The 113,896-nt window shown below is 66.9% G+C and carries 97 protein-coding genes and 1 riboswitch (2 of these 98 cut by a window edge); of the genes, 49 read left to right on the plus strand and 48 right to left on the minus strand.

Going from position 1 to position 113,896, the window contains the following annotated elements; genetic code table 11:
- From FHS28_RS14395 to FHS28_RS24635, 6 genes are all read right to left on the minus strand, one after another.
- Positions 1-466: the 5' portion of a CbiQ family ECF transporter T component gene (locus FHS28_RS14395; RefSeq protein WP_088451661.1), read on the minus strand. 347 nt of this gene lie to the left of the window's left edge; the window shows 466 of its 813 coding nt (coding positions 1-466); the start codon lies at positions 464-466; its stop codon lies beyond the left edge, outside the window.
- A gap of 9 nt (positions 467-475) precedes the next feature.
- Complete coding sequence (locus FHS28_RS24630) at positions 476-994, minus strand: energy-coupling factor ABC transporter substrate-binding protein (RefSeq protein WP_221193984.1); 519 nt, start codon at positions 992-994, stop codon at positions 476-478.
- Positions 991-1,671, minus strand: coding sequence for an energy-coupling factor ABC transporter permease (locus tag FHS28_RS14405; protein WP_088451663.1), 681 nt, complete (start codon positions 1,669-1,671; stop codon positions 991-993). The genes FHS28_RS24630 and FHS28_RS14405 overlap by 4 nt, the downstream gene beginning before the upstream one ends.
- A 131-nt stretch (positions 1,672-1,802) precedes the next feature.
- A riboswitch (cobalamin riboswitch) is annotated at positions 1,803-2,015 on the minus strand.
- Between the two features lie 3 nt (positions 2,016-2,018).
- On the minus strand, positions 2,019-4,274 hold the full coding sequence (locus tag FHS28_RS14410; RefSeq protein ID WP_088451665.1) for a phosphocholine-specific phospholipase C: 2,256 nt from the start codon (positions 4,272-4,274) through the stop codon (positions 2,019-2,021).
- Between the two features lie 16 nt (positions 4,275-4,290).
- Positions 4,291-4,881: a PEP-CTERM sorting domain-containing protein gene (locus tag FHS28_RS14415; RefSeq protein WP_088451667.1), complete on the minus strand. Its 591-nt coding sequence runs from the start codon at positions 4,879-4,881 to the stop codon at positions 4,291-4,293.
- 330 nt (positions 4,882-5,211) lie between these two features.
- Positions 5,212-5,529 carry a hypothetical protein gene (locus tag FHS28_RS24635; protein ID WP_184294885.1) on the minus strand — a complete coding sequence of 106 codons (318 nt, stop codon included), beginning with the start codon at positions 5,527-5,529 and terminating at the stop codon, positions 5,212-5,214.
- 41 nt (positions 5,530-5,570) lie between these two features.
- Between FHS28_RS24635 and FHS28_RS14425 the strand changes: the two genes are divergently transcribed.
- Positions 5,571-6,689, plus strand: coding sequence for a glycoside hydrolase family 5 protein (locus tag FHS28_RS14425; protein WP_184294888.1), 1,119 nt, complete (start codon positions 5,571-5,573; stop codon positions 6,687-6,689).
- 12 nt (positions 6,690-6,701) lie between these two features.
- Here FHS28_RS14425 and FHS28_RS14430 read toward each other — a convergent pair whose 3' ends face one another.
- On the minus strand, positions 6,702-7,118 hold the full coding sequence (locus FHS28_RS14430; protein WP_088451671.1) for a VOC family protein: 417 nt from the start codon (positions 7,116-7,118) through the stop codon (positions 6,702-6,704).
- 223 nt (positions 7,119-7,341) lie between these two features.
- On the opposite strand from FHS28_RS14430, the gene FHS28_RS14435 reads away from it, so the two are divergent.
- Positions 7,342-9,027 (plus strand): cellulase family glycosylhydrolase, encoded by a 1,686-nt coding sequence (locus FHS28_RS14435; RefSeq protein WP_184294892.1) that lies wholly within the window; start codon positions 7,342-7,344, stop codon positions 9,025-9,027.
- Between the two features lie 175 nt (positions 9,028-9,202).
- Here the strand turns inward: FHS28_RS14435 and FHS28_RS24640 are convergent, their stop codons facing one another.
- Entirely contained in the window at positions 9,203-9,460 is a 258-nt protein-coding gene (locus tag FHS28_RS24640) for a GNAT family N-acetyltransferase (protein WP_310736794.1), read from the minus strand.
- A 465-nt stretch (positions 9,461-9,925) separates the two neighbouring features.
- Here FHS28_RS24640 and FHS28_RS14445 point away from each other — a divergent pair, with 465 nt between their 5' ends.
- Entirely contained in the window at positions 9,926-10,777 is an 852-nt protein-coding gene (locus tag FHS28_RS14445) for a transporter substrate-binding domain-containing protein (protein WP_088451673.1), read from the plus strand.
- A 9-nt stretch (positions 10,778-10,786) separates the two neighbouring features.
- Here the strand turns inward: FHS28_RS14445 and FHS28_RS14450 are convergent, their stop codons facing one another.
- From FHS28_RS14450 to FHS28_RS14470, 5 genes are all read right to left on the minus strand, one after another.
- Positions 10,787-12,013 (minus strand): AGE family epimerase/isomerase, encoded by a 1,227-nt coding sequence (locus FHS28_RS14450; RefSeq protein ID WP_088451675.1) that lies wholly within the window; start codon positions 12,011-12,013, stop codon positions 10,787-10,789.
- Between the two features lie 85 nt (positions 12,014-12,098).
- Complete coding sequence (locus FHS28_RS14455) at positions 12,099-13,088, minus strand: LacI family DNA-binding transcriptional regulator (protein ID WP_088451677.1); 990 nt, start codon at positions 13,086-13,088, stop codon at positions 12,099-12,101.
- Between the two features lie 111 nt (positions 13,089-13,199).
- On the minus strand, positions 13,200-13,694 hold the full coding sequence (locus tag FHS28_RS14460) for a hypothetical protein (RefSeq protein WP_088451679.1): 495 nt from the start codon (positions 13,692-13,694) through the stop codon (positions 13,200-13,202).
- 118 nt (positions 13,695-13,812) lie between these two features.
- A complete protein-coding gene (locus FHS28_RS14465) occupies positions 13,813-14,322 on the minus strand; it encodes a hypothetical protein (protein WP_088451681.1) in 510 nt (169 codons plus the stop codon).
- A 157-nt stretch (positions 14,323-14,479) separates the two neighbouring features.
- Positions 14,480-14,947: a GNAT family N-acetyltransferase gene (locus tag FHS28_RS14470; RefSeq protein WP_088451683.1), complete on the minus strand. Its 468-nt coding sequence runs from the start codon at positions 14,945-14,947 to the stop codon at positions 14,480-14,482.
- Between the two features lie 48 nt (positions 14,948-14,995).
- Here FHS28_RS14470 and FHS28_RS14475 point away from each other — a divergent pair, with 48 nt between their 5' ends.
- The gene (locus FHS28_RS14475) at positions 14,996-15,739 is read left to right on the plus strand and encodes a YjjG family noncanonical pyrimidine nucleotidase (RefSeq protein WP_088451685.1); all 744 of its coding nucleotides are present in this window, start codon (positions 14,996-14,998) and stop codon (positions 15,737-15,739) included.
- Here the strand turns inward: FHS28_RS14475 and FHS28_RS14480 are convergent.
- A complete protein-coding gene (locus FHS28_RS14480) occupies positions 15,722-16,126 on the minus strand; it encodes a hypothetical protein (RefSeq protein ID WP_088451687.1) in 405 nt (134 codons plus the stop codon). The genes FHS28_RS14475 and FHS28_RS14480 overlap by 18 nt on opposite strands.
- A 34-nt stretch (positions 16,127-16,160) precedes the next feature.
- On the minus strand, positions 16,161-16,631 hold the full coding sequence (locus FHS28_RS14485; RefSeq protein ID WP_184294895.1) for a hypothetical protein: 471 nt from the start codon (positions 16,629-16,631) through the stop codon (positions 16,161-16,163).
- A gap of 282 nt (positions 16,632-16,913) precedes the next feature.
- On the opposite strand from FHS28_RS14485, the gene FHS28_RS14490 reads away from it, so the two are divergent.
- Positions 16,914-17,498, plus strand: a complete 585-nt coding sequence (locus FHS28_RS14490) for a hypothetical protein (RefSeq protein ID WP_184294898.1) — start codon at positions 16,914-16,916, stop codon at positions 17,496-17,498.
- Positions 17,499-17,602: 104 nt separating this feature from the next.
- Here FHS28_RS14490 and FHS28_RS14495 read toward each other — a convergent pair whose 3' ends face one another.
- On the minus strand, positions 17,603-19,501 hold the full coding sequence (locus tag FHS28_RS14495) for an ATP-binding protein (protein WP_088451693.1): 1,899 nt from the start codon (positions 19,499-19,501) through the stop codon (positions 17,603-17,605).
- Between the two features lie 11 nt (positions 19,502-19,512).
- Positions 19,513-21,432: a DUF1631 family protein gene (locus tag FHS28_RS14500; RefSeq protein WP_088451695.1), complete on the minus strand. Its 1,920-nt coding sequence runs from the start codon at positions 21,430-21,432 to the stop codon at positions 19,513-19,515.
- Between the two features lie 519 nt (positions 21,433-21,951).
- Here FHS28_RS14500 and FHS28_RS24645 point away from each other — a divergent pair.
- Positions 21,952-23,529, plus strand: a complete 1,578-nt coding sequence (locus FHS28_RS24645; RefSeq protein WP_221193986.1) for a methyl-accepting chemotaxis protein — start codon at positions 21,952-21,954, stop codon at positions 23,527-23,529.
- 198 nt (positions 23,530-23,727) lie between these two features.
- On the plus strand, positions 23,728-24,483 hold the full coding sequence (locus FHS28_RS14510) for an oxygen-binding di-iron domain-containing protein (RefSeq protein WP_184294901.1): 756 nt from the start codon (positions 23,728-23,730) through the stop codon (positions 24,481-24,483).
- A 42-nt stretch (positions 24,484-24,525) separates the two neighbouring features.
- Here the strand turns inward: FHS28_RS14510 and FHS28_RS14515 are convergent, their stop codons facing one another.
- The 3 genes from FHS28_RS14515 to FHS28_RS14525 form a co-directional block, all read right to left on the minus strand.
- Positions 24,526-25,179: an amino acid ABC transporter permease gene (locus FHS28_RS14515; RefSeq protein WP_088451699.1), complete on the minus strand. Its 654-nt coding sequence runs from the start codon at positions 25,177-25,179 to the stop codon at positions 24,526-24,528.
- Between the two features lie 20 nt (positions 25,180-25,199).
- Positions 25,200-25,946, minus strand: coding sequence for a transporter substrate-binding domain-containing protein (locus FHS28_RS14520; RefSeq protein ID WP_221194018.1), 747 nt, complete (start codon positions 25,944-25,946; stop codon positions 25,200-25,202).
- Positions 25,947-26,214: 268 nt separating this feature from the next.
- Positions 26,215-26,457, minus strand: a complete 243-nt coding sequence (locus tag FHS28_RS14525; RefSeq protein WP_088451703.1) for a glutaredoxin domain-containing protein — start codon at positions 26,455-26,457, stop codon at positions 26,215-26,217.
- Positions 26,458-26,775: 318 nt separating this feature from the next.
- On the opposite strand from FHS28_RS14525, the gene FHS28_RS14530 reads away from it, so the two are divergent.
- Positions 26,776-27,693: an amino acid ABC transporter substrate-binding protein gene (locus FHS28_RS14530; protein ID WP_184294905.1), complete on the plus strand. Its 918-nt coding sequence runs from the start codon at positions 26,776-26,778 to the stop codon at positions 27,691-27,693.
- Between the two features lie 200 nt (positions 27,694-27,893).
- Positions 27,894-28,940, plus strand: a complete 1,047-nt coding sequence (locus FHS28_RS14535; RefSeq protein ID WP_088451705.1) for an NAD(P)H-dependent flavin oxidoreductase — start codon at positions 27,894-27,896, stop codon at positions 28,938-28,940.
- 42 nt (positions 28,941-28,982) lie between these two features.
- On the opposite strand, the gene FHS28_RS14540 is transcribed toward FHS28_RS14535, so the two are convergent.
- The gene (locus tag FHS28_RS14540) at positions 28,983-29,963 is read right to left on the minus strand and encodes an aldo/keto reductase (protein ID WP_088451707.1); all 981 of its coding nucleotides are present in this window, start codon (positions 29,961-29,963) and stop codon (positions 28,983-28,985) included.
- Between the two features lie 132 nt (positions 29,964-30,095).
- Here FHS28_RS14540 and FHS28_RS14545 point away from each other — a divergent pair, with 132 nt between their 5' ends.
- From FHS28_RS14545 to FHS28_RS14560, 4 genes are all read left to right on the plus strand, one after another.
- A complete protein-coding gene (locus tag FHS28_RS14545) occupies positions 30,096-31,106 on the plus strand; it encodes a LacI family DNA-binding transcriptional regulator (RefSeq protein WP_088451709.1) in 1,011 nt (336 codons plus the stop codon).
- Positions 31,107-31,370: 264 nt separating this feature from the next.
- Positions 31,371-31,601, plus strand: a complete 231-nt coding sequence (locus FHS28_RS14550) for a hypothetical protein (RefSeq protein ID WP_184294908.1) — start codon at positions 31,371-31,373, stop codon at positions 31,599-31,601.
- A 222-nt stretch (positions 31,602-31,823) separates the two neighbouring features.
- The gene (locus FHS28_RS14555) at positions 31,824-33,368 is read left to right on the plus strand and encodes a methyl-accepting chemotaxis protein (protein WP_088451711.1); all 1,545 of its coding nucleotides are present in this window, start codon (positions 31,824-31,826) and stop codon (positions 33,366-33,368) included.
- Between the two features lies 1 nt (position 33,369).
- Positions 33,370-35,955 (plus strand): 2-oxoglutarate dehydrogenase E1 component, encoded by a 2,586-nt coding sequence (locus FHS28_RS14560; RefSeq protein ID WP_088451713.1) that lies wholly within the window; start codon positions 33,370-33,372, stop codon positions 35,953-35,955.
- On the opposite strand, the gene FHS28_RS14565 is transcribed toward FHS28_RS14560, so the two are convergent.
- Positions 35,949-36,236 carry a hypothetical protein gene (locus FHS28_RS14565; protein WP_088451715.1) on the minus strand — a complete coding sequence of 96 codons (288 nt, stop codon included), beginning with the start codon at positions 36,234-36,236 and terminating at the stop codon, positions 35,949-35,951. The two genes, FHS28_RS14560 and FHS28_RS14565, sit on opposite strands and share 7 nt — an antisense overlap.
- A 189-nt stretch (positions 36,237-36,425) precedes the next feature.
- On the opposite strand from FHS28_RS14565, the gene FHS28_RS14570 reads away from it, so the two are divergent.
- Positions 36,426-36,731 carry a hypothetical protein gene (locus FHS28_RS14570; protein ID WP_088451717.1) on the plus strand — a complete coding sequence of 102 codons (306 nt, stop codon included), beginning with the start codon at positions 36,426-36,428 and terminating at the stop codon, positions 36,729-36,731.
- A gap of 49 nt (positions 36,732-36,780) precedes the next feature.
- The gene (locus FHS28_RS24650; RefSeq protein WP_088451719.1) at positions 36,781-37,857 is read left to right on the plus strand and encodes a sensor domain-containing diguanylate cyclase; all 1,077 of its coding nucleotides are present in this window, start codon (positions 36,781-36,783) and stop codon (positions 37,855-37,857) included.
- A 4-nt stretch (positions 37,858-37,861) separates the two neighbouring features.
- Here FHS28_RS24650 and FHS28_RS14580 read toward each other — a convergent pair whose 3' ends face one another.
- A complete protein-coding gene (locus FHS28_RS14580; protein ID WP_088451721.1) occupies positions 37,862-38,965 on the minus strand; it encodes a catalase family protein in 1,104 nt (367 codons plus the stop codon).
- Positions 38,966-39,461: 496 nt separating this feature from the next.
- Between FHS28_RS14580 and FHS28_RS14585 the strand changes: the two genes are divergently transcribed.
- A complete protein-coding gene (locus tag FHS28_RS14585; protein WP_310736798.1) occupies positions 39,462-40,592 on the plus strand; it encodes an acyltransferase family protein in 1,131 nt (376 codons plus the stop codon).
- Between the two features lie 31 nt (positions 40,593-40,623).
- On the opposite strand, the gene FHS28_RS14590 is transcribed toward FHS28_RS14585, so the two are convergent.
- Positions 40,624-44,370, minus strand: coding sequence for a CheR family methyltransferase (locus FHS28_RS14590; RefSeq protein WP_310736795.1), 3,747 nt, complete (start codon positions 44,368-44,370; stop codon positions 40,624-40,626).
- A gap of 324 nt (positions 44,371-44,694) precedes the next feature.
- Positions 44,695-44,970, minus strand: a complete 276-nt coding sequence (locus FHS28_RS14595; protein WP_088451727.1) for a metal/formaldehyde-sensitive transcriptional repressor — start codon at positions 44,968-44,970, stop codon at positions 44,695-44,697.
- A gap of 83 nt (positions 44,971-45,053) precedes the next feature.
- Here FHS28_RS14595 and dmeF point away from each other — a divergent pair, with 83 nt between their 5' ends.
- The 3 genes from dmeF (at position 45,054) to FHS28_RS14610 (ending at position 46,694) form a co-directional block, all read left to right on the plus strand.
- Positions 45,054-46,034: a CDF family Co(II)/Ni(II) efflux transporter DmeF gene (gene dmeF, locus FHS28_RS14600; protein ID WP_088451729.1), complete on the plus strand. Its 981-nt coding sequence runs from the start codon at positions 45,054-45,056 to the stop codon at positions 46,032-46,034.
- Positions 46,031-46,171, plus strand: a complete 141-nt coding sequence (locus FHS28_RS14605) for a hypothetical protein (protein WP_184294911.1) — start codon at positions 46,031-46,033, stop codon at positions 46,169-46,171. The genes dmeF and FHS28_RS14605 overlap by 4 nt, the downstream gene beginning before the upstream one ends.
- Before the next feature lie 292 nt (positions 46,172-46,463).
- Entirely contained in the window at positions 46,464-46,694 is a 231-nt protein-coding gene (locus FHS28_RS14610) for a hypothetical protein (RefSeq protein ID WP_088451731.1), read from the plus strand.
- A gap of 58 nt (positions 46,695-46,752) precedes the next feature.
- Here the strand turns inward: FHS28_RS14610 and FHS28_RS14615 are convergent, their stop codons facing one another.
- From FHS28_RS14615 to FHS28_RS14630, 4 genes are all read right to left on the minus strand, one after another.
- Positions 46,753-47,310 (minus strand): cysteine hydrolase family protein, encoded by a 558-nt coding sequence (locus tag FHS28_RS14615; protein WP_088451733.1) that lies wholly within the window; start codon positions 47,308-47,310, stop codon positions 46,753-46,755.
- A gap of 145 nt (positions 47,311-47,455) precedes the next feature.
- Positions 47,456-48,313, minus strand: a complete 858-nt coding sequence (locus tag FHS28_RS14620) for a hypothetical protein (protein WP_184294914.1) — start codon at positions 48,311-48,313, stop codon at positions 47,456-47,458.
- Positions 48,314-48,365: 52 nt separating this feature from the next.
- Complete coding sequence (locus FHS28_RS14625) at positions 48,366-48,758, minus strand: hypothetical protein (RefSeq protein WP_088451735.1); 393 nt, start codon at positions 48,756-48,758, stop codon at positions 48,366-48,368.
- A 183-nt stretch (positions 48,759-48,941) separates the two neighbouring features.
- Positions 48,942-49,652: a YoaK family protein gene (locus tag FHS28_RS14630; protein ID WP_088451737.1), complete on the minus strand. Its 711-nt coding sequence runs from the start codon at positions 49,650-49,652 to the stop codon at positions 48,942-48,944.
- A 623-nt stretch (positions 49,653-50,275) separates the two neighbouring features.
- On the opposite strand from FHS28_RS14630, the gene FHS28_RS14635 reads away from it, so the two are divergent.
- The 4 genes from FHS28_RS14635 (at position 50,276) to fdhD (ending at position 55,875) form a co-directional block, all read left to right on the plus strand.
- Positions 50,276-51,946: an OFA family MFS transporter gene (locus FHS28_RS14635; protein WP_088451739.1), complete on the plus strand. Its 1,671-nt coding sequence runs from the start codon at positions 50,276-50,278 to the stop codon at positions 51,944-51,946.
- Between the two features lie 176 nt (positions 51,947-52,122).
- Positions 52,123-54,483, plus strand: coding sequence for an FdhF/YdeP family oxidoreductase (locus FHS28_RS14640; protein WP_088451741.1), 2,361 nt, complete (start codon positions 52,123-52,125; stop codon positions 54,481-54,483).
- A 19-nt stretch (positions 54,484-54,502) separates the two neighbouring features.
- Positions 54,503-54,856: a hypothetical protein gene (locus FHS28_RS14645; RefSeq protein WP_246410135.1), complete on the plus strand. Its 354-nt coding sequence runs from the start codon at positions 54,503-54,505 to the stop codon at positions 54,854-54,856.
- A 164-nt stretch (positions 54,857-55,020) separates the two neighbouring features.
- Positions 55,021-55,875, plus strand: a complete 855-nt coding sequence (gene fdhD / locus FHS28_RS14650; protein WP_088451743.1) for a formate dehydrogenase accessory sulfurtransferase FdhD — start codon at positions 55,021-55,023, stop codon at positions 55,873-55,875.
- A gap of 8 nt (positions 55,876-55,883) precedes the next feature.
- Here fdhD and FHS28_RS14655 read toward each other — a convergent pair whose 3' ends face one another.
- Positions 55,884-56,624, minus strand: a complete 741-nt coding sequence (locus tag FHS28_RS14655) for a hypothetical protein (protein WP_184294917.1) — start codon at positions 56,622-56,624, stop codon at positions 55,884-55,886.
- Between the two features lie 504 nt (positions 56,625-57,128).
- Between FHS28_RS14655 and FHS28_RS14660 the strand changes: the two genes are divergently transcribed.
- Both FHS28_RS14660 and FHS28_RS14665 read left to right on the plus strand, forming a co-directional pair.
- Positions 57,129-57,446, plus strand: coding sequence for a hypothetical protein (locus tag FHS28_RS14660; RefSeq protein ID WP_184294920.1), 318 nt, complete (start codon positions 57,129-57,131; stop codon positions 57,444-57,446).
- Between the two features lie 22 nt (positions 57,447-57,468).
- Positions 57,469-58,107 carry a type II TA system antitoxin MqsA family protein gene (locus tag FHS28_RS14665; protein WP_088451751.1) on the plus strand — a complete coding sequence of 213 codons (639 nt, stop codon included), beginning with the start codon at positions 57,469-57,471 and terminating at the stop codon, positions 58,105-58,107.
- A gap of 30 nt (positions 58,108-58,137) precedes the next feature.
- Here the strand turns inward: FHS28_RS14665 and FHS28_RS14670 are convergent, their stop codons facing one another.
- The 3 genes from FHS28_RS14670 to FHS28_RS14680 form a co-directional block, all read right to left on the minus strand.
- A complete protein-coding gene (locus FHS28_RS14670) occupies positions 58,138-59,466 on the minus strand; it encodes a TRAP transporter large permease (protein WP_088451753.1) in 1,329 nt (442 codons plus the stop codon).
- Complete coding sequence (locus FHS28_RS14675) at positions 59,463-60,095, minus strand: TRAP transporter small permease (RefSeq protein WP_088451755.1); 633 nt, start codon at positions 60,093-60,095, stop codon at positions 59,463-59,465. The genes FHS28_RS14670 and FHS28_RS14675 overlap by 4 nt, the downstream gene beginning before the upstream one ends.
- Before the next feature lie 136 nt (positions 60,096-60,231).
- Complete coding sequence (locus FHS28_RS14680; RefSeq protein WP_088451757.1) at positions 60,232-61,251, minus strand: TRAP transporter substrate-binding protein; 1,020 nt, start codon at positions 61,249-61,251, stop codon at positions 60,232-60,234.
- 217 nt (positions 61,252-61,468) lie between these two features.
- Between FHS28_RS14680 and FHS28_RS14685 the strand changes: the two genes are divergently transcribed.
- Both FHS28_RS14685 and FHS28_RS14690 read left to right on the plus strand, forming a co-directional pair.
- Positions 61,469-63,508 (plus strand): sensor histidine kinase, encoded by a 2,040-nt coding sequence (locus FHS28_RS14685; RefSeq protein WP_088451759.1) that lies wholly within the window; start codon positions 61,469-61,471, stop codon positions 63,506-63,508.
- On the plus strand, positions 63,505-64,125 hold the full coding sequence (locus FHS28_RS14690; protein ID WP_088451761.1) for a response regulator transcription factor: 621 nt from the start codon (positions 63,505-63,507) through the stop codon (positions 64,123-64,125). The genes FHS28_RS14685 and FHS28_RS14690 overlap by 4 nt, the downstream gene beginning before the upstream one ends.
- A gap of 93 nt (positions 64,126-64,218) precedes the next feature.
- Here the strand turns inward: FHS28_RS14690 and FHS28_RS14695 are convergent, their stop codons facing one another.
- From FHS28_RS14695 to FHS28_RS14705, 3 genes are read right to left on the minus strand one after another with little or no spacing between them, the layout of a single operon-like run.
- Positions 64,219-65,448 (minus strand): beta-ketoacyl-[acyl-carrier-protein] synthase family protein, encoded by a 1,230-nt coding sequence (locus FHS28_RS14695; RefSeq protein ID WP_184294923.1) that lies wholly within the window; start codon positions 65,446-65,448, stop codon positions 64,219-64,221.
- Positions 65,449-65,479: 31 nt separating this feature from the next.
- Positions 65,480-65,755 (minus strand): acyl carrier protein, encoded by a 276-nt coding sequence (locus FHS28_RS14700; protein WP_088451765.1) that lies wholly within the window; start codon positions 65,753-65,755, stop codon positions 65,480-65,482.
- Positions 65,739-66,713 (minus strand): alpha/beta hydrolase, encoded by a 975-nt coding sequence (locus FHS28_RS14705; protein WP_184294926.1) that lies wholly within the window; start codon positions 66,711-66,713, stop codon positions 65,739-65,741. The genes FHS28_RS14700 and FHS28_RS14705 overlap by 17 nt, the downstream gene beginning before the upstream one ends.
- 206 nt (positions 66,714-66,919) lie before the next feature.
- Between FHS28_RS14705 and FHS28_RS14710 the strand changes: the two genes are divergently transcribed.
- Positions 66,920-67,600 (plus strand): response regulator, encoded by a 681-nt coding sequence (locus tag FHS28_RS14710; RefSeq protein ID WP_088452319.1) that lies wholly within the window; start codon positions 66,920-66,922, stop codon positions 67,598-67,600.
- Positions 67,597-69,096 carry a sensor histidine kinase gene (locus FHS28_RS14715; protein ID WP_088451769.1) on the plus strand — a complete coding sequence of 500 codons (1,500 nt, stop codon included), beginning with the start codon at positions 67,597-67,599 and terminating at the stop codon, positions 69,094-69,096. The genes FHS28_RS14710 and FHS28_RS14715 overlap by 4 nt, the downstream gene beginning before the upstream one ends.
- A gap of 73 nt (positions 69,097-69,169) precedes the next feature.
- On the opposite strand, the gene FHS28_RS14720 is transcribed toward FHS28_RS14715, so the two are convergent.
- A complete protein-coding gene (locus tag FHS28_RS14720) occupies positions 69,170-70,180 on the minus strand; it encodes a LysR family transcriptional regulator (RefSeq protein ID WP_088451771.1) in 1,011 nt (336 codons plus the stop codon).
- A gap of 291 nt (positions 70,181-70,471) precedes the next feature.
- On the opposite strand from FHS28_RS14720, the gene FHS28_RS14725 reads away from it, so the two are divergent.
- From FHS28_RS14725 to FHS28_RS14740, 4 genes are all read left to right on the plus strand, one after another.
- The gene (locus FHS28_RS14725; protein WP_088451773.1) at positions 70,472-71,329 is read left to right on the plus strand and encodes an alpha/beta hydrolase fold domain-containing protein; all 858 of its coding nucleotides are present in this window, start codon (positions 70,472-70,474) and stop codon (positions 71,327-71,329) included.
- A gap of 141 nt (positions 71,330-71,470) precedes the next feature.
- The gene (locus FHS28_RS14730) at positions 71,471-72,703 is read left to right on the plus strand and encodes an efflux RND transporter periplasmic adaptor subunit (protein WP_088451775.1); all 1,233 of its coding nucleotides are present in this window, start codon (positions 71,471-71,473) and stop codon (positions 72,701-72,703) included.
- 108 nt (positions 72,704-72,811) lie between these two features.
- Complete coding sequence (locus FHS28_RS14735; protein WP_088451777.1) at positions 72,812-76,069, plus strand: efflux RND transporter permease subunit; 3,258 nt, start codon at positions 72,812-72,814, stop codon at positions 76,067-76,069.
- A gap of 36 nt (positions 76,070-76,105) precedes the next feature.
- Entirely contained in the window at positions 76,106-77,527 is a 1,422-nt protein-coding gene (locus tag FHS28_RS14740) for an efflux transporter outer membrane subunit (RefSeq protein ID WP_088451779.1), read from the plus strand.
- 102 nt (positions 77,528-77,629) lie between these two features.
- On the opposite strand, the gene FHS28_RS14745 is transcribed toward FHS28_RS14740, so the two are convergent.
- Entirely contained in the window at positions 77,630-78,820 is a 1,191-nt protein-coding gene (locus FHS28_RS14745) for a low temperature requirement protein A (RefSeq protein ID WP_088452321.1), read from the minus strand.
- A 202-nt stretch (positions 78,821-79,022) separates the two neighbouring features.
- Between FHS28_RS14745 and FHS28_RS14750 the strand changes: the two genes are divergently transcribed.
- The 3 genes from FHS28_RS14750 to FHS28_RS14760 all read left to right on the plus strand — a co-directional run bounded on the left by FHS28_RS14750 (position 79,023) and on the right by FHS28_RS14760 (position 82,219).
- Positions 79,023-80,933 (plus strand): diguanylate cyclase, encoded by a 1,911-nt coding sequence (locus tag FHS28_RS14750; protein WP_184294941.1) that lies wholly within the window; start codon positions 79,023-79,025, stop codon positions 80,931-80,933.
- A gap of 211 nt (positions 80,934-81,144) precedes the next feature.
- The gene (locus FHS28_RS14755; RefSeq protein ID WP_088451783.1) at positions 81,145-81,597 is read left to right on the plus strand and encodes an Hsp20/alpha crystallin family protein; all 453 of its coding nucleotides are present in this window, start codon (positions 81,145-81,147) and stop codon (positions 81,595-81,597) included.
- Positions 81,598-81,754: 157 nt separating this feature from the next.
- The gene (locus FHS28_RS14760; protein WP_088452323.1) at positions 81,755-82,219 is read left to right on the plus strand and encodes an Hsp20/alpha crystallin family protein; all 465 of its coding nucleotides are present in this window, start codon (positions 81,755-81,757) and stop codon (positions 82,217-82,219) included.
- 94 nt (positions 82,220-82,313) lie between these two features.
- Here FHS28_RS14760 and FHS28_RS14765 read toward each other — a convergent pair whose 3' ends face one another.
- Genes FHS28_RS14765 through FHS28_RS14775 form a run of 3 tightly spaced genes read right to left on the minus strand, consistent with a single transcriptional unit; the run spans position 82,314 to position 89,314 of the window.
- Positions 82,314-84,524: an FUSC family protein gene (locus tag FHS28_RS14765; RefSeq protein ID WP_088451785.1), complete on the minus strand. Its 2,211-nt coding sequence runs from the start codon at positions 84,522-84,524 to the stop codon at positions 82,314-82,316.
- Positions 84,521-87,109: a cyanophycin synthetase gene (gene cphA / locus FHS28_RS14770; RefSeq protein WP_088451787.1), complete on the minus strand. Its 2,589-nt coding sequence runs from the start codon at positions 87,107-87,109 to the stop codon at positions 84,521-84,523. Before cphA ends, FHS28_RS14765 begins: the two co-directional genes overlap by 4 nt.
- A 27-nt stretch (positions 87,110-87,136) precedes the next feature.
- Complete coding sequence (locus FHS28_RS14775) at positions 87,137-89,314, minus strand: cyanophycin synthetase (RefSeq protein ID WP_088451789.1); 2,178 nt, start codon at positions 89,312-89,314, stop codon at positions 87,137-87,139.
- 174 nt (positions 89,315-89,488) lie between these two features.
- Here FHS28_RS14775 and FHS28_RS14780 point away from each other — a divergent pair, with 174 nt between their 5' ends.
- The 8 genes from FHS28_RS14780 (at position 89,489) to FHS28_RS14815 (ending at position 99,389) form a co-directional block, all read left to right on the plus strand.
- Complete coding sequence (locus FHS28_RS14780; protein WP_088451791.1) at positions 89,489-91,762, plus strand: cyanophycin metabolism-associated ABC transporter; 2,274 nt, start codon at positions 89,489-89,491, stop codon at positions 91,760-91,762.
- 15 nt (positions 91,763-91,777) lie between these two features.
- A complete protein-coding gene (locus FHS28_RS14785) occupies positions 91,778-92,245 on the plus strand; it encodes a cyanophycin metabolism-associated DUF1854 family protein (protein WP_088451793.1) in 468 nt (155 codons plus the stop codon).
- 255 nt (positions 92,246-92,500) lie between these two features.
- The gene (locus tag FHS28_RS14790; protein ID WP_088451795.1) at positions 92,501-93,679 is read left to right on the plus strand and encodes an isovaleryl-CoA dehydrogenase; all 1,179 of its coding nucleotides are present in this window, start codon (positions 92,501-92,503) and stop codon (positions 93,677-93,679) included.
- 57 nt (positions 93,680-93,736) lie between these two features.
- Complete coding sequence (can, locus tag FHS28_RS14795) at positions 93,737-94,471, plus strand: carbonate dehydratase (protein ID WP_088451797.1); 735 nt, start codon at positions 93,737-93,739, stop codon at positions 94,469-94,471.
- Positions 94,472-94,530: 59 nt separating this feature from the next.
- Entirely contained in the window at positions 94,531-96,348 is a 1,818-nt protein-coding gene (aceK, locus tag FHS28_RS14800; RefSeq protein WP_088451799.1) for a bifunctional isocitrate dehydrogenase kinase/phosphatase, read from the plus strand.
- A 54-nt stretch (positions 96,349-96,402) separates the two neighbouring features.
- Positions 96,403-97,581: an acetyl-CoA C-acyltransferase gene (locus tag FHS28_RS14805; protein ID WP_088451801.1), complete on the plus strand. Its 1,179-nt coding sequence runs from the start codon at positions 96,403-96,405 to the stop codon at positions 97,579-97,581.
- On the plus strand, positions 97,581-98,249 hold the full coding sequence (locus FHS28_RS14810; protein ID WP_088451803.1) for an SDR family oxidoreductase: 669 nt from the start codon (positions 97,581-97,583) through the stop codon (positions 98,247-98,249). The genes FHS28_RS14805 and FHS28_RS14810 overlap by 1 nt, the downstream gene beginning before the upstream one ends.
- 12 nt (positions 98,250-98,261) lie before the next feature.
- Positions 98,262-99,389, plus strand: a complete 1,128-nt coding sequence (locus tag FHS28_RS14815; protein WP_088451805.1) for an acyl-CoA dehydrogenase family protein — start codon at positions 98,262-98,264, stop codon at positions 99,387-99,389.
- A 69-nt stretch (positions 99,390-99,458) separates the two neighbouring features.
- On the opposite strand, the gene FHS28_RS14820 is transcribed toward FHS28_RS14815, so the two are convergent.
- On the minus strand, positions 99,459-100,016 hold the full coding sequence (locus tag FHS28_RS14820; RefSeq protein WP_221193988.1) for a Csu type fimbrial protein: 558 nt from the start codon (positions 100,014-100,016) through the stop codon (positions 99,459-99,461).
- 581 nt (positions 100,017-100,597) lie between these two features.
- Here FHS28_RS14820 and FHS28_RS14825 point away from each other — a divergent pair.
- The 5 genes from FHS28_RS14825 (at position 100,598) to FHS28_RS14845 (ending at position 105,840) form a co-directional block, all read left to right on the plus strand.
- A complete protein-coding gene (locus tag FHS28_RS14825) occupies positions 100,598-101,242 on the plus strand; it encodes a choice-of-anchor J family PEP-CTERM protein (RefSeq protein ID WP_184294943.1) in 645 nt (214 codons plus the stop codon).
- Between the two features lie 26 nt (positions 101,243-101,268).
- On the plus strand, positions 101,269-101,718 hold the full coding sequence (locus tag FHS28_RS14830; protein ID WP_088451811.1) for a post-PEP-CTERM-1 domain-containing protein: 450 nt from the start codon (positions 101,269-101,271) through the stop codon (positions 101,716-101,718).
- 5 nt (positions 101,719-101,723) lie between these two features.
- Complete coding sequence (locus tag FHS28_RS24655) at positions 101,724-103,226, plus strand: PA domain-containing protein (protein WP_088452325.1); 1,503 nt, start codon at positions 101,724-101,726, stop codon at positions 103,224-103,226.
- Between the two features lie 262 nt (positions 103,227-103,488).
- Positions 103,489-103,911 carry a response regulator gene (locus tag FHS28_RS14840; protein WP_088451813.1) on the plus strand — a complete coding sequence of 141 codons (423 nt, stop codon included), beginning with the start codon at positions 103,489-103,491 and terminating at the stop codon, positions 103,909-103,911.
- A 21-nt stretch (positions 103,912-103,932) separates the two neighbouring features.
- The gene (locus tag FHS28_RS14845) at positions 103,933-105,840 is read left to right on the plus strand and encodes a bifunctional diguanylate cyclase/phosphodiesterase (RefSeq protein WP_088451815.1); all 1,908 of its coding nucleotides are present in this window, start codon (positions 103,933-103,935) and stop codon (positions 105,838-105,840) included.
- A gap of 77 nt (positions 105,841-105,917) precedes the next feature.
- Here the strand turns inward: FHS28_RS14845 and FHS28_RS14850 are convergent, their stop codons facing one another.
- The 6 genes from FHS28_RS14850 to FHS28_RS14875 form a co-directional block, all read right to left on the minus strand.
- Complete coding sequence (locus FHS28_RS14850; RefSeq protein ID WP_088451817.1) at positions 105,918-107,045, minus strand: ABC transporter substrate-binding protein; 1,128 nt, start codon at positions 107,043-107,045, stop codon at positions 105,918-105,920.
- Positions 107,046-107,391: 346 nt separating this feature from the next.
- Positions 107,392-108,582, minus strand: a complete 1,191-nt coding sequence (locus FHS28_RS14855; protein ID WP_088452328.1) for a glycerophosphodiester phosphodiesterase — start codon at positions 108,580-108,582, stop codon at positions 107,392-107,394.
- Between the two features lie 169 nt (positions 108,583-108,751).
- Positions 108,752-110,308, minus strand: coding sequence for a methyl-accepting chemotaxis protein (locus FHS28_RS14860; RefSeq protein ID WP_088451819.1), 1,557 nt, complete (start codon positions 110,306-110,308; stop codon positions 108,752-108,754).
- A gap of 122 nt (positions 110,309-110,430) precedes the next feature.
- The gene (locus FHS28_RS14865) at positions 110,431-112,737 is read right to left on the minus strand and encodes a xanthine dehydrogenase family protein molybdopterin-binding subunit (RefSeq protein ID WP_088451821.1); all 2,307 of its coding nucleotides are present in this window, start codon (positions 112,735-112,737) and stop codon (positions 110,431-110,433) included.
- Positions 112,734-113,843: an FAD binding domain-containing protein gene (locus FHS28_RS14870; RefSeq protein ID WP_088451823.1), complete on the minus strand. Its 1,110-nt coding sequence runs from the start codon at positions 113,841-113,843 to the stop codon at positions 112,734-112,736. The genes FHS28_RS14865 and FHS28_RS14870 overlap by 4 nt, the downstream gene beginning before the upstream one ends.
- Positions 113,840-113,896, minus strand: the end of a protein-coding gene (locus FHS28_RS14875) for a (2Fe-2S)-binding protein (protein WP_375140767.1). 468 nt of this gene lie beyond the right edge of the window; the window shows 57 of its 525 coding nt (coding positions 469-525); its start codon lies beyond the right edge, outside the window; its stop codon occupies positions 113,840-113,842. The genes FHS28_RS14870 and FHS28_RS14875 overlap by 4 nt, the downstream gene beginning before the upstream one ends.

Consider the following 113,896-nt stretch of genomic DNA (forward strand, 5'->3'; position numbering starts at 1 on the left):
GCAGGCGGCGCATCAGCCCCAGCAGATCGCCCAGCGGCGTGCTGAGCACCAGCAGCAGCAGGGCGGTGCAGAGCGCGGCGGCGCGGCTGACGGTCATCAGCACCTGCGGCAGCAGCTCCGGTGCGATGCGCCAGGCGAGTCCACTACCGGTGGGGAAGGCTGAGGCCGATGCGGAGGTTGATGCAGCGGCCGATGCCGCGCTGAATCCCGGTGAGACGGTCACCAGCATCGTGACGCAGGACAGGGCCAGAAACCCCACCGGCGCCGTCAACACCCGCAGGTAGGCGCGCCACGGCGTGCGGGCGCCGCCCAGGGTGATCACCGCCAGCAGCAGGGCCAGCCCGATCGCGGCGACAGGCGTCGCAGCGATCCAGGCCGCGGCCATGGCGCAGCTGCAGAACAGAGCCTTGGCCGATGGCGCGATGTGGCGCCACGGGCTGGCATAAGCCAGACGTTCAAGGGTCACGGTGGGCGATCAGTGCGGAGCGGAACCAGGCGGCGGCGCCGCCAGGAGCGCTGCGCCCTCTTGGGGCCCGGGAGGCTCCGGAGCCCCGGGAGTTCCGGGAGTGCCGTGAAGCAGGGGAGCTCCGGAATCCGCCGGCGCCGGTCCTTGGGCTGAAGCGGCGCCCACGCGGGCCCGGGCCTTGGACACCCCCAGCCAGTAGCCGATCACGCCCGCCCCCACAGCCGCCTGCAGGGCAAAGAGCAGCGAGGCAATCTCATTGCTGGACGGCTCCAGCACCGGGTGGAACCACGGCTGGTAGTCGGGGGCGATGCGGGTGATGGCCTGTTGCGCGCGGCTGTCCGCACCTTCGAAGAGTTCTCCGGCGGTGCCGGTTTCGTCCACCGGGCCGTGTCCCACCCAGATCAGCGGCACGACGGTGAGCGCGACCACGGCGGCCCACATCAGCCAGGTCCTGATGCGGCTGCCGTGGCTGCTGTTGCTGTTGCTGTTGCTGTTGCTGTTGCTGTTGCTGTTGCTGTTGCGGCTCATGGCGTGGCCCTCCGCAGCAAGGCCAGCACCGGCATGCGCTGCAATTCCCGCGCATTGAACTGCGCCATCGCATTGACCACCAGCACCGTGAGCAGCCCTTCGGTGATGGCCAGCGGCAACTGGGTGACGGCGAAGATGCCGGCGAATTTCTCGAAGGACAGCAGCACGCCGCCCACCGGATCCGGAAAGGCCAGCGCCAGTTGCAGCGACGTGGTGACGTAGGTGGCCAGGTCCCCCAGGCAGGCGGCGAGAAACACCGCCGGGCTGCGCGACAGGCCGGAGAGGCAGGCCAGCCGGAACACGCCGAACGCGACGAACGGTCCGACGATGGCCATGGAAAAGACGTTGGCGCCCAGGGTGGTGAGGCCGCCATGGGCCAGCAGCAGGGCCTGGAACAGCAGCACCACAAAGCCCACCGGCACCATGGCCGCAGGGCCGAACAGCAAGGCGCCCAGCCCCACCCCGGTGGGGTGGGAGCAGCTGCCGGTGACTGACGGCAATTTCAGGGCGGACAGCAGGAAAGCAAACGCGGCACTGACCCCCAGCAGCATCCGGTGCTCCGGATGCGCGCGCAGGCGCCGTCCGGCCGAAGCCAGGCCGATAGCCAGAAAGGGTGCGGACGCCACCGTCCACGCCAGCGCATGCTTGAAAGGCAGGAAGCCCTCCATGATGTGCATTCGATACCTCCCGTCGAATGGTTCAAACTGAACACCAATCGATCGGGGAACGGCGGCAACATCGGCAGCCCGCGGAGCTGCGCAGGCGCAGGGCGGGTCCGACAGCGGCTTCCCTCGCCCCGGGGAATGGTGCTGACATCTGCCATCGGGCCGGTATTCTGGCTCGCCGTCATCCTCACCTGCGCCTTCCCGTGAGATTCACAGTGGCTCGTGCAGGGTCGTCTGGCTTACAGCAGCGGGGGCTGCACCGGACTGGCGGTCGGAACTGGTCCGACCGCGTCACCGGTTTCCCGTTTAACGTTCCTCCCGGCAGGAAGGAACGCACCCAAGGCGAGGCGGATGTTACCTTAGCCCGCCACGCGCAGTTGCTCGGTCACCGCCAGACCTTCCATCGCCGGATCGGACACCGACGGCAGACCGGTCTCGATGTGGCCCGCGAAGCGGCGCAGGAAGTCCGCCTGTCCGCCCACCCGCACCGACACGTCATACCAGTGGGCGCTGGCGGCCACCGGAATGCGGACGACGCTGCTGCTGCGCGGCGGCACATTGACCGTCTGCGGCGGCACCTGGCGATACTTGTTGTGGACCACGGTGAAGCTGGCCGCCACCGGGCCGGTGTTGGTCAGGGTGAGCACCAGGTCGCCCGCAGCGGCTTCGGCGCGGGCCACCACGTCCGGATTGGGCTGGCCGGCTGCGGCGGCGCGACGGGCATTGCCCGCCAGATGCCGGTGGAAGCCATTGGGGCCGACCACCCAGAGGTCATAGGCACCGCTGGCCATCGGGCTGAAGCTGCCGGTGAGCTGCTTGCCGGCTTCAACGGTGTAGCGGCGCGGCAGTTCAGACAGGCGCAGCCGGTCATACACGTGGAAGACGGCAGCGGCACGCCCGGTGTTGTCGAAGCTCACCGTGACGCTGGTGGCGCCGAGCGCCGCCGAGGGTGTGATGCGGGCACTGACCTGCAGGTCATAGGGCAGGGGACGGGCCGGGCGCACACCGGCCGCCTGACGCGGGGCTGCGGTGCTGCCAGGCACCGGCGGCGTGGTGGTGTTGGGCAGGGCCCGGGCGCGGTTGGCCAGTGCCACCGTGCTCGGCAGCTTGGAGAAGAACTCGCTGTCTTCCGGATCGGCGAAGTTGAAGCAGGAGGTCAGGTCCCCGGCCACGGCGCGGCGCCAGGCGCTGATGTTGGGCTCCATCACCCCGAAGCGCGCTTCCACGAAACGCAGCACCGACGTGTGGTCCGCCACCTGCGAATTGACCCAGCCGCCCTTGCTCCACGGCGACACCACATACATCGGCACGCGGGGCCCCATGCCGTAGGGACGGTGCAGATACTGCGGCGACGAGCCGTTGAGGATCTCGTGATATTCACCCGTGGTGTCGACGGTGGAGGCACCGGCCAGCACCGCCTTGGTCTTGTCCGCATCCCAGGTCACGTAGGACGGCGCAGCGGGCGGCGGCACGTGGTCGAAGAAGCCGTCGTTCTCGTCGAAGTTGATGAACAGCACCGTCTTGCTCCACACCTCCGGATTGGCGGTGAGGGCGTCCAGCACCTTGGCGGTGTAGTCCGCCCCCTGGGCCGGGCTCGACGGGCCCGGATGCTCCGACCCCTCGGCCGTGGCCACGATCCACGACACCTGCGGCAGGCGGTTGTTCAGCACGTCCTCGCGCAGCAGGTCCAGGTCGCGGGTGGAGATGCCGCGGTCCTTCAGCGCCTGCGAATAGCCCGGGCGCTGGTACCAACCATCCCGGAAGGCCTTGAAGCCGGCCAGCGAGTTGTCGGTGAAGTTGTCATTCATGTTCTGGTAGACCTGCCAGCGGATGCCGGCGGCCTGCAGACGTTCCGGATAGGTGGTCCAGGTGTAGTCGTCCGCCGGGTTCTCATTGAACCAGTCGTGGCTGTTGTCGGTGGACGGTCCATTGCCCTTGCGAAGCGGGTCGTTGGTGCCGGTCCAGAGGAACAGACGGTTGGTGTTGGTGCCGGTCTGGGTGGCGCAGTGATAGGCGTCACACAGGGTGAAGGCATTGGCCAGCGCGTATTGGAAGGGCAGGTCGGTGGACTGGTAATGACCCATCGAATGGTTCTGCTTGGCGCGCGGCCAGGCATTCATGCGGCCCTGGTCCCAGGCGGCCTGGGCATCGTTCCACGAATGCGGTGTGCCGCTGACGCGCATGACCGAGAAGTTCTGCGTCGTGTTGAGATGGAAAGGGGTGATGGCCGGCACGGCGGTGCCAGCAGCGGTTGGCTGGGTCCAGACCGTTTTGCCGGTGATGCCGGCGGCGGGCAGGTCCGCCACCGGAACGGGGAAGGGATCCGCAAAACCGCGCACCCCATTGAGGGTGCCGAAGTAGTGGTCGAAGGACCGGTTTTCCTGCGTCAGGATGACGATGTGCTCAACGTCCTGGATGGTGCCGGTTCGCCGCGCTGCGGGAATGGAAAGGGCGCGTGCAATGGCGGGCGGGAAGCTCGCCAGGGCCGCAGTGGCGCCGGCCGTGCCGGCCATGGCGCGCAGGAAGCTGCGGCGGGCGGGCGTGTGGCCGGCGGGGGCGGTGTCCGCTGTGCCGGCGAGGTCGACTGCTTGGGAATCGAAGGGCTTTTGGCTCATGACAGGCTCCGGGCGATCAGACGGGACGACGGCGACGGGCGACGAAGGCCACGAGGCCCAGGCCGGCCAGGGTCAGCACCGCGGCACCGGGCTCCGGCACGGCCGAGGCGAAGGTGAGGTCGTCCATCACGAAGTTGGCAGGGTCGTTGCTGCGGAAGACCAGACGGTCCACCAGCCCGGCGTAGTTCGACGCCAGGAACACCGGCGAATCGCTCAGGTTCAGCGTCGCGGTGCTGGCCACCAGGGTGTTGCCGCTGTAGAGGTCAATGGTGACGGAGACGCCGTCATAACCGGCAAACCAGGCGCCGGTGAAGCTGCTGGCGGCGTTGAAGCGAATGGCGCTGGAATCGGAAGAGCCGTCCCAGCCGAGGGTCGCGCGACGGTTGCCGGAATGGGCCGCAAAGGGGGCCTGCTCGCCGGCATATTGGAACCAGCTGCTGCCGGACCAGTCGAGGCCGCCATAGTTGACCGGCACATACCCGTCGGCGCCGAGGTCATCGAAGTTGAGGACGGTGGCGGAAGCGGAGGCGGTGCCGAGGGCCAGTGCCAGCGGGATTGCCAATGGGATCGCCAGGCGGGAAGCGAGCAGGGAAAGAGAACGACGCATGAAAAAACTCCTGAGGTGCGGACCGGGAATGCGGCTGCATCTTCAGCAGGCTCTTTGACAGTCGGGTGAAGGCACTGTGTCAGCGTGCGGGCCGCTGACGCGCGGAGCCCGTCATTGCGCGGATGTGGTGGCCATGCGTGGAATCGCTGTCCCATGAAACAGGTCGGTTACCGCGATGTCGCAGCACTGTCACGGTGCGCATTCGCGACCGATTGCATTGAAATGCTTACGAATGGAGACGAAGTGAGGGTTGGCAGGGACACAATGTGACGAAGTGGTAAAGCGCTTTCAGGGAATATCGCGAGCCTTGTCTATCGCTCTCGATCGTCCTCATGAACTGCCCCCGCCCGCCTTTGAATTCCTGCATTGCCGCCCTGCTGGCGGCAGCGTCGCTGACGGCCTGTGGGGGAGGGACGGAGAAAGACTCGGGCACAGCCAACCCGGCTGCGCCGCCGCCGTCGGCCGCTCCGGCACCTGGACCAGCGGCGGGGCCGGCACCTGCACCCGCGCCTGCACCCTCGCCAGCACCAGCACCAGCACCAGCACCCGGTCCTTCGCCGGCCCCCGCGCCAGGTCCTTTGCCTGCTCCCGCACCGACCCCGGCGCCATCGCCATCGCCAGCACCCGCTCCGTCACCCGCTCCGTCACCCACGCCGGCGCCTGCGCCGTCCCCGGCCGGCGACCTGTCGGTGCCGGCCACTGGCAGCTTTGCGCTGCCGTTCAGCGTGGCCGCGGACGGCCGCATCCTGGACGCTCAAGGTGCCGTCGTCTCACTGCGGGGCGTGAACTGGTTTGGCTTCGAGACGCCGGACCTGGTCGCCCACGGTCTGTGGGAGCGCAATTACAAGGACATGATCACGCAGATGAAGACGCTGGGTTTCAATGCCGTGCGTCTGCCTTTCTGCCCGATGACGATCCGTTCCACCGGCCGTCCGAGTGGAGCGCTCAACACCAGCCTCAATCCCGACCTCGCCAACAAGACACCGCTGCAGGTGCTGGACCGTGTGGTGGCCGAATTCGCGACCAATGGTTTCTATGTGCTGCTGGACCACCACCGTCCGGACTGCAATGCCATCTCCACCACGCCGCAAATCACTGGGTATTCGCTCGATCAATGGGTGGCCGATCTGCAATTCGTGGCGGACCGCTACAAGAATGTGCCGAACGTCTTTGCCATTGACCTGAAGAATGAGCCGCACAGCATTGGCGGCGGCGGCGCCTTCTGGGGCACGGGTGACATCAACAATGACTGGAAGCTGGCAGCGGAGAAGGCCGGCAGCGCGGTGCTGGCCACCAACAGCCAACTGCTGGTGTTTGTGGAAGGCGTGTCCGACAACGGCGGCCGCTGTGAAAACACCGATGCCCACTGGTGGGGGGGCAACATCGAGCCGATCAGCTGCTATCCGATCGACTCGGCCAAGATTCCACGCAGCAAGCTGGTGCTGTCGCCGCATATCTATGGCCCGTCGGTGAGCAATCAACCCTATTTCAATGACGGGACCGGATTCCCGAACAACATGCCGGCCATCTGGCAGAACCAGTTGGGCCGCTTCATGGGGGACCATGCGGTGGTGCTGGGGGAGTTCGGCGGCAAGTTCGTCGACAAGGACCGCCAGTGGTCGGTGAAATTTGTCGACTGGCTCAAGTGCAAGGGCGTGCGCAACTTCTTCTACTGGTCCTGGAATCCGAACTCCGGCGACACTGGAGGCATCCTGCAGGATGACTGGCGGACGGTCTCCCAGGACAAGTACAACAACCTCAAGCGCCTGTGGGACGGATCGGCCGCTGACGCCAGCGTGTGCCGGTAAAGGGGGGCTAACTCAGCCAGGCCGGGAGAGGGCATCCGGCTCCGGGGTGTGACACACCACGCAGAGCTTGTTGCCATCGAGGTCCCTGAAGTAGGCGCCGTAATAGTGCGCGTGATAGGCCGGCCGCAGTCCGGGCGGCCCTTCATCCCGACCGCCACTGCCCAATGCCAGTGCATAGGCGGCATCCACCTGATCCCGTGTGACCACCTGAAACGCGATCATCGTGCCATTGCCGGCCATCGCGGGTTCGCCATTGATGGGACTGCCAATCACAAACAGGGGACGCAGCCCCGGCGACGTCTCCCAGCCCGCCCAGGGCCGGCTGAGATCGCAGAAGCGCTCGCGTGCGCCGATCAGGTCCATCAAAGGATCGTAGAACGCCTTGGCCCGTGCGAAATCGGTGACGCCGACGAAGACGTGAGAGAACATGCCCGCTCCATTCATGCCATGGCGTCAGCAGCTTACTCCAGGCGAACAATGAGCGTGCAAGGTTTCCGCGTGGGCGTCCCTCAATGCAGTGAATGGGGCCACTGCGCCCTATGGGTAGGCCCGCGTGAGCGGTGATGCAGGGCTTCCTTACCATTTATTGCGGGCCATTAACGACCCGTCAAGCACACTGACTGCTTCCCCAAGTCAACCAGGCATTGTCATCATGCGAGCTCTCCCCCGTCGATTCCTGCTGCGCACCAGTTGGGTGGCCCTGGCCTTCGGTGCCATGGCGCCGGCGCATGCGGCGCTCACCGTCCATGTGGCCCAGGACACCTGGTCGGGGGGCTTTTGCTCGCATGTGACCCTTCGGAATGCCGGCACCGCCGTCAGTGGCGCCTGGACCCTGCAGTTCGATCTGCCCGCCGGTCAGTTGAACAACAGCTGGAACGGCCAGTTCACCCGCACGGCCACCGGCTACGCGGTCAAGGGCGTGAGCTGGAACACCCCGGCAGCCGCGGGCCAGAGTTTTGAAGTCGGTTTCTGCGGCACCGGCAGCGCCCCGAGCGCCTCCAGCTTCCGCATCAGCGAGTCCGGGGCACCGGCGCCTGCGCCGGCCCCAACGCCTGCACCGTCGCCTGCACCGTCACCGTCCCCGGCGCCTTCGCCAGCGCCGGCCCCCGCGCCGACGCCCGCTCCCGCACCCGCTCCCACGCCCGCCCCGGCGCCTGCACCGACGCCCGCTCCCGCTCCGGCACCGGCGCCCGCCCCGACCCCTGGCGGTGATCTCTCCGTCTCCGCCACGGGCCAGTTCGCACTGCCCTTCAATGTCGCCACCGATGGTCGCATCGTGGATGCCAAAGGCGCCATCGTCTCCCTGCGCGGCGTGAACTGGTTCGGCTTCGAAACCCCGGACCTGGTGGCCCACGGCCTGTGGCAGCGCAATTACAAGGACATGATCGGGCAGATGAAGACTCTGGGCTTCAATGCCGTGCGTCTGCCCTTCTGCCCGACGACGATCCGCTCCACCGGCCGGCCCAGCGGTGCGCTGAATGTCGGCGTCAATGCAGACCTTGCCAACAAGACGCCGCTGCAGGTCCTGGATCGCATCGTCGCGGAATTCGCCACCCAGGGCTTCTATGTGCTGCTGGACCACCACCGTCCGGACTGCAATGCCATCTCCACCACGCCGCAGATCAATGGCTATTCATTGGACCAATGGGTGGCTGATCTGCAATTCGTGGCGGACCGCTACAAGAATGTGCCCAATGTCTTCGCCATTGATCTGAAGAATGAGCCGCACAGCATTGGCGGCAGTGGCGCTTTCTGGGGCACCGGCGACATCAACAATGACTGGAAGCTGGCGGCAGAGAAGGCCGGCAGTGCGGTGTTGGCCACCAACAGCAAACTGCTGGTGTTTGTGGAAGGCGTGTCCGACAACGGCGGCCGCTGCGAAAACCCGGATGGCCACTGGTGGGGCGGCAACATCGAGCCCTACAGCTGCTATCCGATCGACAGCACCAAAATTCCGCGCAGCAAGCTGGTGCTCTCGCCGCATATCTATGGCCCGTCGGTGAGCAACCAGTCCTACTTCAATGACGGCACGGGTTTCCCCAACAACCTGCCGGCCATCTGGCAAAACCAGCTGGGTCGATTCATGGGCCAGAACGCGGTGGTGCTGGGGGAGTTTGGCGGTCGCTTCACCGACAAGGACCGCCAGTGGCAGGTGAAGTTTGTCGACTGGCTCAAGTGCAAGGGCGTGCGCAACTTCTTCTACTGGTCCTGGAATCCGAATTCGGGTGACACCGGCGGCATCCTGCAGGACGACTGGCAGACCGTCTCTCAGGACAAGTACAACAACCTGAAGCGTCTGTGGGACGGCTCGGCGGTAGACGCGAACGTCTGCAAATAAGCCGGCGCGCGGCGGCCCCGTTCATCAACGGCGGCCGCTGTGCGAGCCGGCCGCGCGGATGCAGTCACTGCAGTCGCTGATGCATCTGACGCCGCTGCGTGAGTCGACCGCGCCGCTGCAGTGACTGCGGCCGCAAAAATGCCGCTGACCCCGCTGACCCCGCTGATGCGGTCTTTCAGCCGCGCGCCGCAGGCCGCAGGTAATAGACATCGAATTCACCTTCGTGGGTGAATTCGAATCCATGGCGCCGGTAGAACCGGTTGGCGTCACTCTGCTTCAGAGCGCCCAGCCGGATGGCGGCGCCTGCTTCATCCGCCTGCGAGCACAGCCGCTGCAGGACGGCACCGCCAATGCCGCGACCCTGCACCGCCGGATGCAGATACAAATGCTCCAGGTGCCAGGTCGGCGCCTCCTGCGATGGCTCTGTCGGCACGTTGTTCCGCGGCTCACTGGGCGGCTCACTTGGCAGCCCGTTCGGCGGCCCATCCGACGGCTTATTCGGCGGCTTATTTGGCGACTTATTTGGCGACTTATTTGGCGCTTCATTTATCGCGGCATTCGAGGCCTCACTCGTCGCTTCTCGTCGCAGCACCAGGAACCCCACGAACGCGCCGTCCAGGTGAATGCTCGACGTCTGCGCAGGCACAAAGCTGTTCAGAAAACGCTCACGCGCACGCACCGGGTCAAAACGGCCGACTCTTTCGAGACTCTCGCGCATCGCTTCCACCCGCAATGACGCCAGGCGGTCGGCATCGGCCGTTGTGACCGGTACCAGAGTGATGAGGGGGTGGGTTTGCAGGGACATCGGAGGGGGCAAAGGGTGGGAGTCTCCGGGCGAGAATCATCCTCCAGGGTCCCGATGGGATCCTTCGCATGAACGCTGCCCGGTGAGTGACTGATGCATCTGTTGAGGCTGATTGTGCTGTGTGCGCTGATGGGGGTCGGCGGCGGCTGCCTGGCCCAGCCGAACGCGTGGCGGGTGCTGGTGCATGCCAGCGGCCCCTACGACCTCAGCGAGCGGTATGTGCGGGAGCTGATCGCCCTGGCGCTTGAGAAGGGCAACCCGCCCGGCACCGAGGTGCAGATCGACCTCACCGAGCCGATGAGCAAGTCCCGCGCCATCGCGGTGCTGAGGGAGGGCCAGCGTGCCGGCTTTGTGTTGAACATCGCCGGGCCAGTGGCCGACGCACCACTGATCCGCATCGGCATGCCCACCTTCTTCGGCGTGTCGGACTACCGCATCTGCTTCGGGCGACCGGGGCTGCAGCGGGAGGTGGATCGCATCCGCAGCGTCCGCGACCTGCAGCGCTACACCTTCGCCCACGGTCTGGGCTGGGCGGACACGCCGGTGCTGCGCGCCAATGGGCTGCAGGTGCTGGAGGTGCAGCGCATCGATTCCATTTTCAAGATGATGCGTCTGGGCCGCGTGGACCTCTTTTGCCGCAACCTGCTGGAGGTGCTGCCGGAAGTGAGCGCCGCGCCGCCGGACGTGAACGTGCTGGACGGATTCCTGCTGCGTTATCCGGCGCCGCATTACCTCTATGTCCACGAGCGGGACCGGGCACTGGCCGAGGTGCTGCAGACCGGCCTGACCGCCGCCGTGCGCGACGGCTCCGCGCAGGCGCTGCTGCGCCGTCATCTGAAGGCCACGCAGCAGCGATTCGATCTGAAGAGCCGCCGGGTGATTCCACTGGCCGGCGGTTATGACTATCCGCATGAGGGCCTGCCACGGCTGGAATTCCTGCCGTGACCGACCGCCTTACGCCGAAGCCTGCCCCTGCAGCACCTTGAGAATGTCGTAGCAGGCGCCCATGGTGTGATAGTCCACCTTGCCGGCGGGGCTCTTCTCATCGCTGTACTTGCGATTGGTGCGGTCGAGGATGCGATACCAGGCGCCATGCTGGTGATCCACCAAATGGGTCCAGCTGTAAGCCCAGAGGCGCTCATACCAGTTCCAGTAGACCGCGTCGCCGGTGCGGGCGGCCAACAGGGCGGCGGCCGCCATGCTTTCGGCCTGCACCCAGAAATACTTGTCGGCATCACAGACGGTCAGATCCGGCGCCAGTGAATAACACAGGCCGCCGTGCTCCGGGTCCCAGCCGTGACGCACGGCCACCTGGAAGAGTTTCGAGGCGGTCGGCAGCATCCAGCTCACATCCTGACCCAGCGCGTCGCCATGGCGCTCCAGCTGCAGCAGCAGCTTGGTCCATTCGGTGAAGTGACCCGGCTGGTAGCCCCAGGGGCGGAACAGGTTGGCCGGATCATGCTTGTTGAACATCCAGTCCGGCTGCCAGTGGGTGTTGTAGTGCTCCCAGATCAGTCCGCCGCAACGCTCGGCCTGGCGACGGGTGATGTGGCCGGCAATCAGCGCCGCCCGTTGCAGGTAATGGGCCTCGCCCGTCGCGTCGTACGCCGCGAGCATCGCTTCGCAGGCATGCATGTTGGCGTTCTGGCCCCGGTAAGGCGAGAGGGTCTGCCAGTCGGCGCTGGCCTCGTCGGCATACAGGCCGTCCGCCGCATTGAAGAACCGGCGCTCCATCAGTTCGAAGGTCTCCGCCAGCCAGGGCCGCGCTTCCTCCACGCCCGCCATCACGGCATGCGCATACGCCAGCAGCACAAAGGCCATGCCATAGGCGTGACGGGTGCCGTCCAGCACGGTGGCGTGACCCTGTCGCCAGTCGAGCAGCCAGGTGTAGCCGCCCTGCACCGGGTCGAAGTGGGCGTCGCGCAGGAAGCGGACGCCATGCCTCACGCCTTCGAGATAGGCCGGATCACCAAAACGGCGGAAGGCCATGGCGTAGGTGAAGACAAAACGGGTGCTGCTCACCAGGTGACGCTGATGCGCGTCGTAGACGGTGCCGTCGTCCTTGAAAAAGTGGAAGAAGCCGCCGCTGGGGTCGATGCAGCGCGGGTGATAGAAGGCCATGGTGTGGCTGACGTGGGCCAGCAGGACGTCGGGGTCGCGGAAGTCGGGCAGGTTGGGCATGGATGCAAGTCGTGTGGGTGGAAGAGCCGGGACGCCGGGCAACGGCTGTGAAGGGGTTGTCTGCAGTGGCGGAGGACCGGCGCAGCTAATCGATGCAGGAGCTGTCCCGCACCACCAGCGTCACCGGCATCACCTGTTCCTGCGGTGCATCGCCGGGCGCTGCCTGCAGCAACATCGCCAGGCCCTGTGCGCCGAGCGCTTCCTTGTCCACCCGCACCGTGCTGAGCGGTGGATGGGCATGGGCCGCGGCGCTGATGTCATCAAAGCCCACGATGGCAATGTCCTGCGGCACCCGCAGTCCGGCGCCCAGGCAATGCTGCATCGCCACCAGGGCGGCGCTGTCGTTGAAGCAGACGACGGCATCCGGGCGTTTGCGCAGTTGCAGCAGTTGGCGCATGGCCGCGGTCACACCAGCATCGCCATCGCCCAAATGGGCGGCGACCACTTCCAGGTCCGGGTCCGCCTGGATGCCCGCCTCAAACAGCGCCCGGCGATAGCCCAGCGCCCGCTGATGCAGGCTGTAATGCGCGGGCGAGCCGGTGATGACGGCGATCTGTCGCCGCCCGGTCCGCAGCAGGTGGCTGGTGGCCTGAAAGGCGCCGTGCTGGTGGTCCGGATTCACCGAAGGGATGCCGTGACGGTGCATGTCCACCAGCACCATCGGTTTGCCGGTGCGGCGCAGGCTGTCCAGGATTTCCGGCTCGAAGTAACCGGCGCACAGATAGGCGTCGAGCTGCTGCACCCGGGACTGGTCGATGACCCGGTCGGTGGGGCCGGCCACGATGAAGGACAGCGTCAGCCCTTCACGGCGGCAGACGGCTTCCGCCCCATGCAGCACCGACGAGAAAAACGGACTGGAGGCCAGGGTGTTGTGCTGGCTGTGCAGCAAAAAGCCCACGCGCCGCAGCCGGTGTCGCCGCAACTGCGACAGGTCATAACCCAGCTGCGTGGCCCAGTCGAGCACGATCTGGCGGGTGTGCGACGACAGCCCCGCCTGGTTGCGCAGCCCGCGCGACACCGTGCCGATCGACAGGCCGGATGCCTTGGCAATATCGCGGATGGTGACGGCGCTCATGGGTGACGGCAATTCTTCAGGGCGCGGGGAGCGCCGGTCAATCGAAGCCGTCGATTCTGACGCGTTGTTTAGTGATGTTTACAAAACAACGGCCATGGTGGGGCCGGGCGCTCAGGCGTGGACAGGGGGCGTGTTGTCCTGGGCTGCAGCCTGGGCGGCCAGCTCGGCCGCCTTGTCCTCAATCGCCTGCCACAGGGTGGCGCTCACATCCTTGGCGCCGGCGAGGCCCGCGCGGCCGGCATAGTCCACCAGCATGCCGCAGGTGACCTGGTCCTGAGCGGGCGGGCAGACGAAGCGGTAGAGGTTGCCGGAGCTGGTCTTGGCAATGCGGGCCACCCGGTCCACGCCGCTGAGCGAGGAGGTGATGCGCACCGTGCCCGGGCCCAGCTCGCTGGCGATGTGAAGCTTGCCCATGGGGGAGCGGAACGCCCGCCAGGGGCCCAGCACCACCATCGACGCCGGTTCACTCAGGAGAGCATCGCTGTCGCGATCGCCGCTGGCATTGCTGCGGCCATTGCTGCTGGCATTGCTGCGGGCGTCGCTACGGCCATCGCTCTCGCTGCTGCCAGGGCTTTCGCTGTTGTTGGACTTGCCGATGTCGGACATGAAGTGCGGACCAGAGCGTGCGGCCGGGGCGCACCAGACCTGCCAGTCTAGCGAGCCCCTCGCCAAAGGGGTTATCCAGGAGGGTATCCAGGGCTTCTGTGTGTTCCCAGATCGCCCGTCACGCGGTGTAGCGGGCGCTGAGTTTGGTGTAAAGCGGTTTGCCCTTGCGCAGTTCCACGGTGAAGATCTGCTTGGAACGCATGCGGGCCAGCGTGCGGCCGCCCAGGCCGACTTCTTCCACCACGTCGGTCTGCACGTCCGCCGATTTGCCGTCGGGCGACAGGACCAGCGACTGGATGTGCAGGTTGATGTTGACCTGCATGCCGGTTTCATTGGCCTTGGCGAACGATTCGCGCAGGTAGTCGCACCACTCGCCCTTGCTGAAGCTGCGGATGTCGGAGCCGGAGAACTTGAACAGCACCAGGCGGATGTCCGCATCGTCGGCGATCTGGTCGCACAGCGCGGTGGCATTGCGATTGGCCGACGCCTGAAGTCCGGTGTGGATCATGTCCTGCACCATCTCCTCGTTCAGCTTGGCCGGCTTGCAGCCAGTGGCCAGGGCCGCGAACAAGAGCGTGGTGGCAATCAGCCCGACGGGGCGTGGAAATGTCCAGCCAGCAATGGCCATGATGTGGATCCTCCCGGTGGCGCGCACTGGCGGTGGCCGGGCCGGGACCCTGCAAAGGGCCGAAACAGCCGGGACCCGCTCCGCTCCACAGGCGGACGGCGCATCTCGTGTTGGTGAAGCCGCCATTCTGCCTTTTTTCAGGCGGCAAGCGCCGGTTTCAGCCTGCGCCGAGCTTCAACTCCAGGACATCGTCCCCCAACGTGTCGCGTTCTCCCGTCGGCGTCCAGCCCAGGCGCCGGTAAAAACCGAAGGACCGGTGGGCCGGATTGGACGAGCAGCCCAGAAACAGCCTTTGGTGACCCAGCGACGCCAGATGCGCCACCGTGGCGTCCAGCAGCTGCCGGCCCAGGCCCTGGCCCTCCCACTGCGGGAGCAGGGCCAGCACCACGATTTCGCCGGAATGGGCATCTCCGAAGCAGTAACCGGCGAGCGGCGATCCGGAGGGGGCCACCGCCACGAAGCCAGGCAGGTCGCCTGCCCGCACCTGTGCCGACCAGGATGCTTCGGTGATGCCGAGCTCCGCCAGGCGCGCCGCGGAGACCGCGTTCTCACGGGTGCGGCCTCTCAGATCGATGCAGGCGGCAATGTCGGCGGGCAGGGCGGGGCGCAGGGTCACGGTGGTCATGTCCCAGCATACCGAAGCGCCGGGTCGCTGCGATAGAGTGGCAGGCGCATGAAATACCGACTCTTCCTGCTCGATCTCGACGACACCCTGCTGGACTTCCAGGCCTCGGAACGTGAGGCCTTTGCGCGGCTGCTGAAAAGTCTCGGCCATGACGGGCCGCTGGAGGCGATGTATCGCGACTACCAGGCGATCAACCAGTCACTGTGGCGGCAGTTCGAGCAGGGCGCCGTGGCCAAGGAGGTGCTGAAGGTCGAGCGTTTCCGGGCGACCTTTGCGCGGCATGCGCCGGGCCTGGATGCGGCGGTCGCCAGCGAGCACTATCTGGACACGCTGGCCGACACGGTGGTGCTGATCGACGGCGCGCTGGCGCTGTGCGAGCAACTGGCCGCGCATGGGGAACTGGGGGTCATCACCAACGGCGTGGAGCGCATCCAGACGCGCCGGATCGACGCGTCCGGCCTGTCGCGGTTCATCCGGTTCGTGGCGACCTCGGAAGCCTGCGGCCATGCCAAGCCGGATCCGCGTTTCTTCGAAGATGCGGTGGCCCGGGCCCGCCGGTTCCATCGGCCGGAAACGGTCATCATCGGCGACCGGCTGGATGCCGACATCCTGGGCGCGCAGCGGTTTGGCATCGACAGCTGCTGGTTCAATCCCCGCGGCCTGCCCAATGACACCGCCAAGGACGCCCCCGCGCTGGGCGCACCGCAGGGCGCCATCCTGCCGACCTGCGAAGTGCGCCGGCTGGACGAAGTGGTGCCGACCCTGCGCCGCGTGTCAGCGCGCCAGACGTGAGGCCGGCTTGCGGACGGGCATCGTCTGAGTCCGTTGCGGCGTCGCCGCCGCCCGGAGCGCCGGCGTGTCACCCGGTTCCTGCATGAAACGGGCCCGCTTGCGGATCCGCAGGTAGCCCTTCTTGCGCAGCTGACGCACGGCGGGATAGCTGATCAGGGCGCCCACCGCCGTGGCGCCGCCCCAGGCCGGCACGGCCATCACGAAGCTGCCGAACACCTCGGCACCCCGACCGCCGAACGCATCCGGCCAGAAGCACATGGCGGCAAAGGCGGACACGCCGCAGACCGCCGCCAGGTTGATCACCCGCATCGGGTTCAGGAAACCGCCCAGCAGGGCACCGGCCAGAAAACCGCTGAAGATCCAGTGCTCGAGGTGAAACGCTTGCATGGGGACAACCGGGTGAGGCAAAGACGGGTGAGGGTTATTTGTGGGCGCTGCGCTGCAGCGCGCTGGCCAGCACTTCGGCGGCCGACGCCACCACGAAGGCGGCGAGCAGCTCCGGACTGCTGCTGAAATGGCTGGGGTGGGCATCCCGGCGCAGGTAGTCGAGTCCCGCCTGAAAGTGGTTGCGCACCCGGTGATGGGAACGCGTCATCGCCGTCTGGCTGAGGTCGATGTCCACGCCGGGGCCCTGGTCCACATCCAGGTCCAGGGAATAGGACGACACGGTATCGACGAATTCCGGATGCACATCCCCCAGCCGCGCATCCTCATCCACCGAGGCGGCGGTCGGCAGTCCGGACAGCACGATGGTGTCCACCAGGGCATTGAGCATGCGCAGGCATTCATCCAGCTGACCCACCTGCAGGCAGACACGCTCCATGGCCGCGGCATAGTCCGCGTCGCAGGCCAGACGCACGGGATCCACCGAAATGGCATGGTCTTTCAGCAAACTCTGAATCTTGACTGCCGTTTCAATGCGTGCCGCGAGTGTCATGACCGTGCGCCCTGGTGTTTGTTGGAATGGAAGCGGAAGGGGAATGCACGGCACTATCCGCGTGAAGCGTTTCACACCCGTTTCCGGGCCCAACCACCGCCGTTACGGGCCCCGCCGTTGCGGTCTCAGGGTTCTTCCGGAGCGCGGTGTTACACCTGCCGAAACGCTGCTGAAACGGTTGTTACCGACACTTACCCCAGCCCCCGCTCCACCCTCAGCCGACCTGCCCTCCCGACCATGCAAGCCCCTCAGACGACGTCCTGGTACCGAGCCGTGGGTCGCGCACTGTTTCGCCGTCTGGGGCTGAAGCCGCGCCCGGGCGTGGCGGTGGAAACGCGTTCGTTCGCGGCAACGCATCCGCAAACACCGGCCCTGGCCACCCCGCAGCCGACGCCGCTGGATCGTCGGGCGGTGCCCTTGCGGGTGGATGCGCTGCGGGAGGCCTTGCAGGCGCGCCCGGCGCTGCGGGAACAGCACGGCCATCTGGTGCTGCTGGAATTCGCCTGCGCCACCAGCGGGGACGATCCGTTTTCGCGCCTGCCGCCCCGCACGCTGGATGTGGCCATCCGCCAGCTGGAACAGGCGGCCCGTCAGTCTCCGACACTGGATGTGCTGCGCCTGCAGCTGGACCGCCATCTGCAGGAGCGGCGGTCGCGGGTGGAGGCGCTGCTGAGCTCGGGGGATGCGGCGCTGGCGGCGCCGACCGTGGCACCGCTGTCAGCGGAAGATCGCGCCGCGGCCATGACACCGGCCTGGCGGGATACGGTCTTCATGGACACCGAGCCGCTGGATCGCGGCCCGGACCGGGTGCAGACCGTCTGAGCCGGTGACCGCCGTCAGGCCTGCACCCGCACCGGCGTGAGCCCGTGCCGACGGTCGGGACCGGCGGCTCGCCTCACCCTCGCGTCGCCACCGGTCGATCGCCACTACCCGCCGGTCGCGATCCGCCGTTCGTAATCCGCCGCCCGCGCCATATCCGCGGCCATGCGCCAATGGTGGGCCAGCTCCACCGGCGTGGCGCCATGGCGCTCGAGCACCGCCGCCACTTCCCCGTGCATGAACTGCCGCACCGTCTCCGGCACCGATTCATACACCACCGTTTCCAGCAGCGGAAACGCAAAGCCCTTGGCATCGAACACGCCGGCCAGCAGCAGCTCGTTCCATTTTTCGGCCACCCGCCAGGAGGACAGGCCGGTGATGTCCGAGGCCATGCGCACCGAGAAACTCTCGCCGGCGACACTGGCCAGCCGCGCCACGCCCTCGGCGGTGGAACTGCAGGAGCCCAGCCGCTGCAGCAGCAGCGAACGCATCGCCGGTGTGGGCACGCCCACCAGGCTGCCCTGATCCTGACAGGCCTGCAGCAGGCCCATCAGGATGGCGGGCGTGCCGCCGCTCAGCCGGATGGCTTCTTCCACCAGTGGCTGTGGCAGCACGCTGCCGTCTTCATTCAGCATGCGCTGCACCGAGGCGTTGGTCAACGCCGCCGGCTGCACCAGCTTGAGCCGCCCGGACGCGGCCAGCTTCTCGCACAGTGCCCGCAGGCGACGACGGGCCCGCATCGGCCGGTAGGCCAGCACGAAGTCGCACCAGGGCATCAGCGCAGCGCTTTCGGTGATCAGCACCGACAGCACGTCCAGGCTTTCGTCGTCACACAGATGCAGGTCGTCGACCAGAATCGCGGTGCTGCGCTCCGGCCGGCTCAGCTCGATGATGTGGATCGCCGATTCCAGCAGCGACCGGGTGCTGGCCGGTGAGGCCAGTTCCCCGTGATGCGCCGGATCCAGCCGCTCCAGGAAGCGCTCCGCCTTGGCCAGGCTCTCCGGCAGGTGGTCGGGCTGCGACCGCAGCCGCTCCATCAGATGCAGGGTGATGCGATGCAGGCTCGCAAAGGGCCGGCTGCTGTCCTGCTCGGTGATGCGCCAGTACAGGTCGCCCCGCTCCTGCGCCACATGGCGCAGCAGGGCTGACTTGCCCATGCCGCTGGGTCCCTCCACGATCACCACCCGGCGGCGGCTGATGGCCTGGGTGATCTGTTCGATTTCGGTTTCGCGCTGGATCAGCCGGCCGGTCTGCGCCAGCTGCTGGCCCTCGGCGCGGGAACGCAGGATCTGCCGATGCAGCTCCACCGTGGTCCGGCTGGGATGGGTACCGAGCTGCTCCTGCAGTTCCTTGCGGCAGCGCTCGAACACGGCCAGCGCGGCGGACCGGTCGCCCTTGGCGACCAGCGCCTTCATCAGCTCCTGATAACCGACCTCGCTCAGCGGATTCAGGCTGATCAGCGTCTCGGCCAGCGCCATCGACTGGCTCAGGTCCACCGCTTCGCCGGCCCGCTCGAACCAGGCGATCAGGCTGCGGGTGAGCCGCTGCTCCATCTGGCCGCGGGCGGTCGCGAGCCACTGGGCGGCCTCGGTCAGGCCTTCGGGCAATTCAAGGCTGGACAGCAGCCGCAGACCGGCCGCGCCAGCGGTGAGGCAGTTCATCACCAGCGCATGGTCGGGGGCCTGGACATCCACCCGGATGTGCGGCGCCAGTTCGATCACATCCCCGGAAGTGAACAGCTTCAGGTCGAAGGTCTTCTGCGTGCGATGCAGCAGCACCCGCAGGTTGGTGCGGGCATTGCTGCCGGACTGCGGCCAGAAGAGGTCGGCCGCCCGGGTGCGGGGCATGCCGCCTTCCAGCGCGACCATCGCCAGCAGCGTCGCGACCCGGGCATCGGTGATGCGGGTGACGGTGCCGTCGTCGCAGCGGCATTCGGCTTCGCCGAGCAGCCGCAGCAGCGCACTGCGCTCGACGACGTCTTCGGACACGGGAGAGTCGTGGCTCATGTCGGATGCGATCAGATCGGGGTGGCCAGGCCTTCACGGAACAGGCGCAGCAGCGCCCGACGTGTCAGCTGATGGGTGCCGCCGCCATCGGTCTCGCCCTCGAAGAGGAAGATCTGGCCGTCTTCCGCCAGTTCGACCAGCCGCACCTCGACCCAGGTGCCGGCCAGGAACAGCTCGATCAGGTCGTCTTCCTGCAGGGCGTTGACGCAATGTTCGGCATCGGAGGTCGGCATCGCGGTGGTGAAACCGACGGTGGTCTCGTCCACCGCGGACCAGCCCTTGCCGCCCGAGGGTGCACCCCAGAAGTCCTTGCGCGGTGCTGGTGTGGGGGCAGGCGGCGGGGGCAGGGTACTGTCCAGCGCGCCGATGTCGCTGTCGGACCATTCCTCGCCTTCGCGCGAGATCATGCCGGTGCGATCGAGGATGTCGGTCAGCTCGTATTTTTCGACGCTGGGCACCGCCACGCAGGTGATGCCGCGCTCCAGCAGCTTGAGCAGCTCCACCTTTTCCTGCAGGCTGGCCGGATCGGCGGTGAGGGTGTCCCTCTGGACCGCGTGCAGCATGCGGTCCACCGCACCCCACAGCTCGGCATAGGCCGGAGACTTCGCGCCCTCGGACACCTCCACATGCGCCAGCGCTTCCGCCCAGTCCACCAGCAGGAACTGGCGCAGGCGGTAGGGAATCTCCTGGGCCGCGATGGCTGCGTTGATCCGCTCGCGATGGCGGTTGATCGACACGCTGCGGATCTGGCGCCGGCGCTCTTCCAGTCGCGCAAACTGCATCGACGCATGCCGGCGGCTTTCCACCAGCTCGGCGGGGCGCTCCTTCAGATACCGGCGGATGCGCACCAGCGCCTTGTCCAGCTCATGCGGTCGGCTGGGGTCCATCTTGAGCAGGGTCTGGATGATCTGGTCGGCGAAGAGCACGAAGTCGTCATGCACCACGCGGTCCTTCAGGCAATGCTGCAGCGCGTACTGCACCAGCGTGCCCGTGACATCCCACATTTCATGCTGGGCCGAATACAGCGACGAGGGCGTGCCGAAGGCAAAGCGCAGCACGCCCAGCTGAAGACCGCTCAGCACCCGGCGCAGTTCATGGGTCAGCCGCACGTCGCCCAGGATGTCCTCGACACTCCGGATCAGCCGGGTGAACACCACCTCGCCACCCGCCTTGGGCGAGCCGGCGCGCGGCGCCGGGCTGGCCTCGAAGGGGCGTCCATGCATCGGTTCGAGTTCCAGCGACAGCGCCGGAGCGTCCGGTGCAAGGCCGGCCAGCACATCCACCGGGATGGCATTGCGCACCGCCGACTGGCGCTGGATGGCCAGCGGCCCGACATCCGTCTGCCCGGCCATCCACTGGCCCAGCGACGCATAGACGCTGCGCGCCATCGCGGTGGTGGCGTCCAGCGACACCCGCAGGCAGGCGGCCCGCTCGTCCCGTTGCAGCCCCAGGTCTTCGGCCAGCTTCCAGATGGTGCGGGCGATGGCTTCGGGATGGAACGGGTTGCTGCGTTCGGAGAATTCCTTGATGGCGCCGGCCAGGGCACGTTCGACGGCGCGGATCTCCCATTCCGCCACCGAGAAGATGCCGGTGACCAGGCGCGAGATGCCGATGCTCTCGCTCACCACGTCGTCGTCCACCAGCTCCATTTCGCTGGGCAGCAGCGTGGTCGCGGCGCCCAGGCGGGGCTCGCTGCAGCGTTCGTTCATGCTGGACAGCAGCAGGCTGACGATGCGGTCCGGCGCGCTGTGCTGCCAGCGGTCCAGCGCCCGTTGCACATGGAAGAGCCGGTTGGCTTCGCCGACGCTGTCGGCCCGGTTCTGGGCACGTTCCAGCGCGGCACCGGTATCGCTCACCCACTGCGCAGCGGCCACCACCAGGTCGGCGCGGCAGGCATCCATCCATTCACTGGGCAGGGGCAGGGATTCCATCTTCAGCGGTCAGACTCATGGGGGCAGGGCGCCATCGCTCGCGCGGTCGCGAATTGTCTGTATCCGCTTCCTTTCGACTGTTTCGAGGCTGTCTGTTTTTGAAACAAGCTGTAGGGACTGGCGGCGGCTCGCGCCTGCGAGCCCCACCGCATCGGTGCATTGTCCCGGCATGGGCCGCATCACGCCGGTGCGTAGCCCGCCCGGGTGAGGAACCCGACACACTTTTGACCGGGCGGTGCGCGGCGATCGCACGCCCTTTTGGATCACTCTTCCCCCCCATCCGGGGGATCGCGGAAAAGGGAACTCGACTCCATCACGAACGGGGCGCGCCTCGTATTTGTTCAATATATTGAAGGCCCGTAGCATCTGTATCAGATTGCGACTGCTTACCACCCGCCGCATCGCGGCCCGCTCCACGGGCCCCGCGCCAGCCGAAGGAACGGCTGTGGGTGAGACACCAGGCAGGCATTCGTCACGACCCTCCGGGGCCTTGCATCCTTTCTGTTCTCACGCCTCACCATGAATCGTCTGTCCATCCGGCAGCAGCTGGCGCTTGCCTTTGCTGCCCTCGTCGCCATCGTTGTGTTTGTCAGTGCCTGGGGCCTGCTGGGCATCCACCAGGTGAACGATCGCTACACCGACTACCTGAACGGCGCCTCCGCGCGCCGCGAACTGGTGCTGGAAGCGCGGGTGATGACCAACCGCCGCGCCATCGGCGTGCGGGACATGGTGATCGTGCGTACCCCGGAAGATCTGGCCGTGGCCAAGACGATGGCGCTGGATGCGCACAAGGCACTGGGCGCACTGCTCGCGGACATCCAGCGTGAACTCAAGAATGACGATGTGACCGCACAGGAGCGGGAGCAGGTCGCGCAGATCCTCGAGATCGAATCCCGATACAGCCCGGTCGCCGTGCGCATCGTGGAGCTGGCCGGCTCCGGTCAGCGCGAAGAAGCGATGAACCTGATGATCAGCGACTGCCGCCCGCTGCTGGCCGCACTGCTGAAGTCACTCAAGGTCTATTCGGACTACGTCTCCGCTAAGGGGCAGACCATTGAAAAGGCCTCGATGGAGGTGGCCACGTCCCAGCGCCAGTGGATGCTGCTGTTCTGCGGCCTGGCCGTGGTGGGCGCGTCGCTGCTCGGCTGGTTCATCACCCGCCGCCTGATGACGGCCCTGGGCACCGAACCGGCCGTGCTGGGCCAGGTCGCGAGCCGGGTGGCCGCTGGCGACCTGCGTCCGGTGGACGGTGCCGCCACCGCCCCGCAAGGCAGCGTGCTGGCATCGATGGGCCGCATGCAGCAGCAGCTGCTGGACCTGATCGTGCAGGTGCGCGGCTCCGCATCGGACATCGCCACCGCCAGCGCCGAGATTGCGCAAGGCAACAACGACCTGTCGGTGCGCACCGAGCAGCAGGCCTCGACGCTGCAGGAATCGGCCTCGTCGATGGAGCAGCTCAGCGCCACGGTGCAGCAGAATGCGGACAACGCCCGTCAGGCCAACCAGCTGGCACAGGGCGCGAGCGAAGTGGCGACCAAGGGCGGTGAAGTGGTGAGCCAGGTCGTGGAAACGATGAAGGGCATCAACGACAGCAGCCGACGCATTGCCGACATCATCGGTGTCATCGACAGCATCGCCTTCCAGACCAACATCCTGGCACTCAATGCCGCAGTGGAAGCCGCCCGTGCCGGCGAGCAGGGCCGGGGCTTTGCGGTGGTGGCGTCCGAGGTGCGCAATCTGGCCGGACGATCCGCCGAGGCCGCCAAGGAAATCAAGACGCTGATCAATGCCAGCGTCGAGCGCGTGTCGGAAGGATCCACCCTGGTGGACCATGCGGGAGAAACCATGCAGAACGTAGTGGCCGCCATCCACCGCGTGACCGACATCATGGGCGAGATCACCGCCGCGAGCGTGGAGCAGAGCGCCGGCGTGACCCAGGTGGGCACTGCCGTCACCCGCATGGACCAGGCGACGCAGCAGAACGCCGCCCTGGTGGAACAGAGCGCCGCCGCCGCAGCCAGCCTGAAGCGTCAGGCCGAGCGCATGGTGGAGGCGATTGCCGTGTTTCGCACCGAGCCGGAGCGGGCCACCCGCTGACCGGCGGACCGTGCGTCAGAGGGGCCGGGTCCGGACGCTACAGCGGACGAGTCAATCAATGCGGGAGGGGCGATGCGCCTTCGGTTCGACGTGCCATGGGCCAGGACTTGCCATAAATCAATTCCGGCTCAAGTCACCAGGACGGATCGGGGGCGAGCGACATATGGTGCCGGGGACTGACTTCCCCCCGGAGCCCCCTTGGCGATCGAACTCTTCAATAACGGCAGCCATCGCTGTCTCATGTTTTCCGACTATGGCCACGAGGACGGCGTTCAGGCCAACCAGTTCCTCATCGTGGACAGCGGCACCGGCGCGCTGATCGATCCGGGCGGCAACCTGGCCTATGGTGAACTGTACCTGGGCGTCACCGCCTGCTTCCCGCCGCACAAGCTGTCGGCGATTCTGGCGTCCCATGCGGATCCGGACATCATTGCGTCCCTGGACCGGTGGATGACGGCCACCTCCGCGCCCGTCTACATCTCCCGCATCTGGGAACGCTTCATTCCCCACTTCTGCAAACCGGGCAAGACCAGTGGCCGTGTGGTGGGCGTGCCGGATCGCGGCATGCGGATTCCCGTGGGGACCTGCGAGCTGGTGGCGCTGCCGGCCCACTTCATGCATTCGGAAGGCAACTTCCAGTTCTGGGATCCGGTCAGCGGCATTTTGTTTTCCGGCGACCTGGGGGTGTCCATCGGTGTTGATCCGGGCGCAACGATCACCGAGCTGGCACCGCACATTCCGTCGATGCTGGCCTTCCACCGCCGCTACATGGTGAGTGGCAAGGTGCTGCGGCTGTGGGCGGAGATGGTGCGTTCGCTGCCCATCCGCAAGATCGTGCCGCAGCACGGCGCGCCAATGGAAGGGCCGGCGGTGCAGCAGTTCATCGACTGGATCCAGACCCTGTCCTGCGGCATCGACCTGGTGACGCAGAAGGACTATGCGGTGCCGGCTTGACCGGGCCGGGGCGCCGGCGTGCGGGCAGTGCGGGCAGTGCGGTCAGTGCGGATAGGCCATCCGCTTTTCCATCCACCGCTGCACCTGCTCGAACAGGAAGCTCAGCAGCCAGTAGATGACCGCGGCCATCAGGTAGAGCGGGAAGGGCTGGAAGGTGGTGGAGATCAGCTCCTTCGTCGCCAGCATCAGCTCGGTGACCGCAATCACCGACACCAGAGAGGTGTCCTTGATCAGGCTGATCAGGCTGTTGGACAGGCTGGGCACCGCCGCCCGCAGGGCCTGCGGCGCCACGACGTAGCGCAGCGTCTGCTGCCGGGTCAGTCCCAGGCTGGTGCCGGCGAGCCACTGGTCCCGCGAGACTGCATCGATCGCGCCGCGCAGCGTTTCGCTCATGTAGGCGGCGACGTTGAGCGTCAGGGTCAGGATGCCGGCCGACACCGGCGAGAACTCGATGCCGATACTGGGCAGGCCGTAATAGACGATGAAGACCTGCACCAGCAGCGGCGTGCCCCGCATCGCGCTGACATACACCGCGCTGATCTGCCGCAGCAGCGGCACCTGCAGCACCCGCACGAGGGCAATCAGGCCGGCCAGCGGCAGACCCAGCACCATCGAGGACAGGGCGAAGAACAGCGTGTAGCCGCTGCCCTTGAGCAGCACCGGCCAGGCCAGTGCGAACAACGACGCGAGATCCATTCGGTGCAGGTCTGAGCGGATTACTGCCCGCCGGCCAGCGGCTGGCTCACGTCACGCTCGAACCATTGCGTCGAGATCTTGGCGTAGGTGCCGTCCTTCTTCAGGTCGTCCAGGGCCTTGTCGATGGCGGCCTGGAACTTCGGATTGCCCTTACGGAACGGGATGGCGTTGCTCTCCGGCTTGCCGATGGCCGCACCGGCCTTCACCGGCAACCGGGTCTTGGCCTTGAGGTAGGGAATCAGCAGGCTGTCGTTGATGGCGGCATCGATGCGGCCGGTGGCCAGGTCCTGCAGGTATTCCGGAGCGCCCGGATAGGTGCGCACTTCCACCCCTGCGATGCCCTGGGCGAGCTTGGCGAAGTTGCTGCCCTGGCCCACGCCCACCTTCTTGCCCTTGAGGTCCGCCGCGGTGTCCAGCTTGCGTGTCTCGTTGGCACGCACGATCAGCTGCGGATAGGAGATGACGTAGGGGCTGCTGAAATCAAAGGTCTGACGGCGTTCGTCGGTGGCGGCCACCTGGTTGACGATGACGTCGTACTTGCCCGCCTGCAGGCCGGCCAGGATGGCGCTCCATTCGGTGGTGGTGAATTCCGGCTTCACCCCCAGCTTGGCGGCGATGGCCTTGCCGATGTCCACATCGAAGCCGGTCAGCTCGCCCTTCTCGTTCTTGAAGTTGAACGGTGGGTAGGTGCCCTCACAGGCAATGCGAAGCGTGCCGCGGGCCTTCACTTCGTCCAGCAGGTCTGCCGCGTGGGCGGCCGGAGCCATGGCGAGCAGCACGGCGGCAAGGCCTGGCACCAGCGCCGCCTGACGCAGGAGGCGGCGGACGGTGGCGTGCGGACGGGGGGCGGCAGCGATCTGGACGGTCATGTCGTTCCTCGGCATTCCTGGGGTCGTGAGACCCAGCATCTTGCCTCAAGGCGTTCCAACAGGAAGCTATAAGGTCATGCCCATTCTGTCGCTGCCTTCGGGGGCGCCCGTCCGCGACTCACGTTGGAGGCCGAGATCCGCTCAGGCCGCGGTTCAGCCCCGGGCCTCACATGCCCAGTTGCTTCAGCGCCGCCTGCAGACCGGTCACGCCGCCCACGCGCTGGTCGTTGATGAACACCTGCGGCATCTGGCGCACGGCCGGGCCGCACTTCGCGTAGAAAGCCAGGCGCTCGGCTTCGTCGTCGATCTTGATTTCCTCATAAGCGAGGGACCGGGACTTGAGCAGCATCTTGGCCGTGTCGCATTGGGGGCAGGCCGACTTCGAATAAACAACGATCTTGAGTTCCATGGCCGTGACTGTAGCGGCTCCGCCGGGGCGATGCCGCCGGGGGGCCGCGAGGGGGGATGCAGACCGGTGTGGCGTCCGTCGGACAGGCGCACCGGTGATACCGGAACCATCCAGGATTTGGGCGATTCGCGCGTCGGCCGATGGGGTCAGGAAGGTGTAAATCCCGTGCCCATCGGCACTATCCGACAAACGGCTGTGGTGCCGGTGCGACCGGTCTGTGCGCCGGGCGCCCGGCTGAGGTACTGTGCCGCGTCCCGCCACGACGGCGGTGCCAGAGCCGCTTTGATCCGTGCTGTTGTCGACTTTTTGAGAGCGTCCATGTCTGTTTCCTTCCTGCGTCGTACCGCCCGCCCCGTCGTTCTGAGCGTCCTGGGCCTGGCGGCATCCCTGATGGCCGTGGCGGCCCATGCGGACACCCTGTCCCGCATCCGCGAGACCAAGACGATCAACCTGGGCGTGCGTGATGCCGCGCGTCCGTTTTCCTTCCTGAACGAGGCCAAACAGCCGGTCGGTTACTCGGTCGACCTGTGCCTGGCCGCCGTGGACGAGATCAAGAAGGAACTCAAGCTGCCTGAGCTGAAGGTCAACTATGTGGTGGTGTCCGGCGCGGAGCGGATTCCCAAGCTGCAGAAGGAAGAGATCGACCTGGAGTGCGGCTCCACCACCAACACCAAGGCCCGCCAGGAGCAGGTGGCCTTCAGCTACACCATCTTCGTGGCCGGCATGAAGGTGCTGGTGCCCAAGGGCACCCGGGTGGAATCGCTGAAGGACCTCGAGGGCATGACCGTGGCCGTGAGCAAGGGCACGACCTCCGAGAAGCTGTTCACCCAGCTCAACAGCTCCGGCGAAGCGAAGATGCAGCTGGTGCAATACGCCAACAATGCGGAGGCCTTCAAGGCCCTGCGCGACGGCAAGGCCCGCGCTTTCCCCCAGGATGACGCGCTGCTGCAAGGCCTGGCCTCCAAGGAAAAGGCGCTGGATGCGCTGGGCCTGGCCAGCATGGCCTTCTCGGTGGAGCCCTACGGCATCATGATGCGCAAGGGTGAGCCGCGTCTGAGCGAAGTGGTGGACCGGACCCTGAGCCGCCTCTACAGCAGTGGCGAGGTCCAGACCATCTACAAGAAGTGGTTCGAGACGCCGGCCCTGTCGATTCCGATGAGCCGCCTGACGCGCGACAGCTTCATGCGTCCCAACAAGGAAGCCGGCGTGGCCATGTTGCTGGGCTACTCCATCTGACGGCGCGCTGCCGGGCGTGAGGCGTCACGCGGATTTGCGATGATGGGGCGGTCGCCAGAGCGGATGCCCCCTCTGGTCGTAATGAAGGATCCGTGATGCCGACTCCCGTTCCCGCCGCCTCCGCGCTATCCGCTTCCGCAGTATCCGCTTCCGCGCTCCCCGCTTCCGATCTTCCGCCTTCATCGGCCCGTGCGCGTGCCATGAAGGCAGCTTGCGACATGCTGGGCAGCGCCCTGCCGCTGATCCAGGCGCCGCTGGCCGGGGTACAGCTCTCCGCCATGGCGCTGGCCGTCTGCCGGTCCGGCGGTGTGGGATCGCTCCCTGCGGCGCTGCTGCCGCCAGACGCCTTGCAGCGGGAGCTGCAGGCACTGAGCGCCGGCACCGACCGGCCCTACAACGTCAATTTCTTCGCCCACATTCCACCGCTCGCGGATCCCGCCCGCGAGGCGCGCTGGCGGGAGCGCCTCGCGCCCTACTACACCGAGTTCGGGGTGGATCCGGCCAGCATCGTCGAGGGCGTCGGCCGCCAGCCGTTCAACCACGCGGTGGCGGATCTGGTGGAGGTCTTCAAGCCGCCCATCGTCAGTTTCCACTTCGGGCTGCCTGCGCCGGACCTGCTGGCGCGGGTCCGGTCCTGGGGTAGCCGTGTGCTCTCGACCGCCACCACGTTGGAAGAGGCCCGCTGGCTGGAAGCTCACGGGGTGGACGGCATCATCGCGCAGGGCTGGGAAGCGGGCGGCCATCGCGGCCATTTCCTCAGCGCCGACCTCACCCGGCAGACCGGACTGATGGCGCTGCTGCCGCAAGTCGTGCGGGCAGTGAAGGTGCCGGTCATCGCCACCGGTGGCATCACCGACGCGGCGAGTGTCCGCGCGGCCCTGGCCCTGGGCGCGGGGGCGGTGCAGGTGGGCACGGCCTTCATGCTCTGCGAAGAAGCGATCACCTCCGCGCCGCACCGGCAGGCCTTGCGACAGCCTGACCTGCATCACACGGCGGTGACCAACCTGATGACCGGACGGCCGGCGCGCGGCATCGTCAACCGGCTGATGCGAGAAGTCGGGCCGATCAACGAGCTGGCCCCGGCCTTCCCGCTGGCGGTCAGCGCGCTGGCCCCGTTGCGGGCCAAGGCCGAGGCTTTGGGAAGCGGAGACTTTTCCCCGCTGTGGTCGGGGCAGAACTTCAGCGGGCTGAAGGAAGTGCCGGCGGCCGCCCTCGTGGCGGAACTGGCGCAAGGCTTCGCGGACTGATCAGCCAGGGGCGCGGCACCCTGCGGCGGACGGGTTCGCTCCTCAGGGAAGGGCGTGCCCCCGCGCCGCCTCATACAGCGCATACCACTCGCCGCGGGTCAGGGTGAGGCGCAAGGCGTCGGCGCAGGCGCGGATGCGCGCCGGATGGCTGCTGCCGATCACCGGCTGGATGCGCGCCGGGTGCCGCATCAGCCAGGCGAGCAACACGCCTTCGGTCGAGACGCCATGGCGCTCGGCCACGGTGTGCACCAGGCGACGGGCAGCCTCGTCGGCGGGATCCCTGGCGGTCTCACCGCTGAAGCGCCCCCGCGCCAGCGAGGCCCAGGCCTGCACCTGGATGCCGTGCTGCTGGCAGTGCTCCAGCGTGCCGGCCCAGGCCAGCGCGCCGGGGCGCGTGCCGGCCTGGACATCGTTGAAGGTGGTGCCGGACTCGATCGGCTCCAGGTGCCCCAGACCGATCTCGAACTGGTTGACCACCAGGGGCTGGTCCAGCGAACGGCTGAGCCAGGCCATCTGGCCGGCATTCATGTTGGACACGCCGAAGTGGCGCACCTTGCCCTGCTCGCGCAGCTGACGGAAGGCCAGGGCGATCTCCTCCGGCTCCCACAGCGGATCCGGACGGTGCAGCAGCAGGATGTCCAGACGCTCGGTGCCCAGCCGACGCAGGCTTGCTTCGGTCGCCGCCACGATGTACTCGCGGGAGAGGTCGAAACGCTTGGGGCCTTCCTCATCTTCAAAGCGGATGCCGCATTTGCTCTGCAGCACCACCCGGTCGCGCAGCGAGGGTTGGCGGCGCATCAGTTCGCCGAAGACCGACTCGGCCTTGCCGCGGGTGTAGATGTCCGCGTGGTCAAAGAGGGTGACGCCGATGTCCAGCGCGGCTTCCACCGCCGCATGCGCGTGGGCGACATGCGCTTCGGTGTAGGGCGTGTCATCCCAGGTGCCGCCCAGGCCCATGCAGCCAAAGGCCAGCGCACTGGTGGAAGGAAGATGCTGTTGCAGAGGAAGGGACGGGAGGGCCATGGCTATCTCGGTCGGTCGGTCGGTCGGTCGGGTCCGTCGGCGCGGTCCGGGCTCGGGTTGTTCAGCACGATCCAGGTCGGGCGGCGAGCTGCATTGTGGCCGAGGTGGCAGGCCGCTTGCCCCGACCCTTGCATGCGAAAGCGTCGAGCGACCGAACGCCCCACCCTGGCGGATGTGGCGGCCCAGGCCAGGGTATCGGCCATTACCGTATCCCGTTATTTCAATGCGCCCGCGCGGGTGGGGGCCGATGCCCGGCAACGGATCAAGGCGGCCGTCGAGGCGCTGAACTATGTGCCCAATCTAGCGGCGGGCGGCCTGGCCTCTGCCCACAACAAGGTGGTGGCGATGGTGGTGCCCAACATCTCGGGGCCGATCTTTGCGCAGACGCTGCAATCGCTCTCCGATGGTCTTTCGGAGGCTGGTTATCAGTTGTTGCTGGCTTCCAGCTACTTTTCGCTGGAGGCGGAAGAGCGCGCCGTTCGCGCCTTCCTGGGCTGGCAGCCGGCGGCGCTGGTGCTGACCAGCCGGCACCACAGCGCCGGCACCGAACGGCTGATCGAGTCGGCCGGGGTTCCGGTGATGGAGACCTGGGACCTGGCGCAGCGGCGTACGCCTTTTCAAATCGGCTTTTCGCATCGGCAGGTGGGACGCGACGGCGTGCAGTACCTCCAGGAGCGCGGCTATCAGCGCATTGCCTTTGTGCATAACAGCGCTGCAGGCGATCTCAGCGCCAGGGAACGATGCGAAGGTTATGCCGACGCACTCAAAGCGGCTGGACGCACGCCGTTCTTCGTGACGCCCACCGAGCCGGACCCCCTGGCAGCCGGGGCGCAGGCCCTGACGCTGCTGCTCGAACAGCAGCCACGGCCTGATGCCGCCTTCTTTGCCAACGACAATCTCGCTTGTGGCGCCCTGCTCGCCGCCCAGCGACAGGGGCTGCGGGTGCCCGCGGAACTCGCGCTGTTCGGCTTCGGTGATTACGCCTTTGCCGACAAGCTGCTGCCGAGCCTCAGCACCATCCGGCCGCCTGCGCGGGAGATCGGCCATTGCGCAGCCCGGCACATCCTGACGCTCGCTGAAGGAGGGGAGCCGCCGCGACTCACTGCATTGGCCTGCGAGGTGATTGCGCGGGAGAGTGCGTGAAGAAGCGTCGGACGCAACCTCTGACGATTGCTGCGGTGCATCACGCAATTTGTTTGCGGTTTTTCATACTCCATTTCCCGGTCGAGGTGTACAACCCACTCGGGGGTCCTCCATGGCAGGGGAGCGCAGTACGACGCGCTGGACGGCTTGGACTGCACAGGACTGGGTTCGACCCATTCGACTGCATGGAACGCCCCCAGATGCCCGCATGACCACCCTCATTGCCGGCAGGCGGAATGCATTGACCGTCTGTGGCCGTTGTGTATGCAGCAGACTTCTCCACCTCGTCAGCACAAAGGCCGCATCTACCTGCTTGCGGCTCACGGCACCGGACCGTTCCAGGGGCGATTCATGCTCCGCGGACAGGGCGACAGCCATATGGATGCCAGCCGCTGGCATGAACTGGACGACGACTGGCCCAGCGAGGAAGAAGCCCTCTCCCATGCGGATAAGGTGGCGCGGCAATACATCACCACTTTTGCGGATCAGGCCTGAGCGTTCCTTGCACTTCGCTCAATTCCTGAGCGGCACGCGTGGTCTTCCATTGCCGCCAGGTCGCATCAATGCGGCAATCCCACCAGCCACCGTACGCATGACGGCTGCGGCCCTCGGGGAGGCAGGCATTCGCTTTGCCGCGATGTCCCACCCCCCGGCGGCTGCCGAGTTGTTCGGGCAGAGACCCGGCGTCCGTCTGAGATGGGGGCAAGGGAGAACTACATGCCAAGACTGTCCGACCTCAACATCGGTACGCGGTTGTCTGCCGCCTTCGCCGTGGTGTTGATCCTGCTGCTGCTGGTTCTCGCAGTGGCCTTCTCGGTGCTCACGCGCATCAGCCAGACGATGAACCAGCTGGTGGAGGACCGCTACGCGCAGATCGCCGTCAGCGACGACATCAAGAATGTCGGTGACCAGGGGGTGATCGTCATTGGTCGTCTTCTGCTGAGCAGCGATCCGGCGCAGAGCAAGCGCTACATGGACGATTACGCCAAGGTGCGTGCCGCCAATACCGAGAACTTTGCCAGGTTCGAGAAGATGCTCAATACCGACGAGGGCAAGGCGATCTTTGCCGAGCAGTCGGTGGCACGCAAGGAGTACGGCGCCGCCGTGCGCAAGCTCTTTGACCTGGTGGCCGCCGGTCAGCGAGAGCAGGCCATGACCGTCTATCAAGGCGAGATGGCGCAGCAGCAGGAGCGCTATTACGCCCTGATCGACAAGATGGTGGACTATCAGGCCCAAGCCATGCAGACCGATGTGACACGCGCCAATGAAGATGCGCGTCGCTCCAAGCTGCTGATGGGTGCGGTGGCGATCGTTGCGGTGCTGCTGGGAGTGATGACCGCTTTCAGCATCACTCGCTCGGTGACCACCCGCATCCATGGCGCCATCAGTCTGGCGGAAGATGTGGCCAAGGGCGACCTGACCTATCACCCGGTGGCGCAGAGCCGGGATGAAGTGGGCCGGTTGGTCGCAGCCCTTCAGCACATGGTGAGCAGCCTGCACCGGATCGTCTCGGATGTCCGTCGCGGTGCGGTGACCATTTCCGCGGCGGCGCATGAAGTGGCGCAGGGTAATGCGGATCTGTCCGCCCGCACCGAGGCGCAGGCCAGCGCCTTGCAGCAGACGGCCTCCGCCATGGAACAACTGACGGCGGCGGTACGCATGAGTGCCGACAATGCCAATCAGGCCAGCGCCACCGCGGTCTCCGCCTCTGAAGTGGCCAGCCAGGGCGGCACCGCTGTCGGCGAAGTCGTCAGCACGATGAATTCGATTTCCGCATCGTCCCAGCGGATTGGAGAAATCATCGGCGTCATCGACGGCATTGCCTTCCAGACCAACATCCTCGCGCTGAATGCCGCCGTGGAAGCGGCGCGGGCCGGAGAGCACGGTCGCGGCTTTGCAGTGGTGGCGTCAGAGGTGCGGGCACTGGCGCAGCGCTCGGCGGGTGCAGCCAAGGAAATCAAGTCGCTGATCGACGCCTCCACGCAGCAGGTCAGTGCCGGCAGCCGCCTGGTCACCCATGCGGGCAACACCATGCAGCAGGTGGTGAGCGGCATCCAGCAGGTCAGCGGCGTGGTGGCGGAGATCAGCGCTTCCAGCCGGGAACAGAGCCTGGGCATTGAACAGGTCAATGCGGCCATCATGCAGATGGACGACACCACTCAGAAAAACGCCGCCATGGTGGAACAGAGCACCGCCGCCGCACGCGCCTTGCAGGATCAGGCCGCGCAGCTCAATGAAGCGGTGAAGACGTTTGTGCTGTGATATGAACGACATCCATCGGCCTGCGGGCATCCAGGGCCCGCAACCTTCCCGTCTCCGTCCCGAGGTGCTGGCGTTCATTGATGCGCATCGCCGGCTGGGCGATCGTTGCGCCGCCATCGATCCCCTCCTGCTGAGCCGTCCGGCGGATCTGGCTGCACTGGCGCCGCAGGCGTTCGGGCTGCATCCATCCGACTGGCTCAATGCGGCCGGTGCTCCGCTGTGGAGCGCACGCACGGTCGCCGACCTCGACCGTTGCCTCAAGTCCATTTATTGCGGCACGCTGGCGCTGGACGCCTCCGCGGTGAGGGATGACGAGCGTCGCGAGTGGCTCTACCAGCGGATGGAATCTGCGCCTCCGACCCCCCAGGGCCACCAGGAGCGGCTGGCGCTCCTGGAACACCTCATCCGCGCGCAGACCTGGGAAGAGCATGTGGCGCTGCACTTCCCGCACGGCAAGCGCTTCTCGCTGGAGGGATGTGAAGCGCTGATTCCGCTGCTGCATGCCGTCTGCGAATCAGCCGCCGGCCATGGCGCGGAGCGCATCCTCATGGGCATGCCGCACCGCGGGCGGGTCAATGTGATGATCAACCTGCTGGGCCTGCCGCCGGCGCAGGTGCTGGACTTCTTCGATGCCCAATCGCCGCATCCCGAGCGCCACACCGATCTGGTCTACCACCTCGGTGGCGAGCGGATGCTGGAGACGCCGCAGGGCCGGGTGCATCTGACGCTGGCCCACAACCCGTCGCATCTGCAGAGCGTGCATCCGGTGCTGCTCGGCATGGCGCGGGCGCAGCAGGACGCGCTGGGTCCGTCGGGCTCCACCCGGGTGCTGCCGCTGATGCTGCATGGCGACGCCGCCTTTGCCGGGCAGGGCGTTGTGATGGAGAGCCTGATGCTGGGCGGCAAGCCCGGCTACCGCGTGGGCGGTACGGTGCATGTGATCATCAACAATCAGGTGGGTTTCACCGAGCCCAATCCGATGTGCCGCTGGCCTCCGCAGGCCTGCACCGACGTCACCCGCATGGTCGATGCGCCGGTGCTGCGGGTGAATGCGGACGATCCGGAGCAGGCGCTGCGGGCCGCGCAAATCGCCATCGAGTGGCGCGCCCGCTTCCATTCGGACGTGGTCATCGACCTGATCGGCTACCGGCGGCTGGGGCATTCGGAAAGCGATGTGCCGGCGTTGACCCGCCCCCGCATCCACGCTCTGACGCAGCGTCACAGCAGCGTGGCCGACCGTTATGCCGCGCGCCTGAAGGCCGAAGGCATTGCGGCCGGGGAAGATATGGACAGCCACATCGCGCGGCGACGGTGGAAGGCGCATCAGGCGTTTTCCGATCCGCTTCTGCCGGACTGGCAGCCGCCGGCGCCGGTGCCCAACGCCGCCATGTCGGCGCCGCCGGTCAGTGCGGACCTCCTGCGCGGCCTGGTCGCCACCATGACGCGCCTGCCGGAAGGCTTTCAGCCGCATGTGATCGTGCAGACGCTGATCGAGCACTGGCACCGCGCGGTTTCCGCCGACGACGAGGCGCCGAATGCTGACTGGGCCCTGTGCGAAGCACTGGCCTGCGCCACGCTGCTGTCCGAGGGCGTGCCCATCCGCATTTCCGGCATGGATGTGCGTCGGGGCACCTTCCTGCATCGGCAGGCGGTGTGGGTGTCGCAGGACGAGTCCCAGCCACCGCAGGAAGTGGTGCCGCTGCAGCAGCTCGGCGACGGTGCTGCGCCGTTCGAGATCTACAACTCACCGCTGTCGGAAGAGGCGGTGCTGGGTTTCGAATACGGCTACAGCGTGCAGCGGCCCGAAGGACTGACCGTCTGGGAGGCGCAGTTTGGTGACTTCGTCAATGGCGCCCAGGTGTTCCTGGATCAATACATCAGCTCGGGCGAAGACAAATGGGGCTACAGATCGGCCCTTGCGCTGCTGCTGCCGCATGGCCATGAGGGGGTGGGCCCGGATCATTCCAGCGCCTACCTCAGCCGTTTCCTGCTGCTCTGCGGCGGCGACAACCTGCGCGTGGCCATGCCGTCCACCGCGGCGCAATGGTTCCATCTGCTTCGGCAGCAGGGTCGCTCGCCCCATCGCAAGCCGCTGGTGGTGATGACGCCCAAGGCCACGCTCTACCAGACGAAGGCGTCCCATGCTTCTCTGGCACAGCTGGTGCATGGACGGTTCGAGCCGGTGCTGGATGACGCGCGGGTGGAGAACGCGGCGCAGGTGGAACGTCTGCTGCTGTGCAGCGGCAAGATCTTCCACGACCTGGATGCCGCACGCCAGGCGGTCACCCGCGCGGACCTGGCGGTGCTCCGGCTGGAATGCCTCTATCCCTTCCCGTCCGAGGCACTTGCCGGGGTGCTGGCCCGTTATCCGTCCGCGGTGGAGCTGACCTGGGTCCAGGAAGAGCACCGCAACCAGGGCGCCTGGAGCTTTGTGCGGGAGCAGCTCGAGCCTCTGCTGCCGCCCCGGGTCCGGCTGCGGTGCGTGGCGCGGCCGACCACGGCCTCGGGCGCCACGTCCTCCCACGCCGTCCACCGGCAGGAGCAGGCCGCGCTGGTGGCGCAGGCCCTGGGCGAGTCGGGTTATTGACCCAGCGAAGTGAAGCGGCGCTCGGACGAGGGACTGCCATGCCCCTGGCCTTGCGGACGGCCGGTCTGCAGCGTCTCGATGGCATGGCAGGCCGCTTCGGTGGCATAGGTGAGGGCCTCGTTTTCGGTGGCCCAGAGGGTGTCCAGCGACGGATGCAGGCTGTCGGCGTCGCCGATGGTGCCGACGTCCAGCAGGCGGAAGCGTCCGTGCCAGCCATCCTGTCCGGCGGGCACGGCCTCCACCACATAGCTGGTGCCACGATAGATCTGTTCCTGCGCCATGGCGGGTCTCCTTGCATGAGGGGGAACCGGTAGATGGCAAGAGCGGCGCCTGCCAGGTGGCCGACACGAAATCTTTGCGGCAGGACGCGCCCGGTTTCCCTCCCACCGGAGGCCGTTCGGGCACAACGGCCTGGGTGCGCCGCCTGCCAGAGACGGCCCATCGTTCCCCCTTTTCTGAAAGGAATCTTCATGAGCAGTCTGATCCGCATCGCCGTCCTGACCGGCGTGGCCGCCCTGGGCTATTACGCCGCACGCGGCGCCCGCAGCTCCCTGAACGCCGGCTGGCAGCGCCATGGCGGTGAGCCCGCCATGCCTCTGGGCGACGGCATGGCCGCCACGCCGCCGACTGGTGGCGTGGCCAAGGCTTCCAGTGCCCTCAACCCGGGCGAAGCCCTGAACCAGCAGAGCCGTCCGGCTGCCGGCTTCCCCAGCCGTGACTCCAACGACGGCAAGGGCGTGGCCCCGGGGCTGGGGGACTACGCGCGCGGCGCCTGACCCTGCTCGGCTAAGATCGGCGCGTCTGCCCCTCTACGACGCGCCTATCTTGGATGCCCTGATTGCCCAGCTGTCTGCCACGGTCCCCAAGGCCCGCAGCCTTGAACAGCTCACACGCCCCCTGCTGGACATGCTGGGCACCATCACCGGCCTGGAATCGACCTATCTGACCGCCGTGGACGAAGCCGCGGGCCGTCAGCGGGTGCTGATGGCGCGCAATGTGGGCGCGATGCAGGTGCCGGAAGGCCTGGTGGTGGACTGGGAAGACACCCTTTGCCGCCGCGCCCTGGAAGAAGACCGACGGGTGACGCTGGATGTGCCGCAGCGCTGGCCGGACAGCCAGGCCGCACAGCGCCTCGGCATTCAAACCTATGTGAGCACACCGGTGCGCAGCGACGACGGCGCCCTGCTGGGGACCCTGTGTGGCGCCAGTGCGCGGGTGCAGCCCGTCAGCGAGGGTGCGCTGGCGGCCCTGTCGCTGTTTTCGTCGCTGGTGGGGCAGTTCATTGCGCGTGAGCGTCTGGTGGAAGAACTTCGCGCGGCCAATGAGCAGCTCGCCACCTTCGCACTGACCGATTCACTCACCGGACTGCCCAACCGCCGGGCGCTGTTTGACGAGCTGCAGCGGCTGATTCAGCGCGCCAGCCGCGACGGCACCTGTGTGCTGGTGGGATGCGTCGATCTGGACGGATTCAAGGCCATCAACGACCGGCTCGGCCATCAGCTCGGCGACCAGTTCCTGCGGGAAGTGGCTCAGCGCCTGTCTCTGGAAATGCGCGGCTCCGACATGCTGGCCCGCATGGGCGGCGACGAGTTCGTGGTGGTCGGCCCCGGTGTCGATCTGCGCGGGCGTCCGGTGACGACACAGGCGGGCGGCGTGATCGACCATCCGGACGCGCTGCAGGCGGCTGCCACGCTGCAGCAGCGCGCGACGCTGGCAACGGTCGGTCGCTTCGACCTGGACGGGCATCCGGTGCAGTACGCCGGTGCCAGCGTCGGGGTGGTGGCGCTGAACCCGGTCGGGCTGACGGCAGAAGAAGCGCTGCAGCGGGCCGATGCGCGCATGTATGAGGTCAAGCGAGCCCGGCAGCAGCAGCGCTTGTCGGCCACCGAAACCACGGCTTGATCCCTCAGGCGCGCCGCAGCTTCGGCTCGTGAATCGGGCAGCGGTTGAAGCCGCCGCGGAACTGCCGGGACGCGGCCAGCACCACCTTGCGGGCGCGGTTGAGCGCGCCCAGTGGCCGATGCGCAGCGATGGCGTGCCAGGGGTCGAAGGCGATCTCATCTTCCTCGACCTGACTGCGGCCCTGCAGCCAGCTTTGCTGGGCTGGCACTTCCAGCGTCGCCACTGGCACAAACGGGCTGAGATCTTCGGGCCACGGCACCGAAGCGTCTTCGATCGGCATCCGCTCGGGATCGGTGCACAGCTGCACGCGCAGCTCCCAGGTGGCCGGTGCGCCACCGCCGTCGTGGAAGAACGCCGAAATCGCATGGCGCTGCGCATCTTCGTCGTCGCTCGAGAGCTTCTGCCCGGTGAGCGCCGTCAGCGAAGCTGAGGCCGGCGCAAGGGCGAACTTGGCGATGTAGGGGCCGTACAGGAACGGCGTCTGAGCATAGAAGGTGTCGCCGAGCGGATGGGTGGCAGGCTCGCCGCCCAGGGTCTTGAGCGTTTCGCTTTCTCCGCCGAAGGCTTCAACGACTGCTTCTGCAGCGCGCAGCACGGACGACAGCATTTCCTTGGCTTCCGGCGCCTTCTCGGTCGTCGCCGCCAGCAGCCTGGCGTCGGACAGGAACTCCTTCGGACCCGGACGGGTGAAAGCGGGCGCATTCACCATCAGGAAGTCCTGGGTGTCATGGTCCCGCGATTCAGGGACCCGCTCGCCCGGGACCCGCATCAGCTTGAGCGCCACCGCGCGCGGCGTGGAGACCTGATCGGACAATTGTTCTGCCGGCGGGGAAGAGATGCGCATCATCGCGTTGTACTGGCCGGGCTGCGAAAACAGCCCCTGCGCATAGACCGGCGGCAGTCCACCCAGCACGTTCAGTTTGCCGCGCAGCAAGGCATGACCCTTGGCGTGCACGGCGCGGAATGCATGACCTTCGTACTCCGCCACGGTGTGCGCCATGCCGAGGAACACGTCGACCAGTTCGGCGATGGTGGCAATCTCGTCCGGCGCGGGCTGCTCCATTTCTGGCGTGAAGACAACCGGCTGGATGTCGGTCAATGGACTCATTCGAAGGCTCCAAGGAATGCTGAGCGGAGCGCGGCAAGGTGCATGCCCGATGGCATCGGGGTTTGCGGCGATCACGTGCTGGCGGACGAGACGTGAAACCGGCGACCCACGCAATGAAAAAAGCTGTGGTGAATGGGTCCGACCCAATTGATGCCAATGCGAACAATGGGCGTGGGGAGCGCCTCTGAATGACGGACCCATCAACGTCCGTCGATGCATTGAAGTGTTGGGTTGGACGCTTTCCAGACGTCGCGGCGAGTGGCCCGATCCCGCCCACCGTTCTAGTGGCAAACACCGAGACGGCTTCCCGCGCACGGCAGTGCTTTGCGGGGGACACTGAACAAATCACCTTCTGACCCGCCGCGGACATCCAGCGCGGGCTTGTGCAATGAACCCGACGCCCATTTCCGTGGAGAGCCCTTCCGTACCCGTGACGCCAGACGCGTCGGTGTCGGGGACCGATGCAGGCGTCGCGAACGCATCCGTGGGCCCGACAGTGAATCGCGGGCAGGGACTGGACGCCCTGAGAGCCGTCATGACGATGCTGGTGGTGCTGCATCACACGGCCATCACCTATGGCGCCATCGGCGGCTGGTTCTACAAGGAGATCCTGCCCAACGGCTCACTGCAGTCGAAGTTGCTGATCTTCTTCTGCACCTTCAATCAGGCCTTTTTCATGGGTCTGTTCTTCCTGCTGGCGGGATACTTCACACCGCGGGCGATCCAGCGCAAGGGCGTGAGGGCCTATCTGCGTGACCGATTCATCCGTCTCGGGCTCCCACTGCTGTGCTTTGGATGGGTGCTGGGACCCATCACCATCGCATGGGCGCAGACGGCCAGCGGACAACCGTTTCTTGAGACGCTGAGCCTGCTGATCAGCCGTGGCGAGTTTGAGCGGGGGCCCTTGTGGTTCTGCCAGGCGCTGCTGATGTTCGCCTGTGCCGCCGCGGTGGTGTTCAAGCTGGGCGGCCTGAGAGCGGTGCCCGCGCCCAACAATCGCCATTTGCTATGGGCGGCCGTCGGCACCGGCGCGGCGGCGTTTGTGCTGCGACTGGTGTGGCCGGTGGGAATGAGCTGGTGGGGACTTCAACTCGGTTACTTCGCCGGTTATCTGACCCTCTTCTGGGGCGGTTATGCGGCGGCCTCCACCCGTTGGCTGGAGCGCCTCGACCCGGCGCAGGTCCAGTTGTGGCGTCGGGTGTGCCGGTGGACGCTGCCCGTCCTGCCGGTGCTGGCGGTGGTCGCGCCGAAGCTGCCTGCGGTTCAGGGACCGGCGGAAGGCGGCTGGCATGTGCTGGCGGCCGTGTATGCCTTCTGGGAGCCGTTCGTGGCCTGGGGGGTGATCCTCGGGCTTCTGTGGCGCTTCCAGCACCGGATGGACCTGAGCCATCCGATCTGGCGCACGATGGGGCAGCGCGCCTACACGATCTTCGTGCTGCACGCGCCGGTGGTCGTCGGCGTCGCGCTGGCCTGGCGGCAGGTGGAGGCGCCTGCCCTGGTCAAGTTCGCTGTGACGGGGGGGCTCAGCTGCTGGTTGAGCTATCTGCTGGCCGGTGTGTGGTTGTGGGTGTGGCGGCGGGTGTCTGCGCCTGGCGCGGGACGCCAGGGCGGGGTGGCTCGGGGGTGAGGGAACCCGCCCGGATGACGCCCCGGGCCACTCAACCGCGCCGAACCAGCGCCAGACGTTCCATCAATCGATCGATGTCCACCGGCTTGGGCAGATGGTCGTCGAATCCGGCGGCAATGGCGGCGTCGCGGTCCTGCAGCGTGGCCAGTCCGCTCAAGGCAATCGCCATCATGCGGATGGAGGCCGACCCATCCGCGCCATTGAGGGCACTGCCCACCTCCGCAGGCCTGTCAGCCGCAGCGGATGCGGTGGAGGCTGCGACCGTTCCGGAACCTCCTGCGCCGGCCCCCGCGCCGCGCCGCTGATGCTCCTGATTGCGCAATTCGCGAATCAGCGCATAACCATCGGTCCCCGGCATCGCCACATCGCTCACCAGCGCATCGAAGCGGTGGATGGCCAGCAGGTCTCTCGCCGCCGCCACCGACCCGGCGGTCATGACCGTTGCGCCCGCCATTCGAAGCACCTGCTCCAGTGCCTCCAGCCCCTGGCTGTCATCGTCCACCAGCAGCAGTTGCATGCCGGTCAGGTCGGACTGTCCGGCGGGGGGCTCCGGCGCGGCCAGCGTCAGATCCTGACCCAGTTCCACCGCCGGGAAACGCACCGTCAGGCGGGTGCCCCGGCCGGTGCCATCACTGTGCGCGGCCACGGTGCCGCCATGCGCCACCACCAGATGCCGCACGATCGACAGGCCCAGTCCCAGCCCGCCATATTCGCGGGTGCGGCTGATGTCCGATTGCGTGAATCGATCAAACAGGTGCGGCAGCAAATCGGGGCTGACGCCAATGCCGGTATCCGCCACCGCCAGTTCAATCATCGTTCCGACCCGGTTCAGGCTCAGCGTGATGCGCCCGCCCGCCGGCGTGAACTTCAAGGCATTGCCCAGGAGGTTGGACACCACCTGCTGCACCCGTCGCGGATCGCCCTGCACCCGCAAGGTGTCTTGCAGGCCGGAAGCCACCAGCGTCAGCTGCTTGGCCTGCGCAGTCGGCATCAGGCCTTCAATCACGGCGCGCGCACTGGCGGCCAGATCAATCGGCCGCATTTCGAGTGCGAGGTGGCCGGATGTGATGCGGGACACGTCCAGCAGGTCGTCAATCAGTTGCGCCTGCGCCTGGCAGTGCTTGAGGATGGTGGCCACCGCGCGGCCGGTGGAGGCTTCGCTCAAGGTGTGCCGCTCATGGGCCTGCCGCAACACCGAAGCCCATCCTGCAATCACGTTCAAGGGCGCCCGCAGTTCGTGCGACACCATGCCCAGGAAGTCGTCCTTGGCGGTGTTGGCGCGCTCGGCGTCCACCCGGGCATCCTGCGCCTGATCCAGGGCACGTTTGAGCTGATGAATATCCTGGAAGGCAATGACTGCGCCGTCAATCCGGTCGTCGGCGGTGCGGTAGGCCCGCACATTGACCATCCACCAGCGCTCTTCATTGTCCTGATACTCGTGTTCGACCGGGGTCAGCCCCTGCACGGCCGCCTGCACCAGCTGTTCCAGATCGCCCAGCGAGAAACGGTTGCTGACGGCGCTCAGTGGCTGGCCGATGTGGTCGGCGGACAGGCCGAACAGCTGCGCCGCCTGGGGCGAGGCATGGCGGAGCTTGAGCTGCCGGTCCAGCAGGACGACCGGCAGAGGAATGCCTTCCACCAGGTTGGTCAGGTCGTCATTGACCACGTCCAGTTGATCATTGCGGGACTTGAGCTCTTCATTCAGGGACACCAGTTCCTGGTTGGCCGATTCAAGCTCCTGCTTGGCGCTCTGCAGTTCTTCGTTGGCGCTCTGCAGTTCCTCATTGGTGCTGAGCATTTCCTCATTGGCGGTGCGCAGCTCCTCATTGGCGGATTCGAATTCAATGACGACCGTCTTGAGCTGGGCCTGGGTGGCTTCCAGTTCATCGGACAGCGTCGTGACCGTGCGCTCCAGTTCGTCCACCCGCGCGCGGGGCGGCTGGCTCGGCAGCACGATGGTCGGGCTGGTCTCATCCACCTGCGGCGCAAGCGTCACCAGGAAATGTGGCAGCGGTGCCTGGGTGTCCACCGGCAGCACTTCCAGCACATAACGCCGTTCCATGAACTGCACCCGATCCCGGCGGACCGGACTCGCGGTGCGTTTGGCTTCAATCAGGGCCGTCCGCACCGGCACATTGAGTTCGGAATGCAGCAGGCGGGGCAGCGCGAGGGTCGCTTCCCCGGTGGCCGGCGAAATGAAGGCCGCCACGTCGCCGCGGAACTGCACCACATCGCCATTGGCGTCCACAACAAAACCCGGCGGCACATAACGAGCCATGGCCACCCGGGTGATGGCGTCGTTCATCATGTCCGGCGCCGGTGGTTGGACAGGGCGCGGCGCGGTTCCTTCACTGGCCCAGGGTCGCAGCGCATCGATCGGGAACAGCGGGCGATGACGCCGTGCCGAGGTGAGTTTGCGGTAGAGATGCGGCGCGCCGGCGTGTTCGAAGCCATCCGCCAGCGACGCGGCCTCCGCGCGGCCAAGAATGAGCAGGCCATCGGGCCGGCAGGCGTAATGCAGCACCTCCAGGACATGCTGCTGCGCTTCCTTGCGCAGGTAGATCATCATGTTGCGGCAACTGATCAGACCCATGCTGGAGAACGGCGCATGGCTGAGCAGGTTGTGTCGCGCGAAGACGCACATCTCCCGCAGGTCCTTGCTGACCAGATAACCGGTGGGCGTGGCATTGAATGCGCTGGCCCGGAAGGGCTCGGGGACGGATTCCACAGCCGCCGCGCTGTAACGGCCGGCTCGGGCGGTCTCGATCGACGCCTCATTGATGTCGGTCCCGAAGATCTGCACCCGCCGATTCACCCCTTCCGTCTGCAATGCATCCCGCAGCAGCATGGCAATGGTGTAGACCTCTTCCCCGGTGGAACAGGCCGGCACCCAGATGCGGATGGGATCGTGCTGCAATTCCAGCAGCTTTGGAATCACCGTCTGGCGCAGCACATTCACGAATTCCGCGTCCCGGAAGAAAGCGGTGACGCCGATCAACACGTCGTCCCGCAATGACGCTGCCTCCTGCGCGTCGGAACGCAGCAATTGCAGATAGGCGGGAACGTCGCGGTTCTTCTGCAGCAGCACACGGCGCAGGAAGCGGCGGCGAAGGTTCACGTCCTTCACATAGCCCAGGTTCACGCCGGTCTTCTGCTGCACGATGCCCAGCGCGGTGTCCAATGCATCGGCATTGGTTTCCATCGGCCCGTCATCGGTGTCATGCGCCGGATCGCCGAAACGTCGCACCAGCGCCGGCGCGATGTCGGCCGGCGGCAGCACCTGCTCCACGAGTCCGGTGTTGATGGCCGCAGTCGGCATGCTGTCATGCTCGGCGCTGTTGGGCGCCTGGGCAATCACCAGACCGCCGGCTGATCGAAGGTCCGCCAGTCCATCGGCGCCATCGCGGCCGGAGCCTGAGAGGATCACAGCGGCGGCATGCACGTCTGGATCCTGCGCCAGCGAAGCCAGGCAGACATCGAGCGGCAGATGAGGCCCCGGCTGGCGACGCGTCAGGCGGAAGTGACCGTCCAGCGCATGCACCAAGGCGTTTTCCGGCAGGACATAGACGTGGTCGTGCTCGATCTTGGTGAACTGCTGCAAGCGCTGCACCGGCAGCTCGGTGCGTGTCTGCAGCAGTTCGTGCAGATGCGATTCGATGTCAGGCGGGAGGTGGGTGATGACGAGCACCGCAAAACCGGGCGCGCGTGGCAACCCGGCGAGGACGGTACTCAACACTTCAATGCTTCCGGCCGAGCCGCCCAGCACCACGACTCGCACGACGGGATTCTGGTCTGGCTCCACCCGATGCCCCTTGCAGATATGACTTTTTGGCGGCCAGAGTCTACCGTTCTCACGGCCTCCGGGCGTTAGCGTTGGTGCGGGGTCTGCGCGGCCTCTGGACCGCTCCATGGCATCGGCTCACGCCGATTCAGGCTGTACGCCGTAGACCCGAGAGTGATGGGGCATGCGGCATGCCCGAGAGCTCATGACGACAAGAATTCGACCGACTGCCGTTTGCGGACCGCACAGTCAGCGACGCTCGGATGGGGCGACGTCAGGCGTGACGTCAGGCGTGACGTCAGGCGTGACGTCAAGCGCGAGTCATCGGAGGTAGGACTTCAACACCTTGGCCATGGCCTCTGTTTCGACCTGGCGGCTGTGCTCGTCCAGCGTCGGAGAGGCCAGGTGTTCCCGCAGATGCCCCTCCATGACCTCGGCCATGAGGCCATTCACCGCGCCGCGGATGGCGGCGATCTGCTGGAGCACGTCCAGACAGTCCTCCTCGCCATCGACCGCGCGTTCCAGCGCCGCGGTCTGACCCTGGATGCGTCGGATCCGGCCCAGCAGCTTTTTCTTCCCGGTGATGGTGTGTGCCATGGACGTCGATTCTAGAGAGGCGTGACGGCGGAGGATGCCTGGGACAATATACTGGGGGGGAGTATGCCAAAAGGATCTGCGCCATGACATCCCCAGCCTCTCTTGCCCCGCATCAGCACACCCACGTCTTTGATGAGGGCAATCCGCTGGCGGAGCGCAACACCCGCTGGGCCGTGTTGCTGACCGTGGTGATGATGGTGGCGGAGATCGCCGGCGGTTATTTGTTCAATTCCATGGCATTGCTGGCGGATGGGTGGCACATGAGTTCCCATGCGGTGGCATTGGGGGTCTCGGTGCTGGCCTACGGCGCCGCCCGGCGCTGGGCGAGGGACGGACGCTTCGCCTTTGGGACATGGAAAATTGAAATCCTGGGCGGCTTCAGCAGTGCCCTGTTGCTGATCGGGGTGGCAGGTCTGATGGCCTTCCAATCGGTCGAACGGCTGATCTCACCCACGCCGATTCACTATTCACAAGCCGTGGCAGTGGCCGTCCTCGGGTTGGGGGTGAACCTGATCTGCGCGTGGCTGCTGCGCGGCGGTCACCATCACGGCCACGGCCACGGCCACGGCCACGGCCACGGGCATGGGCATGCTCATGAGAACGCCCATGACGATCACCACGATCACCACGACCTCAACCTCCGCGCTGCCTACATCCACGTCCTGGCGGACGCCGCCACCTCGGTGCTGGCCATCGTGGCCCTGCTCGCCGGCTGGTATCTGGGACTGAGCTGGCTGGACCCGGTGATGGGCATCGTCGGCGCGGTGCTGGTGCTGGTGTGGGCGCGTGGGCTGGTCATCGACACCGGCCGAGTGCTGCTGGACGCCGAAATGGATGCGCCGGTGGTGCAGGAGGTCCGCGACGTGATCCAGGCCAGCCCCTGGCCGGCCACGATCACCGACCTGCATGTCTGGCGCGTCGGCCGCAGCCACTACGCCTGCATCCTGTCGGTGGTGACGGCGACTGACGCACGGCCGGAAGATTTCAAACAACTTCTGGCCGTTCATGAGGAATTGCGTCACATCACGGTCGAGGTGAACCGCGCCACAATCGCGGCCCTATGAAAACCAACTATCTGCTCGCCGCCATCCTGGTCTCCAGCACTGTGGGGGCCTTCATCAGCAGCCGGTCGATGAAAACCGTCGCCTGCCTGATCTCTGCCGTGATCGCGCTCTACGCGTTGCTTCGTCAGGTCATCTGACCTGTCAAAGGGGGAGGTGGCTCTCAACCCCCTCTTTGGAGCGTATGCATCCGACAGCCTTGTTGTCCTGACGCATACCAGGGCCGCCGAGGCCCCAGGTCCCCGCGACACCTCTCTGTATCTCCTTGTTTTTGCAGGCATCCCGCCTGCCGGAACCGGATCAGCCGCCGTCCAGCCGGTGAGCGCCGACCGTCTGTCCAGAGGTCCTGGCGCCGCCCCGGGTACACCCTATGGTGGGATGGCACGTCCGACGTCTGCGCCTGATAGTGGCGACATGAGGGGAGATCAAGACATGCGACATCGATTCGCCGCCCACCCGGTGGGTCATCAGCACCACCAGTTCAGCCTGGTGATGCAACGCATCCTGCGCCAGACCGAGTTGATGATGCAGCGCCGCCTGGCCGCGTCCGGTCAGGCCACTGACGCGGACCGTCCTTCGCTGGACGGACTGGAAGTGACCGAGTCCACCTGGGACGACTGGGCCGAAGCCGTCAGTCACCGGGACGACCGGGCAGGACGCTGAACCTGCGTCCGAGACGTCGCCAGCGTGGGCCCTCGCCGGCTCGTGAGGCGGCTGAGCGTCAGGCGTCCTGCCTGGCAAACCGGATGGACGCTGCGGGCGCAGTCGCCATCCGGGGTCCAAAATTCTGCAGGTGACTGAGGATACGGGTGTGATGGGCAGAGATTTGCGCCGCCGTCAGCTCGCCATCGTCGATGGTGCTGTGTCCGTCTGACACCAGCGTCACGTCATACCCCGACGACAAGGCACGCCGCACGGTCGTGTCCACACAGTAATCGCTCTGCAATCCACCGATCACCAGGTGGCGAATGCCGAGCATGCGCAGCAGCGCATCCAGATCGGTGCGGTGAAACGAGTCGGCCGCCGTCTTGCGGATGCGCGGCTCTCCCGGCTGGGCGTCGAGCCGGCTGTCCAGTTGCCAGGCTTCGCTGCCGTGTTGCAGTCCGCCTTCTTCGTTCTCTTCATGCTGCACAAAAAGCACGGGAACGCTGGCGGCGCGCGCGTCGCGAATCAGGCCGTTGAGCCGTTCAATGACGTTTTCAATGTCAAAACAGGCATAGCGTCCATGGCACAGCAGGTGCTGAACGTCGATGATCATCAGGGCAGTGCGATGGGCCATGGCGTGGAAGACCCGGGCGGGTCTGCAGATGCATCCAGCTCGCCAGCATACGACGGGCTGGACGCCGAATCACGCCGAATCACGCCGAATCACGCCATCTGGCACGATTGCGGAAACGGCGGCTCAGGCTTGTGGCGGAGCGATCTCAGGTCGGCATGCCGGCCTGGGCCCGCTTCATCTGCTCACTGAAGACCTGTTCCATCGATTTCTTTTCCGGCAGCACGTACACGATGCCGCCGCGCTTGCCCATGATCGGCCACAGCTGGCTTTCAAAGAACTTCACCGGCATGTTGATGCAGCCGTAGCTGATGCGGTTGTCCTTGGGTGTGGGCGTGGCCAGTCGCTCGAGGCGACGCTCGGCGGGATTGGTCGGACGGACGCGGTGCATGGAGACCGCAGCCTCATAGTCCACCCACAACACATCCTCATTCATGGCGTTTCGTCCAGGCTGTGCGACGAACCGGCCGGCAGCGGTGGTGCGCTCCGACGGCTTCACTTCAGCAATGGGACGCAGCCCAATGCCGGCGACGCTGTCGTCCCCGGCGGCGTAACCCAGTAGCACAGGGGTGGCACCGGCAAGTTTCCCATCCGGGTAGAACACAAACACCTGCGCCTGACGCTTGTCGAGGATCGCAAACGGCCGACCGCCGTGGTCGTATCCGGCCATGACCCAACCGGCGAGCTGGCGCGCCTGCGAGGACGCTTTCACCTTGCCGAAATCGGCCTTGCCGCCCAGGACCATGCGCGGCCGGGGCGGAATGGCGCCCGCGGCGCGCTGCGGGCCCTGTGTCTGAACGACATCAGGCTGCTGCACGGCACGGGCTTCTCTCATCACATATCTCGCCGCCGGCCAGGCAATGGCCGCGGCGACCAGTCCCAAGGCCAGACCCTGGGCGGCCCACACCACGTTGTCTCGAAGCGAGCCGGCCGCCGGCGGCGCCGGTGTGCCGGAATCATCTGCGGTGGAATCACCGCTGGAATATCCGCTTGATGCTCGCAGCATGGGACCCCCTCTTCAGGATCAGGCGCTCAGGACTGAGTCCGGCGACCGGACCTTAGTTGCGGTCAGCGCGAGGAGCAGGCGTACCGGCCGAGGTCGGCTCGGTGGGCAGCGGGTCCTGCTGCGAAGCAGCATTCTGGTTTTGCCAGGTGTTGTCCTGGGTCTGCATCTGCTGGTTGGACGGCGCCGAGTTCGATTGCGACTCGCTGTAGGTCTGCTGCTGCGGATTGGCAGCGCTGGCAGCCGGATCCTGCGACCGGGCCATGCTCTGCTCAGCCGGCACGGCCTGCTGCGACGGGTCCGTCATTTGCGACGATTGCTGTTGCTGCGTGGTCTGGGTTTGGGTGGCATCAGTCGCATTTTCGGTTTGCGCATAAGCCAGACCCAGCACGCTCGCAAAAGCGGTCAGGGCGACGGCACCGGTCACAAGGGATTTGGTCGGGTTCATCAGTCTCTCCTTTAGGCTTGAATTGGCTTGCCGATCGCTGGATCGGGTAGGACTAACTGTGGACCTTCCAACGGCGCTTGTGAGTGGGTCGAAGCCGTCAGCGCCTGTAGGACAAAGGGAAGCTTTCAGTTCGATACATGGAGGACGTTCACTGTTCTCCCTGCGGCGCGCTCCCGCTCAATGCTAGGCGGCAATGCCACGCCACGCCAGGAATGTCACCGTCAGCCACGCGGGCACCAACGCCAGCCAGCCGAAATGGACGAAGGCGAGCGCGCCGAGGATCGCGCCGGCACCAAAGGCCACGATGGGCCACAGCATCTTCTGAATGCGGCTGCGCAGTTCGGGTGTGCCGCTGCCGAGCAGGCAATCGGTCAGGTCCAGCACCAGCTGGGTGACATTGCCGGTCATGACGGTATGCGGGGTGAGCTTGCTCAGCAGCAGACGCCCCATGCCGTTTTGCAGGCCCATGGCGGTGGCCCCCAACAACCCGGCGGCGATGGCCATCGGGTGCTCCGAACCCCGGATCGGATGGCCATAGAGTCCGGCGAGCATGAAGGCCAGCAACAGCAACGCCTGAAGACTGAGCAGGGTGCGTACCGCGTTATAGCCATGACGCTCGCAGCACAAGGCAATGATCCGCGAGGCGGCCACCGCCAGGATGAAGGCCGGGAACGCCAGCAGTTTGAGCAGCACGCCGTGCCCGGGGCGCGCCAATTCAGCGCCGATCAGGACAAAGTTGCCGGTGACGTGAGCAGTGAACAGGCCGAAGAGGGCCACAAAACCCAGCGTATCGACATATCCGCCAACGGCTGCCAGCAGCGTGGCACCGGTGTTGGACGACAGCGGGGAGGTCTGGGGCGGCGTTGGCAGGGCTGCGGAGGGGGAACTATTCATGGCAATGCAGAGAATGAAGAGGGAAGGGAATCGCCGTCATCGTGAACGTCTTCGGCACGATCGTCCTATCCCATTCGGGCACGCCCGGGTGACCAAGGCCTGCGTCGAGCCGTGTCCTCTGTCGTCAGATGTCCGTCAAAGTTACAAAGAAGGTGACATCTGCCTCGGCGCCTTACGCGCAAAGCATCCGCAATAAGAACAATAGGGATGCTCCCTAGACCCGGAGATGCCCGTATTCCAGCAGCCGCTGGATTTCCGAGGAAACCCCGAGAAGTCAGGTGCGACATTCGTCACAGGGGCCTCTGCATCCGCCCGCGTGCCCGACGCCATCGGCATCCAGCCCTCGCACGAACACCGCATTCGCCTTCCGCACGGAGTCGTGCGAACGTGCACAAGTTGTCGCGTCGGCGCGATATACATCCGTACAGCTTGTGGGGTTGTACGGTTTCGTCAATCGTTACCCTCAATATGTGCGGTCTCGCGCGGACCCTCTCAGTCTTTACCGGATGTAACGAGTGAGCGGTTCCTAACGAAACCGATGCTGGCGATGGACGGAGGGGTTCATGCGCCAGTGAAGTAACCGAAGAAAAGGCCCGAGGGCCCATTCAATTTCAGGAGGACCCATGTCTTCAGTGCTGACCGACCCCAGCGTCGCTCCCAGCGGCGCAAGCTGGCTGAGCAAGGAGCGCACCATTGCAGCGCCCGGCTTCAATCGCTGGCTGGTGCCGCCGAGCGCCCTGGCCATTCACCTGTGCATCGGGATGGCCTACGGCTTCTCGGTGTTCTGGCTGCCGCTGTCCAAGCTGATGCAGACCGCCGGGACCGGCGCGGCCTGCGGCAAGGACGTGAGTTTCTTTGACCAGCTGTTCACCACCCAGTGCGACTGGACCGTGACCACGCTCGGTCTGATGTACACCCTGTTCTTCGTGTTCCTGGGTTGCTCCGCCGCCATCTGGGGCGGTTGGCTGGAACGTGCCGGCCCGCGCAAGGCCGGTCTGGTCAGCGCGCTGTGCTGGTGCGGCGGCATGATGATCTCCGCCCTGGGCATTCACACCCATCAGCTCTGGATGATGATCCTGGGCTCCGGCGTGATCGGCGGCATCGGTCTGGGTCTGGGCTACATCTCGCCCGTCTCCACGCTGATCAAGTGGTTCCCGGACCGTCGTGGCATGGCCACCGGCATGGCCATCATGGGCTTCGGCGGCGGCGCGATGATCGGCTCGCCCCTGGCGGTGGAGCTGATGAAGCACTTCGCCACGCCCACCGACCCCGGTGTGATGCAGACCTTCGTGGTCATGGCGCTGATCTACTTTGCCTTCATGGTCGCCGGGGCCCTGGGCTACCGCGTGCCGCCGTCAGGCTGGAAGCCGGAAGGCTGGACGCCGCCCGTCGCCGCCGCTGCCAACACCATGGTCACCCAGCGTCACGTGCATGTGAAGAAGGTGTGGGGCATCCCGCAGTTCTGGCTGGTGTGGATCGTGCTGTGCATGAACGTGAGCGCCGGCATCGGCGTGATCGGCATGGCCAGCCCGATGCTGCAGGAAATCTTCGGTGGCTCGCTGATCGGTGTGGACGCCAAGTTCGGTCAGCTCGACAAGACCCAACTGGCTGCCATCGCTGGCATCGCCGCTGGTTTCGCTGCGCTGCTGAGCCTGTTCAACATCGGTGGCCGCTTCTTCTGGGCCACGCTGTCGGACAAGCTGGGCCGCAAGATGACCTACACGATCTTCTTCGTGCTGGGCGGTCTGCTGTATGCCAGCCTGCCGAGCAGCGCGGGCGCTGGCAACAAGCTGGCCTTCGTGGGTGCGGTGTGCGTGATCCTGTCGATGTACGGCGGCGGCTTCGCCACCGTGCCGGCCTACCTGGGCGACCTGTTCGGCACCCAGATGGTGGGCGCCATCCACGGCCGTCTGCTGACCGCCTGGGCCACCGCCGGCATCCTCGGCCCCATCGTCGTGAACTTCATGCGCGACTATCAGCTGGGTCTGGGCATCCCGCGTGAGCAGGTCTACAACCAGACGATGTACATCCTGGTCGGCCTGCTGGTGATCGGCCTGATCGCCAACCTGCTGGTCCGTCCGGTGGCCGACAAGCACTTCATGACCGACGCTGAACTGGCGGTCGAGAAGCAGCTGGCCAGCGAGCGCGCTGCCGCCAACGAAGTGGGTAGCGGCCCGGGCGTGGGCAAGGCAACGCCGACCTTCCTGGTGGCACTGGCCTGGCTGGCCGTGGGCATCCCGCTGGCGTGGGGCATCTACCGCACGGCACTGACGGTGGCCAAGCTCTTCGCCTGACCCTGAAGCCGACCGCTGGCCGGTCGGCATGACCCCAGGCGAGCGCGCTGTCGCGTTCGCCTTTATTCTCAGCCTCGCCCCGTCGGCGGCCTGTCATCGGCGCCCCGGGGCGAGCTTCGTTCGGACGCTTCCATTGCGGGCGGCCGAACGTCACTGACGCCAGAGCCGAGGACCGGATGAGCGAACAAAAGATCCACTTCTACAAGGGCCCCGCCGGTGGCTGGGGCGCGCTGCGCAGCGTCGCCAAGCACCTGCAGGAGCAGGGCATTGCGGTGAAGGGCGCCAAGACGCTACTGTCGGCCAATCAGCCGGACGGCTTCGACTGCCCGGGCTGCGCCTGGCCCGACCGCGACCACCGCTCCACCTTCGAGTTCTGCGAGAACGGCGCCAAAGCCATCTCCGCGGAAGCCACCGCCAAGCGCGCGACGCCGGAAGTGCTGAGCGCCCACACGGTGAGCTGGCTGGCCGAGCAGTCCGATTACGACCTGGAAAACATGGGCCGCATCACCGAGCCCATGATGTATGACCCGGTCAGCGACACCTATCAGCGCACCACCTGGGATGCCGCCTTCGAACTGATTGCCAGCAAGCTCAATGCGCTGGCCGATCCCAATGAAGCGCTGTTCTACACCTCGGGACGGGCCAGCAATGAAGCGGCCTTCCTGTATCAGCTGTTCGTGCGCGAATTCGGCACCAACAACTTCCCCGACTGCTCGAACATGTGCCACGAGCCCAGCGGCCAGGGCCTGAAGCCGACGATCGGCATCGGCAAGGGCACGGTCACGCTGCACGACTTCGAGAAGGCCGACGCCATCTTTGTGTTCGGCCAGAACCCCGGGACCAACCACCCGCGCATGCTGGGTGAACTGCGCGAAGCGTCCAAGCGCGGTTGCAAGATCGTCAGCTTCAATCCGCTGCGTGAGCGCGGCCTGGAGCGTTTTGCCGATCCGCAGAACAAGATGGAGATGGCGACGCTGGGCAGCACCCCGATTTCGTCCCACTACTTCCAGCTGCGCATTGGCGGCGACATGGCCGTGATGAAGGGCCTGTGCAAGCGGGTGCTGGAGCTGGACGATGCCGCCGTGGCCGAAGGCCGCGAACGCGTGCTGGACGTACCCTTCATCGAGCAGCACACCGCCGGCTTCGAAGCCTTTGCCCAGAGCATCCGCGACGAAGACTGGGAGACGCTGGAAGCGGAATCCGGCCTGTCGCAGGAGCAGCTGTGCGCCGCCGGCGATCTCTACGCCGACGCCAAGCGCGTCATCATCTGCTGGGGCATGGGCATCACCCAGCACCAGTATTCGGTGGCCACCATCCAGCATATTGCGGCGCTGCTGATGCTGCGCGGCAATCTGGGTCGTGAAGGCGCGGGCGCCTGCCCGGTGCGCGGTCATAGCAATGTGCAGGGCGACCGCACCATGGGCATCTATGAAAAGCCGGCCCCGGCTTTCCTGGACCGCCTCGGTCAGGTCTTCGGCTTCGAGCCGCCGCGCCAACATGGCTATGGCACCGTGGAGGCCATCCAGGCAATGCTGGACGGCAAGGCCAAGGTGTTCATCGCCCTGGGCGGCAACTTCGCATCGGCCACGCCCGATACGCTGGCCACCTGGAAGGCGCTGCGCAGCACCGAGCTGACGGTGCATGTCACCACCAAGTTCAACCGCAGCCACACGATTCATGGCAAGCACGCCCTGGTGCTGCCCTGCCTGGGCCGCACCGAGATCGACATGCAGGCCGGCGGCCCGCAGGGCGTGACGGTGGAAGACTCGATGAGCATGGTGCACATCTCCAGCGGCATGAATGCGCCCGCCTCGGAGCATCTGCTGTCCGAGCCGATGATCGTCGCCCGGATGGCGGCCGCCACGCTCAAGCACAGCAAGACGCCGTGGCTGTGGATGGTGGAGGACTACAGCCGCATCCGCGACAAGATCGAGGAAGTCTTCGACGACTTCAAGGGCTTCAACGAGAAGATCAAGACGCCCGGCGGCTTCCGGCTGCGCAACACCGCCAGCGAGCGGGTGTGGGCGACGCCGGCCGGCAAGGCCACCTTCATTCCGTTTGCCCTGCCCACCGACACGCCGGTGCATCAGGCGCGCGAGCGTCTTCGCGAGCACAAGACGGTGGTGTTCAACCTGGCCACCGTGCGCTCGCACGATCAGTACAACACCACCATCTACGGCATGGACGACCGCTATCGCGGCGTGTGGGGCCACCGCCGCGTGGTCTTCATCCATCCGGAGGACCTCAAGGCCATCGGCATGAAGGCCGGTGAATGGGTGGACATCACCAGTGTCTACAGCGACGGTCAGGAACGTCGGGCGGAGAAGTTCGTGCTGATCGAGTACGACATCCCGCGCGGCTGCCTGGCCAGCTACTTCCCGGAGACCAACAGCCTGGTGCCGCTGTCCAGCGTGTCGATCGGCGCGGGCACGCCCACGTCCAAGTCGATTCCGGTGGTGCTGACGCTGCGTCCGCAGGACACGCCGATTCCCCAGGAACAGGCGCGTTCGGTGGAAGGTGCTTCGGTCGGAGTTTGAGGCGACTGCTGGTGTGCCGATGACCGAGTCGACGACCTTGCCGGCGACCGAGCTGGAGAGCGGGCCGGAGAGTGGGCTCGAGACCGAGCCTGCCGAAGGCGCCGCCTTCGAAACCCAGGCCCGGCTCGCCCTGCAGGCCCTGGCGGAGCTCGATGGTGGCAAGGGCGTGTCCCTGCCGCGCCTGGCCAAACGCACCGGCCTGCGGGTGAGCGTGCTGCTGCGTCTCTTCACCCTGCTCAGTGATGCGCGGGTGGGAGACACCGCCGGCCCCGGATGGGTGCGGCTGGTGCTGGAGGAGGACGGTCGCTGGATGGCCAGCATGACAGCGGCCGGACGAGGGGATCCCGAACAGTGGGATCATTCGTCGCCATGAGCCGTTCTGCTTCCCCGCCTGCTCCTGCTCCGGTGTCATTGCCGGAGGCGAAACCGGTGCCATCGTCCGTGTCATCCCACGCCTCATCGCTTACCTCTTCGCCAGTGCCATCGCCGATGTCATCGCCTGTCTCATCGCCCGTGCCGAGGCCGGCCTCGTCCCCTATGCCCGCCGACGCTGGGCAGGCGCATCCCGAGCCCGGGGCCTGCGCGCTGGACGACGCCGACGCGCCTCTGCCCGCCGCGCTGGTCAGCGTTCGGCCGACCCGCCTCGGCGGTCCGGCCCGAGGCGACGAGGAATGGGTGGCGGAAGAGGTGCCCATTGCGCTGGAGTACAACGGACTGTCCCATGCGGTGATGCTGGCGACCCCGCTGGACCTGGAGGACTTCGCGCTCGGGTTCTCGCTGAGCGAGAACTTGATCGGATCGCCGGCGGACCTGCTGGACGTGGAGGTGCATACCCGGCCGCAAGGGGTGGCGCTGCAGCTCCGGGTGACGGCGCGGTGTGAGCTGATGCTCAAGGAACGTCGTCGCACACTGGCGGGCCGGACCGGCTGCGGCCTGTGCGGCACCGACAGCCTGGATCAGGTGTTCCGTCCACCCAGCCGGCCGCTGGCGCCGCTGGCGGTGGCGCGGGATCAGTTGATCCCCGTCTTGTCCCGCGCGATGCGGGAGCTGTCGGAAGCGCAGCCGCTGCAGCAGCGCAGCGGCGGCATTCATGCGGCGGCATGGTGCAGTCCGGCGGGCGAGGTGCTGATGGTCCGGGAGGACGTTGGCCGTCACAACGCGCTGGACAAGCTGGTGGGCGCGCTCGCGCGCGCGCAGGTGGACACGGCGCAAGGCTTTGCAGCGGTGACCAGCCGGGCGAGTTTCGAGATGGTGCAGAAGGCAGCCGGCGCGGGCATCTCACTGCTGGCGGCGGTGTCAGCGCCGACGCATCTGGCCATCCGCACGGCCCAGGCCTGCGGCCTCACGCTGGCCGGTTTTGTCCGCGAAGGGCGGGCGACGCTCTACAGCTGAGGCTGCGCTCAGAACTTGCAGCCCAGGCCCAGATGGGCCGAGACCTCAAATGTGGTGTCGCCGTTCTGGCTCTTGCCGAGCTTGGAGGGCAGGCGAAAGCGCGTGGCGCACTCGGTAGCTTCCAGACCCATGCTGCGCAGGAACTGCTTCGGCGCTTCCATGCCGACGCTGATCGCGTGGTGGGCGCGCTTGGGTGGCGGGCCGATCACTGAGGGTTCGCGCGGGAGCTCAACGAGCTTGATCTCCGGGAGTGAGAGGGACTTGAACCGGGATTCGGTGGCGGCGGCGGCCGAGCGCCAATCCTGGGCGCTCATGGGAAGCCGCATCGACAGATGCGGACGCAGGCTCAGCCAGCTGGCGGACGGGGACGATGCCGGCGCAGCTTCGGCGGAGGAGGGCGGCACCGGCAAAGGCGTGAGGTCTGCTGCCGCGCCTGTTCCTGTCGCTGTTCCTGCGCCCGTACCCGTGCCCGACACCTTGGCGGATGGGTTCAAGGCATTGGCAGCGCTGTTCACCGTGTTCGCCGTGTTTGCACCGATGGTGCCGTTCGCGGCGTCCCGGGCCACGTTCGCGGGCGCCACCATCGCCACGGTCGCCGGTCCGACCATCGCCAGGGTGACGGCGGTGGTCGCCGTCGGCGTTGCACCGACGCTGCCCGCTGCGGCGCTGATCTCCAGCGCCCAACACGACGAGGTGACGACGCACAGCGCCGTCAAGCATCCCACGCGTTGCCACGTGCGCCCGGTCATGCTGCCATCCACCTTGGCCATAGGGCCTCCCCAAACCATGACTTGTGGGATGGGAGCGTGACGGCGCAGGCTGAAGGCGGCCTGAAGTCGTGGCGCTTCGGCCTAGGTGAAATCACCGGTAGATGGGGAAGACCCCGAGCGGCGGTGACAAGTCTTGAAACACATCGGCCGTCTCGGCGGCGAACGAAGCGGACGGCGTTGGCACTACGCCGGCAAGCACCCTGAACGACCTCCGGATGCCTTCTCGAGAGACATCGAAGTTCGCGTCGATCGCTTGGGTTGCAAGCCGGTAATGCGCGTAGATGCAGCTATTAGGGATTCGGTTGAATTTATGCTGGTGATAAAATCGTGCCGTCGCTTTGGATGTGTGACCCATCAGACCTGCCTCTCCATGAGGGTCGCGGACGTCTGTTGCAAGGCTGGGGCCCCTTGTTCGATCTTCCTGCGCTACAGGCGCGATTGCGCTCGGGCAAGTTGGACCTGTCGGATGACCAGCAGTGCTGGGTGGCCACCAACGCCTGCTGGGATGAATTGAGCAAGCTGAACTGGACGACGGGGCGCCAACTCCGCGACCTGCTGCTGGCGCTTCGTCCGGGCACACGCAGCCAGGGCGGCGATTTCGTCAACGCCCAGTGGTGTGCGGATTCGGAAGGTGCGCTTTGGCCCTGCGATGCCTACAAGGTTCGCGTGGACGAACACAGGAACTTTCGCCGCACAGCCCAAGGGCTTGAGTTCTATGTGAAGTTCTCGATGAATGAAGCTGGCGAGTTCTTCCTGGTGTTGATTCAGTGTCACCTGGGGCGCTTCCGGCTCCGGTCTTAGCCTTTGAGTTCAGGAGTACCCCATGACTAACCCGATCGCTGCTGCCTGTCGTTCGTGCCGCAAGGGTTCGATGCAGCCCATCGAACGCATGCAGACCTATGCACCGCCCGGCACGGACGGCGTGGTCATCACCCAGTTGGCAGCCCGCTGCGACCAGTGCGGGAAGGAGACCGTCCTGCCCTCGCAGATGGACGAAAACCTTCGACGGCGGGCCGCCCGAAAAGCGCATTACGGGCTTTACCTGCTGGGCGAAGAGATCTTCGCATTCCGGCGGAAATACGGCCTGACACAGCAGGCGGCATCTCGCCTCTTCGGCAAGGGCATCATCGCGTTTTCTCGGTACGAGTCCGAGAAGTCTTATCCCGACGAAAGCACCACCAAACTGATTCGCGCCGCCATGCGCCATCCGGCGCTGTTGAAGGAGCTTGCCGACGAATCGGGTGTCGAGATCCCGTTGTGGGAGGCTCGATGTGCGGACGAGCGTGAGCGTGAGCAGGTGTCGCTGGCAACCAGCCGCAGGCCCAAGACTTCGCTGCCGCGACCGACTGTTCAGTTCCTGGAACTGATGGAACAGCGCACCGGCCCGCTCCGATCCGCCAAAGCCTCCAACATCGGCGCCACCAAAGCGAACAGGCGCCAGAAGGCGCCTGCTGCAAGGTGAAGAGCTCTGGAGGTCCGGAGGTCTGGCGCGTCAGCCCACCAAGCCCAGCAACCTCGGCAGCGCCAGCGACAGTCCCGGCCAGTAGGTCACCACCAGCAGGAAGCCCAGCATCGTCAGCAGCCAGGGCCAGACGGCCACGGTCAGCTCAGTGATGCCCATCTTCGTGATGCCGGAGGCCACGTACAGGTTCAGCCCCACCGGCGGATGGCACAGCCCCACCTCCATGTTCACCGCCATCAGGATGCCCAGGTGCACCGGGTCCACCCCCAGCTTCGCGGCCACCGGGAACAGGATCGGCGCCATGATGAGCACGATGGCCGCCGGATCCATGAAGTTGCCCGCACCCAGCAGGATCAGGTTGACCAGCAGCAGGAACACCACCAGACCGAAGCCCTGCGCCGACATCCACGCCGCCATCGTCTGCGGAATCTGCTCCGACGCCATCAGGAAGCTGAACAGCACCGCATTCGTGATGATGTAGAGCAACATCGAGCTCATGGCCGCCGCCTTCAGCAGCACCCGCGGCACATCCTTCAGCCCCATGTCCTTGTAGACGAACACCGAAATGATGAAGGCATAGACCGCCGCCACCGCCGCCGCTTCCGTCGGCGTGAACTTGCCGCTGTAGATGCCGCCGATCACCACCACGATCAGCATCAGGCCCCAGAAGCTGTCGCGGAAGGCCTTGAAGCGCTCCGCCCAGCTGGCCTTGGGCATCCGGGGATAGTCGAACTTCTTGGCCCGGTACCAGGTCGTCACGCCCAGCAGCAGCGACAGCACCAGACCCGGCACCACACCCGCCATGAAGAGCTGACCCACCGACGCCGTGCCCACCGACTCGCCATTCGGACCGGTGGCCGACATGCCGGCCGTCGCAATGGAGAACATCACCAGGTTGATCGACGGCGGGAACAGGATGCCCAGCGCGCCTGACGTGGTGATCACCCCCGCCCCGAACTGCTTCGGATACCCCTGATTGGTCATTGCCGGCAGGATGATCGAGCCCACCGCCACCACCGTCGCCACCGACGAACCGGAGATGGCGGCGAACATGGCGCAGGCCAGCACACCCGCCAGCCCAAGGCCGCCGAACCAGTGGCCGATCATCGTGGTGGCGAAGTGGATGATCCGTCTCGCCACCCCGCCGTGGGTCAGGAAGTTGCCCGCCAGGATGAAGAAGGGCACCGCCATGATCTCGAACTTCTCGATGCCGGTGAACAGCTTCAGGGCCACCGATTCAATCGGCACCTGCGTCATCGTGAAGAGATAGGTCAGGACCGTCAGGCCCAGCGAGATGGAGATCGGCATGCCGGTGAGCATCAGCAGCACCAGCAGCGAAAAGATGATCAGGGTGTTCATGGACGCAGCTCCTCCTGGGCCAGGGCCGTCGGCGTGGCCGGCGAGGGGTTGTCTTCAATGCCTTCCACATGACCGTGGTCCGCATGCGGCACGTCGCCGGTGCGGATGAAGTGCCAGCACACCTGCAGGAATCGGAAGCACATCAGGTAGCTGCCCAGCGGCACGCAGGCGTAGGCGATCCAGGTGGGGATCTCCATGTCCGGCGAGGTCGGCCCTTCCGGGATCTCCCCGGGGTCACGACCCAGCGCATGCAGGAAGGCATAGTGGGCACCGTTCTCCCAGACGAAGGTGGCGCCCAGCGTGCCGATGGTGGCGGTGAACACCGCACCGGCCAGCAGGCTGAAGATCACCAGGTATTTCGCATGCTCGGGCTTGAGCTTGCGCACGATCACGTCCACGCCGACGTGGGTGCCCGCCCGCACGCCGTAAGCCGCGCCGAACTTGGCCATCCACACAAACATGTAGATGCACAGCTCCTGCGCCCAGCTGACGTCGATGCGGATGATCCAGTCCTGCAGCACCGGCACGCCCGCGAGAAAGCGATGCAGCACTGCCATCGCGATCACCAGCGTCGCCGCCGCCATGAGGAGGCTGATCAAGCTCTCCTCCAATCGATCCAGCCATTTCATGAGAAGTCCCCCAGACCGCGGGCAGTGGCGGACGACGCAGGCGTGCAGAGAAAAGGCCAAGCCTTCCCCCTGAGCTCCCGCTGGAAGTCCGTCCGCCGCTGGCGGCGTTCAGGTGTCGAGGTGAGTGAGGGCCGCTTTATTGCGGCTTGACGAAGCCGGCCGCCTTGTACGCCGCTTCGATGGTGGCCTTGCCGACGCGGCCTTCCATGTCACGGTGCACCGACATCAGCGCCGACTTCCATTCGTTGGTTTCCGCCGGCGTCAGCGTGTAGATGGTGGTCTTGCCGCTGGCGCGGATCTTCTCGAGCGCCTGCTGGTTCTCGGTGGCCGCGATGGCATTGGCATAGACGGTCGCGTCCTTGACGCTGCTGTCCACCACGCCGCGCAGATCGGCCGGCAGGCCGTCATAGAACTTCTTGTTGATGATCAGCGCGTAGGCCAGATGACCGTGGTTGCTGAGCGTCGTGTGCTTCTGCACTTCGTAGGTCTTCTGGGTGTAGAAGTTGGACGGCACGCCTTCGGTGCCATCCACCACGCCCGACTGCAGGGCCTGGTAGAGCTCGGAGAAGGCCATCACCTGCGGGATCGCGCCCAGCGCCCGCATTTGTGCGTCCAGCACCTTGGAGCTCTGGATGCGCATCTTCAGACCCTTGAAGTCCGCCACATGGTGCAGCGGCTTGTTGGCGCTCATGATGTGGAAGCCGTTGTCCCAGAAAGCCAGGCCCTTGATGCCCTTGGGCTCCAGCTTCTTGAACAGTTCCATGCCCAGGGTCTGGGTGGTGTTGCGGAAGGACGCGTCATCCTTGAAGAGGAAGGGCAGGTCAAAGACCTCGAACTCCTTCACACCCAGCGGACCGAACTTGGCCAGAGACGGCGCCAGCATCTGCACCGAGCCGAGCTGCAGGGCTTCCAGCTCTTCCTTGTCCTTGTAGAGCTGGCTGTTCGGATAGACCTCCACCTTCAGGCGGCCCTTGCTGCGCTCTTCCACCAGTTCCTTGAAGCGCTGCGCGCCCTTGCCCTTGGGCGTGTCCGGCGCCACCACGTGGCTCAGCTTGATCACGATGGGCGCCTGGGCGAAGGCACCCAGACCGGTGGACAGGCCGGCAATCGCCACAGCGGCGGACAGCAACAGGCGGCGGGGGAAGGCAGCGGACATGAATGTCTCCTGATGGACTTCTGATCTTGTGGTCACAGGCGGTGGCCGTCTCGGGAAGGGAGCGGGACGGACGTCCCCGACCTCACCTGCATGCGGCGGATTGTGAAAACCCCGGCCGTCGCCGCCCAGTTGTGGACTTCCACATCCAGCGGCTTTCAAGATCCGGATCACCGCCAATCGCCCGCTGTGACCGCGCTCGCGGCTCTAGACTGCGGGCATGCGCATCGTTGTTCCCGGATCCGACATGCTGCGGCGCGCCAGCTGGGCGCTGCCGCTGCTGCTGGCGCTCGCCTTCGCGGGGTCGGTGGCGGGATGGCTGCGCCACAGCGACGCCCGCGACCTCGAAGAAGAGCGGCTCACGCTGATTGCCGACACGCTCACCCTGGAGGCCCGCATCAGCGACTGGCTGACCGCCGAACATGCGGTGGTGGACCGCCTCGGCTTGCAGCTGCCCGCCCGGGTGGACGACCAGTCCCTGCTGAATCATCCCGACGTGGCGGAAGGCCTGCGCCGTCTGTGGGTCGGCGTGACGGTCCTGGACGCCAACAACCGGGTGGTGGCCCATGTGCCGCATTTCGTGCCGCAGGTGGCGCCGCCCCGCGAGCGCACCGGCGTAAGCCTCGACGACGGCGGGGTGACCGCCCACTGGAGTGCGGACCGCCCTGGCGGTGGCCGTTTGATCGTCCGCTTCGCACCGACCGCACTGCTGCGCCAGACCCTGCCATGGTGGCTGGCCCAGAAATACGACGTCCGCCTGGTGGATGCCCTGGGCCAGCGGCTGGCGCAGACCGGCAGCGACGAGATTCCTGCCGGCACCCAAACCTATCGCATCAGCATGGATCCGGCCATGCGCGAGACGTGGCTGGAGCTCAACACCCGCGAGAAACATGTGCCGTGGTGGACCACCCTGGCCGGTCCGCTGATGGGCGTCTTCATCGTGCTCTCGGCCCTGGCCAGCGTGATGCTGCGACGCCAGATGCGCGAAGTGCGGCGCGCGGAAGGCGAGGCGCGCACCGAAGCCGCCTGGCGCCGGGCGGTGGAAGATTCACTGACCGTCGGCTTGCGCGGGCGGGACCTGGAAGGACGGGTGACCCACGTCAATCGCGCCTTCTGCGACCTGGTGGGCTACAGCGCGGAGGAGCTGCTGGGCAGCCTGCCACCGATGCCGTACTGGCTGCCCGACGACATGGAGGACAGCCTGCGCCGCCATCGCCGCAACATGGCCGGCGGTGCGCCGCGGGAAGGCTATGAAGCCCGCTGGCTGCGCAGCGACGGACGCATCGTCGAGGTGATGATTTTTGAAGCGCCGCTGGTGGACGCCGCCGGGCGCCAGATCGGCTGGATGGGCTCCATTGTCGACATCAGCGCCCGCAAGCTGGCGGAGGAGCGGGAGCGCCGTCAGACCGAAGCTCTGGCCCATCAGGCGCGGTTGAGCACCCTGGGCGAGGTGGCCTCCGCGCTGGCCCATCAGCTGAACCAGCCGCTGGCGGCCATCACCGGCTACAACGCGGGTGCCCTGCGCATCCTGGAGCGCAGTGGTCCGCCCGACGACATGGTGATGGAAGCGCTGCGGCGCCTCGGCGAGCAGGCGGCGGAGGCCGGGCGCATCGTGCAGCGCATCCGTGCCTTCCTGACGCGGCGCGCCCCTCAGCCGGAGGTGTGCGCCATGGCGGACATCGTCGCGCGCGTGCTGGCGCTGCTCAAGCGCGACCTGCGCAGCCTGCGGGTGGAGCCGGCGCTACCCGCCGACCTGCCGGCCGTGAATGCGGATGCCGTGCTGATCGAGCAGGTGCTGATCAACCTGATCCGCAATGCCGCCGATGAACTGCTGGCACGCCCGACGCCGGGTCAACGGCCGCATATCCGAATCAGCGCGGCGCTGGTGGGCCAGCGCTTCATGCGGGTGGATGTGGACGACAACGGACCGGGGCTGCAGGGCCGCGGCATCGAGCAGCTGACGACGGCCTTCTATTCGACCAAACCCGAGGGCATGGGCATGGGACTGGCGATCTGCCGCTCGGTGATCGAGGCCCATCATGGCGGCATGGAGGCGGGCCTGAGTGACCTGGGGGGTGCGCGCCTGAGCTTCACCGTGCCGCTGGCGGAGGTGTCGGCGCTGCGGGCTGCCTCCATTCCCACGGCCGCCCCTGGGGCCATTTCCACGCTCACCTCCACGGCCACCCCCACGGCCACCCCCACGGCCACCGCGACCGCTCAAGAAGCAAATCGCGACACGCGACAGGAGAATCCACAATGACGGACCTGGCCTCCACCGTGCACCTGGTGGACGACGAAGCTGCCGTGCGCGACGCACTGGCCTTCCTGATGCGCTCTCACGGCCTGAAAGTGAGCACCCATGCCAGCGGCCCCGAGTTGCTCGCGGCGTTGGACAAGGAGCCGGACCCGATGGGCTGCATCGTGCTGGACGTGCGGATGGAGCCGCTGTCCGGTCTGCAGGTGCAGGACGAACTGATGCGCCGGGGCGTGAAGCTGCCGGTCATCTTCCTGAGCGGACACGGGGACATTCCGATGGCCGTCGATGCCATGCAGAAGGGCGCGATCGACTTTGTCGAGAAGCCGTTCAATGACCAGGCGCTGGTGAACAAGGTGCAGCGGGCCTTGGCGCTGGACACCCACCGTCATCGTGAAGCGGTCGCGCATGCCGATGCGGCCGGACGCCTGGCCAGCCTGACCGACCGCGAGCGCGAGGTGGCGCTGAGGGTGGCCGCCGGCAAACTGAACAAGCAGGTGGCGGATGAACTGGGCATCGCCATCCGCACGGTCGAAGTGCACCGTGCGCGTGCCTTCACCAAGCTGGGGCTGCGCTCCGCGGCGGAACTGGCGACGCTGCTGGAGCGCTTCGAGCTGAAGTGATGTGGCCTGACGCGAGGTGGCGTGAGGCGGCGTGAGGTGGCCTGAAGTGAAGGGACGCAGCAAGGGCCTCTTCAGTGCCCGTTCCAGTACGTGTCAGACGCCTCGCACCACCAGGGACACATTGCTCCCGCCAAAGGCAAACGAGTTGGACACGATGGCCCGTCCCGGTGCCAGCTCCCGCGGCGAGCCCTCGATGAGATCGGTGATCTCGCGCAGCGGGCTGCTGCGTACATGGGCGCTGACCGGCAGCCGGCCGCGACGCAGGGCCTGGACACAAGCGACCAGCTCCAGCGCACCGCCCGCGCCGATCAGGTGGCCATGCAGCGCCTTGGTGGCACTGACCGGCACGCCGCGCGGACCGAACACCCGCGCCAGGCTTTCCGCCTCCACCGCATCACCCACTTCGGTCGCGGTGCCATGAGCGTTCACATACCCGATCTGGTCCGGCCTCAGTCCCGCATCGGCCAGGGCGGCGCGCAGCGCGCGTTCCTGCCCATCCGCATCCGGACGCGACAGATGCACCGCATCCACGCTATGCCCATAACCGGCCAGCACGGCAAGCGCCGACGCGCCGCGTGCGCGGGCGTGGGACGCCGTCTCCAGCACCAGCGCCGCCGCACCTTCGCCCAGCACCAGTCCACGACGCTGGTCGTCGAAGGGACGGCAGCTCTGGGACGGGTCGTCCGCATCCGGCGGCGCCATCACGCCCATGGCCTGCCAGGCCATCACCGAGCCCAAATTCAGCATCGCTTCCGAGCCGCCCGCCAGCACCACATCGGCCCGGCCCTGCCGCATCATCAGCAGCGCTTCGCCCAGCGCCTGGGCCGACGAGGCGCAGGCGTTGGAGACGTTCAGCATCGCGGCCCGCAGCTGATAGCGCATCGCCAGATGCGAGGCCGCCGAGTTGCTCATCACCCGCACCACCGTGTAGGGATGCACCCGCGGCGTCGGTTTCGTCAGCACCTCCGTATAGGACTGCTGCAAGGCGTTGGAGCCGCCCAGCCCAGTCCCCCAGGCCACCGCCGACCGGTCCGGCTGTTGCGCAAGGGTCGGCAGGCCCGCCTGTCCCCACGCCTGTTCGCAGGCCTGCAGCGCCATCAGGCTGTGCCGGTCGTAGAGGTTGCGCTGGGCCGGCGGCATCTCCTGGCCGAGCGGGGTCTCGATCGAGGCCGCCGCAAAAGGCATCAGCCCGCGCGACGGATCGCCCGCGTGCAGCCGCACGCCGGATCGTCCCGATTCCAGGGCGTCGGCGAGGGACTCCACATCCGGGCCGAGCGCACTGCAGGCGCCGATGCCGGTGATCCATATCTCTTCTCCGCTCATGACCATGGTCCTGCCGACGGTGATTCTGATCTCAGGCCGCCACGGCTGCGCCGTGCGCGGCGTCTGCCGGCTTGGCGGCCAACAGTTCGTCCACCAGCGTGGCCAGGCCGGCCAGGGTGGGAGTCTTCATCGCGGCATCGTGATCGATCTGGATCAGGTAGTGGTCTTCCACCGCGAACATGAAATCCACCAGCATCAGGGAATCCAGACCGAGATCGGCGAAGGTGGCCTGACTGTCGAGTTCGCCGTCCTGCAGGCCGAGTTCACGGCAGGCCAGTTGGCGCAGGGATTCAAGCGTGTTGCTCATGGAAAGTCTCCTCGGTGGAATGGTGGCGATGCGCCAAAGGGGTTGGGGAAGCGAGCGGGTGGGGCTGCAGACCTGCAGCCACTGGCACCCGGTTCAGAAGGAAATCGCGGGCCGCATGGGCCACGGCGGTGCGCTCGTTGTCCAGCGTCAGCATGTGATAGCTGTGATGGAACCAATGGATCTCGATCTGGTCCGCACGGGTGCCCAGGCGGCTTTGCAGCTCCTGGACCGAGCGGGGGCCGCTGACGTCGTCCTCGCTGGCATGCAGGATCAGCGTCGGGGCCTGGATCTGCGGCAGGCCGGCCCGCACGAAGCGGATCATCCGGCTGGCCTGGTAGAGCGAGGCGGCGGACAGACTGTCGGCGCCGGCGGCGGAGACGTGGTCCGAGACCATGGCCTGCGCCACCCAGGCGCGCAGACGCTCGTTCTTGATGCCGTAAGGTTCGCGTTCCCGGAAGGACAGCCATTGGCGCAGCGGCGGCACATAGGCCAGCGGCAGCAGGCGGCGCCACGGCGAGACGTTCCAGCCATCGAAGTGCAGGGAGGTGGACACCAGCAGCTGCGCCGCCACCGGTCGGCGCAGGGACACCGCCAGCGCCAGCACCGACCCCATCGACAGTCCGCCGACAATCACCTGCTCATGGCGGGAGGCCAGCGCGTCGAAATGCTTCAGTGCCAGGGCCAGCCAGTCCTCAAAACGGGTGACGGGGGCCTGGCCGCCGGAGGACGCCGCAGTGTCCTTCTCGGCCGAGACGCCGTACCCTGCAAGGGCGGGCGCGTCGACGACATAACCGGCGGTGCGAAGCGTGCGGGCCAGCGGCATCAGCTCCAGCGGATTGGCGCAGAGCCCGTGCAGCAGCAGGACGGCCGGCCGCGAGTCCTTCAGGACGCTCGGGCGGTGGCCTTCGACAGCTTTCAGACCGGCGGTCGTCGGGCCGGCGGCCGGGGAGGGCGGCATACCGGGGGACCCATCGTTCACATCACCCGACGACACGCCGGCTGAAAGCGGAGAATTGGAAGAAGCAACCATGGCCTGCAGTCTGGCGGGGGTCGCTGTTGCGTACTTGTCGCCTAGCTTGCAGAAAGCTGTCCGTGCCGTTGCCCTCAGGTTTCTGCAAGACTCCCCACGGATCGGCGCAAGACACCGGGTTTATGCTCAATACCATGCGCATCCTGTTGGTCGAAGACGATGAATTCCTGGCCGAATCCACGGCCCGGGCCCTCCGCTCCCAGTCCTGGGTGGTGGATGTGACCGGCCGTGGCGAGCCGGTGCCGCTGTCCTTGCGGGAGGACCGGTATGACCTGTTGATCCTCGATATCGGTCTGGCCGGCATCGACGGCTTCGAGACCCTGCGCCGGGTGCGCGCCCAGGGCAGCACCGTGCCGGTGCTGCTGCTCACCGCCCGTGATGCGGTGGAAGACCGGGTGCGGGGGCTGGAAGGCGGGGCGGATGACTATCTGGTCAAGCCTTTCGCCCTGAGCGAGCTGATCGCCCGGGCTCGCGCGCTGGTGCGCCGCAGCCAGGCGCGCTCCGGCAATGAACTTCAACTGGGCTCCCTGCGCATGGACCTGGAAGCCCGCCGCGCCTTTGTGGCGGAAGAGCCGCTGGCCCTGTCCGCCCGTGAATGGGATGTGCTCGGGTTCCTGCTGGCCCGCGCCGGCAAGGTGGTGGCCAAGGAACAGATCGGCTCGGCCAGCAACGGCTGGGAGCAGGGCGTGAGCGACAACGCGATTGAAGTCTGCGTGTCCCGGCTCCGCGCCAAGATCGAACCGGCGGGCCTGCAGCTGCGCACGGTGCGCGGCCTGGGCTATCTGCTGGAAGAAGTGCAGAGCGCGCGCCGATGACGGACCGGTCGCTGCCGCCGTCTCCGCCGCAAGCGCCGATGCCCACCCCGCCGCTGCAACCCGCGCCCCTGCAACCCGCGCCGCCGCAGCCCTCGCCGTCCGAGGGCGCCTCGCCCGAACGAGGCTCCCGGCTCAGTCTCAAGCAGCGCCTGCTGCTGTGGCTGATGGTGCCGGTGCTGGTGGCGGTGCCGGTGGCGGGCGTCGTGCTCTATCGGGTGATGCACGACACCGCCATCTCCTGGCTGGACCAGTCGCTGGGCGACACCGCGCTGGCGGTGGCCAGCCTCATCCACGACCGCGACGGACAGATCTATGTGGATGTCTCCGATCCGACCGACAGCGCCTTGCGCTTTGACCGGACCGACAGCGTCTATTACCTGGTGCTGGATCCGGACGGCCGCGTGCTGCACGGGGATGCGTCACTCAAGGCCCTGAAGCTGCCGCACCGCGCGGCGGGGGAGTGGTACTTCACCATTTCCACGCTCAATGGCGAGGCGCTGCGGGTGGCGGTGCTGGGCTCGGCCTGCCGCTTTGCCCAGTCCTGCCAGATTGTGGTGGCCGAGACGCTGCACAAGCGGGACGCCCTGCAGCGGCAGCTGCTGGCGGTGGTCAGCCTGCTGATCGGCGGCATGGCGGTGCTGCTGGCGGCGGCCGGCTGGTGGGCGACCCACCAGGGCCTGCGCCCGCTGGCGCGGCTGAGTGCCGAGCTGGAACGCCGCGACCTGGCCCGGCTGGAGCCGCTCGCTGCCGAAGTGCCGGGGGAACTGCGCCCGCTGATCGCCGCCTTCAACCGGCTGTTCGAGCGGCTGCGCCGAGCGTCATCCGCCCAGCAGGACTTTCTGGCCAATGCCGCCCACCAGCTGCGCACGCCGCTCACGTCGCTGCGCACCGAAATCGATCTGGCGCTGCTGGAGCCGCATGATCCGCAGGTGGAGCCGCTGCTCAAGCGCCTGCAGAAATCAGTGGACCGCAGTGCGCGCCTGGCGCAGCAGATGCTGTCCATCGCCCGAGCCGAAGCCGAAACGCAGCAGCGAGAAGTGCCGCTGGACCTGCGCGACATCGCGGCGCAGGTGGCGGAAGACTGGGTGCCGCGCACCCTGGAAACCGGCATGGACCTGGGCTTTGAGCTGAGCGACGCGCCGGTGCTGGGTCAAGGCTTCCTGCTGCGGGAGCTGCTGGAGAACCTGCTGCACAACAGCCTGAATTACGCCGGCACCGATGCCCGCATCACCGTGCGGACGGGCTCCCGGGATGCGTGGGCATTCCTGGAAGTGGAAGACAACGGCCCCGGCATCCCGCCGGAGGACCGCGCCCGCGCGGTGCAGCGCTTTCAGCGCGGCAGTGAAGCCAAGGCCACCGGCAGCGGGCTGGGACTGGCCATTGCAGTGGACATCGCCCAGCGGCATGGTGGCCGGCTGGAGCTGCTGGATGCCACCTCCGGCCAGGGACTGCGAGTGCGGTTGAGTGTGCCGCAACGGCGCGTCGCGGACGCCTGAGCCGAGGCAGGGGCGAGGGGGGGCGGCGTGATGGGCGCGTGAGCGGCGATGGTGTGCCGCCCGGCGCCGACCCTCAGGCCGCGCTCAGCACGGCCAGCTTCGCGCCATTCGGCGCGATCGCCTGATCTTCCGGCGACTGGCCCTTCTCGGCATCGCAGGTGGCAATCAGCTGCTTCTGCCACACGGTGTGACGGGCAAACAGCTCCGCCACCCAGTCCACGAACACCCGCAGCTTGGTGCTCAGATGCCGGTTGGGCGGATACACCACATACAGCGGCAGCGGATCGGACTCCCAGTCGCAGAGGAAGGGCACCAGCTCGCCCGCGTCAATGTGCGGCTTGACCATGAAGTAAGGCGCCTGGATCACGCCCAGTCCGGTCAGGCCGGCCGTCATGTAGGCATTGCCGTCATTCACCGACACCTGATAGCGGCCATACACCTCATACCGCTGGCCGTTCTTGCTGTAGTCGAACGGGAATCGCTTGCCGGTGCGGGCGGAGAAATAGCTGACGACGAAATGCTGGTCGGACTCCAGGTCCAGCGGATGCTGCGGAATGCCGTGGCGCCGGATGTATTCCGGTGAAGCGCAGCAGCCGTAGCTCCAGTCGCCAATGCGGCGGGCCACCAGCGACTGATCGGTGATTTCACCGCCGCGCACCACGCAGTCGATGTTGTCACTGATCAGATCGACCGGACGGTCGGAAACGCCCAGGTCGATCTGAATGTCCGGATGCTTTGCATAAAACTCCGGAAGTGCGGGAATGATCAACATCCGCGCCACAGACGACGCCACATCCACCCGGATCCGCCCGCGCGGCGCGGCGCGTGCATGGGAGACGGAGCCTTCCAGCTCTTCGATGTCGGACAGCAGCCGCGTCACACGGTCGTAATACGCGGCGCCATCGGGCGTCACGCTCACACGCCGGGTGGTGCGATTGAGCAGCTTCACCTTGAGGTGGTCTTCCAGCGACTGGATCAGCCGGGTGACCGCCGTCTTCGGCAGGTCCAGCGATTCCGCCGCCTTGGTGAAGGTGCCGGCTTCCACGACGCGGGCAAAAGCCTGCATGGCATTGAGCTTGTCCATCTGCGTTCCTCTTCCAATCTCTGCTGCAGCGATCCGCGCGTCTGTTGAGCCTGCGCGCGCGTGAGGTCGCCATCCTGCCCGCGTCATTGTTTCGCCGGCGAAATATTGATTCGCGTCGGCAGCCGTTTATCTCGGCGGGCTGAATCTCTAAATTTCGCTGCATTGCAACATGTTTGCCTGCCCCTTGTCTGCGCAGGCCTTTGCTGTCTGCACAGCCTTTCAAGCAATTCGCCCTGTTTCCACGCTCTTTCCTCGCTGTTTCACTTTTTCACCCACCAGGATTCTTCGGTCATGGACGCCCTGCCGCTCACCGCTTGTCACGACGATCTGCTGCCCGCCGGCGACGGTGTGATGCCGGTGCGTGTCTACAAGGCTGCCAACCGGCGTCCGCAGGCGCCGGTGGTGTTGCATCTGCACGGCGGCGCCTTCACCAGCGGATCGCTGGAAAGCGGTGCCCTGGTGTCGCAGCTGCTGGCCGAGGCCGGTGCGGTGGTGGTGGATGTGGACTATCCCACCGGGGTGGACCAGGTGTTCCCCACCGCGCTCAAGGCCATCGATGCGCTGCTGCAAGGCATCTACAAGTCGCGCAGCCGGCTCTCCGGCCGCGGCAGCCCGGTGCTGGTGGCGGGCGAGGAAGCCGGCGGCAACCTGGCTGCGGCCCTGGCGCTGATGGCGCGGGACCAGGGCCACGGCAAGCTGGCCGGGCAGATCCTGCTGGGCCCGATGCTCAACCCTTGCCTGGGGACCGCCTCGTTGCGCCGCGCGGAAGCGGGCGACGGTGAATGCCGCTGGACCCACGGCTGGCGCGCCTACCTCGGCCAGTGCGAGGACGGCGACCATCCCTACGCCGCGCCGGCCTGCACCCAGCGCCTGTCCGGACTGGCCCCCGCGCTGGTGCTCAGCACCGACGACGATCCGATGCGCGACGAAACCGTCGCCTACGCCCGGGCCCTGCAGCGCGCCGGTGTCGAGGTGCAGCAAAGCATTCTGCCCGGACCCACCGGCTGGCCCGCCAGCCTGATGCGCCTGCCGTCGCGGGAGGTGCTGCAACCGCCCTGGGTGCGCGCACTGCGACAGCGCCTGTTTGATTTTCTCCACACCCTCCCGCCGCTGGGGTCCTCACGCGGCTCACGTCCTCAACCCACCTGAGGGAGCCTGGCGTCCTCTCCCCAGGGACCTGCAGTACGCGTCCCCCCGTCACGGCCGCCGCACCTGAAACGTCTCATCACCATCGTCCCGAACAGTCAGAACCGTTCAGAACAGTCCCGCATCGTCTACGGAGTCACAACAATGAAACACCTGCTCAGCCGCCAGCGTCCGCTGGCCTTGACCGCCACCTCCATCACCGCCATGGCCGCCGTGGTGGCCGCCGCTGTGGTCGGCCTGCACAGCCAGCAGGCGGAAGCCAATCCGCCCGCCGCCGCGCCCCAAGCCATTCCCGTGTCGGTGGCCACCGTCACCAGCCAGGACGTGGCGGCCTGGGAAGAGTTCTCCGGCCGCCTGGAGGCGGTGGAGCGTGTGGATGTGCGCTCCCGCGTGGCCGGCGCGGTGCAGTCGGTGCACTTCCGCGAAGGCTCGCTGGTCAAGGCCGGCGAACTGCTGATCACCATCGACCCGGCGCCGTTCCAGGCGGAAGTGGACCGCGCCGATGCGCAGGTCGTCGCCGCCCAGGCCCGGGTGAGCTATACCAGGAGCGAGCTGGAGCGCTCCAACCGTCTGTGGAGCGAGCACGCCATCGCCCAGCGTGAGCTGGACGAACGCAGCAACGCGGCACGGGAAGCCGAGGCCAACCTGCGCGCGGCCCAGGCCGCACTGCAGTCGGCCCGTCTGAACCTCGGCTACACCCAGGTCCGCGCACCGGTGGCGGGCCGTGTCGGCCGCATCGAAGTCACCCAGGGCAACCTGGTGGCGGCCGGTCCGGGCGCGCCGGTGCTGACGACGCTGGTGTCGGTGAGCCCCATCTACGCCAGCTTCGATGCCGACGAGCGCACCGTGGCCCGCGCCCTCGCCGACCTGCCCGGCGGCGCCGGTGCCCGCAGCCAGCTGGACAAGGTGCCGGTGCAGATCGGCACTGCCGGCACCAGCGACACGCCCTACACCGGCCGTCTGCAACTGGTGGACAACCAGGTGGACGCCCGCAGCGGCACCGTTCGTGTGCGTGCCGTGCTGGACAACAAGGACGGCGCCCTCATGCCCGGTCAGTTCGCCCGCATCCGCCTGGGGCAGTCCAAGAGCCGTCCGGTGCTGCTCGTCAATGAGCGCGCTGTCGGCACCGATCAGAACAAGCGTTTCGTGATGGTCGTGAACAAGGACAACACCCTGGCCTACCGCGAGGTGCAACTCGGCGCGAACGTCGATGGCCTGCGCATCGTCAATGCCGGCCTGCAGGCGAATGAGCGTGTGGTCGTCAACGGTCTGCAGCGGGTGCGCCCCGGCGCCCTGGTGCAGCCGCAGATGGTGCCGATGAACGCCAAGACCGAACTTCAGGCCAAGGACAGCACCGGCAAGGCCGACAAGTCCTGATCTGACAGCCGCCCCCGAGTCCCCACGCATCGCCGCGGACCTCGCGTCCGCCCGATGCGGTGGGCGAGCTTTGGCCGCTGATTTATTCCGCTGTCTAGAAAGACTGCCATGAATCTCTCCAAATTCTTCATCGACCGCCCGATCTTCGCGGGTGTGTTGTCGGTGCTGATCTTCGTCGCGGGCCTGCTGGCGCTGCGGGTGCTGCCGATTTCGGAATATCCGGAAGTGGTGCCGCCGCAGGTCGTGGTGCGGGCCCAGTATCCCGGCGCCAACCCCAAGGTGATTGCCGAAGCGGTGGCCACGCCGCTGGAAGAAGCCATCAACGGCGTGGAAGGCATGCTCTACATGGGCAGCCAGGCCAACACCGACGGCAACATGACGCTGACGGTGACCTTCAAGCTGGGCACCGACCCGGACAAGGCGCAGCAGCTGGTGCAGAACCGGGTGTCGCAGGCCGAGCCGCGCCTGCCCGAGGAAGTGCGCCGACTGGGCCTGACCACCGTCAAGAGCAGTCCCGACCTGACGATGGTGGTGCACTTGCTGTCGCCCAACGACCGCTATGACATGACCTACCTGCGCAACTACGCGGTGCTCAATGTCAAGGACCGCCTGGCGCGTATCGCCGGTGTGGGCCAGGTGCAGCTGTTCGGCTCCGGCGACTATTCGATGCGCGTCTGGCTGGACCCGCAGAAGGTGGCCGAGCATGGCCTGAGCGCCAATGACGTGGTGCAAGCCATCCGCGAGCAGAACGTCCAGGCCGCCGCCGGCGTGGTGGGGGCCTCCCCCGGCCTGCAGGGCATCGACCTGCAGCTGCCGGTGAATGCGCAGGGCCGCCTCAAGAATGAGGAAGAGTTCGGCGACATCATCGTCAAGACCGGCAGCAACGGCCAGGTCACGCGTCTGCGCGATCTGGGCCGCATCGAGCTGGGTGCCGCTGAATATGCGCTGCGCTCGCTGCTGGACAACAAGTCCGCCGTGGCGATCCCCATCTTCCAGGCGCCGGGCTCCAACGCCATCGAAATCTCCAACAACGTGCGGGCCACGATGGCGGAGCTGAAGAAGTCGATGCCCGAAGGCGTGAGCTACGAAATCGTCTATGACCCGACGCAGTTCGTGCGGGCCTCGATCGAATCGGTGGTGCACACGCTGCTGGAAGCCGTCGCCCTGGTGGTGCTGGTGGTGATCCTGTTCCTGCAGACCTGGCGCGCCTCGATCATCCCGCTGCTGGCCGTGCCGGTGTCGATCATCGGCACCTTTGCGGTGATGCATGCCTTCGGCTTCTCGATCAATGCGCTGTCGCTGTTCGGCCTGGTGCTGGCCATCGGTATCGTGGTGGACGACGCCATCGTGGTGGTGGAGAACGTCGAGCGCAACATTGAAGCGGGGTTGAGTCCGCGTGCGGCGACCTACCGTGCAATGAAGGAAGTGTCCGGCCCGATCATCGCGATTGCGCTGGTGCTGGTGGCGGTGTTCGTGCCGCTGGCCTTCATCACCGGCCTGACCGGCCAGTTCTACCGTCAGTTCGCGCTGACCATCGCGATGTCCACCGTGATCTCCGCGGTGAACTCGCTGACCCTGTCGCCGGCCCTGGCCGCCATGCTGCTCAAGGGCCATGACGAACCCAAGGACTGGTTGACCCGTGCGATGGACCGGTTGCTGGGCCGCTTCTTCGGCGGTTTCAACCGCCTGTTCAATCGCGGCGCCAAGGCCTACAGCGGCGGCGTGACGCGGGTGATCGGCCGCAAGGCGGTCATGCTGCTGATCTATGCAGCGCTGGTCGCGGTGACGGTGGGCCTGTTCAAGGTGGTGCCCGGTGGCTTCGTGCCGGCGCAGGACAAGCAGTACCTGATCGGTTTTGCGCAGCTGCCGGACGGTGCCACGCTGGACCGCACGGAAGAGGTGATCCGCCGCATGAGCGACATCGCCACCAAGACCCCCGGCGTGGACCATGCCGTGGCCTTCCCCGGCCTGTCGATCAACGGCTTCACCAACAGCTCCAACTCGGGCATCGTCTTCGCCACCCTCAAGCCGTTTGACGAGCGTACTGGCAAGGGCCTGTCGGCCGGTGAGATCGCGGGCAACCTGAACGGCCAGTTCGCCGGGAAGATCGAAGACGCGTTCGTGGTGATGTTCCCGCCCCCGCCGGTGCAGGGCCTGGGCACGACCGGTGGCTTCAAGCTGCAGCTGGAAGATCGCGGCGGCCTCGGCTACGAAGCGCTGGACGGCGCAGTCAAGGCCTTCATGGCCAAGGCCTCGCAGGCGCCGGAGCTGGCCGGTCTGTTCACCAGCTACCAGGTGAATGTGCCGCAGCTGTATGCCGACCTGGACCGTACCAAGGCCCGTCAGCTGGGCGTGGCGGTGACCGACGTGTTCGACACGATGCAGATCTACCTCGGTAGCCTGTATGTGAACGACTTCAACAAGTTTGGCCGCACCTACACCGTGCGGGTGCAGGCGGACGCACCGTTCCGTGCCCGTGCCGAGGACATCGGCCAGCTCAAGGTGCGGTCGAACTCCGGCGAGATGGTGCCGCTGTCGGCACTGATGAAGATCGAGCCGAGCTTCGGCCCGGAACGCGCGATGCGCTACAACGGCTTCCTGTCCGCTGACATCAACGGTGGCCCGGCCCCCGGTTTCTCGACCGGCCAGGCGCAGGACGCGATTGCACGCATTGCCGCCGAGACGCTGCCCCCGGGCATCAGCTATGAATGGACCGAGCTGACCTATCAGGAAATCCTGGCTGGCAATTCCGCGCTGTGGGTCTTCCCGCTCGCCATCCTGCTGGTGTTCCTGGTGCTGGCGGCCCAGTATGAAAGCCTGTCCTTGCCGGTGGCCATCATCCTGATCGTGCCGATGGGCCTGCTGGCCGCCATGACCGGCGTCTGGCTCAGCCATGGGGACAACAACGTCTTCACCCAGATCGGGTTGATCGTGCTGGTGGGGCTGTCGGCGAAGAACGCGATCCTGATCGTGGAATTCGCCCGGGAGCTGGAGTTTGCGGGGCGCACGCCCTTGCAGGCCGCGATTGAAGCCAGCCGTCTGCGTCTGCGTCCGATCCTGATGACCTCGATGGCCTTCGTGATGGGTGTGCTGCCGCTGGTGCTGGCGCATGGCGCCGGTGCGGAGATGCGCAATGCGATGGGCGTGGCGGTGTTCGCCGGGATGATCGGTGTGACGGCCTTCGGCCTGTTCCTCACGCCGGTGTTCTATGTGCTGATGCGTCGCCTCTCGGGCAACCGTCCGCTGAAGCAGCATGGCGACCATCTGGAAGCCTTTGCCCAGCCGGAGCAGGGGGCGGGCCATGACTTCGGTGCTGGCGCTGGCGCGCATCCGCACCCCGCGGCGCCCCGCCATGAGCATGACTGAGTACGGCCGCTTTGCAGATCAACAAGGATTTCTGCCATGAAACTGATGATGACTACGCTGCTGGCGGCCCTGGTGCTGGCCGGTTGCGCCACGCCGCCGCCGATCGATGAATCGCGCCTGCCGGCGACCCCGGCAGCCTTCAAGACGCTCCAGGGTCCACAGGGCAGTGCCCCGGTGGCCGACGGCCGCTGGGCCGTGGTGCCGCCGTCGGATGCCGAGCCGCGCGGTGACTGGTGGCTCGCTTTCGGCGACGCCCAGCTGAACGACCTGGAGCAGCGGGCGCTGCGCAACAACACCGACCTGCAATCGGCCGCCGCGCGGCTGGCGCAGGCCCGGGCGCTGTCCCGCAGTGCCGATGCCGACCGCCTGCCACAGGTGGGTGCCAATGCCGGGGCTTACCGCGGCACGACGGCCGGGCAGGGACCGGCGGTCACGCCGCTGTACCGGGCCGGACTGACGGCCAGCTGGGAGGCGGACCTGTCCGGCCGCCTGACGCAGGCCAGCCGTGCTGCACGGCTCGACACCCAGGCCCGTGAAGCGCTGCTGCAAAGCACGCGGCTGATGGTGCAGGCGGACGTGGCGCAGACCTATCTGTCGCTGCGCTTCACCGACCAGGAACGGCGGCTGGTGCGTGACACCGTGGCGGCCTATCGCGAGACGCTGGCCTTGACGCAGCGCCGTTATCAGGCCGGCGACGTGGCGGAGCTGGATCTGGCGCGGGTGCAGGCCGAGGTGGCTTCCACCGAAGCCGAAGCCGTGGCGCTGGACCGCCGCCGTGCGCAGCTGGAGAACGCGCTGGCGGTGCTGCTGGGCGAGCCGGCCTCCGGCTTCTCGCTGGCCGAGGCGCAAGACCTGGCCGCGCTGCCGGCGATTCCGGCCGGCCTGCCGAGCGCGGTGCTGGCGCGGCGTCCCGACGTCGCGGCGGCCCAGCGCAGCCTGCTGGCGGCCCAGGCGCGTGTGGGCGTGGCCCAGGCGGCCTGGTTCCCCAGCCTGGCGCTTACGGCTACCGGTGGTTATGCCTCGCCGGAACTGAGCGATGTGTTCAAGTGGTCGGCGCGCGCCTGGTCGGTCGATGCGCTGCTGTCGCTGCCGCTGTTTGACGGCGGCCGTCGCAAGGCGGGTATCGAATCGGCGCAGGCGGGCCTGGACCTGGCGATGGCGGACTATCGCCAGCAGTTGCTGCAGGCGCTGCGTGAAGTGGAAGACAGCCTGAGCGGGCTGCAACTGCTGTCCCGGCAATCGGAGGTGCAGGCGCAGGCGGTGGACGCGGCTTCGCGTGCCACGGCGCTGTCGGACGCCCGCTATCGCAATGGCTTCATCAGCCAGCTGGATCTGCTGGATGCCCGCCGCAGCGAGCTGCGCAACCGCCGTGTGGCGCTGCAGGTGCAGGCCGAGCAGTATCAGGCCACGGTGGGGCTGGTCCGCGCCCTGGGCGGCGGCTGGACGCCGGCCGGCTGATGCCCTGACCCTTCTTGTGCAGGACTCCTGGGGCTGGCCAACGCCCCAGGGATGTGTTGGCGCCGACGCACCGGAGGTTTTCGGTGGGCTCGGCGCCTTTTTTCATGGATGGGCGAGCACGGCGGTCTGCCGGGTTTTGCCTTCCCAGGCTGCCAGGGCGATCAGCACCAGGCAGGCGTAGGCACTGGTGATCACTGCAGGCCATCCGGGGACCCAGGGACTGGCGCCCAGCAGGGCCAGCAGGGCGACCGCATGGGACGCAGGCAGGCGTCCGAGCACCGACCACTTGAACAGCCCCACCCCCAGGATGTAGAGCCCGAAGCCGCCGAGCACACACACGGCCGTGCGCAGCGGCGTGAGGCCCATCGGATGCGCGAGCACGAATTCATCCCCGGCCGCGTTGACGATGATGCCGGCCACGATGGGCAGATGCAGATAGGTGTAGCTCAGCCGCGCCAGACGACCCGGGTCCTGGCTGCCGGCGATGCGGGCGGTCGCCAGGTCATTGGTGGTGTCGAAGTACAGCCACCAGAGGGCCAGGCTGCCGGCAAAGGCGACCAGGAAGGCCAGCGCCGCATCCACGGTGAGGTCCTGCGCTGAAAAGGTTGCCCCCGTCACCAGCAGCGACTCCCCCAGCGCAATGATGACGAACAGGGCGCAGCGCTCCGCCAGGTGACCGCCGGACACCACCCAGTCGGTGGAGGCGGACCGCCCCAGCCCCGGCACGCCGAATCCCATCGATGGGCCGACATATTCCAGCGAAAGCGCCGCGATCCAGCATGGCAGCCGCCACTCCGGTTGCAATGCGCCACAGGCCCACAGCATGCCGCTGCTGACCAGCCACACGAGGATGCGCTGGAAGTTGCGCACCAGCACCCGGTCGTGCCCCCGCGCAGCCCACAGGAAGAACAGCGTACGTCCGACCTGGATGCCGACATATCCACCGGCGAACATCGGCGCGCGTGCATCAAACGCTTCCGGAATCGCGCCCGACATCAGCAGCCCGAGCAGCATGAAAACAAACAAGCAGGCCCGCACCGGCAGGGTGTCCGGATCCAGCCAGTTGGTGACCCAGGAGGTGAACACCCAGACCCACCACACCGCCAGCATCAGAAAAAGCGTCTGCAGCACCCCCGCCAGCGAGAAATGTCCGATCAGCCGGTGGGACAGCTGGGTGACGGCAAAAACGAACACCAGATCAAAGAACAGCTCGGTAAAGCTGACCTTGGCGTGCCCCTGAGGGTCGGGCGCGCGCAGCAGGGAGGGGCGGCGGTGTCGGACGTCAGCATGCATCTGCGGCACTGTAGGCAGGCTGGCCGTGGCGCGCGTCTGCCATTAGGGCGATGTGCCGGGCGATGTGCCGGGGCGGGGCGTCCTCACGACGCAGGATCTTCATCTCTCTGCTGCACCGCCGCACAAGGATAATCAGCGCCGCTTCACCCCGTGGGCCCCGCCTATGGGCCGCGACCCTCAACGCTTGACCCCGACCGCCCGCATGCCGACCGTCGCCGCTCCCGCCCCGCGTTCCCGACTGAGTCGCGGCGTGGGCTGGCTGATGTTGTCGCTGGCCGCGATGGCAGTGCTGTCCGGCTTGCTGGCCTGGCGGGCGCAGGCGACGCTGGGCCACCTGCAGCGGTCGGAGCGCATCGGCCGCACCCTGCCGCAACTGCACCGGGTGATGGAAGACCTGCTCAATGCCGAAACCGGCCTGCGCGGTTATCTGCTCACCCAGAAGGGCAGCGCTTTGCAACCCTATCGCGAGGCGATGAGCGGCCTGGAGCAGCGCCTGGACGACCTGGCACAGCGCAGCCCGGACCCGATGCACGGGCCCCGCCTGGCCCGTGTCCGGGAGCTGGCGCTGATCAAGCTGCGGGAGATGGCGCAGATCCTGCAGCTGCACGACACCGGCCAGCACGACGAAGCGCTGGAGCGGGCCATGGGCAACCCCGGGCAGATGGACGAATTGCGGGACCTGCTGGGAGAGCTGCGGGCCGACCTCGCCGCCGAGCAGGCCTCGATCAACAACCGATTGCAGCGCGATGCCACCCAGGCGGAATTCCTGCTGCTGGGTGGGCTGGGCACGCTCACCCTCTTCACCGCCATCGCGGTGACGCAGGTGATCACGCGCACCCGGTCGGCGGAGCGTTCACAGCAGCGCCTGCGGGACATCGCCGATCATGTGCCGGCCCTGATCGGACACTTCGACCGGCAGGGGCGGCTGCTGTTTGCCAATGCGGAAGCCGGACGGGTCTTCGGCTTTCAGCCGGAAGCTGCTGTGGGGCGGCCGATCGCCGAGCTGCACACGCCAGAAGGTGCCGATGCCATGCAGCCGCAGATGGATCGCGTGCTGGCCGGTGAGACGGTGGAATTCGACGCCCGGGTGAGGGTGGACGGCCAATGGCGCCACTTCCACCAGTGTCTGGTGCCGGACCGCCTGGCGGGTCTGACGCGGGGTTTTTACGCCGTCTCGATGGACATCAGCGACCGTCGGCGGGACGAAGTGCGTGTGGCACAGAGCGAAAAGCGCCTCAAGGCGGTGACCGACAACCTGCCGATCGTGCTGGCTTACGTCGATGCGGATCAGCGCCTGCGGTATGCCAATGAGACGGTGCGCTCGCTGCTGGACATCGATCTGGCGGATGCGCTCGGCCGGACGCTGGAAGACCTGATGACGCCGGAGATGTACGAGCAGCGCCGGGTGCATCTGGCGCTGGGGCTGCAGGGCGAGCGGGTGGAACTGGAGACGTCGTCGATGCATCTGGGACGCCGGCGGCACTTCCGCAGCATCTACGTGCCGGACACCGGCGCCGATGGGGCGGTGGCGGGTCTGTTCATCCTCTCCATCGACATCACGCCGATGAAGCAGGCGGAGGCGCAACTGGCGCAGTGGGCCAGTTCGGACGCCCTGACGGGGCTGCCCAACCGCCGGGAACTGGACCAGGCGCTGGACCAGGCGCTGCTGCGTCAGCGCCGTCAGGCCCGCGACGGCCGCGCCATGGCGGTGCTGTTCATGGACGTCGACCACTTCAAGACGATCAACGACACCTATGGCCACGCCGTGGGGGACGAGGTGCTGCGCGCCTTTGCGCAGTGCCTGCGCCACACGGTGCGCGCCAGCGACCGGGTGGCCCGCCTGGCTGGCGACGAGTTCGTCGCGGTGCTGGAGGGGCTCAACAGTCCCGAGGAAGCGGAGGGTGTGGCGGCCAAGATCATCGAAGCCGTGTCCAGCCAGCCGCTGGGCGGCCTGTCGGTGACGGTGAGCGTCGGCGTGGCCACGCTGGAAGACGCCGAGATGTCCGCTCGTGATCTGATGGTGATGGCGGACCGGGCCCTCTACCAGGCCAAACGGGCGGGCCGCAATGGCTTCGCCGTGCTGCACGGCCCGGGCATGGACAGCCGGCGCTGAGCCGATCTCCGGGGGGGGCTTTCGCGACCCCTGCGAACGGTGGGCTGCCCGGGAGGGCGGGCGATATGGGGGCGGCACCCCTGCAATTTCAAGATCTTGAAGAACCGCTGGGGCGTCCAAAACTTGGATGCATGGCGGTCGCTTCCGGCCGCCAGCCCCACAGCCCGACCGATCGGATCCCGAGCGGTTTTTACGCCCATCAGGAGGCCCCATGTACCAACGTCTGTTCGCCCGTGACCTGTTCAACGACCTCGAGCGCCTGCAGCGCGAGGTCAGCCAGGCTTTTGATGTCTCTTCCAGCATTCGCGGCCAGGGCCGCGGCGGTTATCCGGCGCTGAATGTCGGCCTGTCGCCCGAAGCGGTGGAGGTCTATGCCTTCGCCCCGGGCCTGGACCCCGCCAGCATCAGCGTCGATCTGGATCGCGGCGTGCTCAGCCTCTCCGGCGAGCGGGCCTCGCAGACGGTGGCCAAGGCGGAAGGCCCCAGCGCCGAACGCGCCATCGTCCATCAGAGCGAACGCTTCAGCGGCAATTTCCGCCGGGTGGTGAGCCTGCCGGATGACATCGATCCGGATCAGGTGCAGGCCAGCTACCGCGACGGCGTGCTGCGCGTCAGCATCAAGCGCCGTGCGGCCGTCCAGCCCCGTCGCATCGATATCCATTAAGCAACGCCCCCTGCGTGACGCACGTCATTGCGTGACTCACGCGATTGAGCGAACCGTCTCCACCGTCTACCGAAGAGCATTCATCATGAACACCCAAGCCGTTCAAGCCTCGACTTCCGCGAACCCTGCCGTGTCGGGCCAGATGCCCGCCGCCCTGATGGAAGGGGCCGCGTCCACCGCCGTCCCGACCACGGCCCCCGTGAACGCCACGCCCGCGAGCGGAACTGCGCCGGCCTCGGCCAGCAGCACCGCAGCGCGTCCCCGTGCCTCCACCAGCCGTCAGCGTGACGATCTGGCCCTGGTGCCGCCGGTGGACGTGATCGAAGATGCACAGGGCATCACCCTCTACGCCGACCTGCCTGGCGTGCCGCGTGACCTGCTGAATCTGCGGGTGGATGGTGATCAACTGATCATCGAAGCCGAGATGCGCCTGGACATGCCCGAAGGCCTGCGCGCCGGTCATGCGGAAGTGACCCGCCAGCACTACCGCCGCGTGTTCACCCTGAGCAAGGAACTGGATGCGGAGCAGATCCGCGCCGAGCTGACGCAGGGGGTGTTGCAGGTGCGCCTGCCCAAGGCCGCGCATGCGCAGCCGCGCAAGATCCAGGTGGCGCTGGGCTGACCCTGCCAGCAGATAGGCTCGGATCCGCGTGATTCGCGGACTGAGCGCTGCTGCGGGCGCAGCCCCTGACGCTGCTGCTGCTGCGGGGTGCGGATCACTCGCCGCTGAGGCTGTTCTGCACCGACTCCTGAGACGGATCCGCTCCCATCGCGACCAGCGCCGCTTCGGCGGCCTGGCCGGCGCGGGCGGCATCGTCCATGCTGACCTGCAGGCGCCGGCGCATCCAGGGCCGGATGTCTTCCATCGGACCGACGTCCGGCAGCAGGCTCCAGTCCTGCAGCAGCTGCAGCGTATGCGGCACCGGCTCCAGCCCTTCCAGCGCGCGCTGCAGGCGCTGTGCATGGGGCGGCAGTTCCGCCAGTGCTTCCGGCCCCAGCTCGGCGGCGCGGCGCATCAGCGTCTGACGCATCATCGACAGGTGGGCCATCAGGCGGTAGCCGTGGTCCAGCACCGTGCTGAGTTCCTGCAGCGGCGGGCGTACCCGGCGAGGTTCCGCCGCGCTGCGCTGCAAGGCGGCCGAGAGCGCCGCCAGGGCGTCATAGGCCTGCCGCCGGGCGAGTCGCTGACTCAGTGCGCCGGCCGGCGTCAGCTCGGCGGTCATCGCCTGCTTCACATACAGCTGCAGCGCACTGCGCGCGCGCTTGAGCGAGCGTGGCAGATGGCGTCGCTCCCAGGCCGGCAGCACATAGCTGAAGGCCCAGGCCAGGGCGGCGCCCAGCACCGTGTCGGCCAGGCGTTCCACCACCGCCACGCCGTGGGTCGGATCGGCCAGATGGGCCTGCAACAGCGCCATCACGGTCGCCGCCACGGCGGTGATCAGATAACGACGGGTGGCAAAGGCATGGGCCACGCCCACCGCCACCTGCAGCACCACGATCCACAGGATCAGGTTGTGCACCTGGGACAGCAGCAGGATCACGCCGCATCCGATGGCCGTGCCCAGCACCCGCATGTTGCGGCGGGCCAGGGTCTGGTCCAGCGTGCCGCGCAGCACCACCGCCACCGACAGGACCAGCCAGTGCGGGTGGGACGCCCAGGGCAGGGCCAGCGCGATGTAATAGGCGCTGGAGAGCGCCAGCAGGCTGCGCAGGGCATGCCGCAGCACCGGGGAATCCAGCCGCCACTGGGCCTTCAGCAGTCCGATGGGCCAGCCTTCCGGCGTGAGGAACTGGCTCAGCTGCACCTGGTCCAGCGGCAGCGACGGCAGTTCCTGCGAGCGGTCCAGCGCCTTGCCGATGGCCAGCACTTCGCCGTCCAGGTGGGTCAGCCGGTCCTGCAGCAGGGCCTGAAGACGGGCGCGCGGATCCTGGGCGGAGACGGACGGCCAGGCCACCGGCGCAAGCACCAGGGCCTGCGGCGAAGTTTCATTGAGCAGTGCCAGGCGGCAGGTCTCCAGCGCCTGGGTGAGCGAGGCCAGGCGCTGCACCAGGGAGTGGCGCAGTTGCTGGCCGATCGGGTCTTCGCCGATCAGTTCCAGATCCAGCCGGCTGGCCAGCATCAGGTCGCGCAGCTCGATCAGGTGCAGCAGCACGGCCACGCTGCGCGGGTCGTCCTCGACATGCGGGAAGACCTGATCGCGGGCCGTCTGCAGCACTTCGGCCAGTTGGGCCTCATTGCCCAGCCAGTCGCGCATCGCATGTGCGGCACCGCCGCTGCCCAGCAGCTCGGCGCGGGCGCGCAGCAGCTGCGCCAGCCCGCGCAGCGCATCCGCCAGCGCCAGACGGCGGAACCGCCGCTGCAGCACGAGGCCGGACACCCAGGCCCAGCCCAGGTACAGCGCGATGCCGGACGCCCCGCTGAGCACCACCACGGCCAGCGGCTGCGGTGGCCAGGCGAGTGCAAACACCATCGCCAGAATGGGCGCGAAGGACACGGCGGCGGCCCGCAGGCCCCAGCTCAGCATCAGGGCGCTGCCAAAACCGAGGGCGGCCACCAGCACGCCAATCCATCCATGATGGTTGCGCAGCAGCGCCACCGCCACCACCGCGAGCAGCGCCAGGCCGCCGCCCAGCGCCACCCGCTTGAAATTGCGGGTGAGGTTGCCCGGCAGATCGGCCAGGCTGGCGCAGATGGCACAGGCCATCGCCAGCTGGGAGGCGACGTGGGACAAATCCGGCGGTGCCAGCAGCGACACCACGATCTGCACCAGCGTCACGCCCAGCGCGACGGTCAGGCCGTTCCACCAGTGCACCGGCCAGTGGCGCCAACGGCCCAGCCCGCCCGCGGCGCCGGCAGAACCGGGGGCGCCGGACGGGCCGGAAGGGCCTGAGGGATGCGGGCCGGTGGGAGCGTTCAGCGGGTTCAAGCTTCCTTGATGCGCTGGGCCAGATGCGCCAGCGCTTCTTCCACCTGATCCACCAGCACCAGGCACAGGTCACCCGGTTGCAGCCGCTCCAGCGCCCGGTCGATGGCGTTGAATTCGCCGCGGACTTCTTCCACGTGGCGGGTGCGGCTGGCACCGGTCAGGCCCTGGCGCAGCAGCGCCAGCACTTCGCCGTCTTCACGGCCGCGCTGGCAGGCGTCCTGGAACAGGATGGCGTCGTCAAAAGCCTCGCCCAGGATCTGGGTCTGGACGCGGATGTCTTCGTCGCGGCGGTCGCCGGCGCCGGAGATCACCACCGACCGGCGCTGGGCCGGCAGGCCCTGCACCGCGGCGACCAGCGCCTTCATCGCATCGCCGTTATGGCCGTAGTCGGCAATCACGGTGGCGCCGCGGTAGTCCATGACGTTGAAGCGGCCCGGCACGCTGTCGGCGTCGCTCATGAAGCTGGCCAGACCGCGGCGGATGGTGTCCCAGTCCAGGCCCACGCCCCAGGCCGCCGCCACGGCTGCCATGGCGTTCTCCACCTGGAAGGGGATGGCCCCGGCCCGGGTGAAGGGGATGTCCCGCAGCGGGATCGATTCACGCCAGGCGCCTTCGGCGGCCACCAGGCTGTCGCCATCCACATACACGCTGCGCTTGCCCTGCGCGCGGTGGGTGGCCATCAGCGGGTGATGACGGTCGCTGGCGAAGTAGATGATCTGGCCCGGGCAGACGGCCGCCATGTTGGCGACCACCGGGTCCATCGCATTGAGCACCGCATAACCGTTGCTGGCCACGTTCTGCACGATGACGCGCTTGACCAGGGCCAGCTCTTCCACCGTGTTGAGGAAGTTCATGCCGAGGTGGTCACCCTCGCCGAGGTTGGTCACCACCGCCACCTGGCAGCGGTCAAACCCCAGGCCTTCGCGCAGGATGCCGCCGCGGGCGGTCTCGAACACCGCTGCTTCCACATCCGGATGCATCAGCACATTGCGGGCGCTCTTGGGGCCGGAGCAGTCACCGCTGTCGGTCTGGCGACCTTCCACGTAGACGCCGTCGGTGTTGGTCATGCCCACGCGCAGGCCCTGCGTCGCGAACATGTGGGCCACCAGGCGCGACGTCGTCGTCTTGCCGTTGGTGCCGGTCACCGCGACGATGGGAATGCGGCCGTCTTCACCCTTGTCGCCGCGGCTGCCGTGGCCGTAGAGGCTGGCGATGATGGCTTCACCGACATCGCGGCCCTTGCCGTAGGAGGGGCTCAGGTGCATGCGAAGGCCGGGGGCGGCGTTCACTTCAACGATGCCGCCGTTCTGCTCTTCCAGCGGACGCAGCACGCTCTCGGCCACCACGTCCACGCCGCAGACATGCAGGCCCACGACCTGGGCGGCGGCGATGGCGCGGGCGGCCACTTCCGGATGCACGTCATCGGTCACGTCGGTGGCGGTGCCGCCGGTGGACAGGTTGGCGTTGTTGCGCAGGATGACGCGCTGGCCCTTCTCGGGCACCGAGTCGGGTGTCAGGCCCTGCAGGTCCAGGCGGGCGATGGCGATGTCATCCAGGCGGATCTTGGTCAGCGAGGTCGCATGACCGTCGCCGCGGCGCGGGTCTTCGTTGACCTTGGCCACCAGTTCACGCACGGTGTGGGTGCCGTCGCCAATCACATTGGGTGGGTCGCGGCGCGCCGCGGCGACCAGTTTGTCGCCGACCACCAGCAGCCGGTAGTCGCTGCCGGGCAGGAACTTCTCGACCATCACGGTGCCGATGTCCTCGGCGGCCTTGTAGGCGATTTCCAGGTGAGCCCGCGAGGCCACGTTGACCGTCACGCCCTTGCCCTGGTTGCCGTCCAGCGGCTTGACCACGACCGGCAGGCCGATCTCCTGCGCCACGTCCCAGGCTTCATCGACGGTGCTGACCGGGGCGCCGATGGGCACCGGCACGCCGGCCGACTGCAGCAGGCGTTTGGACAGGTCCTTGTCCTGCGCAATGGATTCGGAGACGGCGCTGGTGGCGTCGACTTCCGCCGCCCAGATGCGACGCTGCTTCACGCCCCAGCCGAGCTGCACCAGGCTGCCCTGGGTCAGGCGACGGAACGGGATGCCACGCTTGCAGGCAGCGTCCACGATGGAACCGGTCGAGGGGCCGAGGCGGATGTCTTCATCCGTCTCGCGCAAGGCGCGCACCGCGGCGTCGGCCTCAAACGTGCCCCCGGTGGCGGCGGCATTGATCAGTTCCACCGCCTTGTCGAAGGCCATGCGGCCGACGTCTTCCTCGCTGTATTCCACGACCACCTGATAGGTGCCCGCTTCGGAGGTGGTGTGGGTGTGGCTGTAGGTGACCGGGCAGCCGGCCTGGGCCTGCAGCGCCAGGGCGGCCTGCTCCAGCACATGGGCCAGGGAGATCGGGGTCTTGGCGCTGCTGGCCGGCCGCAGCGGACCGACGCCGGGGAAGAGGGCGCGCAGGCGGGCCTCGAAGCCGGCCATGTCGGCGATGGTGCGTTCCGTGTCGCTGCAGTGGACCACCGCCTCGATGGCGGTATGACGGCTCCACATGTTGGGGCCACGAAGTGCGCGGGTGCGAGAGACTTCCATCTGTCGTCTTTCGGTTCGTCTGTTCTTTTAGTGGGGCAGTTCGGGCACGAAGGTATCGAGACCGGCCGCAATCAGTTCGGGAGAGATGCCCAGGGCCCAGGCGGTGGCGACTGCGGCCAGCACGGCGTCCGCCGCCACGTCCTGGCCGGCGGCCTTAAAGCGGGCGCGCAGGCTGTCCACATTGGCGCCGGAGGTTTCCGAGCTGCCCTGGGCCAGCACCGCCGCACCGCCCTGCAGGAAGACGCAGCGGCCCTCCTTGGCGCGGTGGTCCACGAGGGCGGCATTGCCGGCGTCCAGCGCATAGAAGAGCACTTCGCCATCGGACAGCGGCGCCATCTCGACCAGGCGCGGCTCGTCGGCATTGAGCACCGCGGCACCGTCGGCCAGCACCACGTCCACCTGGGTGCGCAGCACCTTGTAGAGCTGGTCTTCGGTCTGGATGTCGTGGTTGTCCAGTTCGGGCACCCGGCCCATGTCGGTGACCACGCCGACCTGGCAGCGGTCATAGGCCAGACCGTCGCTGAGGATGATGCCGGCGCTGTTTTCCACCACGATGGCATCCACAGAGCGGTTCATCAGCAGGCGGTGGCTGGCGGCCCAGTGAGCGCTGGGCTTGCGTTCCACGCGACGGGTGCCGAGGAACAGGCCGTCGCCACAGGCCAGGCCCACATGGCGGCCGTTCAGGTGCAGCAGCCACGCCACCAGGCGCGAGACTTGCGAGGTGCCCTTCGAGCCGGCCACGCCGACGATGGGGATGCGGCCGTTTTCGTCTTCGGCAAACAGGTGGTCGATGATGGCCTGACCCACCGGCTGCGGCATGCCTTCGGCCGGCTTCAGGTGCATCAGCAGGCCGGGACCGGCATTGACCTCGACGATGGCGCCGCCCGTTTCCGACAGCGGCTTGCCGATGTCGCTGGTGACCAGGTCCACGCCGGCGATGTCCAGCCCGATGGTGCGGGCCGCCAGGGAGACGGCGTGCGCGACTTCCGGATGGACCTGCGCGGTGCAGTCGATGGCCACGTTGCCGTTGCGCTGGATCAGCACCCGGCGGCCGGCTTCAGGGATGCCATCGCCGGTCAGGCCCTGGCGCTGCAGCTCCAGCAGCACCACCGCGTCTTCGCGGATGTCGATGCGGTTGAGCGGGAAATCTTCGGTCAGGCCGCGGCGCGGATCGGTGTTGATCTGCAGGTCGATCAGCTCGATGACGGTGTGGGTGCCGTCGCCGGTGATCCACGCTTCTTCTCCGCGGGCGGCGGCGACCACCTGACCACCAACGACCAGCAGCCGGTGTTCCATGCCCGGAATGTAGCTTTCAACCAACACTTCCGAGCCTTCGGCGTCGGCCAGATGGAAGGCCGCTTCCACGTCCGGCTGGCGGCGCAGGTCCAGGGTGACACCACGGCCGTGGTTGCCGTCCGACGGCTTGATCACCACCGGCAGGCCCAAATCCTGGGCCACGTCCCAGGCCTGTTCGGCCGTCTTGACCGCCTGGCCGGCGGGCACCGGCACGCCGACCGACTTGAGCAGGTCCTTCGTCAGGTCCTTGTCCCGCGCAATGCCTTCGGCAATGGCGCTGGTCATGTCCGTCTCGGCCGTCCAGATACGGCGCTGACGGCCGCCGTAGCCCAGCTGGACCAGGTTGCCGTCGTTCAGGCGGATGTGGGGAATGCGGCGGTCGGTGGCGGCGGCCACGATGGCGGCGGTAGAGGGGCCGAGGTAGCAGTCGTCCAGCTTGTCCCGGATGGCGTGTACAGCGGCGTCCACATCGAAGGGCTGGTCGTTGATGGTGGCCATCAGCAGCGCATGGCCCTGCGCCAGGGCCTCACGAGCGACCTGCTCGTCCCGGGCGCGGAAGACCATGCGGTAGACGCCGGTCTGGCTGGTGGAGCGGGTCTGGCCGAAGCCCGTGGGCATGCCCGCCAGGTTCAGCAGCTCGATGACCACATGCTCCATCACATGGCCCATCCAGGTGCCTTCGGTCAGGCGCTGCAGGAAACCGCCGCGCTCGCCGACACCGCAGTGATGTTCCACCAGGGCCGGCAGGCGCTGGGTGAGCCGCTCGGTGAAACCGGGCAGCAGGTGGGAGGGATGGTTTTCCAGGTCCCCGAGGTCCAGCCAGGTTTCCAGCACCGGGCGATAGGTCCACATGTTGGGGCCGCGCAGGTAGTTGATGCGCAGGAGCTTGATGTCGTCGTGTCGGCTCATTTGGGGGGAGACGTGGAAGGGGGGACCGGCTACCGGAAGAGGATGCAAAGCGCAATTGTGCGCTCAAGAAACCGGGGCTTCGCGGGCCGGGGTCAACCGCGGACGGTCCTGAACAGTTTCCTTGGGAGAAAATCCTGCCATACCGTTACGGTCATTTCCTCAGAACAATCACAAATGCAGCATTCACATCCTGTCGTTTCGGCCAGTCCGGCGGCGGAGGCACTTCAAGCGCGACTGCACCCTGGCGAAAACGTCCGGGCCACGCTGGAGGTTGACCTCGACACCCAATTGCGCTTTTCTTCGGGCGTGCTGCAACTCACGGATCAGCGCCTGCTGGCCGCGGAGCCCGGCGGTGCGTTCCAGGAATGGCCCCTGGCCCCGTCTCTGCGCCTGCTGCTGAGCGACCATGCCGGCGTCGGTCTGCTGGAGCTGACCGACGGCCAGGGCCGCCTGGCGCAGTGGCGCTTCACCATGCGCGCCAACCTGCAGGCCCAGCGCTTCCAGGACGCTTTCAACACCCGGGCCGAGCCGGTTCGTGCGCAGAGCGACGAACCCGAGCTGTGCCCCAGCTGCCAGGCGGTACTTCCGGAGGACAGCGAGGAATGCCCGAGCTGCGCCCGCGAGCTGCACACGCCGCCGTCCACCTGGGTGCTGCTGCGTCTGTGGCGCTTCGCCCGGCCGTATCAGGGCCAGTTGTTGCTCGGTTTCCTGCTGATGATGGGGGCGACCGGCGCCACGCTGGTGGCGCCCTACCTGACCATGCCGCTGATGGACAAGGTGCTGATCCCCTTCCAGCAGGGGCAGCAGATCGATCCGGGTCTGGTGATGCTCTACCTCAGCGGCCTCTTCGGGGCGGCGCTGGTGTCCTGGGTGCTGGGCTGGGCCAAAACCTACATCCTGGCGCTGGTGTCGGAACGAATTGCCGCCGATTTGCGCACGGCGACCTTTCAGCACCTGCTGGGCCTGTCGCTGGAATATTTCGGTTCCAAGCGCACCGGCGACCTGATGAGCCGCATCGGTTCGGAAACCGACCGAATCAGTGTGTTCCTATCGCTGCATGCGCTGGACTTCATCACCGACTGCCTGATGCTGGGCATGATCACGGTGATCCTGTTCAGCACCAATCCCTGGCTGGCGCTGGCCACCCTGGTGCCGCTGCCTTTCATCGCCTGGATGATCCATCTGGTGCGGGACCGGCTGCGGACCGGTTTCGAGAAGATCGACCGGGTGTGGGGTGAGGTCACGTCGGTGCTGGCCGACACCATTCCCGGCATCCGGGTGGTGAAGGCCTTTGCACAGGAGCGCCGGGAGGCCCAGCGCTTCAAGCAGGCCAACGACCACAACCTGGCGGTCAACGACCGGCTGAACAAGACCTGGAGCCTCTTCTCGCCGACCGTCGCGCTGCTGACCGAGATCGGCCTGCTGGTGGTGTGGGCCTTCGGCATCTACCTGATCGCCCATTCGCAGATCACCGTCGGTACCCTGACCGCCTTCCTGGCGTACATCGGACGTTTCTACGGACGGCTGGATTCGATGAGCCGCATCGTGTCGGTGACGCAGAAGGCCGCCGCCGGTGCCAAGCGCATCTTCGACATCCTGGACCATCAGTCCAACGTGCCCGAGCCCACCAACCCGGTGAAGCTGGAGCGGGTGGAAGGTGGCATCACGCTGCAGGACATCGGCTTCCGGTATGGCAACCGAACCGTCATCCGCGACCTGAACCTGGAGATCAAGCCCGGCGAGATGATCGGCCTGGTGGGCCACAGCGGCTCCGGCAAGAGCACGCTGGTCAACCTGATCTGCCGGTTCTATGACGTCACCGAGGGCGCCATCAAGGTGGATGGCGTGGACCTGCGGCGCTTCCGCCTCTCCGACTTCCGTCGCCATATCGGTCTGGTGCTGCAGGAGCCGTTCCTGTTCTTCGGCACCATTGCGGAGAACATCGCCTACGGCAAGCCGGACGCGACCCGCGAGGAAATCGTGGCCGCCGCGCGTGCCGCCCATGCGCATGAATTCATCCTGCGCCTGCCGCAAGGCTATGACTCGCTGGTGGGCGAGCGGGGCCAGGGCTTGTCGGGCGGTGAGCGCCAGCGCATCTCGATTGCGCGTGCGCTGCTGATCGATCCCCGCATCCTGATCATGGACGAAGCCACCTCGGCGGTGGATACCGAGACCGAGAAGGAAATCCAGAAGGCGCTGGACAACCTGGTGCGCGGCCGCACGACGATTGCCATCGCCCACCGGTTGTCCACGCTGCGCAAGGCGGACCGCCTGGTGGTGATGGACCGCGGCGAGATCGTGGAAGTGGGCCCGCACGACGAGTTGATCGCCAAGCAGGGCGCCTACTGGCGACTGTGGGAGGCGCAGGCGCGCCGGGTGGATCAGGAGGCGGAGGAAGGGGTGGTCGTGGTGCCGCCCAATGCCAATGCCCACACCGCCAACGCCTGAGGCCAGGAGTTTTTGATGAGCAACATTCAACATCTGGTCCGCAATGCCTTCGGCCGCCTGCAACTGGTGGACCTGCAGGGCCGCATCCATGACAACGTGACGCCGGTGCGGGCCCATCCGCTGAGCGCGCCTGACGAAGGCATTGCGCTGGTGGGGGAGGACGGGCACGAGATCGCCTGGATCGACCACCTGGATCGCCAGCCCGAGGCGGTGCGCAGCCTGCTGCAGGAGGAATTCGCCAGCCGCGAGATGATGCCGACGGTGGAGCGGGTGGTGAGCGTGTCCACGTTCTCGACGCCGAGCGAGTGGACGGTGGAGACCGACCGCGGCCCGACCAGCTTCATTCTCAAGAGCGAAGAGGACATCCGGCGACTGGGCGAAGGCCGGCTGCTGATTGCGAGCAGCCATGGCATCCATTTCCTGGTGCCGGACCGGTTTGCGATGGATCGCGGGTCGAAGAAGCTGCTGGAGCGGTTCTTGTAAGCACCCCTCCGGGTGCGGTGCACACGGCGGCAAGCCCTCACCCTTTAAGTATTTCTGCGCTACCCCCAACCGGCCCTCGCTCACCTTAGAATTGACGTGAACGTCAATGCCATGCCGTGCACGTCAGCCAATACGAGGGTTTTCCCGCGGTGGTGAGCGGCACGGGTCCGGCAGTGACCGCACGCTCGAACCATCAAAGAATCTGTCCTGCCCGGCCGCCCTCGACCGGGCAGAGGCGGTCGAGGAGACATCTGGATGAACCTGCCTGGCCTGAACTTTTTCCTTGGCGAAGACATCGAAGCCCTGCGCGACACCGTCCGCGCCTTCGCCGATGCGGAAATCGCCCCCCGCGCCGCCGAGATCGACCGCAGCGACCAGTTCCCCATGGACCTGTGGCGCAAGATGGGCGATCTCGGTGTTCTCGGCATCACCGTCCCCGAGGAATTCGGCGGCGCCGGCATGGGCTACCTGGCCCACATGGTCGCGATGGAAGAAATCAGCCGCGCCTCGGCCTCCGTGGGCCTGAGCTACGGCGCCCACAGCAACCTGTGCGTCAACCAGATCAAGCGCAACGGCACCGAGGCCCAGAAGCGCAAATACCTGCCCAAGCTCATCAGCGGTGAACATGTCGGTGCGCTGGCCATGAGCGAACCGGGCGCCGGCTCCGACGTCGTCAGCATGAAGCTGCGCGCCGATGACAAGGGCGGGTATTACGTCCTCAACGGCAACAAGATGTGGATCACCAACGGCCCCGATGCCGACACCCTGGTGGTCTACGCCAAGACTGAACCCGAACTCGGCGCCCGCGGCATGACCGCCTTCCTGATCGAGAAGGGCATGAAGGGCTTCTCCATCGCCCAGAAGCTCGACAAGCTGGGCATGCGCGGCAGCCACACCGGCGAGCTGGTGTTCAAGGACGTGGAAGTGCCGGCCGAGAACGTGCTGGGCACCGTCGGCGGTGGCACCAAGGTGCTGATGTCGGGCCTGGACTATGAGCGCGCCGTCCTGGCCGCCGGTCCCATCGGCATCATGCAGGCGGTGATGGACAACGTCATCCCTTACATCCACGACCGCAAGCAGTTCGGCCAGAGCATCGGTGAATTCCAGCTGATCCAGGGCAAGATGGCCGACATGTACACGGTGCTGCAGGCCGCACGCGCGTTCTGCTACACCGTTGGCAAGAACCTGGACGCACTCGACGGCGCCCATGTGCGCCAGGTGCGCAAGGACTGCGCCTCCGTCATCCTCTGGTGCGCCGAAAAAGCCACCTGGATGGCCGGCGAAGGCATCCAGATCTTCGGTGGCAACGGCTACATCAACGAATATCCGCTGGGCCGGCTCTGGCGTGACGCCAAGCTTTACGAAATCGGGGCGGGCACCTCCGAGATCCGGCGCATGCTGATCGGCCGCGAGCTGTTCGCCGAGACGATGTAAGGGTCGCTGCCAGGTCGGCGAAGGCCGGCCCCGGCCGCCGGTGACAAAATCGGACCCATGAGCACGAATGAACTCCAAGACCTGCTGAACAACAACAAACGTTGGGCGGCGCAGACGGAAGACGACACCCCCGGGTTCTTCTCCCGCCTGCTCAAGCAGCAGACACCCCAGTATCTGTGGATCGGCTGTGCCGACAGCCGCGTCCCCGCCAATGAGCTGGTGGACCTGCTGCCGGGTGAGCTGTTCGTGCATCGCAACGTGGCCAACGTGGTGGTGCACTCCGACCTGAACTGCCTCTCGGTGATGCAGTTTGCGGTGGATGAGCTGAAGGTGCGCCACATCATCATCGTTGGCCACAGCAACTGCGGCGGCGTGCGCGCCGCGCTGCAGGACCTGCGGGTCGGGCTCGTGGACAACTGGCTGCGCCATGTGCAGGACGTGCGCAATCATCACCAGGACTGGCTGGACCAGCTGCCGGAAGACCAGCGCGTCAATGCGCTGTGCGAGCTGAACGTGCTGGAGCAGGCCCGCAACGCCTGCCAGACCACGGTGGTGCAGGACGCCTGGGCCCGCGGTCAGTCGGTCACCGTGCACGGCTGGGTCTATGGCCTGCACAACGGCTTGCTCAAGGATCTCAGCGTGTCGGCCGCCCATGCGGACGACGTCACCCCGGCCTACCGCCGCGCGCTCGCGGCCCTGCATCAGCGTTACGAAGCTGCGCGAGGAACCGGACGCCCGGCATCAACCCCGGCGCCCGTCTCCGCCCCCGCATCGGCGACGCCGCAGGGCTGAAGTCGCCGGCACCGACCGGATCCCCGCGCTCCCCCGCGCCCCCACCAGCAGGCAGGCCCATGTTTCCTCATGAACTGACCGACCCCCGCGCTTTCCAGATCGCGATGGCCCTGCTGGAGGGCTTCAACAAGCACTATCGCCTGTTCCGCGCCGCCAGCGCCAGCGCCAAGCAGCGTTTCGAGCAGGCCGACTGGCGAGGCCAGCAGCGGGCGCAGCGGGAGCGGATCGAGTTCTATGACCTGCGGGTGGACGAAGCGGTCACCCTGCTGGAGCAGCGTTACCAGGCCAGCGCGCTGCCCACCGACGTGTGGCAGCAGGTGAAGCTGCACTACATCGGCCTGCTGACCAATCACCGCCAGCCGGAACTGGCGGAGACTTTTTTCAATTCGGTCTGCACCCGGTTGCTGCACCACAGCTACTTCCACAACGACTTCATCTTCGTGCGGCCGGCCATCTCGACCGAATACATCGAGAACGACGAGCCCGCCGCGCAGCCCACCTACCGCTGCTACTACCCCTCGCACGACACGCTGCGCGACACCTTCATGCGCATCGTCTGGAACTTCCAGCTGGATCTGGAGTTCGAAGACCTCGCCCGGGACATCGATTGCGTCCTGCAGGCCATCAGCCACCAGCTCGGCAACTTCCGCTGGCGCACCAACTTCCAGGTGCAGGTGCTGTCCTCGCTGTTCTACCGGAACAAGGGCGCCTACATCGTGGGCAAGATCGTCAACGGCTTCACCGAGACCGCCTTTGCCCTGCCGATCCTGCATCTGGAAGACACCGAGCAGCCCGGCCTGCTCTACATCGACGCCGCGCTATTCGGCGAAGACGACCTGCTGATGCTGTTCAGCTTCGCCCGGGCCTATTTCCTGGTGGACATGGAAGTGCCGAGCGCCTATGTGCAGTTCCTGCGCTCACTGATGCCGCGCAAGCCCCGCTCGGAAATCTATTCCGCGCTCGGCCTGCAGAAGCAGGGCAAGAACCTCTTCTACCGCGACTTCCTCAACCACCTGCGCCACAGCTCGGACAAGTTCCGCATCGCGCCCGGCATCAAGGGCATGGTGATGCTGGTGTTTGACCTGCCCTCGTATCCCTTCGTCTTCAAGGTGATCAAGGACTTCTATCCGCCGCAGAAGGACACCACCCGCGAGCAGATCCAGCGCAAGTACCTGCTGGTGAAGCAGCACGACCGCGTGGGCCGCATGGCCGACACGCTGGAATACACCCGCGTCGCCTTCCCGCGCCACCGCTTCGAGGATGAGCTGGTGGCGGAGCTGATGCACTTCTGCCCCAGCCTGATCGAAGAAAGCGGCGACGACCTGATCATCCACCACCTCTACATCGAGCGCCGGATGGTGCCGCTCAACATCTACCTGCAGGAGGCATCAAAGGCCCAGCTGGAGCATGCGGTGGTGGAATACGGCAATGCCATCAAGGACCTGGTTGCCGCCAACATCTTCCCCGGCGACATGCTGTGGAAGAACTTCGGTGTCACCCGCCACGGCAAGGTGGTGTTCTACGACTACGACGAAATCGAATACCTGACCGACTGCAACTTCCGCGAGGTGCCCGCGCCGCGCAATGAAGAAGACGAAATGTCCGGCGAGGTCTGGTATCCGGTCGGCAAGCACGACGTGTTCCCCGAAACCTTCGGCCCGTTCCTGCTGGGCCACGGCGAGGTGCGGGAAGCTTTCATGGCCCACCATGCGGACCTGCTGGAGCCCGCCTTCTGGCAGACGCACAAGCAGCGGATCCTCGCCGGCCATGTGCACGACGTGTTTCCCTACGATCCCCACAAACGCTTTCGTGTGCAGGCATCCGAACCCACGCCTCAGGCGCCGGAGCCGGAGCACCGCGAACTACCGATTCAATAAGGGCCGTCCCGCACGGCCCACCCCCGATTCACAAGCTGAACCAAGGAGACTCTCATGTCCGATCCCATCGTCATCGTGTCCGCCGCCCGCACCCCCATCGGCGGCCTGCTGGGTGATTTCGCCGGGCTGTCCGCCTGGGAACTGGGCGCCGTGGCCATCAAGGCCGCGGTGGAGCGCGCCGGCATCCCCGGTGACGCGATCAATGAAACCTTCATGGGCAACTGCCTGATGGCCGGTCAGGGCCAGGCGCCCGCACGCCAGGCGGTGCTCAAGGCCGGGCTGCCGCAGTCGGTGGGCGCGGTGACGCTGTCCAAGATGTGCGGCGCCGGCATGCGCGCCGTCATGTTTGCCCACGACACGCTCAAGGCCGAAAGCGCCGATGTGCTGGTCGCGGGCGGCATGGAGTCGATGACCAACGCCCCGCACCTGATGTTCGCGCGCAAGGGCGTGAAGTACGGCGCCGCGCAGATGTACGACCACATGGCCCTGGACGGCCTGGAAGACGCCTACGAGCGCGGCAAGGCCATGGGCGTGTTCGCCGAGCAGTGCGTCGACAAGTACGCGTTCAGCCGCGAGGCGCAGGACCAGTTCGCCATCGCCTCCACCGAGCGCAGCAAGCGTGCGAACGAAGACGGCAGCTTCGCCTGGGAAATCGCCCCGGTGACCCTGGCGGGCAAGGGCGGCGAGACCGTCATTTCGCGCGACGAGCAGCCGTTCAAGGCCAAACTGGACAAGATCCCCACCCTCAAGCCCGCCTTCAAGAAGGACGGCAGCATCACCGCTGCCACCTCGTCCTCCATCAGCGACGGCGCGGCCGCCCTGGTGCTGATGCGTGAATCCACCGCCCGCGCCCGCGGCCTGACCCCGGTAGCCCGCATCGTCGGCACCGCGGTGCATGCCAATGCGCCGGAGTGGTTCACCACCGCCCCGGTCGGTGCCATCCAGAAGCTGCTGGCCAAGAACCAGTGGGACGCCAAGAGTGTGGACCTGTGGGAAGTGAACGAAGCCTTCGCGGCCGTGACCATGGCGGCCATGGCCGAGTTCAAGCTGCCCCACGAGATCGTCAACGTCAATGGCGGCGCGGTGGCGCTGGGCCATCCGATCGGAGCCTCCGGCGCCCGCATCCTGGTGACCCTGCTGGGCGCCCTGAAGCATCGCCAGCTCAAGCGGGGCGTGGCCGCGCTGTGCATCGGTGGTGGTGAAGCCACCGCCGTGGGCGTGGAGCTGATCTGATGACCCAGGTGCTGATCATTGGCGCATCGCGCGGCATCGGTCTGGAGCTGGTGCGGCAACACCGCGCCTCCGGCGACCAGGTGGTGGCCACCGCCCGCGATGAAGAGAGCCTGCAGCGACTGAGGGCGCTGGGCGCCACTGCCATCAAGCTGGATGTGTCCGACGTGGCCAGCATCGCCGGCCTGGCCTGGCAGCTGGACGGCTTCCAGTTCAACCGCGTGATGTATGTGGCGGGTCTCTACGGGCCGCGCACCATCGGCCTGCAGCCGCCCAGCCAGGCGGACTTCGATGCCGTGATGCACACCAATGTGCTGGGCCCGATGCGGGTGCTGCCGCAACTGCTGGATGCGCTGGCACCGGATGCCCGCATCGGCATCCTGTCCTCGCGCATGGGTTCGATGACGCTGCGGGCCAATTCGGCCGGCTGGGTCTATCGCGCCTCCAAGGCGGCCGCCAATTCGGTGATGAAGGACATGGCGCTGGCCCTGGAGGGCCGCGCCCTGTGCGTCAGCCTGCACCCGGGCTGGGTGAAGACCGACATGGGCGGCCAGGAGGCCGACATCGATGTGGCCACCAGCGCCGCCAGCCTGCGCCAGGTGCTGGACGGTCTGACGGCTGCCGACAACGGCGCCTTCTTCAATTACGACGGCAAGCCGCTGCCCTGGTGAGGACGCTGATCCATGTTGCTCTCTGAAGACCATCGCGCCGTCCAGGACGCCGTCCGCGCCTTTGTGCAGGACCAGATCACGCCGTTCGCGGCCGACTGGGACAAGACCCATCAGTTCCCCGCCGAAGCCCTCAAGGGCCTGGCGGCGCTGGGCTGCTATGGCGTGGCCGTTCCCACCGACTACGACGGCGCAGGCCTGGACTACCTCGCGCTGGCGGTGATCCTGGAAGAAATCGCGGCTGGCGACGGCGCCACCTCCACCGTGGTGAGCGTCAACAACTGCCCGGTGTGCAGCATCCTGATGGCCTTCGGCAACGAAGACCAGAAGGAACGCTTTCTCAAGCCGCTGGCCCGGGGCGACATGCTCGGTGCCTTCTGCCTGACCGAACCCCATGTGGGCTCGGAAGCCGGAGGCCTGCGGACCACTGCGGTGCGCGACGGCGACGATTACGTGCTGAACGGGGTGAAGCAGTTCATCACCAGCGGCAAGAACGGCGATGTCGCGATCGTCATGGCGGTGACCGACAAGGCCGCCGGCAAGAAGGGCATCAGCGCCTTCCTGGTGCCCACTCGCACGCCGGGCTACACCGTGGCGCGGGTCGAGGACAAGATGGGCCAGCATGCCAGCGACACGGCGCAGATCCTCTTCGAGAACTGCCGGGTGCCCGCGGCCAACCGGCTGGGCGAGGAAGGGCAGGGGCTCAGGATCGCCTTGTCTGGCCTGGAGGGCGGCCGCATCGGCATCGCGTCGCAATCGGTCGGCATGGCGCGAGCGGCATTTGATGCAGCCTTGAAGTACAGCCGCGAGCGGGTGGCCTTCGGTGTGCCGATCTTCGAGCACCAGGTCATCCAGCACAAGCTGGCCGACATGGCGACGCAGATCGAAGCCGCGCGTCAGCTGATCTGGCATGCCGCCAGCCTGAAGGATGCCGGCCAGCCCTGTCTGAAGGAAGCGGCGATGGCCAAGCTGTTTGCCAGCGAAATGGCGGAGAAGGTCTGTTCGGCCGCCATCCAGGTGCATGGCGGCTACGGCTATGTGAGCGACTTCCCGGTGGAGCGCATCTACCGTGATGTGCGGGTGACTCAGATCTACGAGGGCACCTCGGAGGTTCAGAAGATCCTCATCGGCCGGGCGCTGTGAACTTGGGCTGAACCTGCTGGAACCGGCGCCGGGACAGTGCCCGAAGACGGAGGGCCGTCGGCGTCGGACTCAATAGCTGATCGTCACCGTCACCGTGTCGGTGTAGGAGCCCGGCACCACGTTCGCCAGCGACGGCAGGCGGCCGTAAACGGTCAGGCTCTGGGCCGTGCCGGTGCCGGTGCCGTTCTTGGCGCTGCTGGACGCGGTGCCGTCGCCCCAGACGGTGGCCCGGCCGGAATCCAGGTAGAGCTGATAAGCCAGCGTGTCAGAACCGCTTTTCATCGTGCGGCTGGCAAAGTTGCTGGCGCCGCCCGCATTGGCGCCGGCGCTCAGCGAGACGGTGTAGGGCGTGGTGCTGGAGCAGGTCACCGTGAGGGTGGACGTGGCGTCCAGGGGCGTCGAGACCGACAGGGGATCGATCGCGCTGCCGAAATTCAGCGAAGAGCCGGACACCGTACAGGCACTGGTGACCGTGGCGGTCACCGGGAAGGTCGCTGTCACCGGCGTGGCGGCATCGGCCTGACGCGCCAGGCAGACCAGGCCCAGGCCCACCAGCAGCACCGAGCCTTGCATCAGGCGGGTGGCGAGGGTCGTTGGGCGGTGGCGGGCAGTGCGAACGTTCGACATGAATGGCTCCCTGTGGATGTCTCGCATCTTCCCGGCGACGGTCACAGGCCAACAGACGGCGCCTTCTCAAGCGCACGTGCGGGGAGTGCGGCGCGCGGTGTAGGCGGATCACGGACAGGTGTCGGGCAGCGCCGCCCCTGTCCGCAGAAGGGTTGAGGCGGCGCGCCTGCCCGCGAACGTGCTCCGCGAAGGCGCTTTGCGCAGAGGGGAAGACGGCCCGGTCGAAGGGGCCAGGGCTTGCCATCCGGACTTTCACCGAGCGCGCCACAACCGGTCGGTGCGTGCCAGGACGGCCCCGGGCCGCCGCCGCCATCGGCCCGTCGATTCCCCCGATTCCAAGCCACTTTCCATGCCGTCGTGATGACGCTGCAGGGAGGATTAGGGAAACAACTACCCCTTCGACCAGGGGGGAGGTCGCGTTTCCCAAGGCTGGCGATTCGTGAACCTCGTCACACAATCAGCCAGCCCAGGGGCGGGGCAGTCGGACCGCCCATCGGACTCTTGACGCGAACCGCATGACGGCGAGCGTGTCTCCAACAGCCGGGGTGGATATCCCACCGCTTTCTCCAGAAGGACCTGCAATGTTCAAGCAAGCCTGCGCGGCAGTGGCGCTGGTGGGTGCCATGGCATCCGCCCACGCCGACGCCACCCTCATCAGCGAGGGATTCGACAACGTCGCCAACCTGCCGTCTTCGGGATGGACCATCCTGAATCTGAGTACGCCTGCCGGCCTGACCTCGCCGTGGGTGCAGGGCGATCAGACGATCTTCAACGCCCTGAGCGGCGCGCCGGAGTCCTACATCTCCAGCAACTACAACAACGCGGGTGCGGGCGGCAATCTGGCCAGCTGGCTGATCACGCCGGTCTTCTCGACCGCCACCGACGTGGTGGTGACCTTCTGGGCCAAGGCCGATGTGCTGGATGGTTATTTCGACCAGCTGACCTTCGGCCTGCTGGACGCCTCCGGCAATCCGACCAGCCTGGTGCTGGACACCACCGTCACCGTCAGTGGCGAGTGGGCCAAGTACAGCCTGAACCTGGCGAGCCTGGGCGCTGGCACCAGCGGCCGCTTCGCCATTGAATACACCGGCCTGGCCGACCAGGCCAACTACGTGGGCGTGGACAACCTGAGCGTGAGCGCCGTGCCGGAACCCGCCAGCATTGCGCTGGCAGGCCTGGGCCTGGTGGGCCTGGTGGCTGTCCGCCGTCGTCGTTCGGCCCGCTGAGCGCGCCTTCCTTCCAGGAGCTGAAGATGCTGAATCGAACCTTCTCCCTGACCGCCTTGTGCGCCGCCGCGGCTCTGCTGCCGCTGGGTGCCTTGGCGGCTGACACATCGGCCGACACCGCTGCCGCCACCGGTCGCCTCGCAGTCACCGAAACCCCGCAGGACACCCTGGTGGTGGTGCGCGATGCCGAAACCGGCAAGCTGCGTGCGGCGACCAATGAAGAGCGCGATGCCCTGCAATCGCTGCGCGCCAACAAGCGGATGCTGACCTTGCGCGCCGTGGCCGCCACGCCGCAGCTCAAGCGTCATGCCACCGGCGCCACCGGTGTGCGCCTGACCGATGACATGCAGTCCTACTCGGTCATGGTCCGTCGTGCCGACGGCACGCTGGAAGAACAGTGCTTCCCGTCCAAGCAGGAAGCAGACGCCGCCGTTGCCAAGGGCTTCACCGCCAAGGCCGAACTCCCGACCAAGTGAGCACCATGGACACACGCATCAAGACCCTCGCCGTGCGCGCCACCCTGCTGGCCGCCCTGTGCGCCGCCGGTGCCAGCCAGGCTGCCACCATCACCATCCAGAGCCGCGACCCGGCCGGTGTCGGCTTCAATGACCCCACGCCGGTCGCCCCGGTCGGCGGCAACCCCGGCACGACGCTGGGTGAGCAGCGCATGTATGTCTACCGCTATGTGGCGGACATCTGGGAAAAGCAGCTGACCACCGACGTGACCATCACCGTCAACGCCGGCTGGGAAGCCCTGACCTGCACGGCCTCCAGCGCCACCCTGGGCAGCGCCGGCGCCTGGAACATCTGGCACGACTTCCCCGGCGGCAAGCCCGGCACCTGGTATCCCCAGGCCCTGGCCAACAAGCTGGCCGGCACCAACCTGTCGGCCGGTGTGCCCGATGACGGCAGCGGCTTCGGCAATGTGGACATCAAGACCCAGTTCAACGTGAACCTGGGCAAGAGCGATTGCCTGGACGGCAGCCCGTTCTACCTGGGCGTGGACGGCAAAGCCGGCGACGCGGTGAACTTTGTCGAAACCCTGCTGCATGAACTGGGCCACGGCCTGGGCTTCTCGGTGCTGACGGTCTACACCGGCAGCGTCTCGAGCGCCGTCGGCTACCGGCTGAATGCGGACGGCTCGGCCTACCAGGCCAGCGGCGGTCTGCCCAGCGTCTGGGAACAGTACATGTATGACAACACGGCCGGGAAGACCTGGCTGGACATGACCAGCGCCGAACGCAAGGTCTCCACGACCAACGCGCTGGGCCTGGCCTGGATCGGCCCGCAGGCCGTCTCCGGTGCTGCCACCACCCTGACGCCGCTGCCGGTGCTCAAGGTCGCCACCTCGGCACCCGGCTACTCGGGGTTCTACGCCTACAACACCGCCTCCTTCGGACCCGCGGTGTCCAGCGGCCTGAGCCTGGGTGCACTGGCAGTGGTGCCGACCGACCTGGTCAACGGCAGCGGTTGCCTGCCCTTTGATGGGGCCACCAGCACGGCCGTGACGGGCAAGGTTGCGATCATTGATCGCGGCACCTGCGGCTTCGCGGTGAAAGCCAAGAACGCGCAGAACGCCGGCGCCATTGGCGTGATCATCGCCAACAATACCGGGGGCGCAGCGCCTGGCCTGGGCGGCAGCGATCCGACGGTGGTCATCCCGACCATCAGCGTCTCGCAGACGGATGGCGCCACGCTGAAGTCCGCGGTGACGGCAGCCGTGGCTTACGGCACCCGCCGGAGCCCGGGCCTGGTCTCCGCCTCGCTGACCACCGACCCGAGCCGCCGCGCCGGTGCGGATGCCCGCGGCCGTCCGCTGCTCTACACCCCGTCGGTGCTGGCGTCCGGTTCGTCCGTGTCGCACTGGGATGTGTCGGCCGTGCCCAACCTGCTGATGGAACCCAACATCAATGCCGACCTGGGCACCGTGCTGGTCCCCCCGAAGGACCTGACCTACCCGCTGCTGAAGGACATCGGCTGGTAAGCCGCTGTTGATCGGCCGCTCCTGCGGCGGCCGACCTTCCGGGTGCTCCCGCAGCACCCGTCTCTCCAGGGCCCCGTGCACATGCACCGGGCCCTTGTTTCATTGGCGTTCAGCGTACGGATCCCCCGGGGAGGGAGAAGGACGGCCGTGTGTTCGAAAGCCTGTCCGTCGATGCCCTACAGCTGCCTGAGGCAACTCGACCTCAGCCGAAACGGCGCGATTCGCATGGCTCCGGAACGCTCAACGCGCGACGATCTCCCCCATGAAAATTGCTGTTGTCGAGGATTCCCTGCCCGTGCGCCGACTGCTGGTCAAACGCGCGGAACATGAAGCCGGCGTGACCGTGGTCGCGCAGGCCTCCAGCGAAGATGAAGCCGTGGCGGCCGTGATGGCCAGCCGGCCGGCGGTCGTGCTGCTGGACCTGCATCTGGCCCCGGGCTCGGGTCTGTCCGTGCTCAGCCGGCTGCGCCGTCTGCAGTTCACCGGCCAGGTGTTCGTGCTCAGCGCGACCGACCGAGGCAGCATCGCCGCCCAGTGCGTCGCCTTGGGCGCCAATGCCTTCTACGACAAAGCCTTTGACTTCGAGCAACTGCTGCTCGACCTGCGGGATCTGGCGCACCGCACGGCGGCGCAGCTGGGCCTGATGTTCCACGACGTCGCCCACCGTGCCGTGGCCAACGGCTGACAGGTTTCAAGGAGACCGTCCATGCCCAAGATGCATCCTCTGTTCCGCCAATGGCCCAGCCGCATGACGGCATGGCTGGTGCTGGGCAATGTGCTGGTGATTGCGGCGCTGATCGCGATGACCGTGTTCAGCCTGCGCTCACAGTGGCGCTCGGAAGAGGAGCGCGCCAGCCAGACCACCGACAACCTCGCGCAGAGCCTGAGCGTGGAGATCGGGGCGGAGCTGCGCAATGCCGACAATGCGCTGTCCACCATCGCGCTGCGATTCCGCAGTGCCCGCCTGTCCCGCGAGCATGAAGACTCGCTGATGCGCATTCTGGACGAGCAGGAAAGCCTGCTGCCGCAGGTGGATTCCCTCAGCATCACCGACATCTACGGCCATGTCATCGCCGGTGATGGCGCGGGGGAGAAGCCGATCAACGTCTTCGACCGCCCCTACTTTGCGCAGGCGATGATGAGCGCCGACATGATCGTGTCCGAGCCGCTGCAAAGCCGCTACGACGGCCAGTGGTGCATCGTGCTGGCGCGGCGGCTGATCAACCATGACGGCCAGTTTGCCGGCATCACCTTCGCGGTCGTGTCGTCCCGTCATTTTGTCGAGCGCTTCGGCCAGCTGGCCCTGGGCACTTCCGGCGCCGTAAGCCTGCGTACCGACAGCCTGAACCTCGTCGCCCGATATTCGGCGGGTGAGCCTGGCACCACGCGGGGCTTCGGCGCCCGCAACCTGTCTCCCGCCATGCTCCACAGCCTGAGCACCCATCCGGACCATGGGGTCTACCGCTCGCATGTGGCGCTGGACAACGTCGAGCGCATCACCGCGTACCGGCGGCTGGCGCGTTATCCGGTGATCGTCTTCACCGGCATCAGCAGCCAGGACTATCTCGCGTCGTGGTGGCGCCAGGTCTGGCAGCAGTCGCTGTTGACCGCACTCGTGGCGGTGGCCGTGGCCGGCGCCTCCTGGCTGATCCATCGCCATCAGCGCACGGTGCAGCGGCATCAGGCGGCGTTGGCCCACCTGGCCCAGCAGCAGCAGATGATGTTGCAGAACGACCTGATCGGCATGGTGCGGCTGCAGGACGGCAAGGCCGTCTGGTGCAATCCGGCGCTGGAGCGCATGTTCGGCTATGACGCCGGTGAGCTGCAGGATCATGCGTCCCGCCTGCTGTTCCTCACCGACGAGGATCACCTCCGCGTGGCCACCATCGGCTCGGCGGCCATCCGCGCCGGAGAGTCGTATCGCGTGCAGCTGCCGATGCGCCGCAAGGACGGCAGCGCCTTCTGGGTGGATGTGAGCGGCATGGTCATGTCGACCACCGAATCGCTGTGGATGCTGGTGGACATCGACAAGCTCAAGCGCAGCGAAGAAAGCGCCCAGCAGCAGGCCACCCGCGACGCACTGACCGACCTGCCCAACCGGCGGATGCTGGAAGAGCGTCTGGCCGACACGCTGCTGCAGGCTCGCCGCCATGGCGACGGCTTCACGCTGTGTTATCTGGATCTGGACGGCTTCAAGCCGGTCAACGACCGCTACGGTCACGATGCCGGGGATGAGGTGCTGCGTCAGGTGGCGCGGCGCCTGCAGGAACTGGTGCGCAACAAGGATGTGGTGGCCCGCATGGGCGGCGATGAATTCGCCATCCTGCTACCGGGTCTGTCGCGGCAGCAGGATGCGGAGCAATTGCTGCAGCGGGTGCTGTTCTCGATCCAGCGGCGGATCCAGCTCGACAACGGCGAGTCGGTGTCGGTGAACGCCAGCATTGGCGCGGTGATCGGCAGTGGCGGCGATGAGGGGCGCGACCTGCTGCGCGCCGCCGACGAGGTGATGTATGAAGCCAAGCGGCGCGGCAAGGGCCGGATTCAGGTGATCCAGCCGTCGCAGCTACGGGCCGCGTCTGAAGCGGATGCCAGAGACTGGGCCGCTGCGGCCTGAGATGTCAGAGAGGGGGGCGTGTCGGGCGAGGGCCCCCACGCAGGGCGGGGGCCGGTGCCGGCGCCCGCCTGCAAGCCTTAGCGGCGCACCTTGCCGTCCGCCGTCAGGATGGTCATGTCCACATACTTGGACCCCGTGTGCTTCTGAGCGCTGAAGCTGACGAAGAAGCCGCCGGCATCGAACTCACGCATGCCTTCCAGCGCATTGATCAGGCTGTCCGAGTTCAGGTTGTTGCCGGCGCGGCGCAGGCCTTCGATCAGCACCTTGGCCGCCACGAAGCCTTCCATGCCGGTGTAGCTCAGCTCCTTGCTCGCCGCCTTGGCCAGCTTGGCGTATTCCTGCGCCAGCGGATTGGTGCCGCTGAACGGGAAGGGCACCACCTGCGAGACGACCACGCCGCGGGAATCCTTGCCCAGCTCCATGGCCAGCGCCTGAGCGCCGACGAAGGACAGGTTGTAGAAGTTGCCCATGAACATCGCATGACGCGCCTGGCGGATGAACGCCGCGCAGGACATGTAGGCGCTGACCTGCACGATGGCTTCCGGCTGGGCGGCCATGATGGTCTTGACCGCAGCGGCCACGTCGACCGAGTTGCGCTCGACCGTGGCGGTGGCGACCGGTGCGAGGCCATGTTTCTTGAGCGATGCCTGCATGCCGCTCAGGCCGGCCTGACCATAGGCGTCGTTCTGGTAGAACACCGCCACTTTCTTGATGCCCACCGACTGGAGCTGCTGGACGATTTCGTCGCACTCGTCGTTGTAGGACGCCCGCACGTGGAAGGCATAACGGTTGAAGGGGGTCCGCAGAGCCTCGGCACCGGTGAAGGGCGCGAAGAAGGGTACCTTGGCATTGGTGGCCAGCGGCAGGGCGGCCAGCGAGGTCGGGGTGCCGATGTAGCCGAACAGGGCGTTCACGCCATCGTCCAGCAGCTTGCGGGTGTTGGCGGCGCAGCGCTCGGGCTCATAGCCGTCGTCCAGGCTGCGCAGCTCGATGCGTCGACCATTGACGCCGCCCCGTTGGTTCGTGTGGTCGAACGCCAGCAGGGCGCCGTCCCGGAACTGCTCGCCCAGTTCCTTGGCCGGACCGCTCAAGGGTGCGGACTGACCCAGCACGATCTTGTTGTTGTCGGCGAAGGCCGGCATCACCGGCAGGGCGCTCGCGCCCACCAGGGCGGAGAACTGTGTAAGAAGTTGGCGGCGTTTCATGGACGGTCCGTGACAGCGTGGGCCGTTATCTTGCTGGAACCTTTCACATTGGGGATAGCCCTAAGACGTGCGGACCTCGATTTTTTTCATTGCTCGCCAACAAATTCACAGGCTGTTTCCAGCAAAAAAATTGATGGAGTCGTAGTTCGCGCACTCCTCGAACAACTCCGTATCAAGCGTGTCCGAACGTAACTGATTGGGTTGCCGGTCGTGACGTATCCAGCCACAGTGCCGCGTGAGAAAAAGAAAAGCCGATCGGACTGGTGGCGTCTGATCGGCTGGGTCGGACCACTCATTGGGGCACACGCGAGAGCGCGCAGTGCCTTGGCGCCCCCTCCCGCGGGGCTTACTGCGCTGCCTTCCAGGCGTCGATCGCCTTGCGGGCCAGGAATGACTGGTCGCTGAACAGACCGTCCAGCCCCAGATTCAGGAAGGTGCGCACCTGACCGGAGAGGTCACCAAGCGCGGTCGGATCCGTGCTGCTGTCGAAGTCGTTCGGCAGGAAGTAGTTTTCCGCGCGGAAGGTCCAGCCGTGCACGATCAGGCCGGCGGCATGGGCGTCCTTGACGAAGGAGGTCGGCGTGCCCAGGCGGCCGCTGACCAGCGGAATCATCACGGCGGTGTTCACGCCCACACCGCGGGCGTAGGACGCCACTTCCGCCAGGCCGGCCGGCTTGGCGAGATCCGCATAGGTGCGGGTGTCACCGCTCAGCACGAAGTCATAAGGACGGCCGGACGCATCCATCAGCTGCACCAGCGGCACCCGGGTCATGCGCTTGAGTTTGCGCAGGTTGCCCACTTCGAAGGACTGGATGAACACCGGCGAATCGGCATCCCGATAGCCGTATTTGTTGAGCATGCGGACCAGCGGCTCTTCCAGCGGCTGGCCGGTGCCGGCGAAGTAGCTGGGATGCTTGGTCTCCGGATACACCCCGATCGGGCGCACGCCGCGATGCGGGCGGCCACGGCGATCGTCGCGGTCGGCACGGGCCTCCTCGCGGCGGCGGTCGTTGGCCTGCTGTACCAGCTGTAGCACTTCCTCGAAGGTCGGCACTTCAAACATGTCGTTGAAGCGACTGTTGGCCGGGCGGATGGCTGGAATGCGCTCGCGGGCGCGAAGGGTCTTGAGTTCCGCCAGGGTGAAGTCTTCGGTGAACCAGCCGGTGATGCTGACGCCGTCGATCACCTTGGTGGTCTTGCGACTGGCGAATTCCGGATGGTCGGCCACGTCGGTGGTGGCTTCACGCACGGTGCCGTCGGCATTCAGGATGGCGATGGCGTTTTCGTGACGGGCCACCAGCACGCCGTCCTTGGTGATGACCAGATCCGGCTCGACAAAGTCGGCGCCCTGCTCGATGGCCAGCCAATAGGCCGCCAGGGTGTGCTCCGGCACGTAGCCGGACGCGCCGCGGTGGGCGATCAACAGCGGCTGGGCAGTGCCGGGGCCGGGGCGCCCATGGGCGGATGCGGTCACGGGCAGCAGGGCGGTGCCGAGGGTGGCCGCTGCCAGCGCAGCGGACAGGATCAGACGAAGCATCTTCAAGGGAGGTCTCCTCATGATGTGAGCCGCGAGGGTAGGCGGTCGTTCATGAAGATTTGATGATGCCCCGGCCCAAGCCCGAGCGTGTCCCCGCTCCGTGGGGCCCCGTCACGACCGTGAGCGGGTGCCACGGAGACGAGCGTGGCCCGATCAGCGCTTCAGCGCATCAACGCGCGAGGCGGAACACCGACACCGCACCCGCGAGGCGCTGCGACTGATCCTTCAGGCTTTCCGCCGCGGACGCCGCTTCTTCCACCAGCGCGGCATTTTGCTGCGTCATCTGGTCCAGATGCCCCACGGCAGCATTCACCTGCTGGATGCCGTCGCTCTGCTCATGGGTGGCGGCACTGATTTCCGCAATGATGTCGGTGACCCGCTGCACGCTCTGCACGATGTCGTTCATCGTGGTGCCGGCGTCGGTGACGAGGCGAGAGCCCGATTCCACCCGCTCCACACTGGTGGCGATCAGCGTCTTGATTTCCTTGGCCGCCGCGGCGCTGCGCTGTGCGAGCGAGCGCACCTCGCTGGCGACGACAGCGAAGCCGCGTCCCTGCTCCCCCGCCCGGGCGGCTTCCACGGCGGCATTGAGCGCCAGGATGTTGGTCTGGAAGGCGATGCCGTCGATGACACCGATGATGTCGCCGATGCGGCGGGAGCTGTCGCTGATCTCGCCCATGGTGGTCACCACCTGGCCCATCACCGAGCCGCCGCGCTGGGCGGTGGTCGTGGCGTGGCTGGCCAGCTGGTTGGCGGTGGTCGCGGCATCCGCCGTCTGCCGCACCGTGCCGGTCAGCTGGGTCAGCGACGCGGCCGCCTGCTGCAGGTTGGAGGCGGTCTGCTCGGTCCGGCTGGACAGGTCCATGTTGCCGGTGGCGATTTCCGCGCTGGCAGTGTTGATGCTGTCGGTGGAGCTGCGCACGTCACCGATCAGGCCGGTCAATGCCGTCTGCATGGTGCGCAGGGACACCAGCAGGCGGCCAGTCTCGTCCTGGGTCTGGTTCTGCAGCTGGATCGGATGGGTCAGGTCGAAGTTGGCAATGGCGTCCGCGACCTCGGCCGCCTGGCTCAGCGGCACAGTGATGGAGCGGGTCAGGCGCCAGGACAGCACGCCTGCCGTTACCAGGGCGACGAGGCTGAACAGCACCAGGGCGATGCGGGCGCGGCGGTTGCTCTCCCGCAGGCTCACAATCGACTGGTCCAGCTGCTCCCGCTGGGCCTGGACCACCGCCTGGATGCTGTCCAGGTAAATGGCGGAGGAAGCGGAAAACTTGTCAAAGAGCTCCTTGGCGCGCTCCGTCTCGCCGGCCTTCTTCGCGGCGGCGATCGCGTCCCGGGTGGAGAGGTAGGTCTTGCGCAGCTCGGAAATCTTCTCGAAGGAGGCGCGCTCGGCCGGGGTGGTGAGCAGCTTGTCCAGCTGCTGCTGCAATTCGGTGGATTTCTTGCTGGACTCGGCCGCGGCCTGCGCGAAGAAACCCGGCAGATTGGCATCGGTGCTCACCGCGATGGCGGTGGTGCGGGTGATGCCATTGAACACGTTGCGGTACCAGTCGGACGCCACCCGCTCGGTGGCCAGGGCGTCGGTATAGATGGATTCGGTGTCCTGCGCCACCTGCTGCAGCCCCAGATACCCCATGCCGGAGCCGACCAGCGCAATCACCATTACCAGGGTCTGGACCAGCCCGAAACGTCGGCCGATGGAGCGACCAGAAATTTTTGTTGCCATGCTTTTCTCCCAATGCGGTAGCGGGCGCTACCGTACGCATCGGGATGCTGGCACCGGGCACGGTCGGGCGCTAGCGTCACTGGGTGAAAAATGACGCGCAGACGTCCGAACCGTGAAATCCGTCAATCTCTGCGCATGACCTTGTCGGGCGTCATGGGGGTGCTGCGCAGTCGTCGGCCGGTGGCATGGAAGATCGCATTGCTGATGGCCGCCGCCACGCCGACGATGCCGATCTCCCCCACGCCCTTCGCGCCGAGGCGGCTGACGATGCGGTCGTCCTCGTCCACAAAGAGCACGTCAATCTCCCCCACATCGGCATTGGCGGCCACGTGGTATTCGCTCAGGTTGTGATTCATGAAGCGGCCCAGCGTATGGTCTGCCAGCGTCTCTTCCAGCAGCGCCTGGCCGATGCCCCAGACGACGCCGCCCACGACCTGGCTGCGGGCAGTGACCGGGTTGATGATCCGCCCGGCGGCCACCGCGCTCACCACCCGGGACACCCGCACCGTGCCCAGTTCCTCATCCACCCGCACCTCGCAGAACACGGCGGAATGCACCGCCCGCACGTAGTTCTTCTGCTTGAGGAGATTCGGCAGCAGCAGGTACTTGGCTTCGATTTCTTCCTCGCCCTTGACCCGCACCAGCTGCGACAGAGGCACCGCGAGCCCGCCGGTCTTCACCCGCAGATGCCCGTGGGCAAACTCGACATCGTCGAACTTGACCTTGGCGAAGCCATCGACGTGATGGCGGGCGCGTTTCCAGAGTTCCCGCTGGATCTTCTCGCAGGCGCCTTCGACCGCCGAGCCCACGGTGGTGACGTGGGACGAGCCGCCTTCGATCGGCGCCACCGGCAGGGTGCTGTCGCCCAGGCGGAAGGTCACCTGCTCCATCGGCAGGCCCAGGGCCGCCGCGGCAATCTGCGCCATCACCGTGTAGGTGCCGGTGCCGATGTCACTGGCCGCGCTCTCCACCACCAGCTGGCCGTTGGCATGCAGCACCGCGCGGGCGCGGGCAAACATCTGCATCGCGTCCCAGGTACCGGTGGCCATGCCCCAGCCCACCCATTCATCGCCCTCGCGGCGCGAGCGCGGCTTTGGCGGCCGCTTCGACCAGCCGAAACGTTCGGCACCCTGCGCATAACACTCGCGCAGCGCCTTGGTCGAGAAGGGCAGGTCCTTGGCTGAGTCCCGCTCGGCATAGTTGCGCAGACGCAGCTCGAGCGGGTCCAGGTTGGCGGCATAGGACAGCTCATCCATCGCCACTTCCAGCGCATGCACGCCGTGCGCGGCGCCGGGCGCGCGCATGTCGATGGGGCTGTATTGGTCCAGGTCCACCAGGCGGTAGTCCAGCCGCACGTTGTCGCAGTGGTAGAGCTGACCCGACCAGTTGACCACCACTTCCACATAGTCCTCCTTGCGGGAGGTCTCCGCCAGCGCTTCATGGATGACCGAAGTCAGCCGGCCCTGTCCATCGGCGGACAGACGCACCCGCTGCCAGGTCTCGGGACGGTGGCCGAAGGTGAACATCTGCTGCCGGGTCAGCACCACCCGCACCGACTGCTTCAGATGCAGCGCAGCCATGGTGGCGAGCAGCAGCTGGTACTGGGGCCGCAGGCCCGATCCGAAGGCCCCGCCGACAAACGGATTGCGCACCGTCACCTTGCGCGCCGGCAGCCCGAAGACGCGGGAGATGACCCAGCGCGAATTCTGCGAGCCCTGCGTCTTGTCGTAGACCGTCAGATGGCCGTCCTTGCCGACGATGACGGTGGTGGCGTGCATCTCCATCGGGTTGTGATGCTCCACGCCAGCGTAGCTGTCCACATCCACGCGCACATCGGCCTCCTCCCAGACCGCATCGGCGTTGCCGCGCGGCTTGGGCGGCGGGGAGAAGCCGGCTTTCAGCGGCTTGGGCTCGTGACTGCGGTCGCGGTGCACCAGGAGGGAAGTTTCATGGGCCTCGGCGTCCACCTGCACGTCGATCAGCCGTGAGGCGTGGCGCGCCAGCTCCAGCGACGTGGCCACCACCAGCGCCACCGGCTGTCCGCTGTAGTGGATTTCATCGTCATGCAGCGGCTTGAAGGGCGAGCCGGCGGGCGCCGTCATGTCCTTGTAGAACAGGTCCAGCGAGCGCATCTTCGGCCGGTTCTGATGGGTCAGCACCTCCACCACGCCCGGCAGGGCCAGCGCGCGGCTGGCGTCGATGGCGCGGATGCGGCCACGGGCGACCGCCGTGTTCACCACCCAGCCGTAGAGCAGGTCGTCGGCGGGATGTTCCGCGGCATAACGCGCACGGCCGGTGACTTTGGCCAGGGCATCGATGCGCGGCAGCGCGCTGCCAATCTGCACGGTGCCGGTGCCTGCATCCGCGCGCGGCTGCTGGTCGGCCTCGATGGCCAGGTCCGCCAGATCGAGGGTCGATCGGTCATTCATGCTGCATCTCCTTCGAGGCGGAAGAAGTCTTCGCCGGTGTTGGTCGGCACGCCGGCCAGGGCCATCGTCAGGGCCCGCACGATGGCGCGGCGCGCCAGCGGGATCTTGTAGGCATTGCCCGGCAGGCTCTCCGGCAGCGCAGGGCCGCCCCAGGCCTTGGCCGGACGCAGCAGATGCTCGGCGGCGGCTTCGAAACTCTGCGGAGACGGTGTCTCACCGATGAGCAGGGCCTCGGCGGACAGGTCGCGCCAGGGTTTGTGGGCCACACCGCCCAGGGCGATGCGTGCCGCCTGGATGCGGCCGTTCTCGTCAAGCACCAGGGCAGCCGCGACGGACACCAGCGCAAAGGCGTAGGACGCCCGTTCCCGCAGCTTCAGATAGCAGCTGTGATCGGCGAATGCCGACGGTGGCAGGGTCAGGTGGGTGATGAGTTCATCGGCCGCGAGGGTGTTGTCGATCTCCGGCTCCTCCCCGGGCAGACGATGGAATTCCAGGAAGGGAATCTCGCGCGTGCCGCGGGGGGACTGCACATGCACCGTGGCATCCAGCGCCGCCAGCGCCACGCACATGTCGGACGGATGGGTGGCGACGCAATGCTCGCTGGCGCCCAGGATGGCGTGCTGGCGCGCAATGCCGGTCGCGGCGGGGCACCCGGAGCCCGGCGCCCGCTTGTTGCAGGGCACGGCCGCATCGTAGAAGTAGTGGCAGCGGGTGCGTTGCAGCAGATTGCCGCCATTGGTAGCCCGGTTGCGGATCTGCGGCGAGGCACCGGCGAGGATCGCGGTGCGCAGCAGCGGCGCCCGCTCCAGCACCAGCGGATGCTGGGCCGTCACCGCATTCGTGGCCAGAGCGCCCAGCCACAGGCCGCCATCGCGCGTGCCTTCGATGGCGGTCAGTGGCAGGCTGGTCACGTCTACCAACCGACCGGGCTGCATCACGTCTTCCTTCATCAGGTCCACGAGATTGGTGCCACCGGCCAGAAACCGCGGCCGTTCGTTGACCGCGGCGCCGGGTCGGTCGGTGGGGGTCAGTCGGGCGGTGCCGCGCTGCAGCTGCAGCAGGGCTTCGTCCACGGTCTGGGCGCGGGCGTATTCGAAGGGGTTCATGCGGCGGCACTCCCCGGGGTGAGGTCGGCAGACGCGCCGGCCGTGTCCGGTAC

The organism is Roseateles terrae (genome assembly GCF_014192155.1).
GTDB lineage: Bacteria > Pseudomonadota > Gammaproteobacteria > Burkholderiales > Burkholderiaceae_C > Roseateles > Roseateles terrae.

Bases quoted from the DNA above. Each gene is read 5' to 3' on its own strand.
- FHS28_RS14720 (WP_088451771.1), bottom strand. From the start codon at position 70,180: ATGGACAAGCTCAATGCCATGCAGGCTTTTGCCCGCGTCGTGGAAGCC.
- FHS28_RS14635 (WP_088451739.1), top strand. From the start codon at position 50,276: ATGTCTTCAGTGCTGACCGACCCCAGCGTCGCTCCCAGCGGCGCAAGC.
- FHS28_RS14535 (WP_088451705.1), top strand. From the start codon at position 27,894: ATGAAGGCAGCTTGCGACATGCTGGGCAGCGCCCTGCCGCTGATCCAG.
- FHS28_RS14820 (WP_221193988.1), bottom strand. From the start codon at position 100,016: ATGTCGAACGTTCGCACTGCCCGCCACCGCCCAACGACCCTCGCCACC.
- FHS28_RS14730 (WP_088451775.1), top strand. From the start codon at position 71,471: ATGAAACACCTGCTCAGCCGCCAGCGTCCGCTGGCCTTGACCGCCACC.
- FHS28_RS14815 (WP_088451805.1), top strand. From the start codon at position 98,262: ATGTTGCTCTCTGAAGACCATCGCGCCGTCCAGGACGCCGTCCGCGCC.
- FHS28_RS14445 (WP_088451673.1), top strand. From the start codon at position 9,926: ATGCATCTGTTGAGGCTGATTGTGCTGTGTGCGCTGATGGGGGTCGGC.
- FHS28_RS14830 (WP_088451811.1), top strand. From the start codon at position 101,269: ATGCTGAATCGAACCTTCTCCCTGACCGCCTTGTGCGCCGCCGCGGCT.
- FHS28_RS14735 (WP_088451777.1), top strand. From the start codon at position 72,812: ATGAATCTCTCCAAATTCTTCATCGACCGCCCGATCTTCGCGGGTGTG.
- FHS28_RS14655 (WP_184294917.1), bottom strand. From the start codon at position 56,624: ATGACCGGGCGCACGTGGCAACGCGTGGGATGCTTGACGGCGCTGTGC.
- FHS28_RS14745 (WP_088452321.1), bottom strand. From the start codon at position 78,820: ATGCATGCTGACGTCCGACACCGCCGCCCCTCCCTGCTGCGCGCGCCC.
- FHS28_RS14870 (WP_088451823.1), bottom strand. From the start codon at position 113,843: ATGAACCCCTTCGAATACGCCCGCGCCCAGACCGTGGACGAAGCCCTG.
- FHS28_RS14520 (WP_221194018.1), bottom strand. From the start codon at position 25,946: ATGGCTCCGGCCGCCCACGCGGCAGACCTGCTGGACGAAGTGAAGGCC.
- FHS28_RS14860 (WP_088451819.1), bottom strand. From the start codon at position 110,308: ATGGCAACAAAAATTTCTGGTCGCTCCATCGGCCGACGTTTCGGGCTG.
- FHS28_RS14740 (WP_088451779.1), top strand. From the start codon at position 76,106: ATGAAACTGATGATGACTACGCTGCTGGCGGCCCTGGTGCTGGCCGGT.
- FHS28_RS14555 (WP_088451711.1), top strand. From the start codon at position 31,824: ATGCCAAGACTGTCCGACCTCAACATCGGTACGCGGTTGTCTGCCGCC.
- FHS28_RS14435 (WP_184294892.1), top strand. From the start codon at position 7,342: ATGCGAGCTCTCCCCCGTCGATTCCTGCTGCGCACCAGTTGGGTGGCC.
- FHS28_RS14565 (WP_088451715.1), bottom strand. From the start codon at position 36,236: ATGGCGCAGGAACAGATCTATCGTGGCACCAGCTATGTGGTGGAGGCC.
- FHS28_RS14790 (WP_088451795.1), top strand. From the start codon at position 92,501: ATGAACCTGCCTGGCCTGAACTTTTTCCTTGGCGAAGACATCGAAGCC.
- FHS28_RS14495 (WP_088451693.1), bottom strand. From the start codon at position 19,501: ATGAGCCACGACTCTCCCGTGTCCGAAGACGTCGTCGAGCGCAGTGCG.
- FHS28_RS14410 (WP_088451665.1), bottom strand. From the start codon at position 4,274: ATGAGCCAAAAGCCCTTCGATTCCCAAGCAGTCGACCTCGCCGGCACA.
- FHS28_RS14685 (WP_088451759.1), top strand. From the start codon at position 61,469: ATGCGCATCGTTGTTCCCGGATCCGACATGCTGCGGCGCGCCAGCTGG.
- FHS28_RS14625 (WP_088451735.1), bottom strand. From the start codon at position 48,758: ATGAACCCGACCAAATCCCTTGTGACCGGTGCCGTCGCCCTGACCGCT.
- FHS28_RS14595 (WP_088451727.1), bottom strand. From the start codon at position 44,970: ATGGCACACACCATCACCGGGAAGAAAAAGCTGCTGGGCCGGATCCGA.
- FHS28_RS14470 (WP_088451683.1), bottom strand. From the start codon at position 14,947: ATGACCACCGTGACCCTGCGCCCCGCCCTGCCCGCCGACATTGCCGCC.
- FHS28_RS14570 (WP_088451717.1), top strand. From the start codon at position 36,426: ATGAGCAGTCTGATCCGCATCGCCGTCCTGACCGGCGTGGCCGCCCTG.
- FHS28_RS14430 (WP_088451671.1), bottom strand. From the start codon at position 7,118: ATGTTCTCTCACGTCTTCGTCGGCGTCACCGATTTCGCACGGGCCAAG.
- FHS28_RS14405 (WP_088451663.1), bottom strand. From the start codon at position 1,671: ATGCACATCATGGAGGGCTTCCTGCCTTTCAAGCATGCGCTGGCGTGG.
- FHS28_RS14785 (WP_088451793.1), top strand. From the start codon at position 91,778: ATGAGCAACATTCAACATCTGGTCCGCAATGCCTTCGGCCGCCTGCAA.
- FHS28_RS14710 (WP_088452319.1), top strand. From the start codon at position 66,920: ATGCGCATCCTGTTGGTCGAAGACGATGAATTCCTGGCCGAATCCACG.
- FHS28_RS14475 (WP_088451685.1), top strand. From the start codon at position 14,996: ATGAAATACCGACTCTTCCTGCTCGATCTCGACGACACCCTGCTGGAC.
- FHS28_RS14705 (WP_184294926.1), bottom strand. From the start codon at position 66,713: ATGCCGCCCTCCCCGGCCGCCGGCCCGACGACCGCCGGTCTGAAAGCT.
- FHS28_RS14530 (WP_184294905.1), top strand. From the start codon at position 26,776: ATGTCTGTTTCCTTCCTGCGTCGTACCGCCCGCCCCGTCGTTCTGAGC.
- FHS28_RS14865 (WP_088451821.1), bottom strand. From the start codon at position 112,737: ATGAATGACCGATCGACCCTCGATCTGGCGGACCTGGCCATCGAGGCC.
- can (WP_088451797.1), top strand. From the start codon at position 93,737: ATGAGCACGAATGAACTCCAAGACCTGCTGAACAACAACAAACGTTGG.
- FHS28_RS24645 (WP_221193986.1), top strand. From the start codon at position 21,952: ATGAATCGTCTGTCCATCCGGCAGCAGCTGGCGCTTGCCTTTGCTGCC.
- FHS28_RS14455 (WP_088451677.1), bottom strand. From the start codon at position 13,088: ATGAGCGCCGTCACCATCCGCGATATTGCCAAGGCATCCGGCCTGTCG.
- FHS28_RS14825 (WP_184294943.1), top strand. From the start codon at position 100,598: ATGTTCAAGCAAGCCTGCGCGGCAGTGGCGCTGGTGGGTGCCATGGCA.
- FHS28_RS14670 (WP_088451753.1), bottom strand. From the start codon at position 59,466: ATGAACACCCTGATCATCTTTTCGCTGCTGGTGCTGCTGATGCTCACC.
- FHS28_RS14840 (WP_088451813.1), top strand. From the start codon at position 103,489: ATGAAAATTGCTGTTGTCGAGGATTCCCTGCCCGTGCGCCGACTGCTG.
- fdhD (WP_088451743.1), top strand. From the start codon at position 55,021: ATGCCCGCCGACGCTGGGCAGGCGCATCCCGAGCCCGGGGCCTGCGCG.
- FHS28_RS14715 (WP_088451769.1), top strand. From the start codon at position 67,597: ATGACGGACCGGTCGCTGCCGCCGTCTCCGCCGCAAGCGCCGATGCCC.
- FHS28_RS24630 (WP_221193984.1), bottom strand. From the start codon at position 994: ATGAGCCGCAACAGCAACAGCAACAGCAACAGCAACAGCAACAGCAAC.
- FHS28_RS14665 (WP_088451751.1), top strand. From the start codon at position 57,469: ATGACTAACCCGATCGCTGCTGCCTGTCGTTCGTGCCGCAAGGGTTCG.
- FHS28_RS14515 (WP_088451699.1), bottom strand. From the start codon at position 25,179: ATGGATCTCGCGTCGTTGTTCGCACTGGCCTGGCCGGTGCTGCTCAAG.
- FHS28_RS14540 (WP_088451707.1), bottom strand. From the start codon at position 29,963: ATGGCCCTCCCGTCCCTTCCTCTGCAACAGCATCTTCCTTCCACCAGT.
- FHS28_RS14415 (WP_088451667.1), bottom strand. From the start codon at position 4,881: ATGCGTCGTTCTCTTTCCCTGCTCGCTTCCCGCCTGGCGATCCCATTG.
- FHS28_RS14580 (WP_088451721.1), bottom strand. From the start codon at position 38,965: ATGAGTCCATTGACCGACATCCAGCCGGTTGTCTTCACGCCAGAAATG.
- FHS28_RS14460 (WP_088451679.1), bottom strand. From the start codon at position 13,694: ATGTCCGACATCGGCAAGTCCAACAACAGCGAAAGCCCTGGCAGCAGC.
- FHS28_RS14525 (WP_088451703.1), bottom strand. From the start codon at position 26,457: ATGGAACTCAAGATCGTTGTTTATTCGAAGTCGGCCTGCCCCCAATGC.
- FHS28_RS14610 (WP_088451731.1), top strand. From the start codon at position 46,464: ATGCGACATCGATTCGCCGCCCACCCGGTGGGTCATCAGCACCACCAG.
- FHS28_RS14480 (WP_088451687.1), bottom strand. From the start codon at position 16,126: ATGCAAGCGTTTCACCTCGAGCACTGGATCTTCAGCGGTTTTCTGGCC.
- cphA (WP_088451787.1), bottom strand. From the start codon at position 87,109: ATGGAAGTCTCTCGCACCCGCGCACTTCGTGGCCCCAACATGTGGAGC.
- FHS28_RS14855 (WP_088452328.1), bottom strand. From the start codon at position 108,582: ATGCTTCGTCTGATCCTGTCCGCTGCGCTGGCAGCGGCCACCCTCGGC.
- FHS28_RS14605 (WP_184294911.1), top strand. From the start codon at position 46,031: ATGAAAACCAACTATCTGCTCGCCGCCATCCTGGTCTCCAGCACTGTG.
- FHS28_RS14550 (WP_184294908.1), top strand. From the start codon at position 31,371: ATGCAGCAGACTTCTCCACCTCGTCAGCACAAAGGCCGCATCTACCTG.
- FHS28_RS14750 (WP_184294941.1), top strand. From the start codon at position 79,023: ATGCCGACCGTCGCCGCTCCCGCCCCGCGTTCCCGACTGAGTCGCGGC.
- FHS28_RS14725 (WP_088451773.1), top strand. From the start codon at position 70,472: ATGGACGCCCTGCCGCTCACCGCTTGTCACGACGATCTGCTGCCCGCC.
- FHS28_RS14845 (WP_088451815.1), top strand. From the start codon at position 103,933: ATGCCCAAGATGCATCCTCTGTTCCGCCAATGGCCCAGCCGCATGACG.
- FHS28_RS14805 (WP_088451801.1), top strand. From the start codon at position 96,403: ATGTCCGATCCCATCGTCATCGTGTCCGCCGCCCGCACCCCCATCGGC.
- FHS28_RS24655 (WP_088452325.1), top strand. From the start codon at position 101,724: ATGGACACACGCATCAAGACCCTCGCCGTGCGCGCCACCCTGCTGGCC.
- FHS28_RS14850 (WP_088451817.1), bottom strand. From the start codon at position 107,045: ATGAAACGCCGCCAACTTCTTACACAGTTCTCCGCCCTGGTGGGCGCG.
- FHS28_RS14450 (WP_088451675.1), bottom strand. From the start codon at position 12,013: ATGCCCAACCTGCCCGACTTCCGCGACCCCGACGTCCTGCTGGCCCAC.
- FHS28_RS14620 (WP_184294914.1), bottom strand. From the start codon at position 48,313: ATGCTGCGAGCATCAAGCGGATATTCCAGCGGTGATTCCACCGCAGAT.
- dmeF (WP_088451729.1), top strand. From the start codon at position 45,054: ATGACATCCCCAGCCTCTCTTGCCCCGCATCAGCACACCCACGTCTTT.
- FHS28_RS14680 (WP_088451757.1), bottom strand. From the start codon at position 61,251: ATGTCCGCTGCCTTCCCCCGCCGCCTGTTGCTGTCCGCCGCTGTGGCG.
- FHS28_RS14760 (WP_088452323.1), top strand. From the start codon at position 81,755: ATGGAAGGGGCCGCGTCCACCGCCGTCCCGACCACGGCCCCCGTGAAC.
- FHS28_RS14630 (WP_088451737.1), bottom strand. From the start codon at position 49,652: ATGAATAGTTCCCCCTCCGCAGCCCTGCCAACGCCGCCCCAGACCTCC.
- FHS28_RS14700 (WP_088451765.1), bottom strand. From the start codon at position 65,755: ATGAGCAACACGCTTGAATCCCTGCGCCAACTGGCCTGCCGTGAACTC.
- FHS28_RS14645 (WP_246410135.1), top strand. From the start codon at position 54,503: ATGACCGAGTCGACGACCTTGCCGGCGACCGAGCTGGAGAGCGGGCCG.
- FHS28_RS14675 (WP_088451755.1), bottom strand. From the start codon at position 60,095: ATGAAATGGCTGGATCGATTGGAGGAGAGCTTGATCAGCCTCCTCATG.
- FHS28_RS14690 (WP_088451761.1), top strand. From the start codon at position 63,505: ATGACGGACCTGGCCTCCACCGTGCACCTGGTGGACGACGAAGCTGCC.
- FHS28_RS14810 (WP_088451803.1), top strand. From the start codon at position 97,581: ATGACCCAGGTGCTGATCATTGGCGCATCGCGCGGCATCGGTCTGGAG.
- aceK (WP_088451799.1), top strand. From the start codon at position 94,531: ATGTTTCCTCATGAACTGACCGACCCCCGCGCTTTCCAGATCGCGATG.
- FHS28_RS14545 (WP_088451709.1), top strand. From the start codon at position 30,096: ATGCGAAAGCGTCGAGCGACCGAACGCCCCACCCTGGCGGATGTGGCG.
- FHS28_RS14775 (WP_088451789.1), bottom strand. From the start codon at position 89,314: ATGAGCCGACACGACGACATCAAGCTCCTGCGCATCAACTACCTGCGC.
- FHS28_RS14695 (WP_184294923.1), bottom strand. From the start codon at position 65,448: ATGAGCGGAGAAGAGATATGGATCACCGGCATCGGCGCCTGCAGTGCG.
- FHS28_RS14490 (WP_184294898.1), top strand. From the start codon at position 16,914: ATGCAAGCCCCTCAGACGACGTCCTGGTACCGAGCCGTGGGTCGCGCA.
- FHS28_RS14615 (WP_088451733.1), bottom strand. From the start codon at position 47,310: ATGGCCCATCGCACTGCCCTGATGATCATCGACGTTCAGCACCTGCTG.
- FHS28_RS14755 (WP_088451783.1), top strand. From the start codon at position 81,145: ATGTACCAACGTCTGTTCGCCCGTGACCTGTTCAACGACCTCGAGCGC.
- FHS28_RS14500 (WP_088451695.1), bottom strand. From the start codon at position 21,432: ATGGAATCCCTGCCCCTGCCCAGTGAATGGATGGATGCCTGCCGCGCC.
- FHS28_RS14560 (WP_088451713.1), top strand. From the start codon at position 33,370: ATGAACGACATCCATCGGCCTGCGGGCATCCAGGGCCCGCAACCTTCC.
- FHS28_RS14640 (WP_088451741.1), top strand. From the start codon at position 52,123: ATGAGCGAACAAAAGATCCACTTCTACAAGGGCCCCGCCGGTGGCTGG.
- FHS28_RS14780 (WP_088451791.1), top strand. From the start codon at position 89,489: ATGCAGCATTCACATCCTGTCGTTTCGGCCAGTCCGGCGGCGGAGGCA.
- FHS28_RS14465 (WP_088451681.1), bottom strand. From the start codon at position 14,322: ATGGCCATTGCTGGCTGGACATTTCCACGCCCCGTCGGGCTGATTGCC.